Origin of the sequence: Micromonospora sp. BRA006-A, from assembly GCF_033433935.1 — a bacterium.
Lineage (GTDB): Bacteria > Actinomycetota > Actinomycetes > Mycobacteriales > Micromonosporaceae > Micromonospora > Micromonospora aurantiaca.
The window spans coordinates 3,406,622-3,520,037 of record NZ_JANCLW010000001.1; the positions used below are offsets into that span (position 1 = coordinate 3,406,622).

At 73.6% G+C, this 113,416-nt stretch carries 100 protein-coding genes and 1 pseudogene; 52 read left to right on the top strand and 49 right to left on the bottom strand.

Annotation, left to right across the window (positions count from 1 at the left end; all coding sequences use genetic code 11):
* Positions 1-9: 9 nt before the first annotated feature.
* The gene (locus NMK34_RS15415) at positions 10-894 is read right to left on the bottom strand and encodes an ABC transporter substrate-binding protein (protein WP_318333979.1); all 885 of its coding nucleotides are present in this window, start codon (positions 892-894) and stop codon (positions 10-12) included.
* Positions 895-1,078: 184 nt separating this feature from the next.
* On the opposite strand from NMK34_RS15415, the gene NMK34_RS15420 reads away from it, so the two are divergent.
* From NMK34_RS15420 to NMK34_RS15430, 3 genes are all read left to right on the top strand, one after another.
* Positions 1,079-1,777: a hypothetical protein gene (locus NMK34_RS15420; RefSeq protein WP_064446096.1), complete on the top strand. Its 699-nt coding sequence runs from the start codon at positions 1,079-1,081 to the stop codon at positions 1,775-1,777.
* 109 nt (positions 1,778-1,886) lie between these two features.
* Positions 1,887-2,537 carry a fasciclin domain-containing protein gene (locus tag NMK34_RS15425; protein WP_318333980.1) on the top strand — a complete coding sequence of 217 codons (651 nt, stop codon included), beginning with the start codon at positions 1,887-1,889 and terminating at the stop codon, positions 2,535-2,537.
* A gap of 107 nt (positions 2,538-2,644) precedes the next feature.
* Positions 2,645-3,571 (top strand): diacylglycerol kinase family protein, encoded by a 927-nt coding sequence (locus NMK34_RS15430; protein ID WP_318333981.1) that lies wholly within the window; start codon positions 2,645-2,647, stop codon positions 3,569-3,571.
* Here the strand turns inward: NMK34_RS15430 and NMK34_RS15435 are convergent.
* Positions 3,534-4,496, bottom strand: coding sequence for an EamA family transporter (locus NMK34_RS15435; protein ID WP_318333982.1), 963 nt, complete (start codon positions 4,494-4,496; stop codon positions 3,534-3,536). The genes NMK34_RS15430 and NMK34_RS15435 overlap by 38 nt on opposite strands.
* A gap of 53 nt (positions 4,497-4,549) precedes the next feature.
* Complete coding sequence (locus NMK34_RS15440) at positions 4,550-5,314, bottom strand: HAD family hydrolase (RefSeq protein WP_412098886.1); 765 nt, start codon at positions 5,312-5,314, stop codon at positions 4,550-4,552.
* A gap of 85 nt (positions 5,315-5,399) precedes the next feature.
* Here NMK34_RS15440 and NMK34_RS15445 point away from each other — a divergent pair, with 85 nt between their 5' ends.
* The gene (locus tag NMK34_RS15445) at positions 5,400-8,180 is read left to right on the top strand and encodes a DEAD/DEAH box helicase (RefSeq protein WP_194801573.1); all 2,781 of its coding nucleotides are present in this window, start codon (positions 5,400-5,402) and stop codon (positions 8,178-8,180) included.
* A 166-nt stretch (positions 8,181-8,346) separates the two neighbouring features.
* Complete coding sequence (locus NMK34_RS15450; RefSeq protein ID WP_318333983.1) at positions 8,347-9,234, top strand: MHYT domain-containing protein; 888 nt, start codon at positions 8,347-8,349, stop codon at positions 9,232-9,234.
* An 8-nt stretch (positions 9,235-9,242) separates the two neighbouring features.
* Here the strand turns inward: NMK34_RS15450 and NMK34_RS15455 are convergent, their stop codons facing one another.
* Positions 9,243-10,166, bottom strand: coding sequence for a 5'-3' exonuclease (locus NMK34_RS15455; protein WP_318333984.1), 924 nt, complete (start codon positions 10,164-10,166; stop codon positions 9,243-9,245).
* Between the two features lie 98 nt (positions 10,167-10,264).
* On the opposite strand from NMK34_RS15455, the gene NMK34_RS15460 reads away from it, so the two are divergent.
* The 3 genes from NMK34_RS15460 to NMK34_RS15470 all read left to right on the top strand — a co-directional run bounded on the left by NMK34_RS15460 (position 10,265) and on the right by NMK34_RS15470 (position 13,079).
* The gene (locus NMK34_RS15460) at positions 10,265-11,350 is read left to right on the top strand and encodes a DUF4037 domain-containing protein (protein WP_318333985.1); all 1,086 of its coding nucleotides are present in this window, start codon (positions 10,265-10,267) and stop codon (positions 11,348-11,350) included.
* A gap of 128 nt (positions 11,351-11,478) precedes the next feature.
* Entirely contained in the window at positions 11,479-12,834 is a 1,356-nt protein-coding gene (locus NMK34_RS15465) for a PHB depolymerase family esterase (RefSeq protein WP_318333986.1), read from the top strand.
* A gap of 122 nt (positions 12,835-12,956) precedes the next feature.
* A complete protein-coding gene (locus NMK34_RS15470) occupies positions 12,957-13,079 on the top strand; it encodes a ribosomal protein bL36 (protein WP_043324353.1) in 123 nt (40 codons plus the stop codon).
* Positions 13,080-13,103: 24 nt separating this feature from the next.
* Here NMK34_RS15470 and NMK34_RS15475 read toward each other — a convergent pair whose 3' ends face one another.
* The 4 genes from NMK34_RS15475 to NMK34_RS15490 all read right to left on the bottom strand — a co-directional run bounded on the left by NMK34_RS15475 (position 13,104) and on the right by NMK34_RS15490 (position 15,591).
* Complete coding sequence (locus NMK34_RS15475) at positions 13,104-13,859, bottom strand: glycosyltransferase family 2 protein (RefSeq protein ID WP_318333987.1); 756 nt, start codon at positions 13,857-13,859, stop codon at positions 13,104-13,106.
* An 89-nt stretch (positions 13,860-13,948) separates the two neighbouring features.
* Entirely contained in the window at positions 13,949-14,587 is a 639-nt protein-coding gene (locus tag NMK34_RS15480) for a YdcF family protein (RefSeq protein ID WP_318333988.1), read from the bottom strand.
* A 21-nt stretch (positions 14,588-14,608) separates the two neighbouring features.
* Positions 14,609-14,878 carry a DUF4873 domain-containing protein gene (locus tag NMK34_RS15485; protein ID WP_318333989.1) on the bottom strand — a complete coding sequence of 90 codons (270 nt, stop codon included), beginning with the start codon at positions 14,876-14,878 and terminating at the stop codon, positions 14,609-14,611.
* Positions 14,875-15,591, bottom strand: coding sequence for a TetR family transcriptional regulator (locus tag NMK34_RS15490; RefSeq protein WP_120570057.1), 717 nt, complete (start codon positions 15,589-15,591; stop codon positions 14,875-14,877). Before NMK34_RS15490 ends, NMK34_RS15485 begins: the two co-directional genes overlap by 4 nt.
* A 48-nt stretch (positions 15,592-15,639) precedes the next feature.
* Here NMK34_RS15490 and NMK34_RS15495 point away from each other — a divergent pair, with 48 nt between their 5' ends.
* Positions 15,640-16,542 (top strand): diiron oxygenase, encoded by a 903-nt coding sequence (locus NMK34_RS15495; RefSeq protein WP_318333990.1) that lies wholly within the window; start codon positions 15,640-15,642, stop codon positions 16,540-16,542.
* 44 nt (positions 16,543-16,586) lie between these two features.
* Here the strand turns inward: NMK34_RS15495 and NMK34_RS15500 are convergent, their stop codons facing one another.
* The 5 genes from NMK34_RS15500 to NMK34_RS15520 form a co-directional block, all read right to left on the bottom strand.
* The gene (locus NMK34_RS15500) at positions 16,587-18,041 is read right to left on the bottom strand and encodes a cellulase family glycosylhydrolase (RefSeq protein ID WP_318336356.1); all 1,455 of its coding nucleotides are present in this window, start codon (positions 18,039-18,041) and stop codon (positions 16,587-16,589) included.
* Between the two features lie 138 nt (positions 18,042-18,179).
* The gene (locus NMK34_RS15505; protein ID WP_013476931.1) at positions 18,180-18,470 is read right to left on the bottom strand and encodes a BON domain-containing protein; all 291 of its coding nucleotides are present in this window, start codon (positions 18,468-18,470) and stop codon (positions 18,180-18,182) included.
* Positions 18,464-19,030, bottom strand: a complete 567-nt coding sequence (locus NMK34_RS15510) for an STAS domain-containing protein (protein ID WP_318333991.1) — start codon at positions 19,028-19,030, stop codon at positions 18,464-18,466. Before NMK34_RS15510 ends, NMK34_RS15505 begins: the two co-directional genes overlap by 7 nt.
* A complete protein-coding gene (locus tag NMK34_RS15515; RefSeq protein ID WP_013286140.1) occupies positions 19,027-19,341 on the bottom strand; it encodes a GlsB/YeaQ/YmgE family stress response membrane protein in 315 nt (104 codons plus the stop codon). Before NMK34_RS15515 ends, NMK34_RS15510 begins: the two co-directional genes overlap by 4 nt.
* A 9-nt stretch (positions 19,342-19,350) precedes the next feature.
* The gene (locus tag NMK34_RS15520; RefSeq protein WP_135239984.1) at positions 19,351-19,716 is read right to left on the bottom strand and encodes an STAS domain-containing protein; all 366 of its coding nucleotides are present in this window, start codon (positions 19,714-19,716) and stop codon (positions 19,351-19,353) included.
* Between the two features lie 149 nt (positions 19,717-19,865).
* Between NMK34_RS15520 and NMK34_RS15525 the strand changes: the two genes are divergently transcribed.
* The 4 genes from NMK34_RS15525 (at position 19,866) to NMK34_RS15540 (ending at position 23,396) form a co-directional block, all read left to right on the top strand.
* On the top strand, positions 19,866-20,540 hold the full coding sequence (locus tag NMK34_RS15525; RefSeq protein ID WP_262016272.1) for a response regulator transcription factor: 675 nt from the start codon (positions 19,866-19,868) through the stop codon (positions 20,538-20,540).
* On the top strand, positions 20,537-21,886 hold the full coding sequence (locus NMK34_RS15530; RefSeq protein WP_318333992.1) for a HAMP domain-containing sensor histidine kinase: 1,350 nt from the start codon (positions 20,537-20,539) through the stop codon (positions 21,884-21,886). The genes NMK34_RS15525 and NMK34_RS15530 overlap by 4 nt, the downstream gene beginning before the upstream one ends.
* Entirely contained in the window at positions 21,883-22,446 is a 564-nt protein-coding gene (locus NMK34_RS15535; RefSeq protein WP_318333993.1) for a GerMN domain-containing protein, read from the top strand. The genes NMK34_RS15530 and NMK34_RS15535 overlap by 4 nt, the downstream gene beginning before the upstream one ends.
* 140 nt (positions 22,447-22,586) lie before the next feature.
* Positions 22,587-23,396: a SigB/SigF/SigG family RNA polymerase sigma factor gene (locus tag NMK34_RS15540; protein WP_318333994.1), complete on the top strand. Its 810-nt coding sequence runs from the start codon at positions 22,587-22,589 to the stop codon at positions 23,394-23,396.
* A 53-nt stretch (positions 23,397-23,449) separates the two neighbouring features.
* On the opposite strand, the gene NMK34_RS15545 is transcribed toward NMK34_RS15540, so the two are convergent.
* Positions 23,450-25,447: a glycosyl hydrolase family 28-related protein gene (locus NMK34_RS15545; protein WP_318333995.1), complete on the bottom strand. Its 1,998-nt coding sequence runs from the start codon at positions 25,445-25,447 to the stop codon at positions 23,450-23,452.
* Positions 25,448-25,645: 198 nt separating this feature from the next.
* Between NMK34_RS15545 and NMK34_RS15550 the strand changes: the two genes are divergently transcribed.
* The 7 genes from NMK34_RS15550 (at position 25,646) to NMK34_RS15580 (ending at position 39,350) form a co-directional block, all read left to right on the top strand.
* A complete protein-coding gene (locus NMK34_RS15550) occupies positions 25,646-26,647 on the top strand; it encodes a LacI family DNA-binding transcriptional regulator (RefSeq protein WP_318333996.1) in 1,002 nt (333 codons plus the stop codon).
* 354 nt (positions 26,648-27,001) lie between these two features.
* Entirely contained in the window at positions 27,002-28,378 is a 1,377-nt protein-coding gene (locus NMK34_RS15555) for an ABC transporter substrate-binding protein (protein WP_318333997.1), read from the top strand.
* Positions 28,379-28,438: 60 nt separating this feature from the next.
* Positions 28,439-29,398, top strand: a complete 960-nt coding sequence (locus NMK34_RS15560; RefSeq protein ID WP_318333998.1) for a sugar ABC transporter permease — start codon at positions 28,439-28,441, stop codon at positions 29,396-29,398.
* A 3-nt stretch (positions 29,399-29,401) separates the two neighbouring features.
* Entirely contained in the window at positions 29,402-30,289 is an 888-nt protein-coding gene (locus NMK34_RS15565; RefSeq protein WP_318333999.1) for a carbohydrate ABC transporter permease, read from the top strand.
* Positions 30,290-30,366: 77 nt separating this feature from the next.
* Entirely contained in the window at positions 30,367-31,992 is a 1,626-nt protein-coding gene (locus tag NMK34_RS15570; protein WP_318336357.1) for a glycoside hydrolase family 13 protein, read from the top strand.
* A gap of 153 nt (positions 31,993-32,145) precedes the next feature.
* Positions 32,146-34,971: a discoidin domain-containing protein gene (locus NMK34_RS15575; RefSeq protein WP_318334000.1), complete on the top strand. Its 2,826-nt coding sequence runs from the start codon at positions 32,146-32,148 to the stop codon at positions 34,969-34,971.
* 92 nt (positions 34,972-35,063) lie between these two features.
* Positions 35,064-39,350, top strand: coding sequence for a discoidin domain-containing protein (locus NMK34_RS15580; RefSeq protein ID WP_318334001.1), 4,287 nt, complete (start codon positions 35,064-35,066; stop codon positions 39,348-39,350).
* A 229-nt stretch (positions 39,351-39,579) separates the two neighbouring features.
* Here the strand turns inward: NMK34_RS15580 and NMK34_RS15585 are convergent, their stop codons facing one another.
* On the bottom strand, positions 39,580-40,971 hold the full coding sequence (locus NMK34_RS15585) for a PLP-dependent aminotransferase family protein (protein ID WP_318334002.1): 1,392 nt from the start codon (positions 40,969-40,971) through the stop codon (positions 39,580-39,582).
* 40 nt (positions 40,972-41,011) lie between these two features.
* Here NMK34_RS15585 and NMK34_RS15590 point away from each other — a divergent pair, with 40 nt between their 5' ends.
* Complete coding sequence (locus NMK34_RS15590; RefSeq protein ID WP_318334003.1) at positions 41,012-41,977, top strand: DMT family transporter; 966 nt, start codon at positions 41,012-41,014, stop codon at positions 41,975-41,977.
* On the opposite strand, the gene NMK34_RS15595 is transcribed toward NMK34_RS15590, so the two are convergent.
* Both NMK34_RS15595 and NMK34_RS15600 read right to left on the bottom strand, forming a co-directional pair.
* Positions 41,915-42,694 (bottom strand): hypothetical protein, encoded by a 780-nt coding sequence (locus NMK34_RS15595; RefSeq protein WP_318334004.1) that lies wholly within the window; start codon positions 42,692-42,694, stop codon positions 41,915-41,917. The genes NMK34_RS15590 and NMK34_RS15595 overlap by 63 nt on opposite strands.
* 6 nt (positions 42,695-42,700) lie before the next feature.
* Complete coding sequence (locus tag NMK34_RS15600) at positions 42,701-43,123, bottom strand: hypothetical protein (protein WP_318334005.1); 423 nt, start codon at positions 43,121-43,123, stop codon at positions 42,701-42,703.
* A gap of 332 nt (positions 43,124-43,455) precedes the next feature.
* Here NMK34_RS15600 and NMK34_RS15605 point away from each other — a divergent pair, with 332 nt between their 5' ends.
* Positions 43,456-45,021 carry a pectate lyase gene (locus tag NMK34_RS15605; RefSeq protein ID WP_318334006.1) on the top strand — a complete coding sequence of 522 codons (1,566 nt, stop codon included), beginning with the start codon at positions 43,456-43,458 and terminating at the stop codon, positions 45,019-45,021.
* A 58-nt stretch (positions 45,022-45,079) separates the two neighbouring features.
* Here the strand turns inward: NMK34_RS15605 and NMK34_RS15610 are convergent, their stop codons facing one another.
* The 8 genes and pseudogenes from NMK34_RS15610 to NMK34_RS15645 all read right to left on the bottom strand — a co-directional run bounded on the left by NMK34_RS15610 (position 45,080) and on the right by NMK34_RS15645 (position 55,117).
* The gene (locus NMK34_RS15610; protein ID WP_318334007.1) at positions 45,080-46,798 is read right to left on the bottom strand and encodes a cellulose binding domain-containing protein; all 1,719 of its coding nucleotides are present in this window, start codon (positions 46,796-46,798) and stop codon (positions 45,080-45,082) included.
* 28 nt (positions 46,799-46,826) lie between these two features.
* Positions 46,827-47,213: pseudogene (locus NMK34_RS15615) on the bottom strand (non-reducing end alpha-L-arabinofuranosidase family hydrolase); the annotation flags it as partial.
* A gap of 374 nt (positions 47,214-47,587) precedes the next feature.
* Entirely contained in the window at positions 47,588-47,968 is a 381-nt protein-coding gene (locus NMK34_RS15620) for a YccF domain-containing protein (RefSeq protein ID WP_318334009.1), read from the bottom strand.
* 41 nt (positions 47,969-48,009) lie between these two features.
* Entirely contained in the window at positions 48,010-50,808 is a 2,799-nt protein-coding gene (locus tag NMK34_RS15625; RefSeq protein ID WP_318334010.1) for a DUF5682 family protein, read from the bottom strand.
* Positions 50,805-51,917 carry an AAA family ATPase gene (locus tag NMK34_RS15630; protein WP_318334011.1) on the bottom strand — a complete coding sequence of 371 codons (1,113 nt, stop codon included), beginning with the start codon at positions 51,915-51,917 and terminating at the stop codon, positions 50,805-50,807. Before NMK34_RS15630 ends, NMK34_RS15625 begins: the two co-directional genes overlap by 4 nt.
* 13 nt (positions 51,918-51,930) lie before the next feature.
* Positions 51,931-53,253 carry a vWA domain-containing protein gene (locus NMK34_RS15635; RefSeq protein WP_318334012.1) on the bottom strand — a complete coding sequence of 441 codons (1,323 nt, stop codon included), beginning with the start codon at positions 53,251-53,253 and terminating at the stop codon, positions 51,931-51,933.
* Entirely contained in the window at positions 53,250-54,647 is a 1,398-nt protein-coding gene (locus NMK34_RS15640) for a hypothetical protein (RefSeq protein WP_318334013.1), read from the bottom strand. The genes NMK34_RS15635 and NMK34_RS15640 overlap by 4 nt, the downstream gene beginning before the upstream one ends.
* The gene (locus tag NMK34_RS15645; RefSeq protein ID WP_318336358.1) at positions 54,647-55,117 is read right to left on the bottom strand and encodes a hypothetical protein; all 471 of its coding nucleotides are present in this window, start codon (positions 55,115-55,117) and stop codon (positions 54,647-54,649) included. Before NMK34_RS15645 ends, NMK34_RS15640 begins: the two co-directional genes overlap by 1 nt.
* Positions 55,118-55,369: 252 nt before the next feature.
* On the opposite strand from NMK34_RS15645, the gene NMK34_RS15650 reads away from it, so the two are divergent.
* From NMK34_RS15650 to NMK34_RS15670, 5 genes are read left to right on the top strand one after another with little or no spacing between them, the layout of a single operon-like run.
* Positions 55,370-56,206: an FUSC family protein gene (locus NMK34_RS15650; protein WP_318334014.1), complete on the top strand. Its 837-nt coding sequence runs from the start codon at positions 55,370-55,372 to the stop codon at positions 56,204-56,206.
* A gap of 10 nt (positions 56,207-56,216) precedes the next feature.
* Positions 56,217-57,326, top strand: coding sequence for a Xaa-Pro peptidase family protein (locus NMK34_RS15655; protein ID WP_318334015.1), 1,110 nt, complete (start codon positions 56,217-56,219; stop codon positions 57,324-57,326).
* Entirely contained in the window at positions 57,323-58,465 is a 1,143-nt protein-coding gene (locus NMK34_RS15660) for an acyl-CoA dehydrogenase family protein (RefSeq protein ID WP_318334016.1), read from the top strand. Before NMK34_RS15655 ends, NMK34_RS15660 begins: the two co-directional genes overlap by 4 nt.
* A 9-nt stretch (positions 58,466-58,474) precedes the next feature.
* Positions 58,475-58,690: a DUF433 domain-containing protein gene (locus tag NMK34_RS15665; RefSeq protein ID WP_013286269.1), complete on the top strand. Its 216-nt coding sequence runs from the start codon at positions 58,475-58,477 to the stop codon at positions 58,688-58,690.
* 59 nt (positions 58,691-58,749) lie between these two features.
* Positions 58,750-59,253 (top strand): Lrp/AsnC family transcriptional regulator, encoded by a 504-nt coding sequence (locus NMK34_RS15670; RefSeq protein WP_128138189.1) that lies wholly within the window; start codon positions 58,750-58,752, stop codon positions 59,251-59,253.
* Here NMK34_RS15670 and NMK34_RS15675 read toward each other — a convergent pair.
* Positions 59,186-59,797 (bottom strand): histidine phosphatase family protein, encoded by a 612-nt coding sequence (locus NMK34_RS15675; protein WP_318334017.1) that lies wholly within the window; start codon positions 59,795-59,797, stop codon positions 59,186-59,188. The genes NMK34_RS15670 and NMK34_RS15675 overlap by 68 nt on opposite strands.
* Positions 59,798-59,854: 57 nt before the next feature.
* Positions 59,855-60,823 carry a DMT family transporter gene (locus tag NMK34_RS15680; RefSeq protein ID WP_318334018.1) on the bottom strand — a complete coding sequence of 323 codons (969 nt, stop codon included), beginning with the start codon at positions 60,821-60,823 and terminating at the stop codon, positions 59,855-59,857.
* Positions 60,824-60,896: 73 nt separating this feature from the next.
* Here NMK34_RS15680 and NMK34_RS15685 point away from each other — a divergent pair, with 73 nt between their 5' ends.
* Positions 60,897-61,814 (top strand): LysR substrate-binding domain-containing protein, encoded by a 918-nt coding sequence (locus tag NMK34_RS15685; protein ID WP_318334019.1) that lies wholly within the window; start codon positions 60,897-60,899, stop codon positions 61,812-61,814.
* 122 nt (positions 61,815-61,936) lie between these two features.
* Entirely contained in the window at positions 61,937-62,131 is a 195-nt protein-coding gene (locus NMK34_RS15690; protein ID WP_018784383.1) for a CsbD family protein, read from the top strand.
* Positions 62,132-62,188: 57 nt separating this feature from the next.
* Here NMK34_RS15690 and NMK34_RS15695 read toward each other — a convergent pair whose 3' ends face one another.
* Positions 62,189-63,595, bottom strand: coding sequence for a KamA family radical SAM protein (locus NMK34_RS15695; protein ID WP_135240117.1), 1,407 nt, complete (start codon positions 63,593-63,595; stop codon positions 62,189-62,191).
* 143 nt (positions 63,596-63,738) lie between these two features.
* Here NMK34_RS15695 and NMK34_RS15700 point away from each other — a divergent pair, with 143 nt between their 5' ends.
* The 6 genes from NMK34_RS15700 to NMK34_RS15725 are packed head-to-tail and all read left to right on the top strand — an operon-like array spanning position 63,739 to position 70,410.
* Positions 63,739-64,800, top strand: coding sequence for a zinc-binding alcohol dehydrogenase (locus NMK34_RS15700; protein ID WP_318334020.1), 1,062 nt, complete (start codon positions 63,739-63,741; stop codon positions 64,798-64,800).
* Between the two features lie 4 nt (positions 64,801-64,804).
* Positions 64,805-66,376: an amidohydrolase gene (locus tag NMK34_RS15705; protein ID WP_318334021.1), complete on the top strand. Its 1,572-nt coding sequence runs from the start codon at positions 64,805-64,807 to the stop codon at positions 66,374-66,376.
* Complete coding sequence (locus NMK34_RS15710; RefSeq protein ID WP_318334022.1) at positions 66,373-67,932, top strand: lysine 5,6-aminomutase subunit alpha; 1,560 nt, start codon at positions 66,373-66,375, stop codon at positions 67,930-67,932. Before NMK34_RS15705 ends, NMK34_RS15710 begins: the two co-directional genes overlap by 4 nt.
* Positions 67,929-68,684 carry an OAM dimerization domain-containing protein gene (locus tag NMK34_RS15715; RefSeq protein WP_318334023.1) on the top strand — a complete coding sequence of 252 codons (756 nt, stop codon included), beginning with the start codon at positions 67,929-67,931 and terminating at the stop codon, positions 68,682-68,684. Before NMK34_RS15710 ends, NMK34_RS15715 begins: the two co-directional genes overlap by 4 nt.
* Positions 68,681-69,073: a hotdog domain-containing protein gene (locus tag NMK34_RS15720; RefSeq protein WP_318334024.1), complete on the top strand. Its 393-nt coding sequence runs from the start codon at positions 68,681-68,683 to the stop codon at positions 69,071-69,073. The genes NMK34_RS15715 and NMK34_RS15720 overlap by 4 nt, the downstream gene beginning before the upstream one ends.
* Before the next feature lie 14 nt (positions 69,074-69,087).
* Positions 69,088-70,410: a glutamate mutase L gene (locus tag NMK34_RS15725; RefSeq protein WP_412098887.1), complete on the top strand. Its 1,323-nt coding sequence runs from the start codon at positions 69,088-69,090 to the stop codon at positions 70,408-70,410.
* Between the two features lie 446 nt (positions 70,411-70,856).
* Here the strand turns inward: NMK34_RS15725 and NMK34_RS15730 are convergent, their stop codons facing one another.
* From NMK34_RS15730 to NMK34_RS15745, 4 genes are all read right to left on the bottom strand, one after another.
* Positions 70,857-71,639 carry an ABC transporter permease gene (locus NMK34_RS15730; protein WP_318334026.1) on the bottom strand — a complete coding sequence of 261 codons (783 nt, stop codon included), beginning with the start codon at positions 71,637-71,639 and terminating at the stop codon, positions 70,857-70,859.
* Positions 71,636-72,610, bottom strand: coding sequence for an ATP-binding cassette domain-containing protein (locus NMK34_RS15735; protein WP_318334027.1), 975 nt, complete (start codon positions 72,608-72,610; stop codon positions 71,636-71,638). The genes NMK34_RS15730 and NMK34_RS15735 overlap by 4 nt, the downstream gene beginning before the upstream one ends.
* A 68-nt stretch (positions 72,611-72,678) precedes the next feature.
* A complete protein-coding gene (locus NMK34_RS15740; RefSeq protein WP_318334028.1) occupies positions 72,679-75,789 on the bottom strand; it encodes an ATP-binding protein in 3,111 nt (1,036 codons plus the stop codon).
* A 51-nt stretch (positions 75,790-75,840) separates the two neighbouring features.
* Positions 75,841-77,157, bottom strand: coding sequence for a low temperature requirement protein A (locus NMK34_RS15745; protein WP_318334029.1), 1,317 nt, complete (start codon positions 77,155-77,157; stop codon positions 75,841-75,843).
* A 112-nt stretch (positions 77,158-77,269) separates the two neighbouring features.
* Here NMK34_RS15745 and lnt point away from each other — a divergent pair, with 112 nt between their 5' ends.
* From lnt to NMK34_RS15760, 3 genes are read left to right on the top strand one after another with little or no spacing between them, the layout of a single operon-like run.
* Positions 77,270-78,859: an apolipoprotein N-acyltransferase gene (gene lnt, locus NMK34_RS15750; protein WP_318334030.1), complete on the top strand. Its 1,590-nt coding sequence runs from the start codon at positions 77,270-77,272 to the stop codon at positions 78,857-78,859.
* A gap of 22 nt (positions 78,860-78,881) precedes the next feature.
* A complete protein-coding gene (locus NMK34_RS15755) occupies positions 78,882-79,673 on the top strand; it encodes a polyprenol monophosphomannose synthase (RefSeq protein ID WP_318334031.1) in 792 nt (263 codons plus the stop codon).
* 53 nt (positions 79,674-79,726) lie between these two features.
* Positions 79,727-80,260, top strand: coding sequence for an FxsA family protein (locus tag NMK34_RS15760; protein WP_318334032.1), 534 nt, complete (start codon positions 79,727-79,729; stop codon positions 80,258-80,260).
* Positions 80,261-80,412: 152 nt separating this feature from the next.
* On the opposite strand, the gene NMK34_RS15765 is transcribed toward NMK34_RS15760, so the two are convergent.
* Complete coding sequence (locus tag NMK34_RS15765) at positions 80,413-80,754, bottom strand: RNA polymerase-binding protein RbpA (protein WP_007070998.1); 342 nt, start codon at positions 80,752-80,754, stop codon at positions 80,413-80,415.
* Between the two features lie 225 nt (positions 80,755-80,979).
* On the opposite strand from NMK34_RS15765, the gene NMK34_RS15770 reads away from it, so the two are divergent.
* Positions 80,980-82,461, top strand: a complete 1,482-nt coding sequence (locus NMK34_RS15770) for a peptide MFS transporter (protein ID WP_318334033.1) — start codon at positions 80,980-80,982, stop codon at positions 82,459-82,461.
* A gap of 6 nt (positions 82,462-82,467) precedes the next feature.
* Here NMK34_RS15770 and NMK34_RS15775 read toward each other — a convergent pair whose 3' ends face one another.
* From NMK34_RS15775 to NMK34_RS15785, 3 genes are read right to left on the bottom strand one after another with little or no spacing between them, the layout of a single operon-like run.
* Positions 82,468-83,058, bottom strand: coding sequence for a pyridoxamine 5'-phosphate oxidase family protein (locus tag NMK34_RS15775; RefSeq protein ID WP_318334034.1), 591 nt, complete (start codon positions 83,056-83,058; stop codon positions 82,468-82,470).
* A gap of 60 nt (positions 83,059-83,118) precedes the next feature.
* Positions 83,119-84,324: a hypothetical protein gene (locus NMK34_RS15780; RefSeq protein WP_318334035.1), complete on the bottom strand. Its 1,206-nt coding sequence runs from the start codon at positions 84,322-84,324 to the stop codon at positions 83,119-83,121.
* Positions 84,325-84,336: 12 nt separating this feature from the next.
* Positions 84,337-85,689, bottom strand: coding sequence for an MFS transporter (locus NMK34_RS15785; RefSeq protein WP_318334036.1), 1,353 nt, complete (start codon positions 85,687-85,689; stop codon positions 84,337-84,339).
* Between the two features lie 73 nt (positions 85,690-85,762).
* Here NMK34_RS15785 and NMK34_RS15790 point away from each other — a divergent pair, with 73 nt between their 5' ends.
* Genes NMK34_RS15790 through NMK34_RS15805 form a run of 4 tightly spaced genes read left to right on the top strand, consistent with a single transcriptional unit; the run spans position 85,763 to position 89,176 of the window.
* Complete coding sequence (locus NMK34_RS15790) at positions 85,763-86,425, top strand: TetR/AcrR family transcriptional regulator (protein WP_318334037.1); 663 nt, start codon at positions 85,763-85,765, stop codon at positions 86,423-86,425.
* Between the two features lie 54 nt (positions 86,426-86,479).
* Positions 86,480-87,787 (top strand): flavin-containing monooxygenase, encoded by a 1,308-nt coding sequence (locus tag NMK34_RS15795; RefSeq protein ID WP_318334038.1) that lies wholly within the window; start codon positions 86,480-86,482, stop codon positions 87,785-87,787.
* The gene (locus NMK34_RS15800; RefSeq protein WP_318334039.1) at positions 87,784-88,656 is read left to right on the top strand and encodes an SDR family NAD(P)-dependent oxidoreductase; all 873 of its coding nucleotides are present in this window, start codon (positions 87,784-87,786) and stop codon (positions 88,654-88,656) included. The genes NMK34_RS15795 and NMK34_RS15800 overlap by 4 nt, the downstream gene beginning before the upstream one ends.
* A 10-nt stretch (positions 88,657-88,666) precedes the next feature.
* A complete protein-coding gene (locus NMK34_RS15805; RefSeq protein WP_030272300.1) occupies positions 88,667-89,176 on the top strand; it encodes an NUDIX hydrolase in 510 nt (169 codons plus the stop codon).
* On the opposite strand, the gene NMK34_RS15810 is transcribed toward NMK34_RS15805, so the two are convergent.
* The 5 genes from NMK34_RS15810 to NMK34_RS15830 form a co-directional block, all read right to left on the bottom strand.
* Positions 89,173-91,350, bottom strand: coding sequence for a glycoside hydrolase family 95 protein (locus tag NMK34_RS15810; protein WP_318334040.1), 2,178 nt, complete (start codon positions 91,348-91,350; stop codon positions 89,173-89,175). The two genes, NMK34_RS15805 and NMK34_RS15810, sit on opposite strands and share 4 nt — an antisense overlap.
* Positions 91,347-92,366 carry a LacI family DNA-binding transcriptional regulator gene (locus tag NMK34_RS15815; RefSeq protein WP_318334041.1) on the bottom strand — a complete coding sequence of 340 codons (1,020 nt, stop codon included), beginning with the start codon at positions 92,364-92,366 and terminating at the stop codon, positions 91,347-91,349. Before NMK34_RS15815 ends, NMK34_RS15810 begins: the two co-directional genes overlap by 4 nt.
* Positions 92,363-94,768 (bottom strand): beta-glucosidase family protein, encoded by a 2,406-nt coding sequence (locus NMK34_RS15820; protein ID WP_318334042.1) that lies wholly within the window; start codon positions 94,766-94,768, stop codon positions 92,363-92,365. Before NMK34_RS15820 ends, NMK34_RS15815 begins: the two co-directional genes overlap by 4 nt.
* 240 nt (positions 94,769-95,008) lie before the next feature.
* Complete coding sequence (locus NMK34_RS15825) at positions 95,009-96,205, bottom strand: ROK family transcriptional regulator (RefSeq protein WP_318334043.1); 1,197 nt, start codon at positions 96,203-96,205, stop codon at positions 95,009-95,011.
* A gap of 47 nt (positions 96,206-96,252) precedes the next feature.
* Positions 96,253-98,616: a TIM-barrel domain-containing protein gene (locus NMK34_RS15830; protein ID WP_318334044.1), complete on the bottom strand. Its 2,364-nt coding sequence runs from the start codon at positions 98,614-98,616 to the stop codon at positions 96,253-96,255.
* Between the two features lie 115 nt (positions 98,617-98,731).
* On the opposite strand from NMK34_RS15830, the gene NMK34_RS15835 reads away from it, so the two are divergent.
* Positions 98,732-100,732: a beta-galactosidase gene (locus tag NMK34_RS15835; protein WP_318334045.1), complete on the top strand. Its 2,001-nt coding sequence runs from the start codon at positions 98,732-98,734 to the stop codon at positions 100,730-100,732.
* Between the two features lie 51 nt (positions 100,733-100,783).
* Here NMK34_RS15835 and NMK34_RS15840 read toward each other — a convergent pair whose 3' ends face one another.
* On the bottom strand, positions 100,784-101,413 hold the full coding sequence (locus NMK34_RS15840) for a LysE family translocator (RefSeq protein ID WP_412098888.1): 630 nt from the start codon (positions 101,411-101,413) through the stop codon (positions 100,784-100,786).
* Between the two features lie 249 nt (positions 101,414-101,662).
* On the opposite strand from NMK34_RS15840, the gene NMK34_RS15845 reads away from it, so the two are divergent.
* Positions 101,663-102,199: a GNAT family N-acetyltransferase gene (locus NMK34_RS15845; RefSeq protein WP_318334047.1), complete on the top strand. Its 537-nt coding sequence runs from the start codon at positions 101,663-101,665 to the stop codon at positions 102,197-102,199.
* A gap of 13 nt (positions 102,200-102,212) precedes the next feature.
* Here the strand turns inward: NMK34_RS15845 and NMK34_RS15850 are convergent, their stop codons facing one another.
* Complete coding sequence (locus NMK34_RS15850; protein ID WP_318336359.1) at positions 102,213-102,599, bottom strand: YkvA family protein; 387 nt, start codon at positions 102,597-102,599, stop codon at positions 102,213-102,215.
* Positions 102,600-102,731: 132 nt separating this feature from the next.
* Here NMK34_RS15850 and NMK34_RS15855 point away from each other — a divergent pair, with 132 nt between their 5' ends.
* The gene (locus NMK34_RS15855) at positions 102,732-103,202 is read left to right on the top strand and encodes a DUF1992 domain-containing protein (protein ID WP_318334048.1); all 471 of its coding nucleotides are present in this window, start codon (positions 102,732-102,734) and stop codon (positions 103,200-103,202) included.
* Between the two features lie 7 nt (positions 103,203-103,209).
* Here NMK34_RS15855 and NMK34_RS15860 read toward each other — a convergent pair whose 3' ends face one another.
* Positions 103,210-103,776 (bottom strand): maleylpyruvate isomerase N-terminal domain-containing protein, encoded by a 567-nt coding sequence (locus NMK34_RS15860; protein WP_318334049.1) that lies wholly within the window; start codon positions 103,774-103,776, stop codon positions 103,210-103,212.
* Complete coding sequence (locus NMK34_RS15865; RefSeq protein ID WP_318334050.1) at positions 103,773-104,549, bottom strand: class I SAM-dependent methyltransferase; 777 nt, start codon at positions 104,547-104,549, stop codon at positions 103,773-103,775. The genes NMK34_RS15860 and NMK34_RS15865 overlap by 4 nt, the downstream gene beginning before the upstream one ends.
* 233 nt (positions 104,550-104,782) lie before the next feature.
* On the opposite strand from NMK34_RS15865, the gene NMK34_RS15870 reads away from it, so the two are divergent.
* Both NMK34_RS15870 and NMK34_RS15875 read left to right on the top strand, forming a co-directional pair.
* Positions 104,783-105,736, top strand: a complete 954-nt coding sequence (locus NMK34_RS15870; RefSeq protein ID WP_318336360.1) for a TerC family protein — start codon at positions 104,783-104,785, stop codon at positions 105,734-105,736.
* A 44-nt stretch (positions 105,737-105,780) separates the two neighbouring features.
* Positions 105,781-106,638, top strand: coding sequence for an MBL fold metallo-hydrolase (locus NMK34_RS15875; RefSeq protein ID WP_318334051.1), 858 nt, complete (start codon positions 105,781-105,783; stop codon positions 106,636-106,638).
* On the opposite strand, the gene NMK34_RS15880 is transcribed toward NMK34_RS15875, so the two are convergent.
* A complete protein-coding gene (locus NMK34_RS15880; RefSeq protein ID WP_318334052.1) occupies positions 106,635-107,198 on the bottom strand; it encodes a hypothetical protein in 564 nt (187 codons plus the stop codon). The two genes, NMK34_RS15875 and NMK34_RS15880, sit on opposite strands and share 4 nt — an antisense overlap.
* 200 nt (positions 107,199-107,398) lie before the next feature.
* On the opposite strand from NMK34_RS15880, the gene NMK34_RS15885 reads away from it, so the two are divergent.
* On the top strand, positions 107,399-107,857 hold the full coding sequence (locus tag NMK34_RS15885; RefSeq protein ID WP_412098889.1) for a tetratricopeptide repeat protein: 459 nt from the start codon (positions 107,399-107,401) through the stop codon (positions 107,855-107,857).
* A 29-nt stretch (positions 107,858-107,886) separates the two neighbouring features.
* On the opposite strand, the gene NMK34_RS15890 is transcribed toward NMK34_RS15885, so the two are convergent.
* The gene (locus NMK34_RS15890; protein WP_318334053.1) at positions 107,887-108,480 is read right to left on the bottom strand and encodes a TetR/AcrR family transcriptional regulator; all 594 of its coding nucleotides are present in this window, start codon (positions 108,478-108,480) and stop codon (positions 107,887-107,889) included.
* 111 nt (positions 108,481-108,591) lie between these two features.
* Here NMK34_RS15890 and NMK34_RS15895 point away from each other — a divergent pair, with 111 nt between their 5' ends.
* The gene (locus NMK34_RS15895) at positions 108,592-109,794 is read left to right on the top strand and encodes a macrolide family glycosyltransferase (protein ID WP_318334054.1); all 1,203 of its coding nucleotides are present in this window, start codon (positions 108,592-108,594) and stop codon (positions 109,792-109,794) included.
* A 43-nt stretch (positions 109,795-109,837) separates the two neighbouring features.
* Here NMK34_RS15895 and NMK34_RS15900 read toward each other — a convergent pair whose 3' ends face one another.
* A complete protein-coding gene (locus tag NMK34_RS15900) occupies positions 109,838-110,374 on the bottom strand; it encodes a DUF1062 domain-containing protein (RefSeq protein WP_318334055.1) in 537 nt (178 codons plus the stop codon).
* A 335-nt stretch (positions 110,375-110,709) separates the two neighbouring features.
* Between NMK34_RS15900 and NMK34_RS15905 the strand changes: the two genes are divergently transcribed.
* Positions 110,710-111,327, top strand: coding sequence for a TetR family transcriptional regulator (locus tag NMK34_RS15905; protein ID WP_318334056.1), 618 nt, complete (start codon positions 110,710-110,712; stop codon positions 111,325-111,327).
* A 62-nt stretch (positions 111,328-111,389) separates the two neighbouring features.
* Positions 111,390-112,958: an MDR family MFS transporter gene (locus NMK34_RS15910; protein WP_318334057.1), complete on the top strand. Its 1,569-nt coding sequence runs from the start codon at positions 111,390-111,392 to the stop codon at positions 112,956-112,958.
* Between the two features lie 64 nt (positions 112,959-113,022).
* Here NMK34_RS15910 and NMK34_RS15915 read toward each other — a convergent pair whose 3' ends face one another.
* Complete coding sequence (locus tag NMK34_RS15915) at positions 113,023-113,331, bottom strand: hypothetical protein (protein ID WP_194802546.1); 309 nt, start codon at positions 113,329-113,331, stop codon at positions 113,023-113,025.
* Positions 113,332-113,416 lie beyond the last annotated feature (85 nt).

A 113,416-nucleotide genomic window follows, 5' to 3' on the forward strand; every position in this document is an offset into this window, starting at 1 on the left:
GGGCGGGGGTCAGGGGAGGCGGCGGGCTGCTGTGGGGTGAGGTGGGGGGACGGAGTCGGGGTGCAGGATGGCGGCTATCGTCTCGGCGCCGTCGACCAGGCGCGGGCCGGCGCGCACGATCAGCCCGTCCGCGTCCAGCGCCCACACCTGCGCGTCCGGGAAGTGCCCGGCCACCGCGGCGGCCTGCTCGGCCGCACCGTCGAGGCGGAACCCGCACGGTGCCACCAGCACCACCTCGGGACGGGCGGCCCGCAGCGCCGCCCAGGTGGTCGGCGTGGACCGGGCGCCGCGACGGGTGGCGACCGGTTCGCCGCCGGCGACGTCTACCAGGTCGGGGATCCAGTGTCCGGCGCCGAACGGCGGGTCCACCCACTCGACCACCGCGACCCGTGGCCGGGGCCGGCCCGCCACCGCCGCGCGGACCGCCGCGAGCCGGGACCGCAGGCCGTCGACGAGGGCCTCCGCGCGGTCCGGCACCCGGGCCGCCGCGCCCACCGCCCGGATCGACTCCAGCACGTCGTCCAGGGTGTACGGGTCCAGCGACAGCACCTCGGCCCGGCACCCCAGGTGGTCCACGGCGTCGGCGACCCGGTCCGAGGGCAGCGCGCAGACGCGGCACAGGTCCTGGGTGAGGATCAGGTCCGGGTCCAGCCCGGCCAGCGCCCCGGAGTGCAGCGTGTAGAGGTCGGCACCGGCCGCCACCTGCGCCCGGACGTATGCGTCGATGTCGCCGGGACTCATGCCCCGGGTGTCCCGACCGCCGACGACCACTGTGGTGCCCGACCGGTACGCCGGGGGCACCTCGCACTCGAAGGTGACGCCGACCAGGTCGTCACCGAGGCCGAGCGCGTACACGATCTCGGTGGCGGAGGGGAGCAGGGAGACCAGCCGCATGCCGCCATCATGCCGGTCGCGCCGATCGCCCGGTGCGCGGGCACATCGGATCGCCCTCGGGCCTTGCCGGGACGCCGTACCCGCTTAGACTCTGCTGACTCCGCCGAGCCCCCCGGGCGGTGTGCCGGGGTGCGTCGGCGCCCCGTTCCGGTCAGCCCGTCTGACCTGCGCTCCGGAGAACCCGATGAAGAGCCGTACCGCCGCCGTCCTGACCGTCCTCTGCGCGGCCACCGCGCTCACCGCCTGCGGTGACGACGAGCCCGCGCCGAAGGGCCAGCAGGTGCCGGTGACCGCCACCGACACCAGTTGCGAGGTCACCACCACGCTGTTCACCCCGGGCACCGTCACCTTCACCGTGACCAACCGGGGTCAGCAGGCCACCGGGGTCTACGTCTACGGCCGGGAGGGCGACGCCTTCACCAAGGTGATCGCCGAGGTCGCGGACGTGCCGGCGGGCCGCACCGGTGACCTGCGCGCGTCGCTGCAGACCGGCACGTACGAGGTGGCCTGCAAGCCCGGCCGGCAGGGCGACGGCGTGCGTACGAAGATCACCGTGTCGGACGACGGCAACCTGGCCAGCGCCGCGGCCGAGGTGGCCTACGACCGGTCGGTGACGATCGAGCTGACCGACGACGCGATGACCGGTGTGGACGCCCTGATCGCGGAGCCGGGCGAGAAGCTCGCGTTCAAGGTGACGAACAAGACCGCCGGGGCGCGGACGCTGTACGTGCTCAACCCCGACGGCAAGCGGGTCGCCGAGATGAAGGCCGAGGCCAACGGCACCGCCGAGACGGTGGTGACGCTCGGTGCGGCGGGGGACTGGTCGCTGAAGGTCAAGGGCGACGGTGTGCCGTCGGTGAGCAAGCGGCTGGTGGTGCGCTGAGGCGGCCGGGAAACGCGTCGATCCGGCTGCATCCACCGGGGACGGTGCGGGCGAAGCATTGGTCGTGACGACAGTCACGGACCTGGTCGCTTCGACGAAAGGCTCCCCGATGAACATCGCTCGTCTCGCCGCCCGGCTGGCTGTGGGCGCCACCGCGGCGGCGGTGGCCACCACCGCCGTCGCCGTGCCCGCCCAGGCCGGCGCCAAGCAGCCGGGTACGCGGTCGCTGGCCGCCGTGCTCACCGCCGACAAGAGCGGCTTCGACCACAACTCGCGGGACTTCGACGTCCTCACCAAGGCGGTCCTCACGGTGCTGCAGGCCAAGCCGGACTCGCCGGTGAAGGTGCTCACCGACGGCACCGTCGCGCTGACCGCGTTCGTGCCGAACGACTACGCGTTCCGCGAGCTGGTCCGGGACATCACCGCCGCGAAGAAGCTGCCCGGCGAGAAGGCCGCGTTCGACGCGGTCGCCGGCCTGGGCGTGGACACCGTGGAGGACGTCCTGCTCTACCACGTCGTGCCCGGCGCGACGATCGACCGGAAGGCGGCGCTGAAGGCCGACGGCGCGGACCTGACCACCGCGCTCGGCGCCACCGTCGAGGTGGACGTGAAGCGCTGCTGGTACGGCCGCGAGGTGCGCCTGGTCGACGCCGACACCAGCGACCGCAACGCCAAGGTGGTGCGGTACGACATCAACAAGGGCAACAAGCAGATCGCCCACGCGGTGGACCGGGTGCTGCGCCCGATCGACCTCCCCTGAACCACCCCCGCCACGGCGCCCGGCACCCCCTGCCGGGCGCCGTCGGCGTGTGCCGCCCACCCGCCGTGTGACCTGGCTCTGGTGGGCGGCCTGAGCCGTGCCGTACGGTGCTCGCCGTGACCGCGCACGATCATGTCCCGCCCGGCCCCGTCGCCGTGCTCGCCAACCCGACAGCGGGCCGGGGCCGGCACCGCGGTCTGCTGCCCGGGGTCCTGGAGCGCCTCGCCGGAGCGGGCCGCCCGGTCGAGCTGCTACGTGCGCGTACCCCCGAGGAGGCGGAGGCGGCGTGCCACGCCGCGGTCGCCGGCGGCGCCGGGGCGCTCGTCGCGGTGGGCGGCGACGGCACCGTGCACCGGGCGATGCAGGCGGTCGCCGGCACCGATGTGCCGTTCGGGCCGGTCCCGGCAGGCACCGGCAACGACTTCGCGGTGGAGACCGGCTTCCCGGCCGACCCGACGGCAGCGGTCGAGGTGATCACGGCGGCGCTCTCCACCGGCCGCTCCCGGCCGGTGGACCTGGCGCGGCTGTCCCGGCCCGGCGAGGCCGACCGCTGGTTCGGCGCGGTCCTCGCGGCCGGCTTCGACGCGATCGTCAACGAACGCGCGAACCGGATGCGCTGGCCGCGCGGCCCGCGCCGGTACGACCTGGCGATCGTGGTGGAGCTGGCCCGGCTGCGGCCGCGCCGCTATCGGCTGGTCCTCGACGGGGTGGCGCAGGAGGTCGACGCGGTGCTCGTCGCGGTGGGGAACACGGCCAGCTACGGCGGCGGCATGCGGATCTGCCCGGACGCCGACCCGCACGACGGCCTGCTGGACGTGGTGGTGGGCGGCCGGTTCGACAGGCGCACGCTGATGCGGGTCAAGCCGCAGATCTACCAGGGCACCCACGTCACGCACCCGCTGGCGCGCGTCTACCGGGCGCGGACGGTCGAGCTGGCCGCCGAGGGCATCACCACGTACGCCGACGGGGAACGGTCCCTCGACCTGCCGGTGACAGTCACCGCCGCGCCGGCGGCGCTGCGGCTGCTGCGCTGACCCCCGCCGGGTCAGCCTCAGACGGCACGCCGGGAACGGCCGGCGGTGCGGGCGAGGGCGGCGGCGCGGCGGCGCGGACCGCGCCGGCGCTCGCGGCGACCACGAGCGCGATGGCGAGCACCTCGACCGGGCGCAGCGCCTGGCCGAGGACCAGCCAGCCGGCCACGGCGGCGATCGCCGGACCGAGACTCATCATCACCGCGAACGTAGCGGTCGGCAGCCGCCGCAACGCGGCCAGCTCCAGGCTGTACGGCAGCACCGAGGCGAGCAGCGCCAGCCCGGTACCGAGCCCCAGCACCACCGGGTCGGCGAGGCGGCCACCCCCGTCGGCCAGCCCGGACGGCAGCGTCAGCAGCGCCGCGACGGTCAGCGCGAGGGCCAGCCCGTCCGCACCGGGGAACCGCGCGCCGATCCGCGCCGAGCAGACGATGTACGCCGCCCACATGGCGCCCGCCGTCAGCGCCAGCGCGGCGCCGGCCGGGTCGAGCCGGTCGAACCCGCCCTGGCCGAGCAGGACCACACCGGCCAGCGCCAGCGCGGCCCAGCACCAGGCGGCCACCCGGCGCGCGGCGATCACCGACAGCGCCAGCGGGCCGAGCACCTCCAGGGTGACGGCCGGGCCGAGCGGGATCCGCTCGATCGCCTGGTAGAAGATCGAGTTCATGCCGGCCAGGGCCAGCCCGAACGCCAGCACCGCCGCCCAGTCGCGACGTCCGTACCCGCGTACCCGGGGTCGGCAGACCACGAGCATCAGCAGCGCGCCGATGGTCAGCCGCAGCGTCACCGCCCCGGCCACCCCGGTACGCGGGAACAGCAGCGCGGCCAGCGCGGAGCCGAACTGCACCGACAGCGCCCCGCCGAGGACCAGCGCGACCCCGCCGAGCCGTCCCGGCGCACGCGGCGGCAAGGGGTGGACACCGGTCATGCCCCTGACGGTATCCGGTGCGCCGCGACGGGTTCGCGCCGCTGGGGGTGTGCTCAGGCGGCCCCGGCCAGGTCGAGCACCGCGCCGAGCCCGTTCGGGCGGCCCGCGTCGGCGCAGGGCAGCACCAGCACCCCGCACCCGGCGGCCACCGCGCCCGCGTCGGCCGGGGTGTCACCCACCATTAACGTGCGCTCCGGGTCGACGCCGAGCATCCCGCAGGCCCGCAGGAAGATGCCCGGGTCCGGCTTGCAGCGCCCCACCTCGTAGGACAGCGCGTACGCGTCGACGAGCGCGTCGAGGTCCCAGGCGGCGAACAGCGGCCGCAGGTCGAAACCGATGTTGCTGACCACCGCCACCTTCACCCCGGCGGAGCGCAGCGCACCCAGCACGGGAGCGGTGTCCGGGTACGGCACCCAGCCCTCGGGCACCAGCACCCGCTCGTAGAGCGCGTCGGCGAACCCGTCGATGCCGGTGTCCACGGTCTCGGCCAGCCCGGTGTACGCGCCCCGGTGCGCGTGCGGGTAGAGATCCCGGTCGGCCCACAGCTCGGCCAGCCGGGGCGGCACCCGCGCCGGCAGCGGGCCGCCGGCGCGCCCGGCGGTGAGCAGACGGTCGGCCAGTGAGGTGGCCCGGATGCGGTCCAGTTCGGTGCCGCAGGCGGCCGCGGCGGCGAGCACCCAGGCCAGCGGCTCCTCCACCTGGGCGAGAGTGCCGTGGAAGTCGAAGAGCACCGCCTCCACGGGCCGGCGGGACGGGCCCGGGCGGACGGCGTCGTCGGCGCCGCTCGAGACGTGGGGCAGTTCGGTACGGTCCGGCACGTCGTGCACCCTACCGACCGCTCCGACCGTCCTGCCGGATGGCCTTGACCGGTACTCCTCGGCAGCACCGATTAATCTTGGTGCCATGTCGAGCCCCGCCGAGCGGTACGCCGCGGCGCGCCGCCGGGCCGCGCAGGCCTCCGCCTTCCCGGCCCTGGACGAATTCTCCCTGGATCTCGGGTTCGATCTCGACGACTTCCAGCGCGAGGCGTGCGAGGCGCTGGAGCGGGGCAGCGGCGTGCTGGTGTGCGCGCCCACCGGCGCCGGCAAGACTGTGGTGGGTGAGTTCGCGGTGCACCTGGCGCTGCGCGGCCGGCCCGGCGGCGACGCGCCCGCGACCCGGCGCAAGTGCTTCTACACCACGCCGATCAAGGCGCTGTCGAACCAGAAGTACCACGACCTGGTGGACCGCTACGGTGCCGAGCAGGTCGGCCTGCTCACCGGGGACAACGCGATAAACGGCGACGCGCCGGTGGTGGTGATGACCACCGAGGTGCTGCGCAACATGCTCTACGCCGGCTCGGCCACCCTGGAGGGCCTGGCGTACGTGGTGATGGATGAGGTCCACTACCTGGCGGACCGGTTCCGCGGCGGGGTCTGGGAAGAGGTGATCATCCACCTGCCCGAGTCGGTCACGCTCGTGTCGCTGTCGGCCACCGTCTCCAACGCCGAGGAGTTCGCGGACTGGCTGGTCACCGTGCGTGGCGAGACCGCGGTGGTGGTCTCCGAGCACCGCCCGGTGCCGCTGTGGCAGCACATGCTCGTCGGCAAGCGGATGTTCGACCTGTTCCACGACGCCGACGCGGCCCGCAAGCACGACGTGCACCCCGAGCTGCTGCGCTACACCCGGGACACGATGCGCCGGCTGGAGCTGGGCGAAGGCCGCAGCGCCGGCCCCGGCGGCGGGCGGCGCGGGCCCCGCTGGCGTGGCCCGATGCGTCCGGACATCGTCGACCGGCTCGACCGGGAGGGGCTGCTCCCGGCCATCCTGTTCATCTTCAGCCGGGCCGGCTGTGACGCCGCCGTGCAGCAGTGTCTCGCCGCCGGGCTGCGCCTGACCTCCCCGGACGAACGCGCCGAGATCCGCCGGGTGGTGGAGTCGAGGGTCACCGCCATCCCCGGCGAGGACCTGTCCGTGCTCGGCTACTGGGAGTGGCTCGACGGCCTGGAGCGTGGCCTGGCCGCCCACCACGCCGGCATGCTCCCCGCGTTCAAGGAGGTCGTCGAGGAGCTGTTCGTCCGCGGGCTGGTCAAGGCCGTCTTCGCCACCGAGACGCTCGCGCTGGGCATCAACATGCCGGCCCGCTGCGTGGTGCTGGAACGCCTGGTGAAGTTCAACGGCGAGGCCCACGTCGACCTCACCCCCGGCGAGTACACGCAGCTCACCGGCCGGGCGGGCCGCCGGGGCATCGACGTGGAGGGCCACGCGGTGGTGGTCTGGTCGCCGGAGACCGACCCCCGGCACGTGGCCGGGCTCGCCTCCACCCGCACCTACCCGCTGCGTTCCAGCTTCCGGCCCTCGTACAACATGGCCGTCAACCTGGTCGGCAGCGTCGGCGCGGCGCCGGCCCGGGAGCTGCTGGAGTCCTCGTTCGCGCAGTTCCAGGCCGACCGGTCGGTGGTCGGCCTGGCCCGGCAGGTGCAGCGCAACACCGAGACGATCGAGGCGTACGGCGCGGAGGCCGCCTGCCACCACGGCGACTTCGACGAGTACTTCGCGCTGCGGGTGGCGATCGCCGACCGGGAACGCGCCATCGCCCGGCAGGGCCAGACCCAGCGCAAGGCGGCGGCGGTCGCCTCGCTGGAGCGGCTGCGGGTCGGTGACGTGATCCGGGTGCCGTCCGGGCGGCGGGCCGGCCTGGCGGTGGTGCTGGACCCGGCCACCGGCGGGTTCGGCGAGCCCCGGCCGCTGGTGCTCACCCAGGACCGCTGGGCCGGGCGGGTCACTCCCGGTGACTTCACCACCCCGGCCGAGGTGCTCACCCGGATCCGGGTGCCGAAGCACTTCAACCACCGCTCGCCGGCGGCCCGGCGGGATCTGGCCGCTGCGGTAAGCGGCACCGGCCTGGACCGGCACGGCGGCCGGCGGGGCGGCCGGTCCCGGCAGGCGGCGGGGGAGGACCACCGGCTCAGCCAGCTGCGCGTCGAGCTGCGTGCGCACCCGTGCCACGCCTGCCCGGACCGGGAGGAGCACGCCCGCTGGGCGGAGCGGCGGCGCCGGCTGGAACGCGACACCGAGGAGCTACGCGAGCGGGTGTCCGGGCGGACCGGCTCGCTGGCCCGTACCTTCGACCGGATCGTCGCGTTGCTGACCGCGCGCGGTTACCTGGCCGCCGACGGCGAGGTCACCGACGCCGGGCGGATGCTGGCCCGGATCTGGACCGAGGCGGACCTGCTGGTGGCCGAGTGCCTGCGCCGCCGGGTGTGGGACGGCCTGTCCCCGGCCGAGCTGGCCGCCGCCGTGTCGGTGGTGGTCTTCGAGGCCCGGCGGGACGTCGACGAGCGGGCGTCGCTGCCGCGCGGCGCGGTGGCTGACGCGGTCGACGAGACGCTCAAGCTGTGGGGCGACATCGAGGCGGACGAGGCGGCACGCGGCCTGGCCGTGACCCGGGAACCGGATCTCGGCTTCGCCTGGCCGATCTACCGGTGGGCGCGCGGCGAGGCGCTGGCGAAGGTGCTTGCGAGCGGCCACCAGATCGACGGGGAGATGCCGGCGGGCGACTTCGTCCGCTGGGCGCGCCAGGTGGTCGACCTGCTCGGGCAGGTCGCCGACTCGGGTGGCGCCTCGGCCGAGCTGCGCGGCACCGCCCGGCAGGCCATCGCGGCGGTCAACCGGGGCGTGCTGGCCTACCACGCCTCCGCCTAACGGTCACTTTCGGTCACCGATTGCCGGAAATCGACGCACCGCTGCGTCACGGTGCTGCCACCGGGCGAATTGTCGGGGGGCCGATGCATGCCCTGGTCAGGGCCTGCCCGATCATTGCCCCGGGGCGCCGTGGACCGCGCTCGGCCGATGGTGAGGGAAGGGCGTCGTGGGCGAGATCAATCACTTTGAGTATGGGTGGATCACACCCGCGCTCAGCTACGCGTTGTCGGTGCTCGGCTCGGCACTCGGCCTGGTCTGCGCCGGGCGGATCCGGACCGCCACCAGCGCCGGCCAGCGTGCCTGGTGGGGCCTGCTGGCCGCGTGGGCGCTGGGCGGCACCGCCATCTGGGCCATGCACTTCATGGCGATGCTCGGCTTCGCCGTCGGCGGCACCCGGATCCGCTACGACGTGCCGCTGACGGCCGCCAGCACGGCGATCGCGGTGGCGGCGGTCGGCATCGGGCTGGCGATCGTGGGCACCGGCCGGCTCGCCGCGCCGCGGCTGCTCGCCGGCGGGTTCTTCACCGGCGCCGGGGTGGCCGCCATGCACTACACCGGCATGGCCGCGATGCGCCTGGACGGCTCGTTCGGCTACGACCCGCTGCGGGTGACGCTGTCGGTGGTCATCGCGATCGTGGCCGCCACCGTCGCGCTCTGGCTGGCGATGACCGTCCGGCGCGGGCTCGCCATCGCCGCCTCGGCGCTGGTCATGGGCATCGCGGTGAACGGCATGCACTTCACCGGCATGAGCGCGCTGTCGGTGCACCTGCACGAGAGCCGTGGCCCGGCGTCCGGCACCGAGGTGAGCGGCCTGCTGGTGCCGATCGTGCTGGCAGTGGTCTTCGGCGTGGTCGGGCTCGTCTACGCGCTGCTCGCCGCGCCGTCGGACGACGACCGGGCCGGGGCCGCGTACGTCAGCTCGCGGCTCGACGAGGCACCGTACGCGGCCGCTGCCGAGCCCGCGCCGGACCCGGTCGGCCTGCGTGCCCGCTCGACGCTGGCGCAGCCCGGCACCCAGTTCCCGACCCGCCGGAGCACCGACCGCCGCTCGTGATCAACTGATCACGATCGGTCGCCGGCCAGCGCGTCGACGAGGCGGCGGCACGAGCCGGCCAGGTTCCAGCGCTGCGCCAGCTCCAGCAGCCGGTCCGGGTCGGCGGGAGACGTCGGCAGTGCCGGGTCCAGTTCGGGCAGCGGCACGTCGGTGGCGACCCGGACCACCTTCGGCGCCACGGCCAGGTAGTCGCGGGCGGCGTCGAGCTTGGCCCGCAGCCCCGGCGCGAAACCGGAGCGCGGGTCGTCCAGCGCGGCCAGGATGCCGTCGAGCCCGCCGTAGCGGTCGATCAGCCGCGCGGCCGTCTTCTCGCCGACGCCGGCGACGCCGGGCAGCCCGTCGCTGGGGTCGCCGCGCAGCGCCGCGAAGTCGGCGTACCGGTCGGCGGGCACGCCGTAGCGGGTGCGGACCGCCGCGTCGTCGCAGTCGTCCAGCTTGGCCACGCCCCGGCCGACGTAGAGCAGCCGTACCGGGTGCGCGTCGTCGACGAGCTGGAACAGGTCGCGGTCGCCGGAGACCACCTCGACCGGGCCCGGCTGGGTCACCGCGAGCGTGCCGAGCACGTCGTCGGCCTCGTAGCCGGTGGCGCCCACGGCGGGGATGCCGAGCGCGTCCAGCACCTCGAGGATCATCGGCACCTGCGGGGACAGCGTGTCCGGCACGACCTCGCCGCCCTCGGGCGCGACCCGGTGCGCCTTGTACGACGGCAGCAGCTCCACCCGCCACGCCGGCCGCCAGTCGTGGTCCATCGCGCAGATCATCCGGTCGGGCCGGCGGGTGCGCACGAGCTGGGCGAGCATGTCGAGGAAGCCGCGCACGGCGTTGACGGGCTGGCCGTCGCCGGTCTTCGCGGCCGACTCGGGGATGCCGAAGTAGGCGCGGAAGTAGAGGCTGGGGGAGTCGATCAGGAGGATCGGCTGTCGGTGTGCCACGGCGACAAGCCTTCCACAGCCCTGTGACGCGATGGGGGAGGCGACCGCTGGACCGGAAACCGGGGCGCGCGACGGGCGTGGCATGAGCAGACTGAGGGGTGAGCTTCGTACCCGGCCTGACCCTGGCCCGCCGGTTCCACGACGAGGTGGTGGGTCCGCTGCTGGCGCGGCGGCTGCCCGGCCTGCCGTACGCCGCCGGTCTGCTCGACGGCGGCTCCGAGCTGCTCGGCCTCGACACGCCCCGCTCCACCGACCACGACTGGGGCCCGCGTACCCAGGTCTTCGTGGGCAGCGCGCACGACGTGGCGCCGGTACGGGCGGCGCTGGACGCGGAGTTGCCGGCGCGGTTCCTCGGCTGGCCGACCCGGTACGCGGGCGACCCGGCGGCGCGGCTCGGCACGGTCCACGCCGAGGGCGACCGGCACGGCGTTCCGGTGGACGAGCTGGGCGGGTGGCTGCGGGAGCGGCTCGGCGCCGACCCGCGCACCGGACTGACGACGGCGGACTGGCTGGCGACGCCGACGCAGCGGCTGGCCGAGCTGACCGGGGGAGCGGTGTTCCACGACGGGCTCGACGGCGCGCTCACCGCCGTCCGCGCCCGGCTCGCCTGGTATCCGGACGACGTGTGGCGGCACGTGCTGGCCGCCGGATGGCAGCGGGTCGCGCAGGCCGAGCACCTGGCCGGCCGGTGCGCCGAGGTCGGCGACGAACTCGGCAGCCGGGTCGTGGTCGGCGGGCTGGCCCGGGATCTGATGCGCCTCGGCCTGCTGCTGCACCGCCGCTGGCCCCCGTACGCGAAGTGGCTCGGCACGGTGTTCGCGGCGCTGCCGCGAGCGGCGCCGGTGGTGGACGGGCTCGCCGCCGCGCTCGGCCCGGGCGACTGGGCGGCCCGGCAGCCCGGCCTGGTCCGGGCGCTGGAGACGGTGGCCGGCTGGACGAACGACGCGGCGCTGGCGCCGCCGGTGGATCCGGCCGCGCGGCCGTTCCACAACCGGCCGTTCCTGGTGGTGCACGCCGGCCGGTTCGCCGAGACGCTGCGCGCCGCGATCACCGACCCGGAGCTGCGCGACCGGCCGCCGGTGGGCGCGGTGGACCAGTACGTGGACAGCGTGGACGTGCTCACCCATGCGGACCGCGCCCGCCGGGTGGCCGCGGCGGTTGTCGGCCCGCCGGGCGGAGCCTAGACTCCGATTCGAGTCGCATCGATCCGCGACTGTCTATCTCGTCTCCGAGGGTCCGGGCCGCCCGTCGCAGGCGCCTCGCCGGCGAGGACGCCGCCGCGTGCGGCGTTCCCACCACCGAGGAGAACAGCATGCTGTCCAGAATGAGCAGACTCCGGCTGCTCGGCGCGGCGCTCGCCGCCGCCGGGCTCGCCGTCGGAGCGGCGCTCGCCGTCCCCGGGCCGGCCTCGGCCGCCGCGCTGACCGAGGTGACGAACTTCGGCGCCAACCCGAGCAACCTGCGCATGTACCTCTACGTCCCGGACACGGTCGCGGCCCGTCCCGGGCTGCTCGTGGTGAACCACTACTGCACCGGCAGCGGCCCGGCCATGTACTCCGGCACCCAGTTCGCGTCGCTCGCCGACCGGTACGGCTACATCGTGGTCTACCCGTCGGTGACCCGCAGCAGCAAGTGCTTCGACGTGTCCTCGCCGCAGGCGCTGCGCCGCGACGGCGGCAGCGACCCGGTGGGCATCAAGTCGATGGTGGACTACGTGCGGCAGCGTTACCCGGTCGACTCGCAGCGGATCTTCACCACCGGCACCTCGTCCGGCGCGATGATGACGAACGTGCTGCTCGGCGACTACCCGGACGTGTTCCGGGCCGGCGCCGCGTTCGCCGGCGTGCCGTTCGGCTGCTTCGCCACCACGAACGGCTCGGAGTGGAACAGCGAGTGCGCCAACGGCCAGGTGCTGAAGACCCCGCAGCAGTGGGGTGACCTGGTGCGCAACGGGTACCCGGGCTACACCGGCCCGCGTCCGCGGATGCAGCTCTGGCACGGCACGAACGACGAGACACTGCGCTACCCGAACTTCGGTGAGGAGATCGACCAGTGGACGAACGTGAACGGGCTGAGCCAGACGCCCGCGTACACGGACAGTCCGCAGCCCGGCTACACCCGTACCCGCTACGGCGGCACCGGCGGCACCGCGACCGTCGAGGCGATCAGCATGCAGGGCGTCACGCACAACCTGCCGGTGGACGCGGCCCAGGCGATTCGCTTCTTCGGCCTGGACTCCTCCACGCCGCCGCCGACCACCGCGCCGCCGACCACGCCCCCGCCGCCGACGACTCCGCCGCCCACCACGCCCCCGCCCACCACTGCGCCGCCGACCACGCCGCCGCCGTCGGGGGCCTGCCGGGTCGGGTACGTGGTGAACGCCTGGAACAACGGCCTGACCGCCGCGGTGACCATCACCAACACGTCCACCACGGCGATCAACGGCTGGAACCTCGCGTTCACGCTGCCGGCCGGTCAGACGATCACCGGAGGCTGGAACGCGACGTACAGCCCGTCCAGCGGCACGGTGACCGCCCGCAACGTCTCCTACAACGCGTCGATCCCGCCGGGCGGCTCGGTGGACATCGGCTTCCAGGCCACCCACACCGGCAACACCGGTAGGCCCGCCTCGTTCACGCTCAACGGCAGCGCCTGCACGACCTCCTGAGCGGGGTCGTGGCGGCGTCCCGGCCGCGCCCGTCCCGACCGGGGCGGGCGCGGCCGGGCATGACCGCACCGGCGGCGGGTACCCGTGCCGGACGGACACCGGCGGGAACCGAAGGAGCGGATATGAAGGTCCGAAGCTCCCTGCGCGCGCTCAAGCGCAAGGCCGACTCGATAGTGGTCCGGCGCCGGGGCAAGCTGTTCGTCCTCAACAAGTCCGACCGGCGGCAGAAGGCCCGGCAGGGCTGAGCCCGTCGTCGCCGCGCGACCAGCTCAGGGAGTCCGAGACGCAGGGATGGGAGGCGGCGTCGTGACGGCGGCGGCCGGTACGTCGTCCACCTCGGCGCGCCCGGCCAGGCGGGCGAGCGCGGAGGCGGCCAGCGGCCGGTAGATCCGTACCGAGTCGGCGAGCGCGGAGAAGTGCGAACCCGAGTTCTCGCCGTGGTAGCGGGTGGCGATCTCCACCTGCTCGACCGGCAGGCCGGCGCGGACCAGCCGCAGCAGCACCGTCATCTCGTACTCGAAGCGGTCACCCGGGATCGTGGTGAGCCAGCCGAGCAGCGCGGCCGGGTAGGCGCGCAGGCCGGTCTGGGTGTCGCGTACGTCCCGGCCGGTCGCCAGGCGGAACGCCACCCGGGTCGCCGCGTTGCCGAACCGGCTGCGCGCCGGGACCTCACCGTCGAACGCGCGGACGCCGAGCGTCGGCGCTCCGCTGGCGCACATCCGGTCCGCCACGGCGCACACGTCGGGCACACCGTGCTGGCCGTCGGCGTCCACACAGATCACGTCGCGTCCCGGGTGGTGCGTCGAGGCGTACCGGAAGCCGGTGCGCAGCACCACGCCCTTGCCCCGGTTGACCCGGCGGCGCAGCACGGTCGCGCCCCGGGCGCGGGCCGCGTCGAGCACTTCGGCGGCGGCCGGGCCGCTGCCGTCGTCGACGACGAGTACGTCCGCCCCGGGCAGGGCGTCCCGCAGGTCGCCGACCAGCGGCGGCAGCCGGTCACCCGGTCGGTACACCGGCACGAGCACGATCACGGAACCTCCCGGGTGGACTCGCCCGCCGGTACGGCCCGCCGGGTCGATCGAGGACGCTCGTACCCCGGGCGCGTGGCGGTGAATCACCGCCGGGGCGTGAGGCGTCCGATCCGCTCGGCCGCGCGGGCCAGCGCGCGCTCGCGGCGCAGCGACGCCTCCGGGGTACGCACGCCGAGGAGGCCGATCCGGCTGAACGCCCGGGCGGCCCGCTCCCGCCGGACCGGCACCGGGTCGGGCGCGGTCACCGGCACGTCGGCCAGCGCCGGACCGGACAGGCCGAGCACGCGCGCGGCGAGCAGCCGGACGCGGGGCAGGTGCCACGGGTGGGAGACCAGCCCGAGCGGGTGCCGCGCGGTGAACTCCGCCGCGCCCAGCAGCCCGTCCTGGACGGTGTGCGCCAGGTTCTGCAGCGTGGTGCGGGAGCGGGTCTCGGCCACCGACCGGGCGTACGCGTCGAGTCCGGCCTCGCGCGCCAGCGCCCGCATCAGCTCCGCCTCCCGGTAGCCGGCGGGCGGGCCGGGCGCACCGGCCGGGCCGTGCGGCCAGCCGCCGGTGAACACCACCCGGGCGTCCGGCGCGCGGCGGAACGCCTCGGCGTGCGCGCGGACGTAGGCCACCGCGGCCTCGGTGCGCGCCACGCTCTCCGCGGTGAGCCGGTAGCCGTCGTCGCCGGCCACCACCCCACGGCCGAAGACCAGCAGCACGGTGGCGGGAGACGTCATCCCTTCACGGTACGGCGCGGATCACTCGTCGTCCGGCGGCCAGGGTGGCGTGCCGACGCCGGTGATGCGGACGCCGCCCCACGGGTCCACCTCGGCCAGCCGGGCCCGGGCGACCCGTTCGCCGATCCGGACCTCCACGTCGCGGCGGCCGGAGCGCAGCAGCCGGACCAGGCGCGGTTCCGGCTCGACCCGCCCGGCCCAGTGGTAGCGGCCGTCGACCGGCTCGAACCGTCCGCCGCCGTGCAGCCGGACCGTGGTGCCGGCGATCCGGGCCGGACCCTCCCAGGTCACCTGTCGATCCGTTCGTGCGCGCGGGTCAGCTCCGGTGGCAGGTCCGCGCCCCGGCGGACCCCCTCGATGCCGCTCCACAGCAGCGTGGTCAGGTATTCGGTGAGCGCGGCCCGGTGGATCGGCTGCCCGTGCGTGGTCCACCAGTCACCGACCGCCTGCACGAATCCGACCAGCCCGTACGCCCACGGCTCGGCCGGGCCGGCGTCGAGTCCGAGCGCGCGCAGCCGGTCGCCGATTACCCGGGCCAGCCCGGTCGCGACCTGCCGGCTGGTACCTGTGACCACCTGCTGGATGCCGGGATGCCCGGACTCGTGCACGAGGAACCGGTACAGCGACGGCTCGTACTCGACCACGCTCAGGTACGCGTCGATCGTCGCCTCGACCAGCGCCCGCTCCTCGCGTACCTGCTCCACGGCGGGGGCGATGGCGGCCACCACGCGCGCCGCGACCACCTCGCTGACCGCCAGCCAGAGCTGCGCCTTGTCGGCGAAGTAGCGGTAGAGCACCGGTTTGCTGACCCCGGCGGTGGCGGCGACCTGGTCCATGTCGACGCTCGGGCCGTGTCGCAGCAGCGCCTGCACGGCGGCCGCGATCAGTTCCTGCCGCCGCTGTTCGCGGTGGTCGGCCCAGCGGTCGCGCCGTCCGCCGGAACGGGGTGCGGCCGGCTCCGGTGGAGCGTCGGGGCCATTGACATCGGTGGTGGTCCGTCGCATGCTACCACTCGTAACAGTTACTCGAAGTTACGTCAATATGGAGGGGTCATGGAGCGGACGACGGCCGGATTCCCGCGCGAGGCGGTCGCCGATCGCCTGCTCTCCGCCTCGGTACGCACCAGCTACGACCCGACGGTCGACATCGACTGGTCGGCACCACCGGTGCCCGGCGCGTACTGGCTGCCGCCGACGCGCAGCAGCCTCTACGGCACGCCGCTGTGGGACGCCATGACCGAGGACCAGCGGGTCGAGCTGACCAAGCACGAGGTCGCCAGCGCGGCCAGCGCCGGGATCTGGTTCGAGACGATCCTCATGCAGATGCTGATCCGGCACTACTACGACGCCGACCCGACCAGCCGGCACGCCCAGTACGCGCTCACCGAGGTCGCCGACGAGTGCCGGCACTCCGTCATGTTCGGCCGGCTCATCGAGGCCACCGGCGCGCCCGTCTACCGCGCCGAGCCGTTCGACCACCTGCTCGGCCGCTGGCTCAAGTCCACAGCGACCGGCCCCCAGATGTACGCGGCCATCCTCATCGCCGAGGAGATCCTCGACTCGTTCCAGCGCGAGATCATGGCCGACGAGTCGTTGCAGCCGCTGATCCGGATGGTGTCGCGCATCCACGTGGTCGAGGAGGCCCGGCACGTGCGCTTCGCCCGCGACGAGCTGACCCGCCAGGTCGAGGCCGCCGGGCCGGTGGCGCTCGCGTACGCGCGGCTGGTGATCGGCCGGGCCGCGTACTCGATCACGCGACGCCTGGTGCACCCGCGGGCGTACGCGGCGGTCGGGATCGACCCGGCGGCCGGCCGGGCCGCGGCGCGTACGAACCCGCACTGGCGGGCCACGCTGCGCTGGTCCGCCCGGCGGATCGCCGACCACCTGACCGACCTCGGCCTGGTCGCCGGGCCGGGCCTGGTGCTGTGGCGCCGGGCCGGGCTGGTGGAGGGCTGACCGGCGGCGACCCGAAGGGGAATGGACCGCCGCCGGCCGCCCGGTCAGGAGGTGGGGAAGTCGTCGGCGGTACGGATCCGGTCGCGCATGTACGCACCGGACTCGGTGAGCACCGACGTGCCGCTGAACGAGCCGGACGCGCAGGTGCCCGGCCGGAGCGCCGCCGAGCCCTCGGGGGCGTCGGAGAACGTCCAGTTCGCGTAGCTGATCTTCAGCCGGTCGAGCAGGTCGAGCCACGCGTTGCTGCTCGCGGTGTCGACAGCACCGTCACCGGTGTAGGTGACGGTGCCGAACTCGGTGACGAACAGCGGCAACCGGCTCGCCGCCCGCTGCACCTCGTTGCGGTAGTTGTCCTTGTGCGACGCGGCGTAGAAGTGGAACGTGTACATGATGTTCTGCGCCCGCACCGGGTTGTTGACGATCTCGTCGGAGTTGGCGCCGTCGGAGACGCCGAGCGAGGACCACCCGCGGGTGCCGACGATGACCACCGCGTCCGGGTCGTTGGCCCGGATCACCGGGATGACCTGCTCGGCGTAGGTGCGGATGGTCGACCAGCTCACCCCGTTGGGCTCGTTGGTGATCTCGTAGATCACGTTCTTCTTGGCTGCGTTGCGCGCGGACACGGTGGCGAAGAACGTCTTTGCCCGGTCCAGGTTGTACATCGGGTCGCCGGGGGTCAGCGTGTGGAAGTCGATCAGCGCGTACATGCCCCGGGCCTCGGCCTTGTCCACGAGCGTGTTCACCTGGGCGGTGAAGCCGGCCGGGTTGGTCTCGTAGCCCTGCTCCTGCACGTACATGGAGACGCGCAGCAGGTCGGACCGCCATTCGTTCGCGAGCACGTCCAGTGAGGCGTCGGTGTAGCAGCCGGCGAACCACTGCAGTCCGTGCGTGCTCATGCCGCGCAGCTGGATCGGCCGCCCGTACTGGTTGCAGAGGTTGACGCCGCACACCTGGAGCTGGCCGTTGATCGCCACCGGCGTGGTGCCGGTCGGCGGCGGTGGAGTGGTGGGCGGTGGGGTGGTGGGCGGCGGAGTGGTCGGCGGTGGGGTGGTCGCGGGCGGCGGGGTGCTCGTGCCGCCGGTGCAGACCGTGCCGTTGAGCGTGAACGACGTGGGGTTCGGGTTCGACCCGGTCCACGAGCCGTTGAAGCCGATCGTGGTGCTCGCGCCGGTGCCGAGCGTGCCGTTGTAGTCCAGGCTGCGCGCGGTGACCGCCGAGCCGCTCTGCTGCCAGGTGGCCGACCAGCCCTGCACCACGCGCTGGCCGCCGTCGGGGAAGGTGAAGCCCAGCGTCCAGTTGCTCACCGGATCGCCGAGATTGCGCACCGCCACGTTCGCGGTGAAGCCGCCGGGCCAGGAGTTGGTGGTGTAGGTGACGGCGCAGCCGGTCGCCGCCATCGCGTTCGGCGAGGGCAGGACGGCCACCGCCGCCAGGGCGAGCGCGCCGACCGCGCCGCCGGCGAGCAGGTGCCGCCGGGAGGGGCGGGGAATCGAGAACATACGGGAAGGTCCCATCGCTGGATGGTGATCGGACGGTGCCCGTCGTGAACCTGCCCGGAAAGCCCGACGCGGCGGCCTGGGGGAGCGCTCCCAGGGCCGAGCGTAGAGGTGGGCGCCGATGCGTGCAACAGCCGCGGCTCAGCGGCCGCCGCGCCGCCCGCCGTAGAGCCGCAGCGCGTTGCAGACGTCGAACACACCCGGCACGTCCCAGGCCAGCTCGGCGGCGACCAGGCGGGTCTCCGGGTCGGCCACCAGGCCGGCGAGGATCACCACCCGGTTCTGCACGGTCACGGTGATCTGCTGCCGGCGGGTGGTCCAGTCGGCGCTGAGCCGCTGCGCGACGAGCGACGCGAGCCGGGTGTCCGCGTCGTCGGGCTCCGGTCCGCCGCCGGTGTACGGGAACTCGGGGTACGGCCAGGGCATCACCACGGGGAGGGCTCCTTCTGTTCGGTCAGGACCGGTCGCCGGGGTGCGGAGCCCGGCGCCGGGGCGCGGCCGTCGACGACGGTGAAGACGCCGTCGAGCCGCATGGTGTGCAGCACGGTGAGCACGAACCGCGACGGCGACAGCAGACACAGTCGCCGGCCGTCGCGCCGCGCGTCCTGGTGCGCGCGCACCAGCAGGCTGAGTCCGGCGGAGTCGATCACCTCCAGGCCGGACAGGTCGACCAGTTCCATGTCGTCGCGGTGGGAGCGCTCGGCGAGGGCGCGGCGGACCGCGGTGGCCGGGTCGACGTCGTGCGCGGCCGGGGTACCGGCGACCTGTTCCAGATCGTCCATGCCCAGGCCGTCGTCGGCGATGACCGCCCGGGCGCTGCACCGGGGGCAGTGATGCGGTCCGGACGCGAACGGGGAGCCGACCCAGTCGTGCTCGAACACGAGCGTCCACACCACCTCGGCGTCGGGCAGCGTGGCGCCGGTGCCGGTGACGCTGTCGCCGCAGGCGTCGCAGATGAGCATCATGAGGTGGTCCGCGGGAACGACGGTCACACCTCCTCCTTCCGCCGGCCGCCCGTACCGGGCGGCGTCTGCCCCTCCGCCTCCGGCCGGCCCGCGGCGACCACCGCCAGCACGACCGCCACGGCGGCGAAGCCGGTCTGCACCATCAGCGGCAGCACCGGCGATCCGTCGGTGCGGTGGTCCACCAGGCCGACCACGATCGCGCCGAGCAGCGCGGACGCCACGCCGAGCGCGAGTGTCAGCCACACCGGGACGGCCTTGCGCCCCGGCAGGACGAGGCGTCCCAGCCCGCCGACGGCCAGACCCACCACGAGCGCTCCGACGAGCGTGCTGCCGGTCACCACTCCTCCTCAGCGAGATGCGGACGCGACCCGGGCCCGGCCGCGCGCGGCCGGACGGGGCGTGTCGACGACGGGTACGGCACCGAGCCCGGAGTTCTCCAGGATGCGCCGGATCCGTGGATGTGGATTGCTCAGCGTGAGCAGGCCGCCCTGCCGCGCCAGCCGGCGGTGCACGTCCAGCAGCAGCGCGACCGCGGCGGGGTCCACATGCCGGCACCCGGCGAGGTCGACGGTCAGCTCGCGGGGCCGTAGCGCGAGGATGCGGTCCAGCACGTGGGCGACCTCGGACAGCCCGGCGAGGTCCAGCTCGTCGGTGATGTCCACGCGCACGTGCGGCACGGCGGATTCCGGCGGGGACGGCAGGCTGGCAGGCATCGGGTCGCTTCCGTGACGGGATCGGGTCAGTCCCCACTCTGCGCAGGGATCTTGGAGGTCACCGGACGGTTGTATGACGGTTCGATGACAAAAACCACGAACGGCCCACGCGATTGGGCGACCAGTGCCGGGCCGGTCATGATGCCCATATGACGGCCGTACTGGTGATCGAGGACGACGACCGCATCCGGCTCGCGCTGCAGCTCGCCCTGGAGGAGGAGGGCTACGAGGCCGACGGCGCGCCGACTGCCGAGGACGGGCTGCGCCGGCAGCGGGAGAAGCCGGCGGACTACGTGCTCGTCGACCTCATGCTGCCCGGCATGAACGGGTTCGACTGCATCCGTCAGCTACGCCGCGACGACGACGTACCGGTCGTGGTGATCAGCGCCCGCGACGACACCCACGACATCGTCGCCGCGCTGGAGGCCGGCGCCGACGACTACGTGGTGAAGCCGGTCGCGATCAAGGAGCTGTCCGCCCGGCTGCGGGCGCTGCGCCGGCGCGTCCGCACGGTGGCCGGGCCGGTGCCCGCCCAGTTCTTCGGCGACCTGGAGATCAGCGCGGAGGCCGGCGAGGTGCGGCGCTCGGGCCGGCCGGTGGCGGTCACCCGCACCGAGTTCCGGCTGCTCTGCGAGCTGGCCGAGCACGCCGGCCGGGTGCTGTCGCGCCAGCAGCTGCTCAGCCGGGTCTGGGGCTACGAGACCGGCGACGAGCGGCTCGTCGACGTGCACGTGGGCCGGCTGCGCCAGAAGATCGAAACCGACCCGGCCAACCCGCGCCACCTGGTCACCCTGCGCGGCCTCGGCTACAAGCTCCAGCGATGACCCGCCCCGGCCTGCGCGCCCGGGTCACCGCGGCGTTCGCCGTCGGCGCGTTGCTGCTGTCGGCGCTGATGGCCCTCTTCTCGTACGACCTGACCCGGCGCTCGCTGCTCGACGAGCGGGAGCGCACCGCGGTCCGGGCCGCCTACTACGACGCCGCGGTGGTCCGCTCCGGCCTGGACACCGGCACCCCGGACGTGGTGGCCGTGCTGCGCTCGCTCGACACCGGCAGCGCCCGCCGTCCGCTGCTGCACCTGCCCGACGGCTGGTACGCCCGGACCGCCGACGTGGGCGCCCGCTCGGTGCCGGTGGAGTTGCAGCGGATGGTGGCCGACGGCAAGCCTGCGGTGCAGCGGATCCGGCTCGACGGCCAGCCCGCGTTGCTGGTCGGCGTCCCGCTGCCCGGCGCGCTCGGCTACTACGAGCTGACCTCGCTGCGGGAGGTCGAGGAGACGTTCCAGGTGGTGGGCCTGGCGCTGATCGCCGTGGCGATCATGGTCGCCGGCGCGGGCGCGGCGCTCGGCTGGTACGCCACCCGGCACAGCCTGCGGCCGCTCACCGCGGTCGCCGACGCGGCGGAACGGATCGCCGCGGGCGACTTCGCCACCCGGCTCGACTCGACCACCGATCCCGACCTCACCCGCCTGTCCAGCTCGTTCAACGAGATGGTCGACAAGCTGGTGCACCGCATCGAGCGGGACCGGCGCTTCGCCGCCGACGTGAGCCACGAGCTGCGCTCGCCGTTGCAGACCCTGGCCGCCGCCGCGAGCGTGCTCAACCGCCGCCGGGAGCACCAGGACGAACGCACCGCGACGGCGGCGGGCCTGGTCGCCGACGAGGTGACCCGGTTCCAGCGCCTGGTCGACGACCTCATCCAATTGGCCCGCACCGAGCAGCCGGCCCACCGCGAGACGGTCGACGTGGTGGAGCTGGCCCGGACGGTCTGCCGGGAGCGGTCGCTGCCGGAGAGCCTCGTGACCGTCGACGGCGACGCCCCGCGCCTGTGGTGGGTCGACCGGCGCCGGTTCGCCCAGACGCTGCTGAACCTGCTGGAGAACGCCGAGCGGTACGGCGGCGGGCCGGTCACGGTACGCCTCGCCGCGCGCGACGGCGTGGGCGTGCTGGAGGTCGACGACGCCGGTCCGGGCGTGCCACCCGGCGACCGCGAGATCATCTTCGACCGGTTCGTCAGGGGGCGAGCGGCGCACGACCGGGCCGGCACCGACGGCACCGGCCTCGGGCTGGCGCTGGTGGCGCAGCACGCCGCCGCGCACGGCGGTACGGCCGCGGTGCTGGACCGCGAGCCCGGCGCCCGGTTCCGGGTCGAGCTGCCCGGAGCGCTGCGATGAGCCGCCGGCGGCTCCTGCCCGCCCTGCTCGCGGTCGCGCTGCTGGCCGGCTGCGGGGTGCCGGTGGACGACGAGCCCCGCCCGGTGCAGACGCCGCCGGGCGCGTTCCCGACCCCCACGGTGTCCTCGACCGCCGACGGGGACGGGCGGGTGGACGAGCCGTTCTGCTTCGTCCGCGACGACGGGCTGGTCGTGGTCACACGCCGGGTGGACGGGCTGCCCGGCGTGGACGCGCACCTGCAGCACCTGCTGGCCGGGCCGGACGGCGGCGAGCGCAGTCAGGGGCTGGCCACGGCGCTGCCGGGCACGGTGGCGGTGGCCGGTGCGACGCTGGCCGGCACGCTGGCGACCGTCGACGTGCGCCAGGCGGGGGAGGAGACCGGCCGCAACGACGAGGTGCTGGCCTTCGGGCAGATCGTGTGCAGCCTCACCCAACGGCCGGACGTGTACAGCGTCGCGTTCCGCCGGGACGGGCAGCCGCTGGAGGTGCCACGCGCGGACGGGAGCCTCTCCGCGCTGCCGCTCACCGCCGCCGACTACCGGCCGCTGCTACCTCGCTGACGGCCCTCATCGCTGCTTTGTCCGGTATAAACCGAAATCTCCATCGTCCGTTCGGTTGATTTGGCGGTGACCTTTGGTCTAGTGTGGCTGGCACGACCGGTGTGGGAGGCCACCCGTTCTCGGAGGACAGGAAGGGCAGCATGACCACGATGACCATGGGATCGACCGCCACCGAGGTGCACCGCGCGCCGCAGACGGGTGAGGAGACCCGCGCCAGCGAGCTGATCGCGGCGCTCGCCGCACTGCCCGCCGACCACCCGCAGCGGGCCGGCCTGCGCAACCAGGTCATCGAGGCGTGGCTGCCGCTGGCGAACCACCTGGCCGCCCGCTACAGCGGTCGCGGTGAGCCGGCCGGCGACCTGGCCCAGACCGCCGCGCTCGGCCTGATCAAGGCGGTCGACCGGTTCGACGCCTCGCGCGGTGTCGACTTCGCCGGTTTCGCCATCCCGACGATCCTCGGCGAGATCAAGCGGCACTTCCGCGACCGCACCTGGAACATCCGGGTTCCGCGTCGCCTCCAGGAGCTGCGGCTGCGCATCTCCGAGGCCAACAGCACGCTGACCCAGACGCTCAACCGGGCCCCGACCGTCGCCGACATCGCCGCCCACCTCGACGTCACCGAGGAAGAGGTGCTGGAGGGCCTGGAGGGTGCCCGCGCGTACAACGCGGTCTCGCTGTCCACCCCGATCGGCGACGGCGACAGCGCCACCGAGCTGGGCGACACGCTCGGCACCGAGGACAACGAGTACGAGCTGGCCGAGCTGCGCGCCTCGCTCGGCCCGGCGCTCGCCACGCTCGACGAGCGCGAGCAGAAGATCCTCACGCTGCGCTTCTACGGCAACCTGACCCAGAGCGAGATCGCCGCCCGGGTCGGTGTCTCCCAGATGCACGTGTCCCGGCTGCTCGCCCGCGCCCTGACCAAGCTGCGCGGCCAGCTCACCGAGGCCTGAGTCACCCGCACCGCGACCCCCGCCGGCCCGTCCGGCGGGGGTCGCGTCGTGTGTCACCAGCGCGACGGCGAGGGCGGCGGCACCACCGGCGGCCGGTCGTCGCAGGTGATGGTGTTCGGCAGCAGCCACGGCGCCAGCCAGCCGCCGTCGTTGCCGCCGAGGTCGGTCAGGCCGAACTCCGACCCGGCCGGGGTGAAGTGGAACGACCCGCAGTTGTTCACGCCGACCGCGCCCACGTTGCGGGCGTCGACGTTCGCGAAGCTCGCCCCGCCCGCCGTACGCGCGCTGACCACCGACGTGCCGGTGCCGTCGACCCGGATGTCGCGGAAGCGTACGTTGTCGATGCGGACGCTGTCCTTCACCGGCCAGTCGCTGACCAGCATGATCGCGTTGTAGGTGCTGTCCAGGTACGCGTCACCGGTCACCTGGATGTCCGCGGCGTCGATGCTGCGGTCCAGCGCGTAGAACCAGATCGCGCCGAGGCCGATGTTCCAGTTCAGGTCGTAGGTGCCGGCCCGCACCGTGGTGTTGCCGGTGATCCGCAGCCGGCCGGTGAACGGCTCCGCCCCGAACCGGGAGCCCACCTGGATCGCGCTGCCCTCGCGGACCGGGTCGGCGATCAGGTTGTGCGCGACGGTCAGGTCGGCGCCCCCGTACAGCGCGATGCCGTTGGCGAGCACCGGCGACTGCACCGTGTTGTACGCGAACGTGTTCGACGCGTTCGCCGTACCCTCCGACCACATCGCCAGCGCGTCGTCGCCGCTGTTGCGGACCACCGAGTTCGTCACCGACGAGTGCGTGACGCCGGTGTGGAGGTTCAGCCCGTCGGCGATCTGGTCCGCGATCACGGTGTTCGTGACCCGCAGGCCGGTCATCGGCCCGTCGAACCACATGCCGACCTTCGTGTGGTGCAGGTAGAGGCCGTCGATGGTGCTGTGGTTCAGCGCCCCGCCGATGGCGTTGACCTGATCGGTGTCGATCCGCTCCCGCACGTCGCCCTCGATCGCGAAGCCGGACAGGTGCACGTCGCTGCTGCCGCCGTCGGCGGCGTCGCGGCCGTAGAAGCCGACACCGGTGTGGCGGGAGCCGTCGGGCGCCGGGGTGTCCAGGGCGACCTCGCGTCCCCGCACGATCGTGTACCAGCTCCCGGCCCCGGCGATCGTCACGTCGTCGACGGCGACGTGCCGGTTGACCTGGTAGGTACCAGGCGGCAGGTAGAGCGGGCGGTCCAGCCGGCGGGCGTACGCGATCGCCCGGTCGAGTGCGTCGGCGGACTCCCGCCGGCCTGCCGGGTCGGCGCCGAAGGACAGCGCGTTCACCGCGCCGGGGACCACGCGAGGCGGCGCGACCAGGTGCGCGTCCACCAGGTCGATGACCGTCCACGCGGCGGCCGTGCCGCGCGGCGCGGTCAGCCGGACCACCTCGCCGGCCCGATGGGTACGCCCGAGCAGCATCCGCTGCTCGTCGTAGAAGTGGTGCGGCCGGAACGGCTTGCTGATCACCGGGGTCGGCGTGGTGGCCGCCGGGACGCAGGAGCACTCGGTGATCCACCAGTCCGGGTGCAGCAGGTCGGCGCCGGGGTCGTTGGTGAACGGGTACTGGTTGTAGAGCCAGGCGTACTGCGAGGTCAGCGTCATGGTGCGGGCGGGGGCGTGCCCGACGGACACCCGCAGCGGCGCGGTGATCCCGCCGCCGCCCGGCGCGTCCGGGATGCTGTAGCGCACGGTCAGCGCGTTCGTGGGCCGGGGGAGCGTGAGTTCGACGTACTGGCCGGGCAGCAGGCGTACGGCCCGGCGGCCGGACGCCTCACCGGCGAGTGTGTACGCCGACCGGTCCGGCCCGATCACGGTGCCGGTGGTCCGGCCGTGCTCCGCCTCCTGTTCGACGTAGTCCACAGTCGCACCGCGACCGGCGACGAGCGCGGGGTCGAGCCCGGCGCGGGTCACCACGGGAGCCGGTCCGCGCGGCGGGCCCGCCGTGGCGGTGCCGGGCGGTACGAGCAGGGCGGCGGCGAGCACCGCGGCGAGGATCCTCGGCACGCTCCGCGACATCGGAGCACCCACTTTCTCGGGGACGGGTGGCCTCGGCGGCGCAGGCCATCGACAAGGTTCCTCATGTTATTCCGGCTCTCTGTTTGCTTTCAAGCATCAATCTGCTCGCATCTTTCGAGCCCCCTGCTGCTGTGTCCGGCAAGACTTGACCACTCCGGCTGTTCATTTCTTGCAAGAATCCGACGTACGATTGCCGCCGTGACGAAGCGCCTGACCGAGGTGGCCCGCAAGGCGGGCGTCAGCGAGGCGACAGTGAGCCGGGTGCTCAACGGCCGAGGCGGCGTGTCCGAGGCGACCCGGACCGCCGTGCTGACCGCCCTCGACGTGCTCGGATACGAGCGCCCGACGAAACTGCGCGGCGAGCGCGCCCGCCTGGTCGGCCTGGTGCTGCCGGAGTTGCAGAACCCGATCTTCCCGGCCCTGGCCGAGGTGGTCACCGGCTCCCTCGCGCAGCGTGGCTTCACCCCGGCGCTGTGCGCCCGCACCATCGGTGGCGTGCCGGAGTCCGGATACGTGGAGATGCTGCTCGACCACCAGGTCAGCGGCGTCATCTTCGCCGGTGGCTCGTACGCCCTCGCCGACGCCTCGCACGAGCACTACCGGCGCCTCACCGACCGCGGCCTGCCGGTGGTGCTGGTGAACGCCGGCGTCGAGGAGCTGGGCTTCCCGCGGGTGTCCACGGACGACGCGGTCGCCGTCGAGCAGGCGTACGGGCACCTGCGCTCCCTCGGCCACGAGCGGATCGGCATGGTGCTCGGCCCGGCCGACCACGTGCCGTCGCGCCGCAAGCTCGATGCGATGGTCCGGGCCGCCGACTGGGGCGAGGACCGGTCCCTGGTGGAGCGGTCCAGCTTCTCCATGGAGGGCGCGCGGGTCGCGGCCACGAAGCTGATCGAGCGCGGTGCCACCGGGATCGTCTGCGCCAGCGACGTGCTGGCGCTGGGCACCATCCGGGCCGCCCGCCGGCTGGGTTGCGCCGTTCCGGCCGACGTCTCGGTGGTCGGCTTCGACGACTCGGCGTTCATGACCTGCACCGACCCGCCGCTGACCACGGTGCGGCAGCCGATCGAGACGATGGGCCAGGCCGCCGTCGACCTGCTGGTGACCCAGATCGAGGGCGCCGGCGTGCTGCACGACGAGCTGCTGTTCGAGCCCGAGCTGGTGGTACGCGGCTCCACCGCCCCCGCCCCTCGCCGCTGACCCCGGCGGCCTCCGCCCGCCCGCCCGCCCGCCTCGCCGCGTCCCGCCGCGCCTCGCCGCGTCCGTCGATCTTGGAGTAGTGCGCCCGGAATGCGGCCTACTTCCGGTATCCGAGGTGCCACAACTCCAAGATCGACGGGCAATTCGTGCAGCAGTCGAGTTCTTGCATTCTTGCGTCCGCATCTTGCTGGATTCGGTTCGCGTCGCTACAGTGACTCCACTCACACCTGACCCGGGGCGCGGTTTCCGGAGGCAGGGCGCGCACGGCTGCCGTTCCACCACCAGAGGGCAGCCGCGCGGTCACCGCACATCAATGAAGGCCATGGATACACCCGTTCCCGAAGGGATGGACAGATGTCCGTACCGCAGTATCGGAAGGTCGCGGCCGCGGCGCTCGCGGCCGGCCTCGGGCTCAGCCTTGCGGCGTGCTCCACCAAGAGCGACGACAGCAGCGACGCCGGCGGCAAGGTCACCATCACCGTCGACTGCCAGCCGGTCGGCGCGCAGAAGGAGCTGCTGAAGAACTGGAACGACGACGTCGCCGAGTTCCAGCGGCAGAACCCGGACATCGTCGTCAAGAGCGTCAGCGTCGGCGAGCAGTGCAACAACCCGCCGGACTTCACCGCCCGCCTCGCCGGCGGCACCGTCACCGACGTCTTCTACGGCTACATGACCGACCTGCAGCAGGTGCTGGACTCCGGCCAGGCGATGGACATCGGCCAGTACGCCACGAAGGACACGATCCCCACCTGGGACAGCGTCGACCCGGCGCTCAAGGACGTCTTCACCGACGGCGGCAAGCTCTACGCGGTCCCGGTGAAGAACTACTCGATGGGCCTGATCTACAACAAGGCGCTGTTCCAGCGGGCCGGGCTCGACGTGAACAACCCGCCGAAGACCTGGCCCGAGGTGCGGGCCGCGGCCAAGAAGATCTCCGCGCTCGGCGATGGCATCGCCGGGTACGCCGAGTACAGCGCCGGCAACACCGGCGGCTGGCACTTCACCTCGCTGCTCTACTCCCAGGGCGGCCAGGTGCTCAGCGCCGACGGCAAGAAGGCCGACTTCAACAACGCGATGGGCAGGCAGGTCCTGCAGAACCTCAAGGACATGCGCTACGGGGACAACAGCATGGGCGCCCGGCAGCTGCTCCAGTGGGGTGACCTGCTCACCAACGCCGGCGCCGGCAAGGTCGGCATGTTCATCGGCGCGCCGGACGCGACCCAGGCGATCGTCAGCCAGTTCCAGGGCAAGTACCAGGACTGGGCGATGGGCCCGCTGCCCGGTCAGGACGGCCCGGCCAAGGCCACGCTCGGCGGTGGCGAGGGCTACTTCTTCAAGAAGGGCCTGAGCCCCGATCAGGTGAAGGCCGGTCTGAAGTGGCTCGCCTACCAGAAGCTCACCCCCGGCAAGGGCCAGTTCGACTACGTGCGCGCCAAGCCGCAGAACTACCCGGTCGGCCTGCCCCAGCCGCTGTTGTTCGCAGGCGGCAGCGACGCGCAGAAGCAGGAACTGGAGCTGCGCAAGGCCAACGCCAACGTGGACACCACGAACTTCGCGGTCTTCGAGGCCAACCCGGTGCCGATCAAGGGGGAGCCGCGCAACGCGCAGGCGATCTACGCGGTGCTCGACGCGGCGATGTCCGGGGTGCTGACGAACCCGAACGCGAACATCGACGCGCTGCTCAAGACCGCCGAGGACAAGGTCAACCAGCTGCTGGCCGCGCAGAGCTGACCCGACCGGAGGTGGGGCCGGCGCACCGGCCCCACCTCCCCGAGCACCGCAGGAGTCGCCTTGGCGCTCACCACCGCCCCCGGTGCCACCCGCCGTCCCGGTCCCGTCGCGCCGCCGCCGTCGCGTACCACCGGACGCCGCGCCGGCCTCGGCCGCAAGGTCCGGGACAACCTCACCGGGCACGCGTTCCTCATCGGCGCTGTCGTCTGCTTCGCCGTCTTCTCCTGGTACCCGATGGTCCGCGGCGTCGTGATGAGCTTCCAGCGCACCCGCCGGGGCGAGACCACCTGGGTGGGCTGGGACAACTACAGCCGGATCATCGCCGATCCGAGCTTCTGGACCGCCTGGAAGAACACGTTCGTCTTCACCGGCCTGGCGCTCGTGCTCGGCTACCTGGTGCCGTTCTTCGTGGCGATCCTGCTCAACGAGCTGCGCCACGCCAAGGGCTACCTGCGGGTGCTCGTCTACCTGCCGGTGATGCTGCCACCGGCCTCAGCGCTGTTCCTGTTCAAGTTCTACGCGTACGACCCGAGCGAGGCGGGGCTGTTCAACGCGATCCTCACCGCGCTGGGACTGCCCACGTCGGAGTGGATGCAGTCGCCGGCGATGACGATGCCGGCCATGGTGATCGCGTCGACCTGGATGAACATGGGCGGCGCCGTGCTGATCTACCTGGCCGCGTTGCAGAACATCCCCGGCGAACTGTACGAGGCCGCCGAGATCGACGGCGCCGGGGTGTGGCGGCGCATCCGGCACGTGACGATCCCGCAGACCCGGCTGATCCTGGCGCTGCTGGCGATGCTCCAGATCGTCGCCACCATGCAGTTGTTCATCGAGCCGCTGATCCTCGCCAACGGCGCCGGTACGCAGGACTCGGCGACCTCCGTGGCGTACCTGATCTACCAGCACGGGTTCTTCCAGAACGACCTCAACGGCGCCGCCGCGCTCGGCGTGATCATGCTCGTGGTGCTGGCCGGGTTCTCCGCCGTCTACCTGCGACTGACCGCGAGACAGGACTAGGACATGGCCGCCGACAGCACCACCCGTACCCTCATATCCCACGCGCAGCTGCGACGCGGTCGCGGCCGCGTCCTCTACTGGATCGTGCTCTCCGTGGTCGTCGCCGGGTTCACGCTGGTGTTCCTCGGCCCGCTCTACTGGATGGTCACCGGCGCGCTCAAGTCCGGCCAGGAGATCGCCCAGACCCCGCCGACGCTGTTCCCGCGCGACCCGCAGCCGGGCAACTACGTCGACGCCTGGACCAACCTGGACCTGGCGAAGCTGCTGTTCAACACGTTCTACTACGCCGCCGGGGCGGTGCTGTTCCAGCTCGTCCTCGACACCGCCGCCGCGTACGCGCTGTCGAAGCTGCGCCCGGTGCTGGGCGGGCTGATCCTCGGCATGATGCTGGCGACGCTGATGATCCCGGCGATGGTGCTGATCGTCCCGCAGTACGTCACGGTGATCGACCTGCCGATCGTGCACGTCAACCTGCTCGACTCGCCGTTCGCGATCTGGCTGCCGCTGGTGGCGAACGCGTTCAACATCTTCCTGCTGAAACGGTTCTTCGACTCGATCCCGGAGGACCTGATGGCCGCCGCGGTGATGGACGGCGCCTCCCCGCTGCGCACGCTCTGGTCGATCGTCCTGCCGATGTCCCGCCCGATCCTCGGCGTGGTGGCGATCTTCGCGGTGACGGCGGTCTGGAAGGACTTCCTCTGGCCGAAGCTGGTCATGCCGTCGCCGGAGACGCGGACCGTCAGCGTCGGCATCTACGCCTTCGCCGGCGGCACCCCGATGAACGTGGTCATCGCCGCGTCGGTGATCGCCGCCATCCCCACCGTCGTGCTGTTCCTGATCTTCCAGCGCAACATCATGTCCGGCCTGACCACCGGCGGCCTCAAGGGCTGACCCCGCGCCACCGCCCGCACCCGGGCCGCGAGCCCGCCGCAGCAGAACCGACCCGCAGAAAGCAGGTGCCCGTGTCCATGGCCGACAACAGCCCGTGGTGGCGCTCCGCGGTGATCTACCAGGTCTATCCGCGCAGCTTCGCCGACGGCGACGGCGACGGGATCGGCGACGTCGCCGGCATCCGGTCCCGCCTGGATCACCTCGCCGCGCTCGGCGTCGACGCCATCTGGTTCAGCCCCTGGTACCCGTCGCCGATGGCCGACGCCGGCTACGACGTGTCCGACTACCGTGACATCGACCCGGTCTTCGGCACCCTCGCCCAGGTGGAGACGCTGATCGCGGAGGCGCACGCGCTCGGCATCCGCAGCATCGTCGACGTGGTGCCGAACCACTGCTCCGACGCGCACCCCTGGTTCCGGGCCGCGCTCGCCGGCGGCCCGGGCGCACCCGAGCGGGACCTGTTCTGGTTCCGCGCCGGCCGGGGACCGGGCGGCGACCTGCCACCCACCGACTGGACCGGCGAGTTCGGCGGCCCCACCTGGACCCGCACCACCGACCCGGACGGCACCCCCGGCGACTGGTACCTGCACCTGTTCGCCCCGCAGCAACCCGACTTCAACTGGGACCACCCCCGGGTCCGCGCCGAGTTCGAGGACATCCTGCGCTTCTGGTTCGACAGGGGCGTGGACGGCATCCGCATCGACTCGGCCGGGCTGCTGGTCAAGGACGGCACGCTGCCCGAGGTTCACCCGGACCGGCCGCACCCGTTCCGCGACCAGGACGGCGTGCACGACGTGTACCGCGCGTGGCGGCGCATCGCCGACTCGTACCCGGGTGGGCGCGCGCTGGTCGGCGAGGTGTGGCTGCCCGACCGGCAACGGTTCGCGAACTACCTGCGCCCGGACGAGCTGCACACCGCGTTCAACTTCGACTTCCTCGGCTGCGCCTGGGACGCCACCGCGCTGCGGGACAGCATCGACGGCACGCTCGCCGCGCACGCCCCGGTCGGCGCGCCGGCCACCTGGGTCCTGTCCAACCACGACGTGACCCGCCACGTCACCCGGTACGGCCGCGCCGACACCCGGTTCAGCTTCGCCGCCAAACGCGAGGGCATCCCCACCGACCTGGAACTGGGTACCCGCCGGGCCCGCGCCGCCGCGCTGCTGTCGCTCGCGCTGCCCGGCGCCGCCTACGTCTACCAGGGCGAGGAACTGGGGCTCTGGGAGGTCGAGGACATCCCGTACGAGCTGCGGCAGGACCCGATGTGGGAGCGGTCCGGGCGGGTCGACCCGGGCCGCGACGGCTGCCGGGTGCCGCTGCCCTGGCAGGGCGACACCCCGCCGTTCGGGTTCAGCCCCGACGGTGCGGCCGCCGCGCCCTGGCTGCCGCAACCGGCCGACTGGAAGGACCGCACGGTCCGCGCCCAGACCGGCGACCCGCACTCGATGCTGGAGCTGTACCGGGCCGCGCTGGCGCTGCGCCGCGCCGAACCCGCGCTCGGCGACGGCACGCTGAGCTGGCTGCCCGCGCCGGACGGCGTGCTCGCGTTCGCCCGCGAACCCGGCTTCGCCTGCCTGGTCAACCTCGGCGGCGCAGCGGTGCCGCTGCCCGCGCACGACGCGCTGCTGCTCGCCAGCGGCCCACTCGACGACGACCGGCTGCCACCGGACACCGCGGTCTGGCTGCGTACCCGATCGGCCTGACCGCGGCGCCGGCGGCCCCGTCCCGCCGCCGGCGCCGCCCGCGACACCCGGCGGCCCGTCCCGGCCGCCACCACGCCGCGCACCTGGGGAGGAGGAAGGAGAGGCAACGCCGCACGGGGGATCTGGCCACCGACGAAAGGGAGTACACCCCGCATGGCCGAGCACCGCACCGCGCACCGCCACCGCAGCACCGGCGTGGCCGCCCTCGCCGCCGCCGCGCTCGCCGCCTCGACACTCGTCGTCGTGGCGCTCACCACGACCGCCACCCCGGCGCGCGCCGCCGGACTGTCCCCGTTCGACATCACCGGACGCGGCGCCACAGTGCCGTTCCGGGAGCAGGAGGCCGAACAGGCCGCCCACACCGGCACGAAGATCGGACCCGACCGGCGCTACGGCACGCTGCCGTCCGAGGCGTCCGGCCGGGAGGCGGTCACCCTCGACGCGGTCGGCGAGTACGTCGAGTTCACGCTCACCGCCCCCGCCAACGCGGTCACGTTCCGGTACAGCCTGCCGGACAACGCCGCCGGCACCGGCCGCGACGCCACCATCGACCTGCGCGCCAACGGCACGCTGGTCAAGGCCGTCCCGGTCACCTCCCGGTACGGCTGGTACTACGGCGGCTACCCGTTCAACAACAACCCGGGCGACACCAACCCGCACCACTTCTACGACGAGACCCGCACCATGTTCGGCACCACGTACCCGGCCGGTACGAAGATCCGCCTCCAGGTCTCCTCGACCGCCCAGTCGCCCACGTTCACCATCGACCTGGCCGACTTCGAGCTGGTCGGCGCGCCGATCACCAAGCCCTCCGGCGTGCTGGACGTGGTGACCGACTTCGGCGCCGACCCGTCCGGCGCCACCGACTCGACGGCGAAGTTCCAGGCCGCGGTGGACGCCGGCAAGGCGCAGGGCCGGGCGGTGTGGATCCCGGCCGGCACGTTCACGCTCTGGGACCACGTGGTGGTCGACGGCGTGACGCTGCGCGGCGCCGGCCCCTGGTACTCGGTGCTCGGCGGCCGGCACCCCACCGACCGCAAGCGCGCCGCCGGCATCTACGGCAAGTACGTGCCCGGTGGCGGCTACTCCGGCGAGATCCGCCCGCACGAGGCCGGCGGGCCCAGCCGCAACGTCACGCTGCGGGACTTCGCCATCATCGGCGACATCCGGGAACGGGTGGACGAGGACCAGGTGAACGCCATCGGCGGCGCGATGACCAACTCGGTGGTGGACAACCTGTGGTTGCAGCACACCAAGGTCGGCGCCTGGATGGACGGGCCGATGGACGACTTCACCATCCGCAACAGCCGCATCCTCGACCAGACCGCAGACGGGGTGAACTTCCACTGGGGCGTCACCGACTCCACAGTCACCAACACGTTCGTCCGCAACACCGGTGACGACGCGCTGGCCATGTGGGCGCAGAGCGTGCCGAACGTCGGCAACTCCTTCACCCGCAACACCATCGGCGTGACGATCCTGGCCAACCACCTGGTCACGTACGGCGGGCGGGACATCACCATCGCCGACAACGTCACCGCCGACTCGGTGACAAACGGCGGCGGCATCCACGTGGCGAACCGCTATCCGGGCGTCACCGGGCCGACGGCCGTGGCCGGCACCATCACGGTGGCCCGCAACACGCTGATCCGTAACGGCAACTCCGACTACAACTGGCAGTTCGGCGTGGGCGCGATCTGGTTCTCCGCACTGAACGAACCGATCCAGGGCGCCACGATCGCCGTCACCGACACCGACATCCTGGACAGCTCGTACGCGGCGCTGCACTGGATCGAGGGGCAGACCAGCGGCATCTCGTTCGACAACGTGCGCATCGACGGCGCGGGCACGTACGCGCTCCAGGTGCAGGCGCCCAGCCAGGTCCGGTTCACAAACGTGCGGGCCACCGGCATCGCCCAGTCCAACCCGATCCACAACTGCGTCGGCAGCGGCTTCCAGATCACCCAGGGCACCGGCAACTCCGGCTGGTACACGCCCACCCCGTACTGCGGGCCGTGGCCGCAGCCGCAGTGGGGCAACGGCCCGTCCAGCCCGCCGCCCACCAGCCCGGCGCCGACCACGGCAGCGCCGACCGGCGGGAACCTGGCGCTCGGCCGGCCGGCGACCGCCACCAGCACCACCCAGACGTACGCCGCCGGCAACGCCGTCGACGGCAACGCCGCCACCTACTGGGAGAGCGCCAACAACGCGTTCCCACAGTCGCTCACCGTCGACCTCGGCGCGTCCCGCACCGTCGACCGGGTCGTGCTCAAACTCCCGGCCGGCTGGGAACGGCGCACCCAGACGCTCGCCGTGCTCGGGTCCACCGACGGTTCCTCGTACACCACGCTGGCCGCGTCGGCGGGCCGCGTGTTCGACCCGGCGGCCGGCAACAGCGTGTCGATCGCGCTGCCGTCCGGCGGCCGGCGGTTCGTCCGGGTCACCGTCACCGGCAACACCGGCTGGCCGGCGGGCCAGCTCGCCGAACTGGAGGTGTACGGCGGCGGCACCACCACACCGCCGCCCACCACGACTCCGCCACCCACCACCGCGCCGCCGGCCGGGAACCTGGCGGCGGGCCGGCCGGTCGCCGAGACCAGCCACGCCGACGTGTACGGCGCCGCGAACACCGTCGACGGCAACGCGAACACCTACTGGGAGAGCGCCGGCAACGCCTTCCCCCAGTCGGTGACCGTCGACCTGGGCAGCGCCCGGCCGGTGGCCCGGGTGGTGCTGAAGCTGCCCCCGTCGTCGGCCTGGCAGACCCGTACCCAGACCGTGTCCGTGCTCGGCTCCACCGACGGCTCGTCGTTCTCGACCCTGAAGGCGGCGGCGGGCTACACGTTCGACCCGGCGGGCGGCAACAGCGTGTCGATCGCGCTGCCCGCCGGTGACCGCCGCTTCGTGCGGCTGACCTTCACCGGCAACACCGGCTGGCCGGCCGGCCAGCTGTCCGAGTTCGAGGTGTACGCCTCCTGACCCGGCGCGGCGGGGACCATCCCCGCCGCGCCACCGCACCCCCACCCCCGAACGCCTCTCCACCTCCCCCGGGAAGAAGGTGTCCGTCCACCATGTCCAGACTCCGTACCGGAATCGTCGCGGTGCTCGCCGCGGTCGGCCTGGTCGTCACCGCGGCCCCGGCCCCACCGGCCCTGGCCGCCGGCGGCCCGAACCTCGCCGCCGGGCGCACCGCCACCGCCAGCAGCGTCAACGGCCCCTACGTCGCGGCCCACCTGACCGACGGCAACCAGGGCAGCTACTGGGAGAGCAGCGGCGCGCTGCCCCAGTGGGCCCAGGTCGACCTCGGCACCAGCCGCGCCGTCGACCAGGTCGTGCTGAAGCTCCCGGCCGCCTGGGAGGCCCGCAACCAGACGCTGTCCGTGCAGGCAAGCGCCGACGGCGGCGGCTTCACCACAGTCGTCGCCTCCGCCGCCCGCACGTTCAGCCCGGCCGCTGCCAACACCGTGACACTCGGCTTCACCGCCACCGACGCCCGCTACCTGCGGGTCGTGATCACCGCGAACACCGGCTGGGCCGCCGCGCAGCTCGCCGAGCTGGAGGTGTACGGCGCGGCCACCTCCTCGACCAACCTGGCGCTCGGCCGGACCATGACCGAGAGCGGCCACGCCGACGTGTACGGCGCGGGCAACGCCAACGACGGCAACGCGGCCACCTACTGGGAGAGCCCGAACAACGCGTTCCCGCAGTGGATCCAGGTCGACCTCGGCGCCGCCACGAGCGTCAACCGGCTGGTGCTGCGGCTGCCGTCCGGCTGGGGCGCACGCAGCCAGACGATCACCGTGCAGGGCAGCACGAACGGTTCGGCGTTCGGCACGCTCGTCGGGTCCGCGTCGTACGCGTTCGACCCGGGCGGCGGCAACACGGTGACGGTCACAGTGCCCACCGCGTCCACCCGGTACGTGCGGCTGCTGTTCACCGCCAACAGCGCCTGGCCCGCCGGGCAGCTCGCCGAGCTGGAGGTCTACGGCCCGGTCACCGGCGACACCCAGGCGCCGAGCGCGCCCGGCAACCTCGCGTTCACCGAGCCGGCCACCGACCAGGTGCGGCTGACCTGGACCGCGTCCACCGACAACGTGGGCGTCACCGGCTACGACGTGTACGCCAACGGTGTGCTGCGCACGAGCGTCGGCGGGTCCACGCTGACGTACACCGACACCCAGCCGGCCGGGACCACCGTCTCCTACTACGTGCGGGCCCGCGACGCGGCCGGCAACGTGTCGGCGAACAGCACCACGGTGACCCGGACCGGCGACACCGGGGACACCGTCGCGCCCACCGCGCCCGGCAACCTGGGCTTCACCCAGCCGGCGAGCGGGCAGATCCGGCTGACCTGGACCGCGTCCACGGACAACGTGGGCGTCACCGGCTACGAGGTGTACGCCAACGGCACGCTGCGTACCACTGTGAGCGGATCCACGCTCACGTACACCGACAGCCAGCCGGACAGCGCGACAGTCTCGTACCACGTCCGGGCCCGCGACGCCGCCGGGAACGTGTCGGCGAACAGCAACACCGCCACCCGCACCGGCAGCGGCACCGGCGGCACCAACCTGGCGGTCGGCAAGCCCGCCACCGCGTCGTCGATGGTGCACGTGTTCGCCGCCGCCAACGCTGTCGACGACGACGTCACCACGTACTGGGAGGGCGCGCCCGGCGCGTACCCGAGCACGCTCACCGTCGCGCTCGGCGCCAACGCGAGCATCAGCGCCGTCGTGGTGAAGCTCAACCCGGACCCGGCGTGGGGCGCGCGCACCCAGACGTTCCAGGTGCTCGGCCGGGAGCAGTCCGCGTCCGGGTTCACCAGCCTGGCCGGCTCCGCGACGTACTCCTTCAACCCGGCCAGCGCCAACACGGTGACCGTCCCGGTCTCCGCGACCGCCGCCGACGTGCGGCTCCAGTTCACCGCGAACTCCGGCTCCTCCAACGGGCAGGTCGCCGAACTCCAGGTCATCGGCGTCCCGGCGCCGAACCCGGACCTCACCGTCACGGCTGTCACCGCGTCGCCGTCCGCGCCGGTGGAGACCGACGCGATCACGCTGTCCGCCACCGTGCGCAACGCCGGCACCGCGGCCTCCGCCGCCACCGCCGTCACCCTCTACCTGGGTACGACGAAGGTCGGCACCGCCGCCGTCGGCGCGCTCGCCGCAGGCGCGTCGAGCACCGTCTCGGCGGCCATCGGCGTACGCGACGCGGGAAGCTACCCGCTCACCGCGAAGGTCGACGAGTCGAACGCGGTGATCGAGCAGAACGAGGCGAACAACTCCTACACCGGCCCGACCCCGCTGACTGTGAGCCCGGTCGCCAGCTCCGACCTGGTCGCCTCCGCCGTCACCTGGTCACCCGGTACGCCGAGCGCGGGCGCCGCCGTCTCCTTCGCGGTGACGCTGCGCAACCAGGGCACGATCGCGTCGGCGAGCGGCGCGCACGGTGTCACGCTGACGGTGCGCGACCAGTCCGGCGCGGTGGTCCGCACGCTCACCGGCTCGTACAGCGGCACGATCGCCGCCGGTGCCACCGCCGGACCGGTGTCGCTCGGCGCCTGGACCGCCGCCAACGGCCGGTACACGGTGCGGGTTGTGCTCGCCGACGACGCCAACGAGCTGCCGGTGAAGCGGCAGAACAACACCAGCGACCGGTCGCTGTTCGTCGGTCGCGGGGCGAACCTGCCGTACGACGCGTACGAGGCCGAGGACGGCACGACCGGCGGCGGCGCGCAGGTGATCGGCCCGAACCGCACCATCGGCGACCTCGCCGGGGAGGCGTCCGGACGCCGCGCGGTCACGCTCAACACCACCGGCGCGTACGTCGAGTGGACCACCCGCTCGGCGGCGAACGCCCTGGTCGCCCGCTTCTCCATCCCGGACGCGCCGGGCGGAGGCGGGATCGACTCGACGCTCAACGTCTACGTCAACGGCGTGCTGCACAAGCCGATGAGCCTCACCTCCAAGCACATCTGGCTCTACGGCGCGGAGGCCGGGCCGAGCGACTCGCCGAGCGCCGGAGCGCCCCGGCACCTGTACGACGAGACGAACGTGCTGCTCGACGCCACGGTTCCGGCCGGTAGCCGGATCCGGCTCCAGAAGGACCCGGCGAACACCACCACGTACGCGATCGACTTCGTCGACACCGAACTGGTGTCGCCGCGCGCCAACCCCGACCCGGCCCGCTACAAGGTGCCCACCGGGTTCAGCCACGCCGACGTGCAGAACGCGCTCGACGCGGTACGGATGGACACCACCGGCACCCTGGTCGGCGTCTACCTGCCCGCCGGCACGTACGAAACGGCGCAGAAGTTCCAGGTGTACGGCAAGGCGGTGAAGGTCGTCGGCGCCGGCATGTGGTTCACCCGGTTCCAGACGCCGCGCAACCAGCAGAACACCGACGCGGGTTTCCGGGTCGAGTCCTCGGCGAGCGGGTCCACCTTCGCCCACCTGGCGTTCTTCGGCAACTACACCAACCGGATCGACGGTCCCGGCAAGGTGTGGGGTGAACTGAAGGACGTGGACGACCTGACGCTGGACAGCGTCTGGGTGGAGCACACCGTCTGCGCGTACTGGGGGGTGAGCGTGGACGGCCTGACCATCAGGGACAGCCGCTTCCGCAACACCTTCGCCGACGCGGTGAACATGACAAACGGCAGCACGAACAACCTGGTCACCAACTCGGAGGGCCGCTCCAACGGCGACGACGCGTTCGCGCTGTTCTCCGCCACCGACCAGGGCGGCTCCGGCGGCAACCACGGCAACGTGTTCGAGAACCTGACCGCCACGCTCACCTGGCGGGCGGCGGGGCTGGCGGTGTACGGCGGCTACGACAACGTGTTCCGCAACCTGTACATCGCCGACCAGCTCACGTACTCGGGCATCACGATCAGCTCGCTGGACTTCGGCTACCCGTTCGTCGGGTTCGGCGCCAGCCCGCCCACCCGGTTCGAGAACATCTCGCTGATCCGGTCCGGCGGGCACTTCTGGGGGGCGCAGACGTTCCCGGCGATGTGGTTGTTCTCCGCGTCGAAGGAGTTCCGTGGCATCCGGGTGACCGACGTGGACATCGTCGATCCGACGTATTCGGGGATCATGTTCCAGACCAAGTACAACGGCAGCCAGCCGGAGAACCCGATCACCGACACGGTGCTGACGAACGTGTCGATCTCCGGTGCGCGGCGCAGCGGTGACGCGTTCGACGCGAAGTCCGGCTTCGGCATCTGGGTCAACGAGATGCCCGAGGCGGGCCAGGGCCCCGCGGTCGGCGCGGCCACCTTCACCAACCTCCGCCTGACCGACAACGCCCAGGACATCAAGAACACCACGACGACCTTCACCATCACCCGCAACTGACCCCCGCCCCCCCCGCCCCGCCCTCTTCCGCCCCGCGATCTTGCACCTTCGGCCTCCGTGATGCCGGATTACTCCTGCTATGAGGGGCACCAAACTGCAAGATCGCGGGTGCGGGATGGGCGGGGCGGGGCGGAGCGTTGATCTTGGAGTTGTGGCACCTGCGATGGCGGGGCGAAGCCGACAATATGTGGCACCACAAGTCCAAGATCGACGGGGTCAGTTGCCGCGGTCAGTGGGGGAGGGCGGTGGACAGGCGGCGGATCGCCTCGTCCATCTGCTCGGGTGGGGCGGCGGCGTACGTCAGGCGCAGGTGGGGGGCGGGGGGTTCGGCGGCGTACCAGGGGCGGCCGGGGAAGACGGTGACGCCCGCCGCCGCGGCCGTCGCGGTCACCGCCACGTCGTCGGTGCCGTCGGGCAGGCGTACCCACAGGTGCAGCCCACCGCGCGGGACGTCGCGCGGCGCCAGCGACGGCAGGTGCCGGTCCAGCGCGGCGAGCAGCGCCTCCCGGCGGGCCCGCAGCTGTACGTGCAGGCTGCGGCGGTGCCGGTCCCAGGCCGGCGCGGTGAGGAACTCCACTGCGGCCTGTTGCAGCGGCCCGGCGACGAACAGATCGTCGAGCAGACGGGCGGCGCGCAGCCGTGCTCCGGCCGGTCCGCGCGCGCCGATCGCGGCGATCCGCAGGCCGGGCGCCGTGGACTTGGTGAGCGAGCGCAGGTAGACGACGTGCCCGTTCGAGTCGTCGGCGGCCAGTGGAGGCGGAGCCTCGCCGTCGATGGTGAGGTCGCGGGCGTAGTCGTCCTCGACCAGGAACGCCCCGGCCTCGCGCACCGCCTCCGCCACCTCGCCACGCCGGGCGGCGGACAGGGTCGCGCCGTGCGGGTTGGCGTACAGGGGCTGGCAGTAGAACAGGCGGGCGCCGGTACGGGCGAACGCGGCGGCGAGCTGGTCGGGGCGTACCCCGTCGGTGTCGGCGGGGACGGGCACCACCCGCAGCCCGGCAGCCCGCGCGGCGGCGAGCGCACCCAGGTAGGTGGGGGACTCGACCAGGATCGTGTCGCCGGGGACGGCGAGCGCCCGCAGCGTGGAGGAGAGCGCCGCCTGCCCGCCCGGGCAGATCACCATGTCCTCGGCGCGCAGGCCGCCACCCGCCTCGCGAGCGAACCAGGCGCGCAGGTCGGCACGTCCCTCGACCGGGCCGCGCTGCCACGCCGCTGGTTGCCGGGCCGCACGGGCGAGCGCGGCACCGAGCGCGGCGGCCGGCTGGAGATCGGGGTCCAGGTAGCCGCCGGTCAGCGGGATCGCGCCTGACGGCGGTAGCGCCAGCAGCGCCTGCATCTCCTCCTCGCCGCCGCGTCGCGAGCCGAGCGCGACTGTCTGCCACGACAGATCCGCCCGCGGTGGGTCGGCGCGCCGTGCCGCCACGTACGCGCCGCGGCCGGGACGTGTCTCGACCAGCCCGTCCGCGACGAGCCGCCGGGTCGCCTCGGCGACCGTCACGGGGGAGACGTGATGGTGCGCGGTCAGCTCCCGTACCGACGGCAGCCGCGTGCCGGGGGTGGCGTCGGCCGCCAGCGCACCCAGGTGCCGGACGACACGATCGATAGCGCTACCATCATTCATGACAGCACAGAGTAGCGCTACTGCCCCGACCGCGGTAACGGTGAGACCGGGCGCCGGGATCGCCCTCGGCGCGCTGGGCGTACTGGCCTTCAGCATGTCGCTGCCGGCCACCCGCGTCGCGGTGCACACACTGGACCCCTGGTTCGTGGCGTTCGGGCGGGCCGTCGGCGCGGCGCTGCTCGCGTGGGCCTACCTGCGGCTGACCGGCGCGCCGCGCCCCACCCTGGACCAGTGGCGACGGCTGTCGATCGTCGCGCTCGGCGTCGTGGTCGGCTTCCCCCTGTTCACCTCGCTGGCGCTCACCACGCAGACGTCCGCGCACGGCGCCGTGGTCGTCACCGTGCTGCCCGCCATGACCGCCGTGTTCGCGGTGCTGCGCGCCGGCGAACGGCCACCGCCGCTGTTCTGGATCGCCGGCGCCGCCGGCCTGGCGCTGGTGCTCGCGTTCCTCGCCGCGAGCGGCTCGATGCGCGGCGCGCTGTCGGCCGCCGACCTGTTCCTGCTCGCCGCCGTGGTGCTCTGCGGACTCGGGTACGCCGAGGGCGGCCGGCTGGCCCGCGACCTCGGCGGCGCCCGGACGATCTGCTGGGCGTTGCTGCTGTCGCTCCCGGTCACCGTGCCGGTCACGGTGGTGGCCGCACTCGTCCACCCGCCGCAGGGCGGCGGCGCCGCCGCCTGGACCGGGTTCGGCTACCTCACAGTGGTGTCGATGTTCCTCGGCTTCTTCGCCTGGTACGCCGGGCTGGCCCGGGGCGGCATCGCCAAGGTGGGCCAGATCCAGCTCGTCCAGCCGGTGCTCACGCTGATCTGGTCGGCGGTGCTGCTCGGTGAGGCGGTCACGCCCGGGGCGCTGGTGGTGGCGGGTGCGGTGCTGGCCTGCGTCGTGCTCATCCAGCGCACCCGGGGCGGCGCGGTGCCGGCGCACGCCCCGGGCGGGTCGTCCTCAGCAGGCCGCGATCGTGCCGGTCACGCTGGAGACGTACGCGTGGCTGACGAAGTGTCCTGACGCGAGGCGGTTCCACTGGCTGGTGGTCCGGTACGGGCCGCTGACCGACTGGCCGGTGACCGAGCACTCGATCGGCACGTTGGCGTACGTGGCGGCCAGGCCGACGACGGGGTTGCTCGTGCTCGGACCGGAGCGGATGTTGAGCGGGCCGTTACCGATCCGGCCCCGGGTGCCGGTGCCGGTCCAGAGGTAGGCGACGTCGACCCAGGCGTTGTCGGTGAGCAGCAGACCGTCCCAGAAGGTGCCGTCGGCGAGGTCGATGCCGGCCGGGCTGCCGACCACGCGCCCGAACTGGTCCCGGCCGCCGTTGTAGCCGCTCTGGTACGCGGCCTGCGCCTCGGGCCGGCCCTGCGGCAGGTCCTTCCACGACTCGCGGACACTGCTCGGGTTCCAGTAGTCGTCTCTGGTGTTCCACGGTCCGATGTCCCAGACCGGCGCGTACTCGCAGCGGCTGCGGGTGGTGGTGCACACCCGGACGGTGTAGTCGCCGGTGTTCTTCGGCGAGAGGCCGCGGGCCGACGGCAGCGCGACGAAGTGGTCCCGCGAGACGATCACGTGCCCGTTGGCGGTGGTGCCGCCGACCAGGCCCTCGCGGGTGGCGTACACCCGGTAGGTGAGGCCCGGGGTGGCGGCCGTGACGGCGGCGATCGAGTCGGCGACGAGCCGGACCGTGCGCACGGTGGGCGCGGCGGACGGCCGTTCGGCGGTGAGCGCCACCCGGACCTAAACCCGGGTGACGGGCTGGTCGAAGACGGCCTGGCCGGAGACGGACCGCCACTCGGTCCACGCGCCCGATCGCCAGCCGCGTGCCGCCACCTCGACGGCGCCGGTGCCGGTGGTCGCGTCGACGTCGGCCCGGACCCGGTTGGCCGGCGCGGCGAGCGGGTGGGGCGCGGTGACGAGCATGCCCCCGGCCGTCTGCCGGCGCTGGGCGGCCGGTCGGCTCGCCGTGTCGGCGAGGCGTAGTCCGGCACCGGTCCAGCGGACGCCGACGTCGTCGGCGTCGACGACGGTGAGGTCGGCGGACCACGCGTTGCCGGTGGCCGCGGGTTCCGCCGGGGGTGCGGCGGGCGCCGGCGAGACGGCCAGGACGGCGGCGAGCGCGCCGGCGACCGCGGCCGGCAGGGTCCTGCGGGGATGGGACACGGCGCTCCTCGTGAGGGCAGGAAGTAGACGAACGTCGATTTCTGGGGTGACGTGCAGGCAACCACCGATCGCGCGTCCCGTCAAGAAGGCGTCCGCGGCCTCCGGCCGCCCGGAGTAGTGCAAAAAACCTGCAAACGCCAGCCCTTGCCTTCCTGGAAAGCGCTTTCATACGATTGCGTTACATCGATGTTTCATGTGCGGGCCGGGCATCGCAGATGAACCACATTCGCTGGCGGCGCGCCTGATCGCGTCGCGGCTCCTCATTATTCCCATTCGGTGACTGCCGCTGCTCGGCGGCAATTCCCGGATGCTCGAAAAAGGAATGAGGCGACATGAGAAGAACAGTCGCACTGCGACTCCACGCGGCACTGGCCACGGCGGTCGTCGGCATCGCCGTCGCCGTGGTGCTGCCGTCCCCGCAGGCGTCGGCGGCGGCCGGAAGCGCCACCGGCTACGCCACCCAGAACGGCGGCACCACCGGCGGCGCGGGCGGCCAGACGGTACGCGCCACCACCGGCACCGCCATCCACGCCGCGCTCTGCGGGCGGGCCAGCAGCAGCACCCCGATCATCATCGAGGTGACCGGGACCATCAACCACGGCAACACCAGCAAGGTCTCCGGATCGAGCTGCAACACCGCCGACGGCGTGATCGAGCTGAAGCAGATCAGCAACGTCACCATCACCGGGGTGGGCAGCGGCGCCGTCTTCGACCAGCTCGGCATCCACATCCGCGACTCCCGCAACATCATCATCCGGAACGTCACGGTGCGGAACGTCAAGAAGTCGGGCTCGCCCACCTCCAACGGCGGCGACGCGATCGGCATGGAGAGCAGTGTCCGTAACGTGTGGGTCGACCATGTCACGCTGGAGGCGTCCGGCGGGGAGTCGGAGGGCTACGACGGGCTCTTCGACATGAAGGACGACACCCAGTACGTGACGCTGTCGTACAGCATCCTGCGCAACTCCGGTCGCGGCGGCCTCATCGGATCGAGTGAGAGCGACCGCGGCAACGGCTACATCACGTTCGAGCACAACCTGTACGAGAACATCGACTCCCGGACGCCGCTGCTGCGCGGCGGCATCGCCCACATGTTCAACAACCACTACACCGGGCTGCACGAGTCGGGCATCAACTCCCGGGCCGGCGCGCGGGCCAAGGTGGACAACAACTACTTCCGCAACTCCAAGGACGTGCTCGGCACGTTCTACACCAGCGAGCGCGGCACCTGGCAGGTCAGCGGCAACATCTTCGACAACGTGACCTGGTCCTCGCCGGGCAGCGACAACTACCCGGCGGGTCCGAACGTGACCTCGACGACCACGGTCAGCGTTCCGTACTCGTACCGGCTCGACGCGGCGAGCTGCGTGCCGGACATCGTGCGGCAGACGGCGGGCGCCAACACCGGCCTGCGAGTCTCCGACGGCAACTGCACGCCGCAGTCCCCGGCACCGACCACGCCGGGGCCGACCACGCCCGCCCCCACCACGCCGCCGCCCGGGACGACCACCCCGCCGCCGTCCGGCGGTACCAACCTGAGCCTCGTCTCCGGCGCCGGGGCCGACGGGTCCAGCAAGGCCGGCGGCACCAGCTACGGCAACGTGCGCGACGGCAACCTGAGCACGTACTGGTCGCCGTCCGGGGCGACCGGCACCGTCTCGATCAAGTGGGGCTCGGCCACCACCGTGTCCCGCGTGGTCATCCGTGAGCCGTCCGGCACCTCGGGCTCGATCGGGTCGTGGCAGCTCGTCAACAACGACACCGGCGCGGTGCTCGCCTCCGGCAGCGGGGCCGGCCAGATCACCTTCGGCGCGACCTCGCTGAAGAAGATCAACTTCAAGATCAACAGCTCCGGCGGTACGCCGAGAGTCGGCGAGTTCGAGACGTACGCCAGTTAGCGGGCGCGACGAGCGGGGGCGGCCGATCCGGCCGCCCCCGCCTTGTTCGTGTCGCCGGTCAGAGGGTGAGCACGACGGTGGAGATGCTCCGCGCGCCGACGTTCACCGTCACCTGGTTGCCGTTCACGCCCACCGGCTGGCTCGCCGCGCTGGCGTTCTGCGACGTGGCCACGTACTCGGCCCGGCTCACGTTCTGCGGCGCCTGGATGATCGCGTTGTTCACGGCACTGGTCGACCTGTTGAGGATCACCAGCGTGACCTTCCCGTCGCCCTGGTACGCGGTGACCTCCAGCGGCGACGCCTTGGAGCTCTTGGTCAGGGCGACCCGCTGGTAGCCGGGCCGCACGTACTTCGCGTACTGCGAGAACGCGTACCCGCGCTTGAGCGGCGCCCCCGCCACGGTGCCGTACGCGGACTCGCCGTCACCGATGAACGAGTAGTAGCGCTTGCCGTACCACCAGACGTACGCGCTCCAGTTCGACTCCATCGACTTGTGCACGGTGCGCATGATGTCGTCGAGCGTCTCGTTCCAGGCCGCGGCGTTGGCCGGGTTGCCCCAGATGTTGGAGCCGCCGCCGTCGGCCGCGTGCAGGTTCCACTCGGTCATCCACACCGGCTTGTTGTACTGCTGCGCCAGCGTGTACGGCTTCAGCCGGCCGGACGCCTCGGTGCCGTACAGGTGACCGCCGATGTAGCCGATGTTGTTGCGGGCCGCCGCGTCGTTGAGCGTCGGGTCGGTGTACCCGTAGTTCAGGTTCACCGCCTCGGCGACCATCAGCTTGGTGTTCTGCACCTTGGCGCCCTGCTCCCGCATGAAGGTCTGGAGTTCGGTGCCGCTCCAGTCCATCGAGTCGTAGTCCGGATGCCAGTCCGGCTCGTTCTGCACGGACGTGACGTCGATCGTCACGCCCTGGTTGCGCATGTACTGGACGTAGCTGTTGAGGTGGCCGGCGTAGTCGTCGTAGTAGTCGGTGCGCAGCTTGCCACCGTTGATCCGGCTGTTGTTCGTCTTCCAGGCCGCCGGGGCGGTCCACGGCGACGCCATGATCTTCACGTTCGACCCGTACGACTTCGCCGTCCGCAGCGCGCTGACCTGGGTGCCCCACTCGCCGGACACCGGCGAGATGCCGGTACGCACGATGGACAGGCCGAGCTGGTTGGGGCCGAGCCCGACGAGCGTCTGCGTCTCGGCCGTCGACCAGGCGCCGCCCCAGATCGACACGGCGGCGCCGAACCCGTCGATGGTCTGGTAGCGGCTGGCGGTGTTGACGGTGATGTCCGCCGCCCCGGTGGGCGGCGGGCTGCTGGGTGAGGTGGTCGGCGAACTCGTCGGCGACGTGGACGGCGATGTCGGCGTCGTGCCACCGGTGCAGGTCACCCCGTTGAGCGCGAAGCTCGTCGGTGCGGGGTTGCTGCTGGTCCAGGCCCCGTTGAAGCCGAACGACGTGCTGCCGTTGGTGGGGATGGAGCCGTTGTAGTCGACGTTGCGGGCGCTGACCGCCGCGCCGCTCTGGGTCACAGTGGCGTTCCACGACTGGGTGACGGTCTGGCCGGCGGCGTAGGACCAGGTGAGCGTCCAGCCGTTGACCGGGTCACCGAGGTTGGTGACCGTGACGTTCGCGCCGAAGCCGCCCTGCCACTGCGACGACACGGCGTAGGTGACCGCGCAGCCGGCCGCCGCCGCCCCGGCCGGCAGCGCCGCGGCCACCGCGGTCGACGCCAGCAGGACGGCCCCGGCCGACAACACCGCGGTACGGGTCGTCTGGTGCCTTCTCATCGGACCTCTCTCTCCTCGATCGGCCGGATCAGCGCTGGAGGGTCAGGAGACCCGGCCGGTAGGGCAGGAGGCCGTAGTCGCCGCCGGAGTTGGGGGAGCGGCCTTGGTAGAGCAGTTGGAGGTTGCAGGGGTCGACGGTGAAGGTCTGGTCGGCGGTGGTGCGGATGAGTTCGCCGTGGCTGATGTCGTTGGTCCAGGTGGCGCCGCTGTTGGCCTTACCGGCGAAGGGGTTGGACTCGGTGGCGGCCTGCGGGGTCCAGGAGCCGTTCAGGCTGGTGGCGGTGAAGGAGCGGAAGTAGCGGCCCTGGGAGCCGATGGCTTCGACGATCATGAGGTAGCGGTTGTCCCGACACCACCGCTGCACATTATCGATCTTCACCCCCGCCGTGAGCAGGGCATCCAACGCGCTCATGACCAGACGCCGATTCGCCACGCCCCGCAGTCAAACCCGGCCCCGCGACACCTCCCAGCCCGCTGATCATGTGACACATGTATTGGGACTTCACCTGCGACAGAGGTCATGGGACTGAACAGCCCTCGCGGGGGCCGTTTCGTACCAAGATCTCCCGCAATCCCGGTGACCGGAACGCGGATCCCGCTCATCAGGACTCGCACTCGTTGCCCGAGGAGTGCTAACCGCGGGTGGAACGTCATGGGTGTCTCCGCCCTCGTTTGACACCCATGACGTTCCACCCGCTCGCGGGGCGCAGCGGACGCCAGGGGAGAGGCTGGGCGCGGCGAGGGCCCGGCCCCGGCCCTGGCGGCGCGGGTGCCGGGGCTGGCATGTGGTTACGGGTTTTCGACGACCTCCTGGCCGAGCGGCCACAGCGCCGCCGGGACCAGCTTGAAGTTCGCCACCCCGAACGGGATGCCGATGATCGTCACGCAGAGCGCGATGCCGGCGAGGATGTGCGACAGCGCCAGCCACCAGCCGGCCAGCACCACCCAGAGCACGTTCGCCAGGCCGGAGGGCAGACCGGCGCCCGGCTTGCGCACGATCGTGCGGCCGAACGGCCACAGCGAGTACGACGCCAGCCGCAGCGAGGCGACACCGAACGGGATGGTGACGACGAGGACGAAGCAGATCAGGGCGGCCACGCCGTAGCCCAGGGCCAGGACGAAGCCGCCGCCGAAGACGAGCCACAGCAGGTTCAGCAGAAAGCGGATCACCACTCCATGGTCGCCTGCCCTCGCAAACCCGCCGACGTCGATCAGTCCGCCAGCAGCGTCGCCACCGCATGAGCCGTCGCCGGGTGTGCGGCGAGCAGCACCGACGCCCCGTCACCCGGCGGCGTGCCGCCCTCGGCGAGCGGCTGCCAGTCGCCGGCGCACCCGAGCAGCGCCGCCACCGCGTCGACCGCCTCCGGATGGGCGACCAGCAGACCGTGCACCGGACCGGTTCCCGGGGACGGCGCGAGCGGGGTGGACGGGGTGGGCGCGGCCGCCCACGGTGGTGTCCAGGAGTCCAGTGCCGGCAGCGTGGCGGGGAACGTGCGTTCCGCCTCGCGGACCAGCAGTGGCACCAGCTCCGGGCCGTGCTCGCGCAGCGTGGTGATCAGCGTCGGCAGCCAGGGCAGCAGCACCGGGTCGGGCAGCCCGGCGAACGCGGCGGACATGGTCTCCACCACGAACGGCGCGAGCCCCGGCACCGGTTCGAGCGCGTGCACGAAGCCGGACAGGTACTGCGGGAACGCGGGCACCACGAGCGGATTGGCGAGCAGCTCGGCGCACTGGTCGCGCAGCCGCGCCAGGGGCAGCAGGCCGAGCTGGTGGCGGGCGGCCCAGAGCAGCGCCAGCTTGGCGGGCGACTCCGGGTGGGCCTGCGCGACCGCCAGTTCGAGCTGGGTGCGGTCGCACCCGAGCGACAGCGCGAGGCTCTCCATGCTGAACAGGAAGCCGAGCATCGCGCCGACCTGCCGTACGCCGGTGGACTCGTCCACGAACGCGGTGGGCAGCAGCGTGCAGTAGTGGGCGTACCCGGTGGTGACGAACGTCCGGCACCAGGCCGGCAGCGCCGGTCCGGTGGTGCGGTGGTGGGCGAGCAGCCGCCGGATGCGGCGCAGCACCTCCGGTGCGTCGTCCACTGTGCGTTCGGCGGCGAGCAGCTCCACCGCCCGCGCGCCGAGTTCGTCGACCAGGCGCGGGCTGTCCAGCAGCCGGATGGCGTCCTCGACGGCGGCGAGCGCGCGGGCGGCTGTCGCGTCGGGGCCGCGTACCGCCCGCCGCAGCCGTTGTTCCAGCACCTGCTCGACGGTGACGCCCTCGTAGCCCAGCTCGATCAGGGCGCGCTGGTTGCGGCCGAGCGCGAGATCCCAGCTCTCCTGTTCGGAGCGGTGGCCGAGGCGGCGCTCGCCCATGATCGGGCGGACCGCGTCGGCCGGCAGCAGGTGCCGCAGCATCCACAGCAGGTCGGAGCAGGGTGCCAGCGCCGGGTCGGCCCGGAGGTCGAGCAGCGCCCGCTGCACGGTGCGCCGTTCCAGGTCGAGGCCGAGGGGGCGCAGCCGGTCCAGGACGTCGCGGGCCAGCGGCGGCAGGGAGTCGTACCCGACCTGGCCGACGCGGTCGCCGCCGAGGAGGATCTCGCAGAGCCGGCGGATGTCGCGGCGGCCGGGCACCACGTCCTTCTCGATGCAGGTCACGGCGGCGTCGGCGAAGTCGTACGGCGTGGGCCGTGCGCGGTTGCGCATGGTGGCGAGCAGGATCGACGTCTCGAACACGGCGATCGCGTCGGCGGTGCTGGCGAGGTAGCCGTTGCGGCGGGCGAGCCGGACGATGTCGACGCACCAGCCGCGCAGTTCGGCCTCGTCCAACTCGTCGAGGACGGGCGGGGCGGCGAGGAACCCGCTGAGCCGGTCCGTGGCCGGGCCGGTCGCAGCCGACGCGGTGGCGCGGGCCCGGCGGCCCTTCTTCTCGGTACGCTGCCCGGCCAGGCGGTACGGCGTGAGCCGGGTGCGGGTGAGCGCCGCCGTCCAGTTCGCGGCAGCGATGGAAACGGTGCCCTGGGCCAGCCCGAACTGCGCCTCGATGGCCGAGTGGCTGGACGGGATGAGGCCGTAGCGCCAGCGGGTGCCGGTGCGCGGACTGATCGGGAAGTCCGGCGCGGTCGAGTCGAGGCCGAACTGTTCCACATGGCTGGCGGCGTGGAAGGCGCCGCAGACGTAGAGGCAGTCGGCCGGGTCGGCGCCGCTTTCGGCGAGGTGCTGTCGCATCCGGGTCCACATGTACCGTTCGCGGTCCTCGTCGCGTTCGTCGCGGGCGGACCGGGACGGGCGCAGCCGCCGGAACAGGCTGCCGATCAGCACCATGACCTGCCGGTAGGTGTCGTGGTCGGCGTCGGCGAGCGGCCGTTCGACGTACTGGTCCCACCATTCCGACCAGTGACGCACCTTGCCGTGGTGCAGCAGGTGGGCTTCCAGTTCGGCGAACCGGGGGCGCAGGTCGCCGATCTCCACGCCGACCGCGTCGCCGTGCAGTCCCGCGTCCTCGTCGGCGGAGTCCGGGCCCGGTGCGGGTCCGGTGTCGTCGCGGGGGGTCCACTGGAAGACGTGGTCGGTGGAGCGGTCCACGAGCACCAGCTCCACGCCGGGGGTGTCCAGCGCGTACGCGACGGCCTGGTATTCGGCGGACGCCTCGGTGATGGGGGCGACCACGCTCAGCGGGCTCCACTCGGCGGGGAAGCCGTCGAGTTCGGTGGCGAACGCCTGCACCGCCACCGGCAGGCGGCAGTTGCGCAGCTCGTCGAGCAGCGGGCGCAGATCCTCGCAGAGTTCCAGGTAGATCACCTTGGGCGGGCGGGCGCGCAGGCGGCGTGCCATGGCCAGCGCCGAGGCGGGGGAGTGGTGGCAGACGGGGAAGATCTCCAGCCGTTCGCGCAGCGCCCGGTCCACGTCGTCGACCATGCCGGAGAGGATGCCGGCGAGCGCGTCCGGGGAGCCGGCGAACGCGGCGGCGGCGTCGGTGAGCTGCTCGCGCAGCGGGCCGAACAGGCCGGTGGGTGCGGGCGCGGTCATGACAGCGACGCGATCGCCTGGCGGCCGCCGTCGAGGAAGCCCTCCCAGTCGCCGCCGTCGGCCTTGGCGCGGGGTTCGACCACGCCGTGCAGGTACTTGTTGAGGATGGCCAGGTCCTCCGGGGCGCGGCGGGCCAGCGAGCCCATCAGCGAGCCGGCGAGCGTCTGGGCGCGCAGGGTGCGGTCGCCGAAGAACTGGCTGTGCAGGATCGCGTCCTCCAGCACGCCGATCTGCTCGGCGGTGGACAGCGCCGACTCCAGCTTCTCGTCGTCGCTGGTGGCGGCGGACGCGGCGGCGCGCAGGTCGGCGAAGCTCTGCAGCAGGATGTCGAGCAGGGTGGGCGGCACGTCCAGTTCGATGTGGTGCCGGCGCAGCAGCTCCTCGGTGCGGAAGCGGACGATCTCGGCCTCGCTGCGCTTGTTGGTGACGACCGGGATGCGGATGAAGTTGAACCGCCGCTTGAGCGCGGAGGACAGGTCGTTGACGCCCCGGTCGCGGCTGTTGGCGGTGGCGATGATCGAGAAGCCGGGCTTGGCGAAGACGATGTTGTCGTGGTCCAGCTCGGGGATGGAGACGTACTTCTCGGACAGGATCGAGATGAGCGCGTCCTGGACGTCGCTGGTGGAGCGGGTCAGCTCCTCGAAGCGGCCGATCACGCCCTGCTCCATGGCGGTCATGATCGGCGAGGGGATCATCGACTCGCGGGACTGGCCCCGGGCGATGACCATGGAGACGTTCCACGAGTACTTGATGTGGTCCTCGGTGGTGCCGGCGGTGCCCTGCACGACGAGCGTGGAGTTGCGGCAGATCGCGGCGGCGAGCAGCTCGGCGAGCCAGCTCTTGCCGGTGCCCGGGTCGCCGATGAGCAGCAGGCCGCGGTCGGAGGCGAGCGTGACGATGCTGCGTTCGACGAAGCTGCGGTCGCCGAACCACTTCTGCGGGATCTCCCGGTCGAGGCCGTCGGCGCGTTCGGAGCCGAGCACGAACAGGCGGACCATGCGGGGGCTCAGCCGCCAGGAGAACGGCTTCGGCCCGGTGTCGACGGATTCCAGGTAGGCCAGCTCGTCGGCGTACTTGGCCTCGGCGGGGGCGCGGAGCATGTCGGACATCAGGGGTGCTCTCCTAGGTGAGGAAGTTCTTCAGCTCGGCGACGAGCTTGCGGATGTGGCCGGAGATGACGGGGGTGCCGAGGTCCTTGAAACGCTGCCGGAACCAGGGGTTGACGCTCTGGTGGCCGGAGCTGTTGACCGAGCCGACCGGGATGAACTTCACGCCGGAGCGGTGCACGGCCTCGATGCCGTCGAACAGCGGCTGGGACCTGTCGAACTCGTAGAAGTCGGAGATCCAGACCATGACCGTGTTCCGCGGCTCCACGATCTTGGGGCGGGCCAGGGCCATGGCGACCGGGCCGTCGTTGCCGCCGCCGAGCTTGGTGCGCAGCAGCACCTCGAACGGGTCGTGCACCCACGGGGTCAGGTCCAGCGCCCGGGTGTCGTACGCGATCAGGTGCACGTCGACCTTGGGCAGGCCGGCGAAGATCGAGGCGAGGATGGTGCAGTTGACCATCGAGTCGACCATCGAGCCGGACTGGTCGACCACCACGATCAGCCGCGACGGGGTGGTCCGCCGGGCGGTCTGCCGGTAGTAGAGCCGGTCGACGTAGAGGCGCTCGTCGTCCGGGCTCCAGTTGGTGAGGTTCTGCCAGATGGTGCGGTCCAGGTCGAGGTTGCGGAAGACCCGCTTGGGCGGCACGGACCGGTCGACGGCCCCGACGGTGGCCTGCGCGACCTGGGTACGCAGCACCTCGGAGACCTGGTCGACGTAGCGGCGGATCAGTGACTTGGCGTTCGCGAGCGCCACCCCGGACAGGTTGGACTTGTCCCGCAGGAGCTGCTCGATCAGGGACATGCTCGGGGTCAGCCGGGCGGCCAGCACCGGGTCGGCGAGCACCTCGCGCAGCCGCATCCGGGCCACCAGGTCACCCTCCAGCCCGGCGAGCGTGGCGCCCAGGCCGGCGCCCTCGCGGCGCAGCTCGCCGGGCTGCGCGCCGCACGCCTGCTCGAACCAGCCGGCGTCGGCCTGCCAGCGGGCGAGCTGCCCGGCGCTGACCTCGCCGCCGCCGGTGGCGAAGACGTTGAGCAGCAGCTTGGACGCCAGCGCCGCGCGGCGTACCTCGGTCTCGGCCGGCTGGAACGGCCCGGCGGCGGTGGTGTCGTCGCCGGGGGTGAGCAGGCCGCGCAGCTCGCCGGCCAGCGCCGGGAAGCGCTGGACGACGGTGTCGACGGAGACGGCCGGGTCCAGCAGGGCGGTGGGCAGGCCGAGGTCGTCGACGACGGCGACGCTCGCCGACTCCAGCCCGGGTTGCTCGTCGGGGCTGAACAGGCGGGCGAGCAGCCGCCAGTAGAGCACCTGGCGGCGGTTGGCGTGGGTCCGGTCGTCGGTCATCGGCGCAGCAACCGTCCCGCGCGTTCGCGCAGCACCGCCACGGCGTCGCCCGCCTTGGCCTCGGCCTTCGCCGTCTTCGGGTCGGTGACGCCGCACGCCCAGTCGCCGTTGTGCGTCTCGACGATCTGCTTCCTGACGGTGGCCCGGACCGCGAGGGGTTGCAGCAGCCAGCGGCCGTCGTCCCAGCGGAGCAGGCCCAGGCAGGCGGTGGAGGCGGCGACGAGCGCCGGGGTGAGCGGGCCGGCGGCGGGCAGCCGGCCGGTGGCCAGGTGCAGGGGCCGGCCGTCGAGGTCGAGCGCCGGGGCGCCGTCGTCGTCGCGCACGGTGTAGCCCTCGACCAGGACCGGTTCGGCGATCGCGGCGGGGTGGCGCAGCAGCGGCGCTGTCGCCGCGGCGGTGGCGCCGGCGAGCAGCACCCGGGCGGTGGCGAACGGGTCGGCCGGCTCGCCGAGGGCTGCCCGGTCCTCGGCCCAGCGCAGGTCCGCGCCGTGGGCGGTCAGGTCGGTGACGGTGACCGCCCGCCGCTGGGCCAGGGCGGTGAGCAGGACCGGGTACGCCTCCAGCAGCCGCCAGCAGGCCGGGCCGACGATGGTGGCGACCTTCGCCGCGACCACTGTGACCCGGACGAGCCGGGGCGCGCCGCCGCCTGCCGGTTCGAGCAGGGCGTGTACCTGCGCCTGGAAGGCGGTGTCGTGCTCGTGCACGTCGACGCCGAGGGGCAGCAGCCGTCCGGAGACCGGCTCGCCCGGTGCGGTCTCCCCGTAGGCGCCGTGGCTGAGCAGGACGGCGCGGGTCCACAGGTCGGCCCACCGGCGGGCGGGCACCTGTGGCAGCGACGCCACCGGCAGGGCGGCGCGCAGTTCGGCGGCGAGGCCGTCGAGGAGCACCGCGATGCGGCGCAGTGCCGGTTCGGCGAGCGCGGCTTCGACCGGCGCGGCGGCGCCGGAGAGCAGCTCGTGGTCGGTGCCGCGCCAGCCGGCGAGCGCCAGTTCGTGCAGCCATGCCCGCGCGCCGGCCAGGGCGGGCGGGGAGACGGTGGTGCCGTCCGGTGCGGCGGTCCACGACGCGCGGGACCGGCCGAGCGCGGTGTCGAGGCGGTCGAGCAGGGCGTCGTGTGCCGCGCCGAGCAGTGCGGCGCGGGCCCCGGCGAGGGCGGCCAGGTGGTCCTCGGTGAGCGCGCCGGTGCGCACCGCGCCGGCCGCCTCGGTGACGCGGGCGGCCAGCGGCGTGCCGCCGACCGCGCCGGCCAGTGCGGCCCAGGCGGCGGCGCCCGGCTCGTCGAGGCGGGCCAGGCCGGCGGTGAGGGTGTCGTCGGCGCCGTCGACGACGGCGAGCGTCTCGGCCAGCGCGGGGATCGTCACGTCGTGGAGCTGCGTGAACTGTGCGGCGAGCATCAGCGCACCGCCGCGGTGGCCGGGAACCAGTGCAGCTCCGGCACTGCTGCCGTGTCGGCCGGTACCTCGAGGTAGGCCAGATGGCGCAGGAAGCGGCTGAACACCACGGCGGCCGGGCCCGGCTCGTGCCGTGCGTCGGTGCGGGCCAGCAGGGCGGTGCCGCTGTCGACGCCGTCGCCCACGTCCACCCGCAGGTAGCGGGCGACCTGCTCGGCGCCGTACTGCAGGACCGCCTCGTCGGCCAGCGCGTGCAGGTGCTTGCAGAGCATGGTGCCGCGCAGCCCGCCGCAGGGCCGGTTGTTGTTGGTGCTGCAGTTGACCGCGTGCGTGCCGGCGGTCACCGAGGAGACGTAGACCCGTTCCACGTCGGAGCCGCTGGACACCACCCCCTGCAACCGCCCGTCGGCCAGCTCCACGAAGGGCACCTTGGCCAGCTTGCGGGCCCGCGCGGGCGGGGCCACCCGCAGCACGCTGCGCCGTCGCCACGAGGCGTCAGTCGCCTCCGTCATCTTCCCGACCTCCCCGCCGGCCGGCCGCCGCCGGGCACGCCGGGACGCCGTCGCCGGCCGTGATCCGTGCCGCTGTGACGACAAGGATCATGGACCACGGGTACGACAGGAGCGCCGTCGCGGCCGGGAATACCGTGCGGCCCGGCGGGTAGAGGGGGGCGTGATCGAGCCCGAGCCGTCGTGCCTGTGGCGCCCGGGCAGGCGGGCGGTGCGGTGACTCCCGTGGCTCCGGCGGCGCGCCGCGAGGTCCGGGAGGCGTACGAGCGGCTGCGCCGGTACTTCATCGTGGCTCTCCAGGCCGGTCTGGCCGCCGGTCTGGCCTGGTACGTGGCCGGCACGCTGCTCGAGAACCCGCAGCCGCTGTTCGCGCCGGCGGCTGCGGTGGGCACCATCGCCGCGGCGATCGGCAACCGGATCCGCCGTACCGCCGAACTGCTCGGCGGCGTGATCGTCGGCGTGCTGGTCGGCGACCTGCTCATCAAGCTGATCGGTGCCGGTCCGGTGCAGACCGGCCTGGTGGTCGCGCTGGCGATCTCGCTGGCGGTGGTGATCCGGGGCAGCGGCGCCGTGATGGTGCAGGCCGGCAGTACGGCTGTGCTGCTGGGCACCGTGGAGCCCAACGCGCCCGACCTGGCCGTGCCGCGTACCGCGAACGCGCTGGTGGGCGGCGCGGTGGCGGTGGTGGTGGTGGCGCTGCTGCTGTTGCCGCTGAACCCGGTCCGGGTGGTGCACCGCGCGGCCGGGCCCACGCTGGACCTGTTCGCCAACGAGCTGACGGCCACGGCGAACGCGCTCACCGCCCGGGACGCCGGGGAGGCAGAGGCGGCGCTGCGTCGCCTGGAGGCGGCCGAGGTCGAGCGGAAACAGACCACCGAGATCGTCGCGGCGGCCCGGGAGGTGACGTCGCTGTCACCGTGGCGGTGGCGGCGACGGGTCATCGTGGTCGGCGAGTTGCTCCAGGCATCGGGCATGACCAAGATCGAGGCGGACCGGCTGGCCGGCGTCTGCGAGCATCGCCCGGACTCCCGCCCGGACCCAAACGAACGTTAAGCTTCGGGGTGTGGGAATCGAGGAACTGTACCCCGCCGGGCGTCTCGTCGCGGCCCAGCGCGCCACCGCCGCGGCGGGCCTGGACGCGCTGCTGCTCACGCCCGGTTCCGACCTGCGCTACCTGACCGGCTACGACGCCCGCGAGGGGGAGCGGCTGACCTGCCTGGTGCTGCCCGCCGAGGGCGAGCCGACGCTGATCGTGCCGGTGCTGGAGCGGCCGGACGCCGAGGCCGCGCCCGGCACCGGGTACCGGATCGTCGACCACGCCGACGGCACCGACCCGTGGCCGCTCGTGCGCGCGGCGCTGCCCGGCCCGGTCCGCGCCGTCGGGCTGGCCGACCGGATGTGGGCGCAGCAGGTCCTCGCGCTGCGCGACGCGCTGCCCGGGGCGGCCCAGCGGCTCGCCTCCGACGTGCTGCGGGAGATGCGGATCCGCAAGTCGCCGGCCGAGGTGGCGGCGCTGGCCGAGGCGGGCGCCGCGATCGACGCGGTGCACCTGCGGATGGGGGAGTGGCTGCGCCCCGGCCGCACCGAGCGCGAGGTCGCCGCCGACCTCGCCGCCGCGATCCGGGCGGCCGGGCACGCCACCGTCGACTTCGCCATCGTCGCGGCCGGGCCGAACGGCGCGAGCCCGCACCACGGCATCTCGGACCGCCCGATCGGCGCCGGCGAGCCGGTGGTGGTCGACATCGGCGGCACCATGCCGTCGGGCTACCGCTCCGACTGCACCCGCACGTACGTCGCCGGCGGCCCCGCACCAGCCGAGTTCGTGGACTACTACGCGGTGCTGCGGGAGGCGCAGAGCGCCGCCGTGGCCGCCGTCGCGCCGGGCGTGACCGCCGAGGCCCTCGACGCGGTCGCCCGCGACGTCATCAGCGCCGCCGGTTTCGGCGACGCCTTCCTGCACCGCACCGGTCACGGCATCGGCCTCGACGGCCACGAGGAGCCGTACGTGGTGACCGGCAACCCCCGGCCGCTTCAGGCCGGCATGGCTTTCTCGGTCGAACCCGGGATCTACCTCGCCGGGCGGCACGGAGCCCGGATCGAGGACATCGTCGTCTGCACGACGGACGGCGGGCAACGGCTCAACACCACCCCCACGGAGCTCATCGCGCTATGAACGTCGACCGGATCCTGCCCACCGACGAGGCTCACGACCTGCTGGACCTCGCCACCGAACTCGCCGACCGGGAGCTGGCCCCGGCCGCCGCCGGTTTCGAGGCCCGCGCCGAGTTCCCCCGGGAGGTGCTGCGCACCCTGGGCCGGGCCGGCCTGCTCGGCCTGCCGTACGCGGAGGAGCACGGCGGCGCGGCCCAGCCGTACGAGGTGTACCTCCAGGTGCTGGAGATCCTCGCCAGCCGGTGGCTGGCAGTGGCCGAGGCGGTCAGCGTGCACACGCTGTCCTGCTACCCGCTGGCCCAGTTCGGCACCGACGAGCAGCGCGAACTGCTGCCGGACATGATCGGCGGGGAGTTGCTCGGCGCGTACTGCCTCTCCGAGCCGCAGGGTGGCTCGGACGCGGCGGCGCTGACCACGCGGGCGGTGCGCGACGGTGACGCGTACGTGGTGACCGGCACCAAGGCGTGGATCACGCACGCCCGGGTGGCCGACTTCTACAACATCTTCTGCCGCACCGGCGGCCCCGGCCCGAAGGGCATCTCCTGCCTGCTGGCCGACCGGTCCACGGCGGGCATCCACCCGCAGGCCGCCGAGCGCACCATGGGCCTGCACGCCTCGCCGATCGCGCAGATCGCCTTCGACGACGCGCGGGTGCCGGCGCAGCGGCTGATCGGCGGCGAGGGGGCCGGGTTCACCATCGCGATGTCCGCGCTGGACTCCGGCCGCCTGGGCATCGCCGCGTGCGCGGTGGGCCTGGCCCAGGGCGCGCTGGACTACGCGGTCGGCTACGCCCGGGAGCGCCGCCAGTTCGGCCGCGCGATCATCGACTTCCAGGGGCTCGGGTTCAACCTGGCCGACGCCGCCACCCAGATCTCCGCCGCGCGGGCGCTCACGCTCGCCGCCGCGCGGCTGCGCGACGCCGGCCGCCCGTACTCGATCGAGGCGGCGAAGGCGAAGCTGTTCGCCACGGACGTGGCGATGCGCGTGACCACCGACGCGGTGCAGGTGCTCGGCGGCGCCGGGTACGTCGCCGACCACCCGGTCGAGCGGTACATGCGGGAGGCCAAGGTGCTTCAGATCGTCGAGGGCACCAACCAGATCCAGCGGCTGGTCATCTCCCGCGCGCTGGCGAAGGGCTAGCCTGTCGCGGTGACCTTCCCCCGGATCACCGTGGACCCCGACGTCATGGGGGGTGCGCCCTGCGTACGGCAGTCGCGCATCCCCGTGGCCACCCTGCTGGCCATGATGGCCGAGGGCATGTCCGTCACGGACATCCTCACCGACCTGCCGTTCCTGGACGAGGAGGACATGGCGGAGGTGCTGAACTACGCGGCGGACGCGGTGCGCGACCGGACGGCGCGCTGAGCGTCACCGCGGCGGGCCGGGTGCGGCGTGGGAGCGCTTTTCCGGCTACTGTGCAGCGCGTGGAGGAGATCGACCGTGCCATCGTCGCCGCGCTGACCGGGGACGGTCGGCTGTCGTACACGGATCTGGCCGAGCGGGTGGGCCTGTCGGTGTCGGCCGTGCACCAGCGGGTCCGCCGGCTGGAGCAACGCGGGGTGATCAAGGGGTACGCCGCGCGGGTGTCGTTCGAGGCGCTGGACCTGCCGCTGACCGCGTTCGTGGCGATCCGGCCGTTCGACCCGTCGCAGCCGGACGACGCGCCGGAGCGGCTGGCGCACCTGCCCGAGATCGACTCGTGCTACTCGGTGGCGGGGGAGGACTTCTATCTCCTGCTGGTGCGGGTGGCCGGCCCGGCCGACCTGGAGCGGGTGCTCCAGGAGATCCGTACCGCCGCGAACGTCACCACACGCACGACAGTGGTGCTGTCCACGCCGTACGAGAACCGGCCGCCGAAGATCAGTGGTGAGCTGACCGGCCGGGGGCGTCCCCGCCCGTCGGCGGAGCCGGCAGGTTCCACCGCCTGAGCACCCGCCGGCCGTGCTCGTGACCGAGCACGCTGAGCGTGGCGGTGTCCAGCCGCAGCAGCGCCCCGGCCGAGGGCGGCAGCCCGATCCAGCGCGCCCCGAGCACACGAAGGCTGTGCCCGTGCCCGACGAGCGCGACGTCGCCCTGTTCGAGCAGTGGCGCGATCCGGTCCAGCACGCGGTCCAGGCGGGCGCCCACCTGCTCCGGTGACTCGCCGCCGGGGCCGCCGCCGGTCCAGATCGACCAGCCGGGCCGTTCGGCCTGGATGTCGGCGGTGGTGCGGCCCTCGTACTCGCCGTAGTTCCACTCGGCCAGGTCCGGCTCGACGGCGTCGACGGTGAGCCCGGCCAGGGCGGCGGTGCGGGTGGCGCGCTGCCGGGGGCTGGACAGCACCCGGGCGAAGCGCCGGCCGGCGAGCAGCGGGGCCAGCGCGCGGGCCTGCCGCTCGCCGTCGGGGGCCAGCTCCAGATCGGTGTACGAGGTGTGCCGGTGGGCGGCGCTCCAGGTGGTCTCGCCGTGCCGGATCAGCAGGATCTCGTTCACCGGCCCAGTCAACCACGCCGGGGCGGGCCGGGCCCGGCGACGGTTCGCGCCGGCGCGCTACCGGGCCGCCGGCGCCGGTTCGGTGTCGCGTGCCGCCGCCGGTCGGCCGGGTGCCTCTTCCCCGGGGAGAGCGCGCCCGCCGCGCAGTTGCAGGACCGCCACGGAGGCCAGCACCAGCGCGCCGCCGGCGAGCTGCGCGGGCGTCAGTGCCTCGCCGAGGGTGAGCGTGGCCAGAGCGGCGGTGACCACCGGCTCGAAGGTGGACAGGATGGCCGCGGCCGACGGACCGGTCCGCTTCAGCCCGGCGAAGAAGGCCAGCATCGCCACGACCGTGGAGATCACGGCGATGGCGGCCAGCCAGAACCATCCCCGCCACCCGAAGCTCAGGTCGACGCCGCCGGTGACCAGGGCGCGAGCGCCGAGGGTGCCGGCGGCGCCGGTCATGACCAGCGCCGACAGCGCCACGGGTGCCAGCCGGTGCACGACGGTGTCGGAGACCAGGATGTAGACCGTGTAGGTGACGGCGGCGGCGAAGGCCAGCAGCGCCCCGAGCGGATGGAAGCCCGCGCCACCGGCGCCGAGCAGGACCAGCAGCGTTCCACCCGAGGCGGCAACAAGCGCCGCCCCGCGTCGCGGGCTGAGCCGGTCCCGGCCGAGCAGGACCGCCGCCACCGTCACCAGGACCGGGTACGTGTAGAGGATCAGCGCCAGCAGGGACGCGTCCATCAGTTCGAGCGCGGAGAAGTACAGGCTCGCCTGTGTGGCGTACCCGATCGCGCCCAGCCCGAGGGCGACGGCCACCACCCGTCCACGCCTCGTCGCCGGCCGCCCACCTCCGGCGTCGCCCGGTGCCGCGCGGCGCAGGCCCGGCCGGATGAGCAGGACGAGCCCGAGCAGGACGGCGGCCAGCCCGAAACGCACAAGCAGCAGAGCCGTCGGGGAGACACCGGCGTCGTACGCGAGCTTGCCGAAGACGGCCATCGCGCCGAAGCAGGCGGCGGACAGGAGACACAGTGCGGCACCCACGCGCCAAGGATCACCGGCACCGACTGCCCAGGTCCAGCGATGAATTCCGCAAGTGAGTCATTAGGATTCCCGCATGATCGAGCTGGACCTGCGGCGGTTGCGCTTCCTGCGGGAGTTCGAGGAGCGCGGCACGATGGCCGCTGTCGCCGCGGCTCTGGGCTACAGCCCGTCGACTGTGTCGCAGCAACTGGCGCTGCTGGAGAAGGAGGTGGGCGTCCGGCTGCTGGGCCGGGCGGGCCGGGGCGTACGGCTCACCGAGGCCGGGCACGTGCTCGCCCGGCACGCCCGGGTGCTGCTGTCGGCGGCGGAGGCGGCGGAGGCCGACCTGGCCGCCCTCGACGGTGACGTCCGGGGGACCGTCCGGGCGGGCGGCCTGCAGTCGGCGGCGCGCCGCCTGCTCGTGCCGGCCGTCGCCCGGATGAGAGCCGAGCACCCGCGGGTCCGGGTGGAGATCTTCGAGCTGGAACTCGAACAGTCCCTGCCGGGCCTGCGCCTGGGCACCGTCGACCTGGTCATCGGCGACGAGTACGACAGTCAGCCCCGCCCTCGCCCGGCGGGGCTTCGTTTCACGGTCCTGCTCGAGGAGCCGTTGCGGCTGGTGCTTCCCGTCGCGCATCCCCTCGCCGGGTCCGGGGGACACGTCGCGGTCACCGACCTGCGGTCCGAGGTGTGGACCGCGTCCGCCGAGGGCACCGGGCACCACGCCATGGTGGTCGGGACGTGCCGTCGTCTCGGCGGCTACGAACCGGACCTGCGGCACCGTTCCAGCGACGCGGACGTCCAGCTGGAGCTGGTCCGGGCCGGGGCCGCGGTCGCCCTGATGCCGGCGCTGACGCTGCCCGGGGACGACCCGGCGCTGGCGGTGCGGGGCATCGCCGAGACCGACCTCCGGCGCCGCCTGGTGGCTGTCACCCGGGACACGCCACCGGCGCCCGCCCTCACCGCGTTCCTGGCGGCCGTCACGGACCGGGTCCGCGCCCTCGGCCGGTAGGCACCCCCTTCAACCTATTATCCTAGGATGCCCTACGCGATGTGCGCCGGTCAACGGCGTTTGACACGACACGCACCGGGGACGCGACAAGGGCAAGGCGCAGCCGGACGAGGGAGGGCGACATGAGCTTCACCGACAAGGCGAAGAACAAGGCCCAGGAGATGAGCGGCATGGCCAAGGAGCGGATCGGCGACGTGACCGACAACGAGCGGTTGCGGGCCGAGGGCGCCTCCGAGCAGAGCACGGCGCGGGCCCGGCAGGCCGGGGAGCACGCCAAGCAGGCCGGCCGCGACGTCAAGGACGCCTTCGACAAGTGAGTACGCGAACGGCGGGCCACCTCAGCGATGAGGTGGCCCGCCGTCGGGTGTCCGGGGTCAGTCGTCGCGGTGGGCGAGCCACCAGGCCTGGCCGGCCTCCGGCAGCGTGTCGATCGGGTCGTAGTACGCGTAGCGCTTGTTCAGCGCCTCCAGGTCGGCCGACTCGATCGAGGTGCGGTAGTTCTTGGTCCAGTACGAGATGCCGCGCTCGCGGTCGTAGTCGGTGAGCATGTGCACCCAGCGCTTGCCGACGAACGGCACGTCGCAGACGATCCGCGGGGTGGCGTAGCCGGGCAGGTAGCCCATGATGTCGTGCTGGAGCTGCTGGGCGTGCCAGACCGGGACGCGCCAGTGCTCGGCGTTGGGGATCATGTCGCACATGTAGAAGTAGTACGGCAGGATGCCCGCCTCGCCCTGGAGCGCGAAGCAGAGGTCGAGCAGGTCGGCGCTGGTGGCGTTCACGCCGCGCATGAGCACGCCCTGGTTGCGGACGTCGCGGACGCCGACGTCGAGCGCGGTCTGTGCGGCCTTGGCGACCAGCGGGGTCAGCGACTGGGCGTGGTTGACGTGGGTGTGGATGGCCAGGTTGACGCCGCGTCGGGCGGCGGTGCGGGCGACCCGTTCGAGGCCCTCGACCACGTCGGGCTGGAGCCAGTGCTGGGGCAGGCCCATGAGCGCCTTGGTGGCGAGCCGGATGTCGCGGATCGTCTCGATCTCCAGCAGGCGCATCAGGTACGACTCGAGGTTGCGCCACGGCACGTTGGCGACGTCGCCGCCGGAGACGACCACGTCACGTACGCCCGGGTGTGCCTTGAGGTAGGTGATGTGGGCGTCGTAGCGGTCGACCGGCTTGAGGGTGAGCTTGAGCTTGTCGACGGCGGGGGTGGAGTTGCCGACGAGGTCCATGCGGGTGCAGTGCCCGCAGTACTGCGGGCAGGTGGAGAGCAGCTCGGCGAGGACCTTTGTGGGGTAGCGGTGGGTGAGGCCTTCGGCGACCCACATGTCGTGTTCGTGGAGGCTGTCGCGGCTGGCGTACGGGTGGGACGGCCAGTCGGTGCGCCGGTCGGAGGCGACCGGGATCATGTAGCGGCGGATCGGGTCGGCGAGCAGCGCCTCGGTGCTCATCGGCTCAAACGGCACCATGGTGTTGAGCATCTGCGGCGGGACCAGCATGGACATGGTGGCCAGCGCCTTCTGGTCGGCCTCCAGGTCGGCGTAGAAGGTCTCGTCGACGGTGTCGCCGAGGACGGCGCGCAGCTGCTTGATGTTCTTGACGCAGTTGACCCGTTGCCACTGTGCGCTCTCCCACTGGTCGCGGGTGATGTGGCGCCAGCCGGGGAAGCGGGTCCAGTCGGGTTCGACGAGGGGCGCGCGGCGGTATTCGTAGGGCTGTCCGGCGGTCGGAACGGCGACCGGCGCGGGGCGGGGCGTCGGGATGGTCTCCACCGGTTGGGTCTGGGTCACGGCCCCTCCTCGTCAGTGTGCGGTTTGATCAACGGATGCGTAGGCTACTGGAAAATCTGCGGTGAAGAAATTAGTCTGCCGGAAGTTTTCCCGCGACGCGACCCCTGGCCGGGGGTTCGGGCGGCTGGACATAGGGGGTCGGCGTGACGTCACCGGTGGGTCTGCACCGAGTCGTGGAACCGGCGGGGGTGCTCCCGCAGGCGGCCTGGCGGCTGGACCCGGACCCGCGGATCGCGGCTAACGAGGTGCGGATCCGGGTCGAGCGGCTGAACCTGGACGCGGCGAGTTTCCGGCAACTGGCGGAGAAGCACGGCGGCGACGGGGACAAGGTCCGCGCCGAGGTGCTGGAGATCGTGTCGGCCCGGGGGAAGATGCAGAACCCCGTGACCGGTTCCGGCGGCATGCTGATCGGCACCGTCGAGGAGGCGGGCCGCCGGTCGCCGCTGGGCCTGAAGCCGGGTGACCGGGTGGCGACGCTCGTGTCGCTGACGCTGACGCCGCTGACGATCACCGACGGGCTGGCCCGCTGGGACGGGCGCAGCGAGCAGGTGCCGTGCGACGGGTACGCGATCCTGTTCGCCCGGTCGATCGCGGCGGTGCTGCCGCCCGACCTGCACCCCGAGCTGTCCCTGGCGGTGCTGGACGTGTGCGGGGCGCCGGCGTTGACGGCGCGGGTGGTGGCCGAGCAGGTGGCGCGGCGCTCGCGTGAGGGTGATCCGCGTCCGGTGTCGGTGGCGGTGATCGGCGGGGCCGGCAAGAGTGGGTCGTTGTCCCTCGCGGCGGCGCGGCGGGCGGGCGCCGCCCGTACCGTCGGGGTGGTTCCGGTGGTCGCGGAGCGGGACGCGCTGACGGCGGCCGGGCTGGCCGACGTGGTGGCGCTGGCCGACGCGCGGGATCCGGTGGCGCTGTCGACGGCGGTGACGACGGCGCTGGGTGTGCCGGCGGACGTGACTGTGGTGTGCGTGGACGTGCCGGGGTGTGAGCACGGTGCGGTGCTGGCCACGGCGGACGGCGGTACGGTGATCTTCTTCTCGATGGCGACGAGCTTCGCGGCGGCGGCGCTGGGTGCGGAGGGCCTGGCGGCGGACGTGACGATGCTGGTGGGCAACGGGTACGTGCCGGGACACGCGGCGCTGGCGCTGGATCTGTTGCGGGCCGAGCCGGGGGTGCGCGGCCTGTTCGAGGCGCGTCTGACGGCAGACTGAGACCATGACGAACCCCTCGACGCTGTATCGCGGTGGAGTGCTGCACTGTCCGGCGGACCCGAGCGCGACGGCGCTGCTGGTGCGGGACGGGCGAATCGCCTGGTTGGGTACGGACGCGGACGCGCCGCGCGCGGACCGGGTGGTGGAGCTGGGCGGTGCGCTGGTGACGCCGGCGTTCGTGGACGCGCACGTGCACGCGACCGATACCGGGTTGGCGTTGTCGGGGCTGGATCTGTCGGCGGTGCGGTCGGCGGCCGGGCTGCTGGAGGCGGTGTCGGCGTTCGCGGCGGGTCTGCCGGGTGACGCGGTGGTGCTGGGGCACGGCTGGGACGAGTCGGGCTGGGCGGATCCGGCGTTGCCTGATGCGGCGGCGCTGGACCGGGCGGCCGGTGGGCGGCGGGTGTATCTGTCGCAGGCGTCGATCCATTCGGCGCTGGTGTCGGCGGCGTTGCTGGCGGCGTGCCCGGAGGTGGTGTCGGCGGCCGGGTACGAGGTGTCGGGGTGGTTGCGGCGCGACGCGCATCATGTGGTGCGGGCGGCGGCGTTCGCGTCGGTGTCGCGGGCGCAGCGGGTGGCGGCGCAGCGGCGGGCCCTGGAGCACGCGGCGTCGCTGGGTGTCGCGGCGGTGCACGAGTGCGGTGGTCCGGACATCTCCGACGAGGAGGACTTCACCGGGCTGCTGGCGATCTCGGGGGCCGGGGTGCCGGAGGTGTACGGATACTGGGGTGAGCTGCTGGGCGCGGCGAAGGCCCGGGAGCTGGGCGCGGTGGGCGCTGGTGGTGACCTGTTCGCCGACGGGGCGCTGGGGTCGCGGACGGCGCACGTGTCGGCGGCGTACCTGGACGGTGAGGCGGGGGCGTGCGGGCACGGGTACGTGTCGGCGGAGCAGGTTCGTGATCATCTGCTGGACTGTGCGGCGCACGGGTTGCAGGGCGGGTTCCACGCGATCGGGGACGCGGCGATCGGGACGGTGCTTGCGGGTTTCGGTCTGGCGGCGCGGTCGCTGGGTGTGGACCGGTTGCGGGCGGCCCGGCACCGGGTGGAGCACGCGGAGATCATGAGTAAGGCGTTGATCGCCGGGTTCGTGGAGTACGGGATCGTCGCGTCGATGCAGCCGGCGTTCGACAGGTTGTGGGGCGGCGCGGGCCGGATGTACGAGTCGCGGCTGGGGTTGGCGCGGTCGTTGGAGTCGAATCCGATGGGTGCGATGCACGGCGTCGGGGTGGCGCTTGCGTTCGGGTCGGACTCGCCGGTGACGCCGCTCGATCCGTGGGGGTCGGTGCGGGCGGCGGCGGCGCATCACAACCCGGCGCAGCGGATGAGTGTGCGGGCGGCGTTCGCGGCGCACACGCGCGGCGGGTGGCGGGCGGTGCACCTCGACAACGAGGGTGTGCTGGCGCTGGGGGCGCCGGCGACGTTCGCGGTGTGGGACACCCCGGCGGGCGTGGAGCGGGGGCTGCCGGTGGTGCAGGCCGAGGATCCGGAGTTGCGGGGCGCGGACGATCCGACGCCGCTGCCGGTGTGCCGGGCCACGGTGTTGCGCGGTGACGTGATCTATCAGGAAGGGTCTTCGTGACAGGGAAGCTTGGGTTGGATCCGGCGCTGGTGGCGCGGGCGCGGGAGTTGGCGCGCCGGGCCGGGCAGCCGGTGGTGGATCTGGCGCGTAGTCACACCACGGTGTCGGTGGAGCGGGCGGTGCTGCGGCTGGCCGGGGTGACCGGCGCGGACCCGGACGGCATTCCGTGGGTGAACCGCCTCGTGGACGCGGTGGTCGCGGACGTGGGGCTGGGGCACGGGGTGGCGGCGCCGGTGTTCGACGCGCTGGCGCGGGAGGGCATCACGGATGTGACGTTGCTGGCGCAGAAGGCGGCGGCCGGGTCGGTGCGGTTCGCGCAGCCGTCGGGGAGGGCGGCGACGGCGGCGCGTCGCGCGTCGCGTAAGGCGGTGGCGGCGGGGGTGCGGCGCATCGACCGGCGGCGCGCGGAGCGGGACCGCCTCGTCAAGCGGTTCGGTGACCCGGAGCGGCGGCCGTGGATCTACCTGATCGTGGCGACCGGTGACATCTACGAGGACATTCCGCAGGCGCAGGCGGCGGCGCGGGCCGGCGCGGACGTGATCGCGGTGATCCGGTCGACGGGGCAGTCGCTGCTGGACTACGTGCCGGAGGGGGCGACCCGGGAGGGGTTCGCGGGCACGTACGCGACGCAGGAGAACTTCCGGTTGATGCGGGCGGCGTTGGACGAGTCGTCGCGGGAGCTGGGCCGGTACGTGCGGTTGACGAACTACGCGTCGGGTCTGTGCATGCCGGAGATGGCGACGCTGGCCGGCCTGGAGCGGCTGGACATGATGCTCAACGACTCGATGTACGGGATCCTGTTCCGCGACATCAACCCGATCCGTACGTTCGTGGATCAGCGGTTCTCGCGGCAGGTGCACGCGCGGGCGGGCATCATCATCAACACCGGTGAGGACAACTACCTGACCACCGCTGATGCGGTGGACGAGGCGCACACGGTGACGGTGTCGCAGTTGCTGAACGAGTTCTTCGCGCACGAGGCGGGGCTGGCGGACTGGCAGCTGGGGCTGGGGCACGCGTTCGAGATCAACCCGGATGTGCCGGAGTCGTTCCGGTTGGAGCTGGCGCACGCGTTGCTGGCGCGGGAGTTGTTCCCGGATGCGCCGTTGAAGTGGATGCCGCCGACGAAGCACATGACCGGTGACGTGTTCCGGGGCAACCTGCTGGACGGGTTCTTCAACCTGGTGGGCACGATGACCGGGCAGGGGATCCTGTTGGTGGGGATGATGACCGAGGCGGTGGTGACGCCGTGGTTGTCGGACCGGGACATCGCCCTGCAGAACGTGCGGTACGTGCTGGGCGCGGCGGGCGGGTTGCACGAGGATTTCGTGCCGGCGCCGGGTGGGTTCATCCAGGAGCGGGCGCACCGGGTGCTCGGTGAGGCGGTGGACCTGCTGGAGCGCATCGGGGACCAGTCGTTGCTGACGGCGATCGCCGAGGGCACGTTCGGGATCATGAAGCGGCCCGCGGACCGGGGCAAGGGCCTCGACGGGGTGGCGCGGCACGAGGCGGACTACTACAACCCGGCCACGGAGATCCTGGAGGTGGCGGCGTGAGCGAGAAGACCGTCGTGCGGCCGTACGGGGACACCACCGGTGACGGCATGGTGCAGGTGTCGTTCACGTTGCCGGTGCCGCACGACAAGCGGGCCGAGGGCGCGGCGGTGCAGCTCGCCAACAAGATGGGCATGGACCCGGCGATGCTGGTGCACGCCAAGCCGATCGGTGACGGGTTCACGTTCTTCGTGGTGTACGGGCGGGTGAATCACCTGGTGGACCTGGCGAAGGTGCAGGTGGTGGAGCGTGACTATCCGCTGCTGTCGGCCAAGGAGGTCAACGCGGTGGTGAAGCGGCGGCTGCGCCGCAAGCTGTCGGTGGTGGGCGCCTGCATCGGCACCGACGCGCACACCGTGGGCATCGACGCGATCCTCAACGTCAAGGGCATCGCCGGTGAGAAGGGCCTGGAGTACTACCGGGAGCTGAAGGTCACGAACCTGGGCGCGCAGGTGAGCGTGCCGGAGCTGGTCGAGGCGGCGCGGCGGGAACGCGCCGACGCGGTGCTGGTGTCGCAGGTGGTGACGCAGCGCGACGCGCACCTGCACAACACGCGGGAGATGTCGGCGGCGTTCCGGGAGGCGATGCCGGCCGGGCGCCGGCCGCTGCTGATCGTCGGCGGGCCCCGGTTCGACGAGACGATGACCGGCGAGCTGGGCGTGGACCGGATCTTCGGCCGTGGCACCACCCCGGGCGAGGTCGCCAGTTACCTCGTCCACGCTTTGATCACCTCCAGGAAGGCGGACGTCGCATGAGTGATCCCCGTGTCGGTCTGACAGTCATCCACCGCCGGTACGTGCCGTACTCCCACGCCCACTACGCGGGCAACCTGGTCGACGGGGCGTACGCGCTGGGGTTGTTCGGGGACGTGGCGACCGAGGTGTGCATCCGCACCGACGGTGACGAGGGGTTGTTCGCCTCGTACGCCGACGTGCAGTTCCGGGCGCCGATGAAGGCCGGTGACGTGCTGGAGGTGACGGCGACGGTGACCCGGGTGGGCACCCGCAGCCGCACCGTCGACTTCGCCGCGACTGTGGTGTGCCGGGGCCGCCCGGACAGGGGCGAGTCGGCCGCCGAGGTGCTCGACGAGCCGATCGTGGCGGTCACCGCGACCGGCACGGTGGTCGTGCCAAGTCCGGCGTGAGCCCGAGGAGCGTCGTGTGCGCCGACGTCGGGTCGACGTACACGAAGGCCGTGGTGGTGGACCTCGACGGCGGCCGGCTGGTCGCGGCGGCGTCGGCGCCCACCACGGTGGGCACTGATGTGCTGCACGGCCTGGATGCCGCGGTCGGCGCGGCCGTCGCGTCGGCCGGGGTCGCTGAGGTGCCCTGGTACGTGTGTTCGTCGGCGGGGGGTGGGCTGCGCCTGGCGGTGGTGGGTTACGAGCCGCTGGTGACCGCTCAGGCGGGCCGGCGGGTCGGTCTGTCGGCGGGCGCGAACGTGGTGCACGTCGCGGCCGGGCGGCTCGGTGGGGTGGACGTGGCGGCGTTGCGGGCGGCCCGCCCGGACGTGGTGCTGCTGGTGGGCGGCACCGACGGCGGGGACGCCGAGACGGTGACGCACAACGCGACGCGGCTGGCGAAGGCCCGGTTCCGGGTGCCGGTGGTCCTCGCGGGCAACGCCGACGTGCGCGCCGACCTGCACGCGCTGCTGGCCGGCGCGGGGGTGCCGGTGACGGTGGCCGACAACGTGCTGCCGCGCATCGGGGTGCTGGAGCCGGCGTCGGCGCGGGCGGCGATCCGGGAGGTGTTCCTGCGGCACGTCATCGGCGGCAAGAAGCTGTCCCGGGGTACGCGGTTCGCGCGGCTGGTCCGCGCGGCCACCCCCGACGCGGTGCTCACCGGCGTGGAGGTGCTGGCCGGGACGCTCGGCGGTGACCTCGCAGTGGTGGACGTGGGCGGCGCGACCACCGACGTGTACTCGGTGCTCACTCCCGACGAGCGGGACAGCGGCCCGAGTCAGGAGGTCGCCGGGACGCTGTGGCGGGCCCGCACCGTCGAGGGGGATCTGGGCATGCGGTGGAGCGCGCCGGGTGTGGTGCGCGCCGCAGTCGAGGAGCGGCTGCTCGACGCGGCCGAGGAGGCGGAGCTGACGGTCGCGGCGGCGGTACGGGCCGCCGATCCGGGGTTCCTGCCCGCCGGTGACGGCGAGCGGGCCGTGGACCGGCGTATCGCCTCGTTGGCGGCGACTGTGGCGTTGCGGCGGCACGCGCGGGGTGCGGCGACGGGGGAGCGGGCCGGGCGGGATCTGCGGGAGGTGAAGCTGCTCGTCGGCTCCGGTGGGGTGCTGCGGCACGCCGACCCGGGCGACGCGGCGGCGGTGCTCGACGCGGTGCTGACCGACCACGCGGGCGGGTGGGCGTTGCCGCGGGCGGCCCGGCCGGTCGTCGACGTGGACTACGTGCTGGCCGCCGCCGGGCTGCTCGCCGAGGAGCATCCGGGTGCGGCGGCGGCGATGCTGCGGCACCATCTCGGCGCCTGACGCACGCCGCGAACAGGGCGGAAATCGAGACGCGCCGACGCGACACGCCGTGTCGCAACACACGACAGGCCCGGGTGGGTTGACAGCGGCGGGGGTCTACGCCGTACCGTCTTTGAGTCCTACCACGGGAAGCGGCTGTTGTTCGCTTCGTCCCTTCGTCCGCTGGCCGAGCGACCGGAAGGTTGCGGCGGCCAGGTCCAGCGGGCGGGGGTCGGCGGGGCGGCGCGAACCGGCCGCGGTTACCGGTGTACGGGCAGGGTGAGAGGCACGGCCAGTAGACAACGGCCAGGCGGGGGCAGCCAGTCCACGTCGGGTCGGTCCGAAGGTCGGCGCCGATCGTCTTCGCCCCACCGGCCGGGAAGGGCCTGGGAGCATCGGGGCGCGGCTTCGGCCGCGCCCCGATTTCATCCCCCCGATGTCTCCCCGCGTCAGCGGCCCAGCCCTTGTCAGCGGCCCAGCCGCCGGTAGCGGCGCACCGCAGCCGGCGCGGCCACCGCGATGAGCGCCAGCGGCCAGGCGATCGCCAGTTCCAGTGCGTGCCGGGCCGGCCACGAGTCGCCGCTCAGGCCCGGGTTGCCGAACAGGTCCCGGGCCGCCGCCACTGTGGCCGACAGCGGATTCCAGGCGGCGATCGCGCCCAGCCAGTCCGGCATCAGCTCCGGCGCCACGAACACGTTGGACAGCGCGGTCAGCGGGAACGCCAGCGGGAACACCACCACCGCGACCGTGTCCGGGTTCGGCACGAGCAGCCCGAACAGGATGCCCACCCAGGTCATCGCGACGCGCAGCAGCAGGATCAGTGCCACCGCGGCCAGCGCCGGGCCGGTGCCGTCGCGCCACTGCCAGCCCACCAGCAGCCCGCACACCACCAGCGTGATCATCTCCAGGCAGGCCCGCACCAGGTCGGCGCCGGCGCGGCCGGACAGCAGCGCCGAACGGGCCATCGGCAGTGACCGGAACCGGTCCACCACACCCCGGCCGGTGTCCACCGCGATCGCCGACGCGGTCGCGCCGAGGCCGTAGAGCATCGTCATGACGAACACGCCCGGCAGCAGGAACTCCCGGTAGCTGCCGTCGCCCGGCACGGACATGCCGCTGCCGAACACGTAGCCGAACACCAGCACGAACATGATCGGCAGGCTGAAGTAGATGACGATCTCCTCGGGGGCGCGCACGACGTGCCGCATGTTCCGCCCGGCCATCAGCCACCCGTCGGTCAGGGCCCTCACGACGCCACCCCCACCCGCTGCGCGTCGGCGTGGCCGCCGGTGAGGCGCAGGAACGCCTCGTCCAGTGTGGGACGGCGGACCAGCACGTCGTCCACGGCGATCCCGGCGTCGTCGAGGGCCCGCAGCACGGCGGTGAGCACGGCGATCCGGTCGGCGACCGGCGCGTCCACGCGCCGCAGCTCGACGTCGGCCGTCGCGGTCGCGCCGGTGGCGCGTTCCACCACCGCCGCCGCCGCGGGCAGGTCCGCCGCGTCGCGGACCACCAGTTCCAGGCGGTCGGCGCCGATGCGGGCCTTCAGCCGCTCCGGGGTGCCCTCGGCCACGACCCGGCCGGTGTCGATGACGCACACCCGGTCGGCGAGGTGGTCGGCCTCCTGCAGATATTGGGTGGTCAGCAGGACCGTGGTGCCGTCGTCGACCAGTTCCCGCACCGCCGTCCACAGGCCGTTGCGGCTGCGCGGGTCCAGGCCGGTGGTCGGTTCGTCGAGGAACAGCACCCGCGGCGGCACCACCAGGCTGGCGGCGAGGTCCAGTCGGCGGCGCATCCCACCGGAGTAGCCGCCCGCCGACCGGTCCGCTGCCTCGGTCAGGCCGAACCGGTCCAGCAGCTCGTCGGCGCGGCGGCGGGCCCGGCGCGCGGACAGCCGCCGCAGCCGCCCGAACAGCACCAGGTTCTGCCGTCCGCTGAGCACCTCGTCGACCGCCGCGTACTGCCCGGTGAGGCTGATCGCGGCGCGGACCCGGTCCGGGTCGGAGGCGACGTCGTACCCGGCCACCCTGGCCCGGCCGGCGTCGAAACGCAGCAGCGTGGTGAGGATCCGCACCGCCGTGGTCTTGCCCGCCCCGTTCGGGCCGAGCACCCCGTACACGGTGCCGGCCGGCACGGCCAGGTCGAAGCCGTCCAGGGCGGTGGTGCGTCCGTACGTCTTCCGTATCCCGTCGGCCAGTACGGCCGTCGCGTCGTCGGTCATGGCAGTCAGCGTCACCGGCGTCGCTGACCGGGCGCGTACCGCGCGCGCACCGGGCGGCGCCGCGCCGGTCAGCGCCCGTCGACCAGCGCCAGGGCCCGCTGCCGGGGCAGGTCCGCGCCCCGGGCGTACGCGGTGGCGAACGCCGCCTCACCCAGGTGTTCCCGCAGCTCGGCGGCGGTGGGTGTGCCGGCCGGGGCGTCGGCGGCGCCGGTGCCGGCGAGCAGCGCCGCCGCCGCGCCCAGCAGGCGGGCCGCCGACTCGGGGTCGCCGGCGCGCAGCAGCGGCCCGGCCAGCCCGTCCGCGGCGGCGGCGACCACCGGCACGTCCCACACACCGGCGCCGGCGGTGAGGACCTGCCGGTAGTGGGCGCGGGCCGCAGCCGGGTCGCCGGTGGCGTCGGCGAGCTGGCCGAGCGTCACCAGCGCCGCGAGCCGCACCACATCGGCGCCGAACCAGCCCGACGGGCATTCCGCGACCGCCCGCTCGCACAACGTCCGCGCCCGCTGCGGGTCGCCGTCGCGGCGGGCGATCTCGCCGAGCCCCAGGTACGCGGCGGCGACCAGCTCCGGCGCGCCGGCCGGCCCGGCGATGCGCCGTACCCGCCGGAAGTCCTCGGCGGCGCCGGTCAGGTCACCGGCGGCGAGCCGCCCGTCGGCGCGGGTCCGCAGCAGCTCCGCCAGGTCCAGGGTGGAGCCGAGCTGCTCGGCCAGCTCCAGGGCCTCCGCCATCGGCGCGGCCGCCGACGCGACATCACCGGTGCGGTAGGCCGCCTCGGCGTGGGTGGACAGCGTCACGATCATGCCCCAGCGGTCGTCGAGGGCCCGGAAACCGGCGAGCGCGCCGTTCAGGTCGGCGTGGGCCTGGGCGTGACGGTCGTGCAGCAGGCTGACCATCGCGGTGCCCAGCAGGCCCAGCGCCCGGCTCCACGGGTCGGCGCCGAGCAGCCGGTCCCGGACGGCCTGCTCGTGCAGCGCCGCCGCGTCCTGCGGCGACGGGGGCCCGCTGGCCATGCCGGACAGGTACAGCAGGAACGGGTGCCGGGGCGGGCGGGCCAGGGTCCACAGGATCCGCGACGCGGCGTCGACCTCGCTGCGGTCGCCGCCACCGGCGAGCGTGGCGATCAGCAGGGCCAGCGCGTACTCCTCGGCCAGGCCGTCGGGCGGGCCGTCGACCCGGTCGACCAGCCGCCGGGCCAGCGCCGCGCCCTCCCCGCGCAGGCCCCGCAGCCACCAGTAGAACGCCAGCGCCGCGACCAGCCGCAGCCCGGTTCCGGTGTCCGCGTGCCGCAGCGCCGCGTGCAGGTCGTCGCGGGCGGCGTCGAGGCGGCGCAGCCACCGCTCCTGGCCGCCGCCGCGCAGCGCCGCGTCGCCGGCCAGCGCCAGATCCAGGAAGTACGCGGCGTGCGCGTCGCGCACCCGCCCGGTGTCGCCGTGCTCCGCGAGGCGGGCCGCCGCGAACTCGCGGATCGTCTCCAGCATCCGGTAGCGCCCGCCGGTGGCCTCCACCAGCGACTTGTCCACCAGGCCGGTGAGCACGTCCAGGACGTCGCCGGCGTCCGGCGCGCACACCGCCTGCACGGCGGCCAGGTCGGCGGCGCCGGCGAACACGCTCATCCGGGCGGCCAGCCGCCGCTCCGGCTCGTCGAGCAGGTCCCAGCTCCACCCGACGACCGCCTCCAGCGTGCGGTGGCGGGGCGCCGCGGTGCGGTCGCCGCGGCGCAGCAGCCGGAACCGGTCGTCCAGCCGGGCCGCGACCTGCGTCACCGGCAGGGCCCGCAGGCGCGCCGCGGCCAGTTCCAGGGCCAGCGGCAGCCCGTCGAGGGTACGGCAGATCCGCAGCACCGCCGGGGTGGTGGCGGCATCGAGGGTGAACCCGGGCGACACGTCGGCGGCCCGGTCGGTGAACAGCCGCACCGCCGGGTACGCGGCCGCGGCCTCCGGTGCGGCCGGCCCGTCCGGGGCGGGCAGCCCGCCGACCGGGCACAACGCCTCGCCGGTGAGGCCCAGCGGTTCCCGGCTGGTGGCGAGCACCCGCAGCCCCGGCGCGGCGGCGAGCAGCCGGCCGGTCAGCCGGGCCGCGTCGTCGATGACGTGCTCGCAGTTGTCCAGCACCAGCAGTAGCCGCCGGTCGGCCAGCGCCGCCACCAGCCGGCCGGTCAGGTCGGCGGGGCCGCCGGGGGTGCGCAGGGCGGCGTCGCGCAGGTCCAGCGCGGCCAGCACCGCCGTGGCGACCGGCGCGCCGGTCGCCACGGCGGCCAGCTCCACCAGGCACACCGGCCCGTCGTGGCCGGACGCGACGGCGGTGGCCAGGCGGGTCTTGCCGGCGCCGCCCGGGCCGTGCAGGGTGACCAGCCGCGCCGCGCCGAGCAGCTCGTGCACCCGCCGCAGCTCCGGTTCCCGGCCGACGAAGCTGGTGAGCGGGCTGGGCAGCCGGGCAGCCGGCGCGGCGTCGTCTCGCAGCAGCGCCGTGTGCAGGGCGGCCAGTTCCGCCGACGGGTCGGTGCCCAGTTCCTCGGCCAGCACCCGGCGGGCGTCGGCGTAGACGGCGAGCGCCTCGGCGCGGCGGCCGGCACCGTGCAGGGCCCGCATCAGCAGCCCGTGCAGCCGTTCCCGCAGCGGATGCGCCGCCACCAGGTCCCGCAGTTCGGCGATCAGCGGCGCCCCGGCCGCCGTCAGCGCCAGTTCCGCCTCCACCCGGTCCTCGACCGCGGCCAGCCGCGCCTGGCGCAGCCGGGCCGCCTCGGCGCCGGCGAACGGCGCGTCCGTCACGTCCGCGAGGGGTTCGCCGCGCCACAGGCCGAGCGCGTCGCGCAGCAGCGCCGCCGCGCCGGCCGGGTCCCCGGCGGCCAGCGCCGCCCGCCCGGCCTCGGCCAGCCCGGTGAACCGGTGCACGTCGACCCGCTGCGGATCGACCGCCAGCCGGTAGCCGGCCGGCCCGAACTCGATGGGCGCGCCCGGCAGCAGCCGGCGCAGCCGCGACACCTGCGACTGCAGGGCGTTCGCGGCCTGCTCGGGTGGCCGGTCGCCGTACACGCCGTCGACGAGACGCTGCGGCGCCACGGTGCGGCCGGCGTCGAGGAGCAGCAGCACCAGCAGCGCGCGCAGCCGCCCACCGGCGACGGGCAGCACGCTGCCGTCGGCCGCGTACGCCTGGGTCGCGCCGAGCACACCGAACCGCATGCGCCCGATTGTCGCCTGTCGCCGGTGACGCCCACACTCCCCACCCGCCGGTCACAGGTGACGCCGGCGCCATTCGGACTGCTCCCGCTCGGCGGCGACCTGCTCGTCCAACGCGGTCCGGCGCACCTGGCGACGCCACGGGTCACCCGCGCGCAGGCCGAACAGCACCAGGAAGACGCTGACCGCCGCCAGGATCGCCAGCGCGGCCGCCACCGGCAGCCGGCCCGCCCACGGCAGCCCCACCGCCAGCACGAGCACCACACCGGTGGCGACCGCCGGAATCCGGCGGGTCGCCCGCACCGCCAGCGCCAGCAGTCCCATCATGTAGATGACCACCCCGGCGAACAGCACCCGGCTGTCCAGCACGGCGGCGCGTTCCCGCCAGGGATCGCCGTGCGGGTGGGAGATGACGGTGAGGTAGCGCTTGAGGCCGAGGGCGAACAGGATGATCCCGGTGATCAGCGGCAGGTGCAGGTAGGCGTAGGCGTCGCGGGCGAACGCCGCCCGTGCCCGGACGTCGCGGGTGCGGTGCAGCCGCTGCTCCAGCGCGGGTGCCAGAGTGTCGAAGTACAGCCACCACAGGGCCGCGATGATGGTGACGCCGAGCACCGACGCCACGATCACCGGCCACGTGGCCGGCAGGCCGGCGCTCAGCTTCGGTCCCAGACCGAGCGAAATGATCGACTCGCCGAGCGCGATGAGCAGGATCAGCGCGTATCGCTCCGCCCAGTGAGCGGCGGACACGACTGTCAGCCCGGCGCTGGGGGCGAGGCCCCCGGAGGTGTACTCGATGCAGACCGCGGCCAGCCACAGCGCCAGCGGCAGCCACGTCCCCCACGGCTGCCGGGGTGACTCGGGCAGGGCCGCGGTGGCGAGGATCAACGCCACGCTGGTCAGCGGTGGGAGACCGAGGCGCAGGGCGGTCCGTCCGCGGCGGCTGCTGCGGGCCAGGAACACCAGCACCTGGGCCGCCCGGATGATGAGGTAGCAGCAGGCGAACAACACCAGACCGGGCGGACCGGACTGCCCCTGCGCCGGCTCCTCGGCGAACGCCGACGGTGTGGTCAGCGTCAGCACGAACAGGGCGGCCACCGTCACCGCGCCGACCAGCGGCATCACCCCCTGGTCGGTGCGCACGACGTTGCCCAGGGCGGCGAAGGACACCCAGCACCACCACAGCAGCAACAGCAACAGCAGTCCCGCCAGCAACGACCTGCCGCTCAGGGTTTCGGAGAGGACGTTCGTGACGTTCAGGAACGCGAACACGAACACCAGGTCGTAGAACAACTCCACCCGGGTGACGCGCGAGCCGGGCGCGGTCGGCAGGACACGGCCGCGTCCACGCTCAGCGCTCATGCTGCCGAGCATGGCAGCGGGCTCCGCGCGCCGGGGCGCAGTTGTCCGATCGGTGGCGCAGGGGCGCGGGCCGGCGACCGGTACGGGCGGGTAGCCTTCGGCCCGTGATCGTGGGGAGAAGCCGGTGACGACGCTGGAGCAGGAGCAGCCGCGCACCATCGCCGAGGGGACGCGTCCCCTGCCGCTGACGCTCGCCGTGCCGGCCGCCGTGCTGGCCGGGATGGCGCTGCTGCTGGCGTTCCCGCCGTACGGCTGGTGGCCGCTCGCGCCGGTCGGTGTGGCGTTGCTGGCCGCCGCGGTGCACCGGCGGCGGCTGCGCGCCGGCGCCGGGCTGGGCTTCCTGACCGGGGTCGCGTTGTTCGCGCCGCTGCTGGAGTGGACGAACCTGCACACCGGCTATCTGCCGTGGGCGCTGCTGTCGCTGCTGCAGGCCGCGTACCTGGCACTGCTGGGCGCCGCCACCGCCTGGGTGTCGCCGCTGGCGGACCGGCACCGGGCGGCGTGGCCGCTGCTCACCGGCGTGCTGTGGGTGGGGCAGGAGGCGCTGCGTGACCGCACCCCGTTCGGCGGGTTCCCGTGGGGCCGGCTGGCGTTCAGCCAGGACACGTCGCCACTGCTGAAACTCGCCGCGCTCGGCGGCGCCCCGCTGGTCACGTTCGCCGTCGCGGTCGCCGGTGGGCTGCTGGTGACCGCCGCGTGGCGGGACTGGCGGCGTGCCCCCGGGCAGTGGCGGCCCGTCGCCGGGCTCACCGCCGCGCTGGTGGCGCTGCTCGCCGCCGGCACGGCCGTGCCGACCGGGGTACGCGGCGCGGGCGACACCGTCACCGTCGCGATCGTGCAGGGCAACGTGCCGCGCCTCGGGCTGGACTTCAACGCGCAGCGGCAGGCGGTGCTGAACAACCACGTCGACGCGACGCTGGAGCTGGCGCGGCGGGTCGCCGAGGGCGGGCAGGACCGCCCGGACGTGGTGGTGTGGCCGGAGAACTCCAGCGACATCGACCCGCTGCGCAACCCGGGCGCGGGGGAGCGGATCTCCCAGGCCGCCGACGCGATCGGCGCGCCGATCCTGGTCGGCGCGGTGCTGGTCGGGCCCGGCCGGGGTGAGGTACGCAACGCGGGGCTGCTGTGGCGGCCGGGCACCGGCCCGGATCTGGACCAGGTGTACACGAAGCGGCATCCGGTGCCGTTCGCCGAGTACGTGCCGCTGCGCTCCATCGCCCGCAAGGTCAGCTCCCAGGTCGACCGGGTCCGGTCCGATTTCGTCCCCGGTGACCGCCCCGGCGTGCTGAGCACCGGCCCGGCCGTGCTCGGTGACGTGATCTGCTTCGAGGTCGCCTACGACGGCATCGTCCGGGACACCGTCACCGGCGGCGCGCAGCTACTGGTGGTGCAGACGAACAACGCCACGTTCGACGTGGCCGAGGCCCGCCAGCAGCTGGCGATGGTGCGGCTGCGGGCCGTGGAGCACGGCCGGGCCGCGTTGATGGCCTCCACGGTCGGGGTGTCCGGGTTCCTTTCCCCGGACGGGCGGGTAGACGGTGCGACCGGGTTCAACACCGCCGCGGTGGTGGTGCGGCAGATGGAACTCGGTAACGGGCGTACCCCGGCGACCACGGCCGGGGTGTGGCCGGAGGTGGCGCTGACGGCGCTGGCGGTCGCGGCCCTGGCCGGCGCGGCCGTGCTGCGCCGCCGCCGGGAGGTCGCTCCCGGCTGAGCCGACGAGAGGCGGTGCGACGGTGGGCGTGGCAGCCGACAGGCGGACGGTCGGCCATCCCGGGGTGGGGCGGGTCCTGGTGGTCATCCCCACCTACAACGAGGCCGACAACGTCGGGCGCATCGTCGCCCGGGTACGCGAGGCGGCGCCGGCGGTGGACGTCCTCGTCGCCGACGACAACAGCCCCGACGGCACCGGAGCGATCGCCGACACGATCGCCGACGGCGACCCGGGGGTGCACGTGCTGCACCGGGCCGGCAAGGAAGGACTCGGCGCGGCCTACCTGGCCGGGTTCGCCTGGGCGCGCTCCCGCGGCTACGACGCGGTGGTGGAGATGGACGCCGACGGCTCGCACGCCCCGGAGGACCTGCCGGCGCTGCTGCACGCCGCCCGCCACGCCGACGTGGTGATCGGCTCCCGGTGGACGCGCGGCGCGCGGGTCCTGAACTGGCCGTGGCGGCGGCTGCTGCTGTCCCGGGTCGGCAACCTGTACGCGCGGCTGGCGCTGGGCATGCCGGTCAGCGACGCCACCGGCGGCTACCGGGTGTACCGGGCCAGCGCGCTGGACGCGATCGACCTGGACTCGGTGCGGTCCCAGGGGTACGCGTTCCAGGTGGAGCTGTCGCGGCTGGCGCACCGTGCCGGGGTGCGGATCGTGGAGGTGCCGATCACGTTCGCCGAGCGGGAACACGGCGACAGCAAGATGAGCCCGCTGATCGTGGCGGAGGCGTTGTGGCGGGTCACCCGCTGGGGGGTGCGGGACCGCCTGGCGACCGCTCCCGCCCGCCCGGACGCGCTCGCGCGCTGGCCTTGAGCCGGGGCGTGTCATGCTTGAGGGGCGTGATGACCCCGGGCTGATGAGGTGAGATGCGCCGAGGACTGAAGTACGTACCACCGGCCCTGTTGCTGTTCGCGCTGCTGGAGCTGACTGTTTTCGTGCTGGTCGGCCGGGCCGTCGGGTTCGGCCCGGCGGTGCTGCTGGTGTTCGGGGCGTCCCTGCTGGGGCTGGTGCTGCTGCGCCGCGAGGGCATGCGGGCGTGGCGCGGTTTCCGCGCGGCGGCGCAGGCCGGCCGTCCGCCGGGCGCCGAGGTGACAGACGGCCTGGTGGGTCTGCTGGGTGCGCTGCTGCTGGCGCTGCCGGGCCTGGTCAGCGGCGTGGTGGGCCTGCTGTTGCTGGTGCCGCCGCTGCGCCGGCTGGCCGGTGGCGGGGTGCGCCGGGCCACCGAGCGGCGGGTGTCGTCGATGGTCGCCGGTGACCTGTTCGGGCCGCGCCGGGTGCGTGTGTACCGGGGTGCGCCGCAGCCCGCGCCGTCACCGTCGCCTGGTCCGGCGCCTTCGCCGTCGCCCCAGCCGGTCACCGACCCGGGCAAGGCCATCGAGGGCGAGATCGTCGACCGCTGACGCGCGTGAGCCCTTGATCAACACCACTTCGCCGAGGTGGTGGCATCAGCGGGCGTCTGACCCCGCCACCTCCCCGAACTGGCGACCGCCCCGGTGCCGGACAGCGAAACGCCCCCGGGATCCCCGGGGGCGTTTCCGCGCGTTACGGATGGTCAGGCGCGACCGCGGCGGGTCCGGACCTCCTGGAGCCGCTCGGCGAGGATGTCCTCCAGCTCGGCGATCGAGCGCCGCTCCAGCAGCATGTCCCAGTGGGTACGCGGCGGCTTGGCCTTCTTCTGCTCCGGCTCGGTGCCGTCGACCAGGCGGGCGACGCTGCCGTCGAACTTGCACTCCCAGGTCGTCGGGACCTCGGCGTCGACGGCGAACGGCACCTCGAACTGGTGGCCCTTGGCGCAGAGGTACTCGCGGGTCTGGCGCGGCGCGAGCTCCGTGTTGCGGTCGGACTCGTAGCTGACCGCTCCCAGCCGGCTACCGCGCAGCATGCGCTCGCCCATGATCGACTTCCCCTCGTTCGTGGTGCTGGTCTTCAGGTGTAACGACCGGTCACCGCTCACCCATTCCCCGGCCCACGGCGGCAGGGCCGTACGCGGGTCGGGAGTGTCAAGGGTAACCGGCCATGACAGCTGCCCGGCGGGGTCGTCCCCGGCCGGGCCGAATCGGTGGAGTGTTTCGCCTGTCAACGGGGATGTTACCCACCTGTTTGCGTGCCGGAGGTGACGATGAGCAGTGACGCGCCGGTCGGGGCCCGACCACCAGCCGGGAAGACCTTCTTCGGTCACCCCCGCGCGCTGTCCACGCTCTTCCTCACCGAGATGTGGGAGCGGTTCAGCTTCTACGGCATGCGGGCGATCCTCGTGCTGTACCTGACCGCCGCGGTCGCCGACGGCGGACTGGACCTCGGCGAGTCCAGCGCCAACGCCGTGTACGGCACCTACAACGCCATGGTCTACCTGATGGCGCTGCCCGGCGGCTGGGTCGCCGACCGGCTGATCGGCGCGCGGCGCAGCGTGCTGTGGGGCGGCGTGGTGATCGCCGCCGGTCACTACGTGATGGCGATCCCCACCGGGTGGAGCGTGTTCGCCGGCATGGCGCTGATCGTGCTCGGCACCGGCCTGCTCAAACCGAACATCTCCACCATGGTCGGTGACCTGTACGAGCGGGACTCGCCGCGCCGCGACGCCGGGTTCTCCATCTTCTACATGGGCATCAACCTGGGTGCGTTCATCGCGCCGCTGATCACCGGCTTCCTCGGCGAGAAGATCAACTGGCATCTGGGGTTCGGCGCCGCCGCGGTCGGCATGACCTTCGGCGTGCTCCAGTACGTGCTGGGCCGCCGCAACCTCGGCGACGCCGGCGCCCGCCCGGCGGACCCGCTGCTCGGTGCCGACCGGCGGCGCGCGCTGACCCGCGTCGGCGTGGCGAGCGTCGTGGTGCTCGCCGTCCTGCTGGTGCTGCTGGTGGCCGGCTGGTTCACCGTCGACACGGTGGTCAACCTGCTCACCGTGGTGACGGTGCTGGTGACGGTCGGCTACTTCGCACGGATCCTCACCGACCGGGAGATCAGCGGCACCGAACGCAGCCGGATGAAGGCGTACGTGTGGCTGTTCCTGTTCGCCGCCTCGTTCTGGCTCATCTACGACCAGGCCGGGTCGGTGCTGAACATCTTCGCCGCCGACCAGACCGACAGGTCGGTGGGCGGGTTCACGTTCCCGGCGTCCTGGTTGCAGTCGGTGAACCCGATCCTCATCATCATCGGCGCGCCGCTGGCCGCCGCGCTGTGGCTCAAACTCGGCCACCGGGTGTCCACGCCCACGAAGTTCGCCGTCGGCCTGGTACTCAACGGCCTGTCGTTCGTGCTGATGGCCGCCGCCGCGCAGGCCGCCGTCGGCGGCGACCTGGTCTCACCGCTGTGGCTCGTCGCGGTGTACGCGATCCAGGTCGCCGGTGAGCTGTCCCTGAGCCCGGTCGGCCTGTCCGCCACCACGAAACTCGCCCCGGTCAAGTACGCCAGCCAGATGCTGGGCCTGTGGTTCCTCGCCACCGCCGTCGGCGACGCCATCGGCGGTCAGGTGGCCCGGCTGGCCGGCACCTGGTCCCAGCCGGTGTACTTCCTGACCTTCGGGCTGGCCTCGGTGGTGCTGGGCCTGGCCGCGGTGATGTTCACCCGCCAGATCCGGCACCTGATGGCCGGCATCCACTGACCGCGCTCACCCCGCCGGGGCCGGCGGCAGCGGCAACGGCAGGCCGGGCAGCCCGTCGATGCTGGTGGCGACGTGGTCCTTGCCGGCGAAGTACGCGCTCAGCGACGCGTCGTCCTCCCGGGCGAACCGGCGTTCGTGCAGGTCACGGTCGGCGTCGTAGGTCATGAACGGCACCGCGTAGCCGCAGGTGTCGCGGACCAGCTCGGCGCGCACCACGATGATCGCCCGCAGCCCGTGTGGACCCGGGTCGATGTCCGGGAAGTGGGCCAGCAGGCCGGGCCAGCGCGGGTCGTCGCGGAACACCGGCTCACCGCGCCCGTGCACCCGCACGATGTTCGGCGGGCCGGCGAACGCGCACCACATCAGCGTGATCCGGCCGTTCTCCCGCAGGTGGGCGATGGTCTCGGCGTTGCTGCCGGCGAAGTCGAGGTACGCCACGGTGTGCTCGTCGAGCACCGCGAAGCAGCCGCGCAGCCCCTTCGGGGACAGGTTGACGGTGCCGTCACCGGACAGCGGGGCGGTGGCCACGAAGAACATCGGCTGCGCCTCGATGAAGTCCCGCAGCCGGCCGTCGATGCGCTCGTACGTCTTTCCCATGCCCCGATCCTCGCCGCCGGCAGGGTTGCGGCGCTGCCCCGTTCCCAGCCCGTGGCCGCCTCAGCCGGTACGCGTGCCGAGTCGCGCCAGCGCCGTCGCCAGATCGCTCACCTGGTCGGCGAGCTGCCCGGCCCGGCGCTGCGCGGCGTCCCGGTCGGCCTCGATCACCGCCGTCCGCGCGGCCAGGTCGGCCGCCCGGGCCTCGGCGGCGCTCGCGGCCCGCCGCGCGTCGGCCAGCTCCGCGGCCAGCGCGTCCCGTTCGGCGGTACGGGCGGCAGCCCGCTCCACCGCGGCGGCCACGTCGGCACGGGCGCGCTCGACGACAGCGGCAGCCTCGGCACGGACGGCCTCGATCGCCGCGCTCGCCTCGGCCCGGGCTCGTTCCAGCGCCGCCTCGGCGTCGGCGCGTGCCGCGTCGGCACGGTCCCGTTCGGCGAGGGCCTGCCGCGCGGCGGCCACCTGCGCGTCGGCCCGCTCGGTCGCGGTCCGGGCCGCGCGCTCCGCCTCGGTGGCCCGCCCCTGGGCGGCCTGCGCGTCGGCGCGGGACTGTTCGGCCCGGTCCAGGGCCTCGGTGGCGGAGCGGGTGGCCCGCTCGGCGTCGGCGCGGGCGGCGTCCCGCTCGGCGGTCACCTCGGCCGCCCGGCGGCGTTCGGCGTCGCGTTCGGTGCGTACCGTGCGCAGTTCGTGCCGGGCGGAGTCGCGGTCGCGTTCGGCCTGCACCCGCAGCGCCTGCGCGGCGCCCGCCTCGGCGCGGGCCGCGTCGCGGGCGTCCTCCGCCGCGGCCGCCCGCTCGGCGGCGGCGGACGCGGTGACCTGCGCCCGTTCGGCGCGGTCGGCGGCGGCGTCGCGGTCGGCGTACGCGGTGCGGGTCTGCTGCCGGTCGCGGGCCGCCGCGGCGGTCGCGTCCTCGGCCTCGCGGCGGGCCTCGTCGCGTTCGGCGTGCGCGGCGGCGACCTGCGCGGCGGTCTCCGCGCGCAGCTCGGCGAGCTGCCGCTCCACACCGGCCGGGGACAGTTCGGCGTGCAGCGCCTCGGTGAGCGTCTCCACGATCTGGTCGAGCCGGTCCACCGCCTCCCAGGTGCGCGCCACCTGCCCGGGCAGGCCGGGGGAGTTGCGGTGACGCATCCGCGAGTTGCGGGCGGCCCGCTGGCAGGCGCCGTCGTTGTCCCGGCAGTAGCGGAACGGGCGGCCCGCGCCGACGCGCTGCGGCACGTCGCGTCCGCAGTGGGCGCAGGGTCGGGTGTCGGTGGCGGGCTCGGCGTCCATCGGGGGCGAAGTCTAGTGGGCGGCGTCCGCGCGGGCCGCGCCGTCGAGGGTGTAGCGGCGTTGCAGCAGCACCGCGACCACCATCACGGCGGCTGGCAGCAGCCCGAAGCCGTAGCGCAGCGCGTCCAGCGCGGCCGGGGACTGGGTCACGGTCTGCCCGGCGGTCGAGGCCACGAACCCGCCGGCGGCGAGGCACAGCGCGTACGCGTACGGGCCGAGCGCGGCGCCGGTGGCCTCGGTCGCGGTCCACACCCCGGTGTACGTGCCGGCCCGCTCGGTGCCGCCGGCCGCGCGGATCACGTCGGGCAGCATGGAGAACGGCAGCAGCTGCATGCCGGCGAACGCCACCCCGAGCACCGCCACGGCGGCCACCAGCACCGGCAGTCCGGCGGGACGGCCGATCGCCAGCACCAGCGACCCGACGGCGAACGCGGCCTGCCCGGCGAGCAGGGCACGCTGCTTGCCGATCCGCCGCGCCACCGCCAGCCAGCCGGGGGTGACCAGCAGCGCCGGTGCGACGAACGCGGCCACCAGCACCGTGGTGAGCCCGGGACGGCCCAGCTCGTACTCGGCGTAGTAGGGCACCCCGGCGAGCACCAGGTGGGTGGTGGTGGACATGGCCAGGTACGCGCCGACCAGCCAGCGGAACTGCCGGTCCCGCAGGCTCGCCGCCAGCGCCCGCCACCCGCCCGGGCCGTGCGGCGGGGCCGTGTCGGCGGCGGTACGGCGCAGCCGGCCGATCCCGGCGACACCGACCAGCATCGCGGCGAGCATCCCGGCCGCCAGCACCACCCCCATCCGCAGGTAACCGTCGCGGGTGGCGTCGTCACCGCCGGCCAGCAGCGGCGCGAGCAGCCCGGAGACCAGGATGCCGAGCGTCAGCACCACCATCCGGAACGCCATCAGCCGGGTCCGCTCGTGGTAGCCGATCCGCAGGTCCGCCGGGGTCGCCAGGTAGGGCACCTGGTACGCGGCGAACAGCAGGTTGCCGACGACGAAGAACACCGCCACCCAGCCCGCCGCGGCGGTGCCGGTGAGGCCGCCGGGCACCGCGAACAGGGCGGCGAACGCCAGCGGCAGCGCGCATCCGGCCAGCAGCAGCCGACGACGGTGACCCCGGCGGGCCTGCTCCACGTCGCAGCGGTGCCCGATCCACGGGTGCAGCAGCACGTCGGCGATCTTCGGCAGCAGCAGCGTGAGCCCGGCCAGCCACGGCGCGACGGCCAGCACGTCGGTCAGGAAGTAGAGCAGCAGCAGCCCGGGCACGGTGACCCACACGCCCATGCCGAGCGAGCCGGTGGCGAACCCGGCGAGCGGGCCGCGCGGCAGGGTGACCGCGTCGGAGCGCTGATCCAGCCCGGTCATGGCGGTCTCCTGTCCTCGGGGCGCGCCGCCCCCAATCCAACGGATGCTGGATTGTAGGGGTAACAATGGCCGGATGACCACGCCCCGCCGCCGTCCGGGCCGGCCCCGCCGCGACGACCAGCGGCCGACCCGTGACCTGGTGCTCACCGTCGCCACCGCGTTGTTCGCCGAGCGGGGCTTCGACGCGGTGAGCGTCCGCGACGTCGCCGCCGCGGCGGGCGTGGACGCGGCCACCGTCGTGCACCACACCGGCACCAAGGCGCAGCTCTACGACGCCTGCTTCGCCCGGGTGTTCAGCGCCGAGCGGGAGGTCATCGAGGCGGCCGGGGAACGCGCCCGGGCGGCCCTGGCAGCGGGCCCGCACGACGCGCTGCGGGCGCTGCACGACCTGCTGGACGTGTTCGTCGACTTCCTGGAGGACCGGCCGGAGACGACCGCGTTGTGGCTGCGCCGCTGGCTGGAGCCGCAGCGGCACGGCGAGCTGGACCGCCGTTACGCCGCCCCGCTGTACGGGCTGGTCGAGGAGCTGCTGGTGGCGGCGTCCGGAGCCGGCGCGCTGACCGAGCCGACCCCGCACGTGACGGTGCGTTCCCTGGTCTGGGCGGTGCACGGGCACGTGGTGGCGATCGCCGCCGGGACCGGCTCGGGGGCGCGGGAGCGGCGGGAGTTCCGGGCGTTCGTGCACCGGTTCCTCGACGCGCTGTACGCCGGCGGCCCGGGAGACACCCGCCCTTGACGCCGGCCCGCGCTCCGGGGATTATCCATCGGTCGTTGGATTTAGGAGGCGGGTATGGCCACACCCAGGGTCGCTGTCGTCGGCGCCGGAGCCGCCGGGCTGGCCACGCTCAAGGCGCTCGCCGACGCCGGTGTCCCGGCCGTGGCGTTCGAGGCGGCGGACACGCTCGGCGGCCTCTGGGTGTACGGCGCACCCGGCTCGCCCGCGTACCGCACGCTGCACCTGAACACCAGTAAGGGACGCACCGAGTTCGCCGACCACCCGATGCCCGCCGACTGGCCCGACTACCCCGACCACACCCGCGTCGCCGGCTATCTCGGTGACTACGCGGACCGGTTCGGGCTGCGCGAGGCGGTACGGCTGCGGCACACCGTCGAGCGGGTCACCCGCACCGGCGACGGCTGGCGGGTACGCGCCACCGGACCGGACGGCCCGGTCGATGTCGACGTCGAGGCGGTGGTGGTCGCCAACGGGCACAACCGGGTGCCGAAGCGACCCGAGCCGTACCCGGGCGAGTGCACCGCCGAGCAGATGCACAGCCACGACTACCGCAGCCCGGAACAGCTCGCCGGGCGCCGCGTCCTCGTGGTCGGCGGCGGCAACTCCGCCATGGACATCGCCGTGGACGCCTCGTACGCCGCCGCGCGCACGCTGCTGTCGCTGCGCCGCGGCGTCTGGGTGGTGCCGAAGTACCTGCTCGGCTGCCCGTCGGACACGCTCAACGGCGCGCTGGCGCGCCGGCTGCCCTGGCGGCTGCGGCAGCGGATCAGCCAGACCATGATCACCACTGCGGTCGGGCCGCCCACCCGGTACGGGCTGCCCGCACCGGCGCACGGCTTCCTCCAGGACCACCCGACGCTGTCCGACGCGCTGCTGTCCCGGCTCACCCACGGCGACATCCAGGCCCGGCCCGGCATCACCCGCTTCGACGGCGACCGGGTCGAGTTCACCGACGGCCGCCACGACGAGGTCGACCTGGTCGTCTGGTGCACCGGCTACCGGGTCGAGATGCCGTTCCTCGACCCGGCGCTGCTCGGCGACGGCGCCGACCGGCTGCCGCTGTACCGGCACGTGTTCCACCTGGACGCCCCCGGTCTGGCGTTCGTCGGGCTCATGCAGTCCACCGGCGCGGCGTTCCCCCTGGTCGAGGCGCAGGCCCGGCTGGTGGCCGCGCGACTGGCCGGCACCTGGACGCCACCGGACCCGGCCCGGCAGGCCGCCGCCTGCCGCGACGAGCTGCGCGCCGCCACCGCCCGGTGGGGGCAGCGCCGCCCGCACATGCGCGTCGACTTCGACGTCTACCTGGCCGAACTGGGCCGCGAACTGGCCGCCGGCCGGCGCCGCGCGGGAGCGGCGCGATGAGCGCGGCAGGCCGTGAACGGCCCGGCACGAACGTGCCGGCGCGCGGCACCGGGCTGGCCGGTCGTCGGGTGCTGGTCACCGGCGCCCGAGGCACGTTCGGGCAGCACCTGGGTGCCGCCCTCACCGCCGCCGGGGCGCGCGTGGTCGGGCTGGACCTGCACGCCGACCTCGACGCCACACCGCCGGTACTCGGCGTCGACCTGACCGACCCGGCCGCGACGCCACCGGCGGTGGCCGCGGCCGTCGACCGGCTAGGCGGGCTGGATCTGCTCGTCAACAACGCCGGGGTGGGCGGACCCGCGCCCGCCGAGCTGCCGCCGGACGAGGTGGTACGCCGCCAGATCGAGGTGAACCTGCTCGCCGCCTGGCGCACCACCGCCGCCGCGATGCCGGCCCTGGAGGCGGCCCGCGGCCGGGTGATCTTCGTGGCCAGCCGGATGGCGGTGCTGCCGCTGCCCCTCGCAGCCGCGTACGGGGTCAGCAAGCGGGCGCTCGTCGCGTACGCCGACGCGCTGCGCCACGAAGTAGGCACCCACGTGGGCGTCAGCGTCGTCTACCCGAGCATGGTCGCCTCCCCGATCCACGACAGCACCGTGGCGGCCGGGCTGTCGCTGAGCGGGGTGTCCCGCCCGGAGCCGGTCGAGGGGGTCGTGGCGGCGATCCTGCGCGCCGCCACCGCCCGGCGCGCGCCACGGGACGTGGCCACCACCCGGCGCGGCCGGATCGAACTGGCGCTGGCCCGGCACGCACCCGCGCTGGCCGACCGGATGGTGCGCCGTACCGTCGCCGGACGGCTGGCCGCCGGTGACCTGGACGGTGCGGCGCTGGCCGAAGGCATGGTCCGGCGGCACCGGCAGGACCGCCGGTAGCCTGCTCGGCATGGCCGTCTCGCCCTACATCGCCCGGCTGCGCCGCCACGTCGGCCACGACCTGCTCATGCTGTACGGCGTCAGCGGCGTGGTCACCGACGACGCGGGACGGGTGCTGCTTGCCCGCCGGGGCGACAACGGCCGCTGGTCGGTCCCGGCCGGCACCGTCGACCCGGGCGAGCAGCCGGCCGACGCGCTGGTGCGGGAGGTCCACGAGGAGACCGGCGTCAAGGTGGCGATCGACCGGCTCGCCGGTGTCGCCACCCACCCGGTGGTCTATCCGAACGGCGACGCCTGCGAGTACCTGAACATCTGGTTCCGCTGCCGGGCGGTCGGCGGGGCGCCGGCGGCCGACGGTGACGAGTCGCTGGCGGTGGCCTGGTTCGCCCCGGACGCGCTGCCCGACCTGGACGACTGGGCGCGGCTGCGGATCGGCACCGCGCTCACCGACGACGCCCCGCCGTGGTACGCCGCGCCGGGGGAGAGCCATCCGGCGCTGCACCAGCCCGACAACCTCTAGCCGAACGCCACCTCGTACGGCCGGTCCTGGACCAGATCCACCGCACGGTGGCCGCCGGGCGCGTGCACGACGACGCGCTGCGCCACCGGCGTCACCAGTCGCGCCCGCACCCGGCCCGGCGCCCAGGTCAGCTCCTCGACGGTGACCCGGCCCCGGCAGGTGACGCCGCGCAGCGTTCCGGCGGGCAGGCCCGGTAGCGGCGCGGGGAGCAGCCGTAGCGTCCCCGGGCGCGACTGCACGAGCGACTCGATCAGCACCGCCGGCAGCGCGTGCGCGGCGTCGGCGTTGTACGTGGTCCGGCCCGGGTTGTGCGCGCTCATCAGCGACCGGAAGAACATGTCCGCGCCGAGGATCTTGCGCAGGTTCGCCGCGACCAGGTCGCCGTCGCGCAGCCGTGCCGCCGCCAGCGCCCGGTGCAGGCTGCCGTGCGCGGACCGGTTCTCGTCGCCGCGCAGCGTCAGCGCCCGGTGCGCGGCGGCGGCCAGCTCCGGGGTGTCGTCCCTGTCGATCTCGTGCAGCGGCCACACCGGATACAGGTGGCTGACGTGCCTGTGGTCCTCGTCGCCGGTGCTGCCCGGCCACGCCCACTCGGCGAGCGCGCCACGCCCGTCCACCAGGTAGTCCGGCGGCCGCACCCCGGCCCACCTGTCGTCGCCTGTGACCTCGGCGGCCAGCCGCAGCGCGTGCCGGGCCGCCGCGACGTCCATCGTGGCGTTGACGGCGACCGGCGCGGCCCGGCCGGTGTCGTCGTACGGGCCGGTCTCCGGCGAGTACGACGGCACCAGCGCGGGCCGCCCGCCCACCGCGGTCAGCACGTCGGCGAAGAAGTCCGCCACCTCGGCCAGCCAGCCGGCCACCTCGCCCAGCGGCTCACCGGTGACCAGGTGGTGTTCGTGCAGCGGGTGCAGCAACCAGTCCGCGCCGGCCAGCCACGCGGTGAACGGCCAGTCGGGGTGGACGTGGAACAGGTGCCCGTGCTCGCCGTCGGTGCGGCTGGGCGCGAGCAGCCCGCGTGCCCCGTACACCGCCCGGGCGTTGGCGCGCCAGTGGTCCACCTGCGCGGCGACCAGCCGGGCGTGCGCGGCTGTCACCTCCGGCAGCGCGCCCACGTTCGCGCCCGCGAGCTGGAGGTTCAGGTTCGCGTCGGTGGTGAAGTCACCGGCCCACGCCGCGTCCCACGAGCCCAGCCACAGCCCGGTCAGCCGGGGCGGCAACACCCCGCTGGCGCTGAACAGCAGGTACCGGCCGGAGTGGAACAGCCGTTCCAGCAGCGCCGGGTCCAGCCGGTCCGGCGCGGCGGCCTGCCGGGCCAGCAGCTCACCCACGGGTAGCGCCCGGTCGGCGGCGGCCACGCCGAGGTCCAGGCCGACCCGGGTGTACGGACCGCGATGGCGCGGCACGTGCCGCGCCAGCAGCGTGCCGTAGTCGGCGGCCAGCGCGGCGAGCCGTCGTTCCGACGCCCGGGTACGCCACGGCGGCGCGTCGGGCCGGTCGACGAGCGTGGTGAGCAGCGCCGGTCCGCGTAGCCGCACCCGGTCGCCGTCGACGGTCACGTCGCCGCGCAGCAGGGTCAGCCCCTCGAACCCCCACGCGCCACCGGCGTCCGGGTAGCGGGCGCGTACGCGCAGGAACACCAGCCCGTCGCGGCGGTACGCGGCGCGCTCATAGACCACGTCGGCCGGCTTGCCGGGCAGCTCACCCGTCGCCCCGACCACGCAGTCGCCCTGGTCGAGGTGCAGCACCGCGACACCGTCGGCGCGGGAGGCGAAGCAGCGCCGCCGCCCGCCCGGCCACTCGACGGTCACCTCCCCGCTGGTGAAGTCGGTGCCGCGCCGGTAGCCGCGTACCGGTCCGGGCGGCGCGTCGACGGTGAGCGCGTACCCGGGGTGGAACGACTGGGTCCACTCCAGTTCCCGGCCGCCGGTGAGCAGCCGGGCGGCCTCGGCCCGGCGTCCGGCGAGCACCAGCGCGCGGATGTGCGGCATCCGGCCGGCCAGCTCGGGCGCGCGGGCGTCCCGGGTGCCGTTCGGCAGGACGAGCCGGTGGTGGTTCACCACGATCCGTTCCGCGTGCGGCCGCCCGAGGACCATCAGTCCCAGCTCGCCGTTGCCGGTGAGGAAGGCGTCCGTCCAGTCGCCGGCCGGCGCGGTGTCGTGGATGCGATGCGCCGTCACCGGGCGGCGCTGGTGTCCCGCACCGTCAGGTGCGGTTCCAGCAACGTCACCTCCGGCACCGGCTCGCCGGTCAACCGCCGCATCAGCAACGCCACCGCCTGCCGGCCGACCTCCTCGGCGGGCACCGGTACGCAGGTGAGCCCTGATTGTTCGGCCAGCTCGTCCGGGCAGATCGCGACCACCGACACGTCGCGGGGCACCCGGCGGCCCAGCAGCGGCAGCGTGGCGAGCACCGGCCCGACCGCCGACTCGTTCTGCACCACCAGCCCGGTGACATCCGGGTGGTCGGCGAGCAGCGCCTCCAGATCGCGGCGTACCGCTGCCGGTCCCTCCTCGCAGGGACGGGTCACCGCGTCGACGCCGAGCCGCTCGGCCGCGGCGCGTACCCCGGCGCGGGTGCGGTGGGCGAACCCGGTGCCCCGGTCGTAGACCGCCGCCGGGGCGCCGAGCAGCGCGATCCGCCGGTGCCCGGCGGCAGCCAGGTGTTCCACGCACAGCTCACCGGCGCGCCGGAAGTCGAGGTCCACGCAGGCCAGCCCGGTGCTGTCGGCGGGGTGCCCGATCAGGACGCCGGGTAGCGCCAGCTCGCGCAGCAGCGGCACCCGGGAGTCCTCCAGTTCCACGTCCATCAGCAGCACGCCGTCGACGAGCGCGCTGCCGGCGATGCGGTGCAGCCCGGCCGGTCCCTCGTCGGCGGTGACCAGCAGCACGTCGTGGTCGTGGCGGCGGGCGGTGGTGACCACGGCGGTGGCGAACCGCATCACCACGGGCACCTGCATGCCGGTACGCAGCGGCAGCACCAGCGCGATCACGTTCGCCTTGCGGCTGGCCAGCGCGCGGGCCCCGGCGTGCGGGTGGTAACCGAGCGCGCGGATGCTGGCGAGCACCCGCCCGCGGGTGGTGGCGGAGATGGTGCGTTTGCCGCTGAGCACGTACGACACGGTGCTGGCGGCCACCCCGGCGTGCCGGGCCACATCGGCGATGGTGACCTGCTCACCCGGGGTGCGCCCGCTCACCGGGCCGCTCCGATGCGGGAGTCCGCCGGCTCGGCGGTGGCGTCGCCGCCGGTCACGGTCAGCGTGCCGGCGAGCCGGATGTCGCGCGCGGATCGGCCGGCGAGCACGGAGTGGACGGCGTCCTCCACCACCATCGCGGCGCGGGTCTCGTCCCACCAGGCCAGATCGGCGGTACGCAGCCGCAGCGTCACCCGGGCGGCGCAGCCCGGGTCGAGCGTGACGCGGGCGAAGTCGCGCAACTGCCGCAGCGGCTGCTTGACCCGGGAGCGCCGCTGCCGGGTGTAGAGCTGCACGACCTCGGTGCCCGGCCGACGGCCCGTGTTGGTGACCTCGACGCTCACCTCCACCTCCTCGCCGGCGCGCGCCGTGGTGGTGCTCAACCGGAGGTCAGCGTAGTCGAACGTGGCGTAGCTGAGGCCGTGCCCGAACGGGTACAGCGGCTCACCCCGGTGGTAGAGGTACGTGGCGTCGGCGCCGATGACGTCGTAGTCGAGCAGGTCGGGCAGTTCGGCGGCGTCGGCGTACCAGGTCTGGGTGAGCCGTCCGCCCGGGTCGGCGGCGCCGAGCAGCACGTCTGCCAGCCCGTTGCCGTGTTCCTGTCCACCGTGGGCGCTCCACAGCACCGCCGGCACGTGCTCCTGCGCCCAGCCCACCGCGTACGGGTAGCTGCTGGTCAGCGCCAGCACGGTACGCGGGTTCGCGGCGTGCACGGCCCGCAGCAGCTCCGCCTGGCCGGTGGGCAGCGCCAGGTCGGCGCGGTCCTCGGTCTCCCGGCCGTTGACCATCGGGTGGTTGCCGAGCACCACCACCGCCACGTCGGCGCCGGCCGCGAGCGCGGCGGCAGCGGCGGCACCGTCGACGAGCAGCGTCACGGTGAACACGGCCGGGTCGCCGGTGGCGACGCTCAGCCGTCCGTCCGGTGTGACGCCGACGTGCCGGCCGCTGGCGAGGTGGTGCAGCAGCGCGGTGCCGTCGGGCCGGTGGTGCAGGCGGAACGTCTCGCGGACCACCCAGCCGCCCGGTCCGTCACGGTCGGCCACGAGGGCTCCGGTGTCGTCGGCGCCGACGTACCGGCCGGTGTCCACGGCGCGCAGCGCCACCACGTCCTGCCCCCAGTCGACCACGTCGAACTCGGCCGCCGTGCTGCCGAGCGCCAGCAGGCCGTCGTCGAGGCGTACCGCCCGGTCACCGACGTGCAGGGTGATCCGGTCCATGCCCGAGTGGGTGGTCACCGCGGGCAGCCGCCCGAGCAGCCCGGCGTACGGGCTGATCGCATACGGCGGGGTGCCGCTGTACCAGTCGGTCAGCACGGTGTCGGCGAGCGGGCCGAGCACCGCGACCCGGGTGCCGGGACGCAGCGGCAGCAGGCCGTCGTTGCGCAGCAGCACCACCGACTGACGGGCGGCCTCCCGGGCGAGTTCCCGGTGGGCGAGGCTGTCGAGCGTGTCCGGCGGCACGTCGTCGTGCGGGTCCGGGGCCAGGTCGCCCAGCCGCGACCGCACGGACAGGATCCGCCGCACCGCCCGGTCCACGTGGGAGGGCTCGATCAGCCCGCGCGCCAGCGCCTCGGTGAGACGTTCCACTGTGGGGGCGCTGTCCTCGTCGTCCTCGGTGAAGCTGTCGATCCCGGCGCGCAGCGCGGCGGCGAAGCCTGCCACGTGGTCGGGCAGGTACTCCTGCACGCCGGCGATGTTGCCGACCGCCCCGGCGTCACCGACCACCAAGATCTCGTCGTCGGCGTAGCCGCGCAGCTCACCCTCGATGAGCGGGCTCAGGTGCGCCGGTACGCCGTCGACCAGGTTGTACGACGCCATCACCGCCACCGCCGCACCCGCCGCCAGGGGAGCGCGGAAGGCGGGCAGCTCGTACTCGTGCAGCACCCGCGGCGGCAGGTCGCTGGAGGTGGTGGCCCGGTCGGTCTCGTTGTTGTAGCCGAGGAAGTGCTTGAGCGTCGGCGCGGTCCGCAGCCGGATCGGGTGGTCGCCGCGCAACCCGAGCGCGTAAGCGGTGGCGAGCCGGCCGGTCAGCCACGGATCCTCGGACCAGCCCTCCTCGTTGCGTCCCCATCGGGGGTCGCGCAGCGGGTTGACCACCGGCGCCCACACGTTGAGGCCGACGCGGTCCGGGTCGGTCCGGTGCTTGACCCGTACCTCGTCGCCGACGGCGGCCCCGACCGCCCGGATCAGGTCCGGGTTCCAGCTCGCGGCCAGGCCGATCGCCTGCGGGAAGACGGTGGCGGTGCCGAGCCACGCGACGCCGTGCAGCGCCTCGGTGCCGGTGCGGAACGCGCGCAGGCCGAGCCGGGGCACCGGCGCCTGCCACTGGTGCAGCAGGCCGAGCTTCTCCGGCAGGGTGAGCCGGGCCAGCAGGTCGTCGAGGCGGTGGGGGACGGGGTCGGTCATGGTGGGCGCCTCCGGTCGGCGTTCGGGCCGCCACTCGTTCGTCGAAGCGCTTCGACGAACGAGCCGGTGATGCGGCGGCGCGTACGCGAAAAGGGGTGGTGGTGGGGGTCGGCGGTGTCGGCCCGGAGCGGTGGTGAAGCGCTTCGACAACCGCCGAGAAACACGCCGCTTCGCAGGTTGCCCGGTCCCGGAACGCGGCGCTACCGAGGTTGACACCTTCCGGCGGGTGCGGTCAAGGGGTCATCCGGCGGGCAGGCGTCCTGCCTCCACTGTGGCCAGTGCGGCGGTGGCCCCGCCCAGCGCGCCGGCCGCGGACCCGAGCGTGCTGGCCTCCAGTCGTACGCCGGGCGGGACGGGTGTGCGGGCGGCGAGTTCGGCGTGGGCGGCCGGCAGCAGCCACGGTGCGAGCGCCGCCAGGTGGCCGCCGACCACCACCACCTCCGGGTCGAGCAGCCCGGACAGCACCGATGCCGCCTGCCCGAGCAGCCGGCCGATCTCGGTGAGCCCGGTCCGTACCGGCTCGTTCCCGGCGCGGGCCAGGGCCTGGATCCGTTCGATCTCCGGCAGGTGGTCGGTGACCGGCCCGGCGTCCGGTAGCAGCCGGCCGATCACCGCGTCCACGCCGAGGAGCGCGGTGAGGCAGCCGCGCCGCCCGCAGTCGCAGGGCGGCCCGTCAGCGGCCAGCGGCAGGTGCCCGACGTCGCCGGCGAAGCCGCGGCCGCCGCGCAGCAGCCGGCCGCCGCTGATGAGGCCCGCGCCGATCGCGGGGCCGCCGGTGAGGTGCACCAGGTCGGTGGTGGCGGCGTACGGGCCGTGCCGCCGCTCGGCCAGCACGGCGAGGTTGGCCTCGGTGTCGACGGCGACGGGGAAACCCGGATCGCGCAGCGCGCGGCGCACCGACGCGGCAAGCGGCACGCCGCGCCAGCCGAGCGCCGGGGCGGCCGGCACGTCGCCGTCCGGGTCGACGAGCCCTGGTACGGCGACGGTCAGGCCGAGCACGGTGCGGTCGGCGCCGATGCGGGTGACGGCCCGCCGGACCAGCGCGGCGAGCGCCTTCACCGTCTCGTCGGGACCGGCGGTGGCGGCGGGGAACGCGCGCCGCCAGGTGAGCACCGGGTCGCCGCCCAGTCCGGCGGCGACCGCCACCAGTTCGTCCGCGCCGACGCGCAGGCCGAGCCCGGCGTAGCGGGAGCCGTCGAGCACCAGCATGGTGGCCGGGCGGCCCACCCGGTTCTCGGTCAGCCCGGTCTCGCGCAGCAGGCCGTGCTCGATCAGTTCGGCGACCAGGCTGGAGACGGTGGCCTTGTTCAGCCCGGTGCGCGCGGCGACGTCGGCCCGGGAGCAGGGGGCGTGGCGGCGGACGTGCCGGAGTACGGCGGCGCGGTTGGTCACCCGCACGTCGCCGAGGTCGGCCGTCGGCCGGTCGATGCTGATCACGTACTGCCCGCCTCCTGCGCCCGGCCCGAGTTCGGCTACAGCTTAAACTAAATGGGCGAGAGTCCGGCCGGCCGGGCCGGGCCGCCGAACCACGGCGCGAACGGCGTCACCGGGACCGGCTCGCCGTCGAGCACCACCCGGCGCGGCGGGTCCTCCCCGACCACGCTGACCCGCCGCACGTCCAGCGGCCCGTCCACGCGTACACGCAGCGTGTCGCCGTCGCGTACGGCGGTGATCGTGGTGTCGCCGTCGGGATCCCGCACCACGCTCACGCCGTCGACGCCGCCCCAGGCCACCAGCGTGACGTCCCGGAACGGGCCGGTCCCGACCGTCGGCGCGGGCGCCACAGTGGGGATCAGCGCGCCGTGCCGCACGTACAGCGGCAGCCGATCGAGGGGCACGCGCACCCGCAGGTGCCGGCCGCCGGGGTGCCGCTGCCCGGTGTACGCGTCGAGCCAGTCGTCGCCCGCCGGCAGGTAGACGGCGCGTTCGCCGGACGGGTCGAGCACCGGCGCCACCAGCAGGTCGGGGCCGAGGCGGTACTGGAGGTCGGCGGTCCAGGCGGCCGGGTCGTCCGGGGTGTCGACGAGCAGCGCCCGCAGCATCGGTCCGCCGGTGCGGGCGCTCGCCACCGCCGCCGACCAGAGGTACGGCAGCAGCCGGTAGCGCAGCCGCAGCGCGTCCACCGCGTGCCGTTCCGCCTCGGGCGGGAACTCCCACGGCAGCCGGCTGGTGGTGCCGTGCAGCCGTACCAGCGGGGAGAGCGCGCCGAACTGGGTCCAGCGCACGTACAGGTCCGGTTCGGGGGTGCCGTGGAAGCCGCCGGTGTCGTGGCTCCAGAACGGCACGCCGGACAGCCCGTGGGACAGGCCGCCGCGCAGCGTGCTGGCCATGCCGGGCCAGGTGGCGTTGACGTCGCCGCTCCACTGGGCGCTGTGCCGCTGCCCGCCCAGGTACGAGGAGCGCGCCCACACGGTGCGGTGCCCGGCCACCTCCTCGGTGACGTCGGCGACCGCGTCGTTGAACAGCAGCGCGTACACGTTGTGCAGTTCCACGCCGGTCATGCCGTTGTGCGCGACCGCGTCCGCAGGTACGCCCTCGGCGAAGTCGGTCTTGAACGCCGCGACGCCCTGCGCCAGCAGCGGCCGCAGCAGGCCCTGGAACCAGCGCACCGCTGCGGGATTCGTGAGGTCCACGATGGCGCATTCCGGGTAGCTGCCGTGCCAGGTGTCGGCGACGTACGTGCCGCCGTCCGGGCGGCGCAGGAAGTACCCGGCGGCCTCGGCGTCGGCGTAGAGCGGGCTGCCGGTCATCAGGTACGGGTTCATCCACAGGCACACCCGGAAGCCCTGCGCGGTGAGGTCCTTGAGCATGCCGTCCGGGTCGGGGAAGGCGTCGGCGTCCCAGCGCAGGTCCGACCAGTGCCCGGCGACCTGCCAGTAGCAGTCGAGGTGCAGCACGTCGCAGGGGATGTCCCGCTCGCGGATGCGCCGGGCCCGTTCCAGCACCCGCTGCTGGGTGTCCGGGAAGAAGCCGGACGAGATCCACGCGCCGAACGCCCACCTCGGCGGCAGGTACGGCCGCCCGGTCAGCGCGTCGAGCCGGTCGAGCACCCGCTCCGGTGTGGGTCCGGCCAGCACGTAGTAGTCGAGCAGGTCGTCCGGGACGAGGATCTGCACGCTGCTGTGCGTGCTCGCGCAGACGTCGAACTGCACCGGCAGCCCGCTGTCGACCAGGACGCCGTAGCCGCGGTCGGACAGGTAGAACGGCACGTTCTTGTGCGAACGGTCGGACTCGCCGCCGAACGCGTCGAAGTTCCACATCAGCGGTCGCTGGCCGCGCTTGTCCAGCGGCGTGAACTTCTCGCCGAAGCCGACGAACCGTTCGTCGCCTGGTGCCACGAAGCTCTCGTGCCAGGCGGCCGGCTCGCCGTCGACAGTGGAGCGGCCGAGCGGCAGCGTACGGCGCCGACCGCTGATGTCCCGCGTACCGCCGTCGGCGGCCAGCAGCAGCCGCCCGTCGGGGGTGACGAAGCGCAGCCCCCACGGGTCCAGGCGCACCTCGGCGACCACGCCGCCGGCGCCCACCCGGACGTGCCCGTCGGCCACTGTCACGGTGGCCGGGTGCGGCTGCGGGTGGACCAGCGTCAGCGCTGCTGCGGACCGGCTGCGGACGGCGAGGTCGTCGGCGAGGCGTACCCGGATGATCCCGTCCCCGGCGACCTCGACGCGCGCGACAAGCGTGCGACCGGACGCGCAGGTCGCGGTGAGCGTGACGCCGTGCGCGTCGGTCGCGGCCACAGCGGCCCGCAGCACGTCGTCGGCGCCCTCCTCGCCGGGGGCGCGGACCGGCAGGTCGGGCGGGTCGGCCACGAACGTCTCGTACGGGACCAGCGGCGGGCGGTACGGCATGGGCGTCTCCTCGCGGCGTCCACGGGCGGTCCCGCCAGTTTCTTTGGAAGCCCAACTAACTGTCAATGATCGACGGCATTGACTTTCCTTCTCACCTGTTCCTATTTTGGCCGGGATGCCAACTAAAACGCCGTGGGACGACGGCCGGCTCTGCTACGGCGGGGACTGGAACCCGGAGCAGTGGCCGCCCGACGTGTGGCGCGAGGACGTCGCCCTGATGCGCGCCGCCGGGGTCAACCTCGTCACCGTCGGCGTGTTCGCCTGGTCCCGGCTGGAACCCGAACCCGGCCGCCACACGCTCGACTGGCTCGACGACGTGCTGGACCTGCTGCACGCGGGCGGCATCCGGGCCGCGCTGGCCACCCCCACCGCGTCGCCGCCGCCGTGGTTCTCGCTGCGCCACCCGGACGCGCTGCCGGTCACCGCCGACGGCGTACGCCTGACCCACGGCAGCCGCGACACCTACTGCGCCGCCGCGCCCGCGTACCGGGAGGCCGCCCGGAGCATCGCCGAGGTGCTGGCCGCCCGGTACGCGCACCACCCGGCGCTGGCGCTGTGGCACGTGCACAACGAGTACGGCACCACCTGCCACTGCCCGCACACCGAGGCGGCGTTCCGCCGCTGGCTGGCCACCCGCTACGGCGACCTCGACGCACTCAACGACGCCTGGGTCACCAGCTTCTGGAGCCAGCACTACTCCGACTGGGCGCAGGTCGGCACGCCCCGCGCCACCCAGTACCTCGCCAACCCCGGCCAGCTGCTCGACTTCCGCCGCTTCTGGTCCGACACGCTGCTGTCCGCGTACACCGAGCAGCGGGACCTGCTGCGCGCGGCGAACCCGGCGGTGCCGGTCACCACCAACTACGTGCTCGGCGACTGGGTGCCCGTCGACCACGCCCGCTGGGCCCGCGAGGTCGACCTGGTCGCGGTCGACCACTACCCGTCCGCCACCGGCGCGGGCGCCGAGGAGCAGACCGCGTTCGCCGCCGACCTGGCCCGCGGCTGGGCCCGCCACGGCGCCGGCCGTCCGGTTCCGTGGCTGCTGATGGAGAGCGCCCCCAACCAGATCCACACCGCCGGGCGCATGCACACAAAGGAACCCGGCCGGATGACCCGGCACAGCCTCGCCCACGTCGCGCGCGGCTCCGCCGGCGTGATGTTCTTCCAGTGGCGCGCACCGGCCGGTGGGGCGGAACGCTTCCACTCCGCGGTGGTGTCGCACGCCGGGGCGGACACCCGCGTGTTCCGCGAGGCCGCCGACCTGGGCGCCGCGCTGGGCCGGCTCGCCGGGACCGCGCCGGGCCGCGTCCAGGCGGCGGTGGCCATCGCGTACGACGCGGCGAGCGGCTGGGCACTGCGGCACCCGGGGATGCCCCGCGACGCACTCGACCACCCCGGCGAGGCGGCCGCTGCGCATCGGGCCCTGTGGCACGCGGGCGTCACCGCCGACGTGGTGCCGCCCGGCGCCCCGCTCGACGGTTGCCGGCTCCTCGTGCTCCCCGCCCTCTACCTGGCCTCCGACGCCACAGTCGACTGGGTACGCCGGCACGTCCACGACGGCGGGCACCTGCTGGTGACCTGGCTCAGCGGCGTCGCCGACGAGCACGCCCGGGTACGCCTCGGCGGCTACCCGGGCGCGTACCGAGACCTGCTCGGCGTGCGGGTGGAGGAGTTCCACCCCCTCGCCGACGACGAACACGTGCCGCTGACCGGCGGCGGGACCGGCCGGATCTGGTCCGAGACGGTGCACCCGGCCGGCGCGGAGACGGTCAGCGCGTACGCCGGGGGAGCACTGGACGGGCGGCCCGCGATCACCCGGAACCGGGTCGGCGACGCGTACGCCTGGTACGTCTCCACCCGCCCCGACGACGACACCTACCGGCGACTGCTCACCGAGGCGGCAGGGCTCGCCGGCGTGACCCCGGCCTGTCCCGGCGCGCCCGAGGGTGTCGAGGCGGTACGCCGCCACGACGGCCTGCTCTACCTGCTCAACCACACCGACCGGCCGCAGCGGGTGCCGGCCGCCGGGTTCGAGCTGCTCACCGGCGCGACTGTCGACGGCGAGTGGACGGTGGCGCCGGGCGGCGTGGCGGTGGTGCGCGAGGAGACCCCGTGACGAGGCGCTGGTGGTGGAGCGGCGGCGGGCGCTGAGGCGCGTACCCCCGGGTCAGGGGGTGGCGACGGCGGCGCGGGAGCGGTCGGCGGCGATCCGCACCGCGAGCGCCGCCAGCACCGTGCCCATCACCCACCGCTGCACGCGCGCCCAGCCCGGACGACGGGTCAGGAACGCCGACACCGAACCGGCGCTCAGCACGATGAGCGCGTTCACGGTCAGCGCCACGACGATCTGGGTCAGGCCGAGCAGCAGACTCTGCACCGCCACGTGCCCGCGCGCCGGGTCGACGAACTGCGGCAGCAGCGACACGTACAGGATGGCGATCTTCGGGTTGAGCAGGTTGGTGACCAGGCCCATGGTGAACAGGCGCCGGGGCCGGTCCGGCGGCAGCGGCGCCGGGGTGAACGCCGACGCGCCACCCGGGCGCAGCGTCCGCCAGGCCAGCCACAGCAGGTACGCCGCGCCGGCCAGCTTCACCGCCGTGTACAGCGGCGGGACCAGCACGAACACGGTGGCGATGCCGGCCACCGCGGCGGCCAGGTAGACCAGGAAGCCGACGGCCACGCCGAGCAGCGACACCAGCCCGGCCCGCCGCCCCTGCGTCACCGACCGGGACACCAGGTAGACCATGTTCGGCCCGGGTGTGAGCACCAGACCGAGCGCCACCAGACCGATTCCCATGACCGCGCCGACAGTGATCACATCGCCTCCCCGTTGCCGCCTGTGAACCGGACCTTACGCCCACCCGCCGACACCCACCGCCCCGTCCCCCGCCCCTGCTCCCGCCCCGGCCCCTGCTCCGGCGATCATGAAGTTGGCGGGGACAAATCGGTCGCCGACTGCCGCTAACTTCATGATCGCCGGAGCCAGAGGCAGGGCGCGGGCGCTTTGGGGACGGCGCGGGACGGGGGCGGTGGGGATACTTGCCGCATGTCGATCGTGCTGTCCGCGACCGCGACCGCGACCGCGCCCGGTCTGCTGCTGCGCCCGTGGCGCGACGGCGACGCCGACGCGCTGATCGAGGCTTACCGCGATCCGGTGCTGCGCGCCTGGACCAGACATCCGGTGACCGGCCCGGAGCAGGCGCAGGTGTTCCTGCGCCGCAGCCACCAGGGCTGGGCCGCCGGGCACCGGTTCATGTTCGCGGTGCTGGAGGGGGAGCAGGTGGTGGCCTGCGTGGTGCTCAAGGACGTCCGCCCGGGACGTCCGTCCGCCGAGATCGGCTACTGGACGGCCGCGCCGGCACGCGGCCGGGGCGTCGCGCCACGGGCGGTGGAGGCGGTCACCGCGTGGGCGTTCGCCCGGTTCGCCGCCGCCGGCCTGACCCAGATGGAGCTGCTGCACCAGGTCGACAACCCGGCGTCGTGCCGGGTGGCGGAGAAGAGCGGGTACGTCTTCGCCGAGGTGCTGCCGGCCCGCCCGCCGTTCCCCCGGGACGGCCACCGCCACGTCCGCCGCCTGCCCTGACGCCGGCCCGGTCTCAGCGGCCGAGCAGGCGCAGCAGCAGCCGCGGCTCGCCCGGCCACGCGTCGAGCAGCACCTGCCGGGGCATCTGCCGGGCGGCGTAGCGCAACGCGAGCGCCACCACCACGATGTCGTCGAGCGGGCCGATCACCGGCAGGAACTCCGGGATCAGGTCGATCGGGCTGGCCACCCAGATTCCGGCGACCACGATCGCGACGCGGGCGCGGCGGGGCACCCGCGGGTCGCGGCGCAGCCGTCGTACCGCTGTCACGCAGTCGGGCACGAACGCGGCCAGATCACGCAGGATCCCCGCCGGCAGGCGCCGGGCCAGCAGCACCAGCACCGCCCAGCTCCCGACCAGGCAGGCCGCCGCCACCGCGAGTCCGATGAGCCAGTCGCGCACGCCGTCACCCCTCTCCATGTCCCGGGCACGCTACGCGGCGACCACGCCAAACGCGCGGGAACAGCCCGGCCCCGCGCGACGCTGACCCTTGTCGGACGGTGGCGGTTACCGTGGGTACGGGAGGTGACGGCGGTGACGACAGGCTGGGAGGCCGCAGTCGAGGCGCAGATCCGCTCGGCCCAGGAGCGTGGCGAGTTCGACAACCTGCCGGGTGCCGGCAAGCCCATCCCGGGGCGTGACATGCCCTACGACGAGGGCTGGTGGATCCGCAGCTTCATGGAGCGCGAGCAGATCCCGTCCGACCTGCTGCTGCCCACGCCGCTGCAGTTGCGCCGCCGCATCGAACAACTTCCGGCCGAGCTGCGCGACCTGCCCACCGAGGAGGCCGTCCGGTCGTACGTGGCGGACCTCAACACCGAGGTGGTGGCCTGGCTGCGTACCCCGACCGGGCCACGCGTGGTGGTCCGCCCGGTGAACGTCGAGGAGGCGGTACACCGCTGGCGCACTGATCGGGAACGCGCCGCGCCGGTCGTCACGGCACCGGCGCCGCAGCACGCCACCTCGGCCCGCCCGCGCCGTCGGTGGCGCTGGTGGCGCCGCTGAGACCGCGTCAGCGACGCGCAGCCTGCCAGGTCCACGCGGTCCGCCGCGGCCTGCCGCCGAGCGGCGCGCGACCGGTCAGCCACAGCAGCACCGGCGCCGGGTCGCCGTCCGGCGCGTCGGGGAACAACCGGCGCACCACCCGCGCGCACAGCCCGGCTGGCGGCGACCAGTCCAGGTCGAGCCCTCGGGTCAGGTCGTGTGTGTGCAGCAGGATCTCGGCCACGCCCATCGCGGCGAACCCGCCCGGATCGCACGGTCCGAAGTGCCATGCCCGGTCGTCCGGGCTCGCCGCGTCGATGGTGGCGGCGAGCATCCCGGCCGCGGCCGCCGCGACGGTGAGCACCTCGGCCGGCGCGGCGTCCGCGCGTACCCGCAGGTCGAACGGGAGATAGCCGCCGTCGGGCCGGCCGGACACCTGACCGGCGTACGCGACCAGGTCGTGCGCGATGTGCGCGGCCGTGGTCCAGCAGGACCAGTCGAGGTCGCCTGCGCGTACCGTCCAGTCCCGGTCGGCGGCGGGCCGCAGCACGGCGGTCATCGCGTCAGCGGCGGCGCGGACGTCGCCACCCTTCACCTGCGCCGTACCCGCAGTACGCAGGTGAGCATCGGCAGCGTGAACTCCCCGTGGGCGGTCTCCGGCCGGCTCGCCAGGTACGCGCGGATGCGGTCGAGCACCTCAGTGCGCTCCTGGTCCGGCATGACGAGCATCCCGGCCCGGGTGGCGAGCGTCGCCACGAGCGAGTCGGCGGTGCGGCGCTGCCCGTGCGGGAACTCCGCCTGCTCGGGCGAGCCGAACCGGGCCTCGCCGGTCCTCGGCAGGTGCATGGCCGCCGTCGCGGCGCGCCAGCTCGCGGGCGTGTCCCGGGGGCCGATGGCGGCGCTTCCGCTGCTCGCCGCGAGCCCGGCGACCCAGTCGACCCGGTCGTCCACGACGTTCCACAGCCCGGCCAGGACACCGCCGGGGGAGAGGACGCGGGCGATCTCCGGCCCGGCCACCGCCATGTCGAACCAGTGCATCGCGTTGCCGGCGACCACGGCGTCGACGGAGGCGTCCGGCAGCGGGATCGCCTCGGCGCTGCCGGACAGCGCACGTACGCCAGGCAGGGTGCGGCGGAGTTCGGCGAGCATCGCCGGGTCCGGCTCCACGGCCGTGACGTCGTCGCTCACCTCGGCCAGCGTGGCGGTGAGCTTGCCGGTGCCCGCGCCGAGGTCGAGCACCCGCGCACCGGGCGCGGGTTCGAGCGCCCAGCGCAGGGCGGCCCGCGCGTAGTCCGGGCGGTGTTCGGCGTACGCGATGGCCGCCGCACCGAACGACGTGGAGTGCCGGCGTCGTGCGTCTTCGTCCATCCGGTCACCCTAGCGACGGCCCGGACTCCTTGACGTACGACCGGTGCTTCGCGAATAATCGATCGTAGTTCGAGGGGGAGTACCCGACGTTCCACGCATCGCCGTCAGTACGGGCCCGGCCCATCCGGATCCCGGCGGTGCAGCCACCGCCACGGGTGGCCCGGGGAGACCTTCGTCCAGCAGCGCCGGAACACCTCGGGTGTGCCGGCCCGGGCGAGAGGTCTCCCTTCGTGATGTCCGTGTCCTGGTGGATCTGGGCCGTTCTCATGCTGGCGATCGCGGCGATGCTCGCCGTCGATCTGTTCCTGCACCGCGACAACCACGTCATCGGCTTCCGTGAGGCAGCGGTCTGGTCCGGCATCTGGATCGCCGCCGGCCTGCTCTTCGGCGTCGTCCTCTGGGCCTGGCAGGGCGGTGACGTGGCCGGCACCTACTACGCCGGCTACCTGATCGAGAAGGCACTGTCGATCGACAACGTCTTCGTCTTCGCGCTGATCTTCACCTACTTCGCCGTGCCCGCCGCGTTCCAGCACAAGGTGCTGTTCTGGGGTGTCATCGGCGCCCTGGCCTTCCGGCTGGTGTTCATCTTCGTCGGCGCCGAGCTGCTCGAGACCTTCTTCTGGACCGCGTACGTGTTCGGCGCGTTCCTCGTCTACACCGGCTACAAGATGGCGTTCCGCCACGGCGAGCAGACCCCGCCGGACCGCAACCCCGTCGTCCGGCTGGTCCGCCGGATCGTCCCGACCGACCCGGCCTATCACGGCGACAGGTTCTTCACCCGGGTCGACGGCAAGCGGGTGGCGACGCTGCTGTTCGTGGTCCTGATCGCGGTGGAGGCCACCGATCTGATCTTCGCCGTCGACAGCGTCGCCGCGATCCTGGCGATCACCACCAGCACGTTCATCGTCTGGACCGCCAACGCCTTCGCCATCCTGGGCCTGCGCAGCCTCTACTTCTGCCTCGCCGGGCTGCTGCGCCGCTTCGTGCACCTGCATTACGGACTGGCCGTCCTGCTCGCCTTCGCCGGCGTGAAGTTGATCCTGTCGGAGACGCCGGTCGGCAAGCTGCCCATCCCGGTCACGCTCGGCGTGATCGTGGTGACGATCGCGGCGTCGATCGTGTGGAGCCTGCGCAGCACCCGCGGCGCCGAGACGCTCGACGGCGCGGCCGACTCCTCGACGCGCTGATCCGCACCCCCGCCGCTGGAGCCCATGCGCACTACCATCTGCGCATGGGCTCCAGCGGGGCGTCCGTCGAAGCCGTCTTCTTCGGCACCACGACCGTCTACCTGTCCGACGGGACGTCCGGCATCCTCATCGACGGCTTCCTGAGCAGGCCCTCGCTGCTCCGCGTCGCGTTCGGTCGCATCGCCCCCGACCTCGCCCGGATCACCGGTGCTCTCGCGCGCGTCGGGCTGACCCGCATCGACGCGCTCTTCGTCGCCCACTCCCACTACGACCACGTCATGGACGCCCCCGAGGTCGTCAAGCTTCTCGGCGGACGGCTGTTCGGCTCCGAGTCCACTCTGAACGTGGGGCGCGGCGCGGGCCTCGGCGAGCAGTCGATGACCCGGATCGCCGACGGCGACGAGTACCGCGTCGGCGCGTTCACCGTGCGTGTCCTCGCCGGCGACCACAGTCCGGGCAACAGGTTCCCCGGCGTGATCGAGGAACCGCTCGTCCCGCCGGTCAGGGCGAGCAGGTACCGCGACGGCGGGTGCTTCTCGTTCCTCATCACCCACCCCGGCGGTTCGCTGCTGATCCACCCGAGCGCCAACTACGTGCCGCACCGGTTCGACGGGCTCGACGTCGACGTCCTCTACCTCGCGATCGGCGCCCTGGGGGTGCAGCCGCAGCAGTTCCAGAGCGACTACTGGCGGCACGTGGTGGACGCCACCCGGCCCGGCCTGATCGTGCCGATCCACTGGGACGACTTCTTCATCTCCCTGGATCGCGGGCTGCGGCCGCTGCCGAGGCTCTTCGACAGGGTCGCCGTGGCCAGGGCGTTCCTCGACCGTAGGAGCCGGGAGAGCGGCATCGCCGTACGGTTCCCGGAGCCCTTCGAGGTCGTCAGGCCGTTCGTACGCTAGGTGCTCTCGTCGCACGCGGCGCCGACCGCGACGCGCACCTCGACCTGCCGTCCGTGCGACTGAATCACCAGCGGTACGCACGCCGGGCCCGCCACCCAGGTGCCGCCGGTGTAGACCGACCATGCGGTCGACGGGCTCGCGGCCGGGCACGCCTCGACCTGCACAGTGGTCGCCGGGACGGCGCCCGGGCCCCACCCGATGCGGGCGCGTTCCTCCCAGCCGGGCGCCACCCGCACCTCCACGGCCGCGCCGACCCGTACGAGCAGGCCCCATTTGGCGAAGAGACGTGTCGGCCCTCGTCCACCGGATGACTCGTTCGGTTGCACCACAGTCGACGACACCGCCACGGCGTCGGCCACGACGCGGTATCCCTCACCCGGAGCCGGTGTCGTGGCAACCGAGTCGGCGCACCGCAGGCGCTGCCCGCCCTCGGGCAGTGGTGGCAGCGACGCGGCCCGCTCAGGTCGCTCCGCGTCGTCCTCGCTCGTGCACCCGGCCGCCGCGAGCAGCAGGCAGGTGGTCAGGGCGACGTGCCCCCATCTCCGGTTCGTGGGCCGCATGCCTCGATCCTGCCAAACGTCGCCACCGAGGCAAGCCCGCTCGGGACATAGTTAATGAATTACCGGTAACAGCAATCTGTTAATCCATGTGGTCAAATAGGACGAATCATCACCGCACCATAATGACAGTTATGTGCGCAGGCTCCGTGGGTGCTGTCGGCGTACGATCACGCCACCGCAGCCGAGGGAGCAGGGCGACGGTGTTCGACGCGACGCTGACCCGGATCAACGACGGCGTACAGATGCACCACCAGCACGGCCGGCGGAAGGACGCCCGCGACCTGTTCGCCCGGATCTGGGACGAGATCGGCCGGGAACAGGGTGATCCCCTGCACGTCTGCGTCCTCGCGCACGCGATGGCTGACGTGCAGGACGACGTACGCCAGGAGCTTGTCTGGGACCGGCGGGCGCTCGCGGCGGCCGACCTGCTCACCGACGAGCGGGTCGCGCAGGCCGGGGTGCCGATGTCGGTTGCCGGCCTGTATCCGTCGCTGCATCTCAACCTGGCGGAGTGCCACCGCAAGCTCGGCGAACTCGACCAGGCGCGGGACCACCTCCGGCGAGCCCGGGAGGGGATCGGCGCGCTCGGTGACGACGGCTACGGAGAGCTGATAAGGGACGGACTCGATCGGCTGTCGCAGGAACTGGCCGCCGGATAGGCCACCTGCGGCAGGCCGCAGGTGAATGGCTAGCCGCTGGTGCGCGTTGACGGGGTGACGGCGGCGAGGACCAGGTCGACGATCCCGTCGGCGTAGTCGTCGGTCAGTGGGCCGTTGCGCAGCAGCCAGCGGTGGTAGAGCGGGCCGAACAGCAACTCCACCACCTGGTCCAGGGGAGCGTCGGCGCGGACCTGGCCGGCCTCGCGGGCGGCTTCCAGGCGGGCGCGGACCGCGTTCAGCTGGGGACGGAGCAGCCGGTCGCGCGCCTGGCCGCCCAGATCCTCGTCGGCCAGCGTCTCGATGGTGATGGCGCGGGTGGTGGCGGACAGCCGGGGATCGGCGAACTCGGCGACGGTGGCCCGGAGCACCTGACGCAGATCGGCCCGCAGGTCACCGGTGTCGGGCAGGGCGATGACCTCCGGCATGTCGTCGGCGAGCGCGTCCAGGATGACCGCGCCCTTGCCGCGCCACCAGCGGTAGATGGTCTGCTTGCCGACCCCGGCGCGGGCGGCGATCGCCTCGACGGTCAGCGCCGGGTAGCCGGTCTCGGTCAGCAGCTCCAGCGCGGCGGCGAGGATCGCGCGGCGGGACTGCTCGTTGCGGCGGGTGGGCTGCGGGGTCACAGCGACAGCCTACTACGAGACGAGACGTATCGTCTTGACGGCCAGGTCGCGCTGTGCTCTGCTTGGCAAGCGAGACGGGACGTCTCGTCTCAGCAGAGATCAGGAGATCACGTGCCGCACATCGCCATGGTCAGCATCCCGTTCCACGGCCACGTCAACCCGAGCCTGGAGATCATCAGCACCCTCGTGCGGCGCGGCCACCGGGTCACCTACGCCAACGATCCCGCGTTCGCCGAGGTCGTCCGGGCCACCGGGGCGGAGCTGAAGCCGTACACGTCGACGCTGCCCGCCGACGGCGGCGCCGGCATCGACGACCCGATCGCGCAGCTCACACTCTTCCTCGACGATGCCGTCGCCATGCTGCCGCAGCTACGGGCCGCCTACGCCGACGACCGGCCGGACCTGTTCCTCTACGACATCGCCGGCGCGCCGGCCCGGCTGCTCGGCGAGCAGTGGGGGATCCGAGCCGTCCAGCTCTCCTCGACGTTCGTCGCCTGGGACGGCTACGAGCAGGAGATGGCGCCCGCCGTGGAGGCGATGCGTGCCGATCCGCGCGGCGCCGACTACTACCGGCGGTTCACGCAATGGCTGACCGCCGAGGGCTCGTCGGTCACCGACGGCATGGCGTTCCAGGGGCGGCCGGTGCGCAGTCTCGTCCTGCCACCGGAGGCGCTCCAGCCGAACGCCGACCGGGTGGACCGGTCGGTCTACAGCTTCGTCGGCCCGGTGCTGGGCGACCGCTCCGGCCAGGGCTCCTGGGTACGACCGGAGCGCGCCGAGAAGGTGCTGCTCGTCTCGCTCGGCTCCGCCTTCACCCGGCAGCCCGAGTTCTACCGCCGTTGCATCGCCGCGTTCGGTGACCTGCCCGGCTGGCACACCGTTCTCCAGATCGGCAAGCACGTCGAACCCGCCGAAGTCGGTCCCGTCCCGGACGGTGTCGAGGTACACCGGTGGGTGCCGCAGCTGGCCGTACTGGAGCAGGCGGACGCCTTCGTCACCCACGCCGGCATGGGCGGCAGCAGCGAGGGTCTCTACTGCGGGACGCCGATGATCGCCGTACCGCAGGCGGCCGACCAGTTCGCGAACGCCGAGCAGCTGGCATCCCTCGGCGTCGCCCGGGTCGTCGACTCGGCCACCGTCACCGCCGCGGAACTGCGCGAGACGCTGCTCGCCCTCACCGCGGACCCCGCCGTGGTGGCGCGTAGTGCCGAGCTGAAGCGGCAGGCCCGCGCCGCCGGCGGCGCCGACCGGGCCGCCGATCTGATCGAGGCCGAACTCGCCGCGGTACGGGGCGGTGCCGCGAGCGGCGGGTGAGGCGGGGTCGCGGCGGCCGGGTGCCGCCGCGACCACGCCCCGGTCAGTCCTCCGTCAGCACGGTGAAGGTGAATCCGGTGCTCGTCGGACGCTTGAGCGGGATGTCGCACTTGACTCGACGCAGCACCTCGGACCGGGTGAGCCCGAACCGGCGGGCGATGAGCCGGTCCGGGCGTACCGGCACCGGGTCGGCGAAGGTGACGTCCACCTGGACGGGCCACCGGTCCAGCGGCACCGTGGGCGCATCGAGCGTCCACGCGTCCGTCCAGTCCAGGGTGAAGCGGCAGCGCCGGGCGAACGCCGGGTCCAGCAGTGTGGCCGCCACCAGGTCGGGGTCGTTGAGCTGGTGGCCGTGCAGATCGGCGGGATCGAACGAACTGACCGCCGTCCGCTCCCGGACGGTGAGCTTGACGGTGCGGTCGCAGGACACGCACCGGACGAGCAGCCACACGTCCAGCAGCTTGCCGTTGGCGTTGACGCGGAACCGGCCCTTGGCGGCGGTGGCCGACTCGGCCCGGCAGACGGCGCAGCGCAGCGACAGCAGCGGAAGGCGGGTCCGGCGTACGACCCAGGGCAGCACGATATGCGGTTGGGATGACATGGAGAGACCTGATCTCTGAAGACCTGACGCGAGGCCGATTACGCGCGGCCTCGGACGCTGTGGCCGGGCGCGCGAGGGCAGCCCGGGGAGCCGGCGCGCAACGGCCGGCTACAGGCGTGGGGAACGTGTCAGGTTCTACAGAGCAGGAGGGGTCACGCGGAGTCGTCCTTCTTCGCTGCGACAGGAGTGCGGGCAACGTACGGGACGTCCGGAACCGCTCTCAACCCGTTTTCCGGCGCCGCTGCGATGCGGCGCCCATCACTTCACTAACTAAAAGTTTGCACTGTCTGCAAGATCGCTCGTAGTGTCGTCGCGTGACTCCGGATCAGAGCCGCCCCGGCCTGCGTGACCGCAAGAAGCGCCAGACCCGCGCCGCCCTCAGCGCCGCCGCGCTGCGCCTGGTCGCCGAACGCGGCCTCGACCAGGTGACGGTCGAGGAGATCAGCGAGGCCGCCGACGTGTCGGCCCGCACCTTCTTCAACTACTTCCCCAGCAAGGACGAGGCGCTTCTCGGCGACCAGCCGACCGACCGTGAGGTGCTTGCCGCCCGCATCGTCGACGCCCCGCCGGAGCTGTCCGCGTTCGACGCGCTGCGGCAGGCCTTCGACGACGTGGTCGAGGCCATCGAGGCAGATCGGGAGGTGTGGCTGCTGCGCCTGCGGGTGATCGCGGCGAACCCCTCGCTTCTTCCGCGTCTGATCAGCGGCAACGCCGAGACCGAGCAGGTGATCGTCGCGGCGGTGGCCGCCCGCCTGGGCGTCGACCCGTGCCACGGCCACCCGACGCTCGTCACCACGGTCGCCGGCGCGGTCTTCCGCACGGCCCTCATGCAGTGGGTCGAGCGACCCGGCACGACGACGCTGCGCGAACTGACCGCCGAGGCGTTCGCCGCCGTCGCCGCCGGCCTGCCCGACCCGTACGCCTCGGCCTGAGTCCTTCCTACCGGCCGCCGCCGTCGCGCGGCCGCTAGCCCGTGCACACGACAAGGAGTTCGATGACCACCGCCACTGTTCCGCCCGCCGAGACGGGTACGCGGATGTCCCGCCGGGAGGTTCTCCAGGCGTTGTCCGGCCTGATGGTCGGCATGTTCGTGGCGATCCTCGCCTCGACGGTGGTGGCGAACGCGCTGCCCCGGATCATCGCCGACCTCGACGGCAGCCAGACCGTCTACACCTGGATCGTCACCAGCGAGCTGCTCGCGATGACCGCGACGGTGCCGCTGTGGGGCAAGATGGCCGACCTCTACAGCAAGAAGCTGCTCATCCAGCTGTCCCTCGGCCTGTTCGTGGCCGGTTCGCTCGTCGCCGGGTTCACCCCGAACGTCGAGGTGCTGCTGCTCAGCCGGGTCATCCAGGGCATCGGCGCGGGCGGCATGACAGCCCTCGCCACGATCGTCATGGCCGCCATGATCCCGCCGCGTGAGCTGGGCCGGTACGCCGGCATCTTCGGCGCCGTGTTCGGTGTCGGCACCATCGCCGGTCCGCTGATCGGCGGCGTCCTGGTCGACACGTCCTGGCTCGGCTGGCGCTGGTGCTTCCTGATCGGTGTGCCGTTCAGCCTGCTGTCCATCGCGCTGCTGCAGAAGACGCTGCACCTGCCGGCGGTGCGCCGCAAGGTCCGCATCGACTGGCTCGGCGCTCTGCTGATCACCTCGGGCGTGTCCACGCTGCTGATCTGGTCGTCGCTGGCGGGCAACAAGTTCGACTGGGCGTCCGGCTGGACCGCGCTGCTGGTCGGCGGCGGGCTGGCGCTGCTCGCGCTCGCCGTGTTCGTCGAGTCCCGCACCGAGGAGCCGATCATCCCGCTCGGCATCTTCCGTAACCGCACCGTCAGCCTCACCACGATCGCGAGCATCCTCGTGGGCGTGGCGATGTTCGGCGGCACCGTGTTCCTGTCGCAGTACTTCCAGACCTCGCTGGGCAAATCGCCGACGGTGGCCGGTCTGATGAGCCTGCCGATGGTCCTCGGTCTGCTGGTCTCCTCGACGGTGGCGGGCCAGCTGATCACCAAGTACGGCCGCTGGAAGATGTTCCTGGTCGCCGGTGCCGCGGTGATGACGGTCGGCATGCTGCTGCTGAGCACCATCGACGCGAACACGAGCGTGCCGGTGCTGTCGGTGTACATGGCGGTGCTGGGTGTCGGCGTCGGCATGCTCCTGCAGAACCTGGTGCTGGCCGCGCAGAACGACGTACCGGCCGCCGAACTCGGCGCGGCCACCTCGGTGCTGACGTTCTTCCGCAGCATGGGCGGCGCGGTCGGGGTCAGCGCGCTCGGCGCGGTCCTGGCGAACCGGGTGACCTCGCTGACCGTCGAGCGGCTGGGTCCGATCGCGGCTGGCGGCGGATCGGCCGAGGTGCCGGACCTGTCCGCCCTGCCGGAGCCGGTGCTGCGGATCGTGCAGGACGTCTACGGCATCGCCACGTCGGAGATGTTCCTCATCGGCGCGCCGTTCGCGCTGCTCGCCCTGATCGTCGTGCTGTTCATCAAGGAGAAGCCGCTGAACACGCTCAGTGGCGACGAGCGCCGGGCCCGCGAGGAGGCGGCTGCAGCCGCCATGCACTGACCCGTCCGAACGAGCGTGGGGCCGCCCCCGGGAGCACCGGGGGCGGCCTCTTCCTCGCGTACGGTCAGCGTTCGGTGCGGTCGTTGATCTCGGTGCCGGACTCGCCGGGCATGGCGCCGATCGCCTCCTCGGCGGCCCGGCCGCCGGTGCTCTCGTCGCCCTGCGTCAGCGAGCTGCGGGGTAGCCCGGCCAGGTGGGCCGGATCCTCGATCGGCTGGGGCGGCCACTGGTCCTGCGTACCGTTCGTCACCCCGGCGCGGCGCAGCGCCTCGACCAGTTGGTCCGGCGACAGGCGGTCGACCTCCTGTATCCCGGCCCCGCGCGCAATCGCCTGCAGTGTCTTCAGGTCTTCGCTCACGAATGTCTCGGCCATGCCCGAGCCTTCCCGGCGCTCAAGACAAGGAAACCGCCTCTCGCCGACGGCCTGGCCCTACCCGCGTCGATCATGAAGTTGTACC

What these genes read in the sequence shown, in the direction of transcription:
- NMK34_RS15530 (WP_318333992.1), top strand. Translation starts at nt 20,537, where the DNA reads ATGACCCGCCCCGGCCTGCGCGCCCGGGTCACCGCGGCGTTCGCCGTC.
- NMK34_RS15760 (WP_318334032.1), top strand. Translation starts at nt 79,727, where the DNA reads ATGCGCCGAGGACTGAAGTACGTACCACCGGCCCTGTTGCTGTTCGCG.
- NMK34_RS15795 (WP_318334038.1), top strand. Translation starts at nt 86,480, where the DNA reads ATGGCCACACCCAGGGTCGCTGTCGTCGGCGCCGGAGCCGCCGGGCTG.
- NMK34_RS15465 (WP_318333986.1), top strand. Translation starts at nt 11,479, where the DNA reads ATGCTGTCCAGAATGAGCAGACTCCGGCTGCTCGGCGCGGCGCTCGCC.
- NMK34_RS15630 (WP_318334011.1), bottom strand. Translation starts at nt 51,917, where the DNA reads ATGTCCGACATGCTCCGCGCCCCCGCCGAGGCCAAGTACGCCGACGAG.
- NMK34_RS15915 (WP_194802546.1), bottom strand. Translation starts at nt 113,331, where the DNA reads ATGGCCGAGACATTCGTGAGCGAAGACCTGAAGACACTGCAGGCGATT.
- NMK34_RS15735 (WP_318334027.1), bottom strand. Translation starts at nt 72,610, where the DNA reads ATGACCGACGACGCGACGGCCGTACTGGCCGACGGGATACGGAAGACG.
- NMK34_RS15535 (WP_318333993.1), top strand. Translation starts at nt 21,883, where the DNA reads ATGAGCCGCCGGCGGCTCCTGCCCGCCCTGCTCGCGGTCGCGCTGCTG.
- NMK34_RS15685 (WP_318334019.1), top strand. Translation starts at nt 60,897, where the DNA reads ATGATCGAGCTGGACCTGCGGCGGTTGCGCTTCCTGCGGGAGTTCGAG.
- NMK34_RS15525 (WP_262016272.1), top strand. Translation starts at nt 19,866, where the DNA reads ATGACGGCCGTACTGGTGATCGAGGACGACGACCGCATCCGGCTCGCG.
- NMK34_RS15575 (WP_318334000.1), top strand. Translation starts at nt 32,146, where the DNA reads ATGGCCGAGCACCGCACCGCGCACCGCCACCGCAGCACCGGCGTGGCC.
- NMK34_RS15765 (WP_007070998.1), bottom strand. Translation starts at nt 80,754, where the DNA reads ATGGGCGAGCGCATGCTGCGCGGTAGCCGGCTGGGAGCGGTCAGCTAC.
- NMK34_RS15775 (WP_318334034.1), bottom strand. Translation starts at nt 83,058, where the DNA reads ATGGGAAAGACGTACGAGCGCATCGACGGCCGGCTGCGGGACTTCATC.
- NMK34_RS15565 (WP_318333999.1), top strand. Translation starts at nt 29,402, where the DNA reads ATGGCCGCCGACAGCACCACCCGTACCCTCATATCCCACGCGCAGCTG.
- NMK34_RS15420 (WP_064446096.1), top strand. Translation starts at nt 1,079, where the DNA reads ATGAAGAGCCGTACCGCCGCCGTCCTGACCGTCCTCTGCGCGGCCACC.
- NMK34_RS15805 (WP_030272300.1), top strand. Translation starts at nt 88,667, where the DNA reads ATGGCCGTCTCGCCCTACATCGCCCGGCTGCGCCGCCACGTCGGCCAC.
- NMK34_RS15480 (WP_318333988.1), bottom strand. Translation starts at nt 14,587, where the DNA reads ATGACGTCTCCCGCCACCGTGCTGCTGGTCTTCGGCCGTGGGGTGGTG.
- NMK34_RS15470 (WP_043324353.1), top strand. Translation starts at nt 12,957, where the DNA reads ATGAAGGTCCGAAGCTCCCTGCGCGCGCTCAAGCGCAAGGCCGACTCG.
- NMK34_RS15745 (WP_318334029.1), bottom strand. Translation starts at nt 77,157, where the DNA reads ATGCTCGGCAGCATGAGCGCTGAGCGTGGACGCGGCCGTGTCCTGCCG.
- NMK34_RS15780 (WP_318334035.1), bottom strand. Translation starts at nt 84,324, where the DNA reads ATGGACGCCGAGCCCGCCACCGACACCCGACCCTGCGCCCACTGCGGA.
- NMK34_RS15445 (WP_194801573.1), top strand. Translation starts at nt 5,400, where the DNA reads ATGTCGAGCCCCGCCGAGCGGTACGCCGCGGCGCGCCGCCGGGCCGCG.
- NMK34_RS15635 (WP_318334012.1), bottom strand. Translation starts at nt 53,253, where the DNA reads ATGACCGACGACCGGACCCACGCCAACCGCCGCCAGGTGCTCTACTGG.
- NMK34_RS15500 (WP_318336356.1), bottom strand. Translation starts at nt 18,041, where the DNA reads ATGTTCTCGATTCCCCGCCCCTCCCGGCGGCACCTGCTCGCCGGCGGC.
- NMK34_RS15790 (WP_318334037.1), top strand. Translation starts at nt 85,763, where the DNA reads ATGACCACGCCCCGCCGCCGTCCGGGCCGGCCCCGCCGCGACGACCAG.
- NMK34_RS15910 (WP_318334057.1), top strand. Translation starts at nt 111,390, where the DNA reads ATGACCACCGCCACTGTTCCGCCCGCCGAGACGGGTACGCGGATGTCC.
- NMK34_RS15540 (WP_318333994.1), top strand. Translation starts at nt 22,587, where the DNA reads ATGACCACGATGACCATGGGATCGACCGCCACCGAGGTGCACCGCGCG.
- NMK34_RS15740 (WP_318334028.1), bottom strand. Translation starts at nt 75,789, where the DNA reads ATGCGGTTCGGTGTGCTCGGCGCGACCCAGGCGTACGCGGCCGACGGC.
- NMK34_RS15415 (WP_318333979.1), bottom strand. Translation starts at nt 894, where the DNA reads ATGCGGCTGGTCTCCCTGCTCCCCTCCGCCACCGAGATCGTGTACGCG.
- NMK34_RS15545 (WP_318333995.1), bottom strand. Translation starts at nt 25,447, where the DNA reads ATGTCGCGGAGCGTGCCGAGGATCCTCGCCGCGGTGCTCGCCGCCGCC.
- NMK34_RS15585 (WP_318334002.1), bottom strand. Translation starts at nt 40,971, where the DNA reads ATGAATGATGGTAGCGCTATCGATCGTGTCGTCCGGCACCTGGGTGCG.
- NMK34_RS15555 (WP_318333997.1), top strand. Translation starts at nt 27,002, where the DNA reads ATGTCCGTACCGCAGTATCGGAAGGTCGCGGCCGCGGCGCTCGCGGCC.
- NMK34_RS15610 (WP_318334007.1), bottom strand. Translation starts at nt 46,798, where the DNA reads ATGAGAAGGCACCAGACGACCCGTACCGCGGTGTTGTCGGCCGGGGCC.
- NMK34_RS15785 (WP_318334036.1), bottom strand. Translation starts at nt 85,689, where the DNA reads ATGACCGGGCTGGATCAGCGCTCCGACGCGGTCACCCTGCCGCGCGGC.
- NMK34_RS15690 (WP_018784383.1), top strand. Translation starts at nt 61,937, where the DNA reads ATGAGCTTCACCGACAAGGCGAAGAACAAGGCCCAGGAGATGAGCGGC.
- NMK34_RS15570 (WP_318336357.1), top strand. Translation starts at nt 30,367, where the DNA reads ATGGCCGACAACAGCCCGTGGTGGCGCTCCGCGGTGATCTACCAGGTC.
- NMK34_RS15490 (WP_120570057.1), bottom strand. Translation starts at nt 15,591, where the DNA reads ATGCGACGGACCACCACCGATGTCAATGGCCCCGACGCTCCACCGGAG.
- NMK34_RS15435 (WP_318333982.1), bottom strand. Translation starts at nt 4,496, where the DNA reads ATGACCGGTGTCCACCCCTTGCCGCCGCGTGCGCCGGGACGGCTCGGC.
- NMK34_RS15705 (WP_318334021.1), top strand. Translation starts at nt 64,805, where the DNA reads ATGACGAACCCCTCGACGCTGTATCGCGGTGGAGTGCTGCACTGTCCG.
- NMK34_RS15605 (WP_318334006.1), top strand. Translation starts at nt 43,456, where the DNA reads ATGAGAAGAACAGTCGCACTGCGACTCCACGCGGCACTGGCCACGGCG.
- NMK34_RS15845 (WP_318334047.1), top strand. Translation starts at nt 101,663, where the DNA reads ATGTCGATCGTGCTGTCCGCGACCGCGACCGCGACCGCGCCCGGTCTG.
- NMK34_RS15870 (WP_318336360.1), top strand. Translation starts at nt 104,783, where the DNA reads ATGTCCGTGTCCTGGTGGATCTGGGCCGTTCTCATGCTGGCGATCGCG.
- NMK34_RS15580 (WP_318334001.1), top strand. Translation starts at nt 35,064, where the DNA reads ATGTCCAGACTCCGTACCGGAATCGTCGCGGTGCTCGCCGCGGTCGGC.
- NMK34_RS15425 (WP_318333980.1), top strand. Translation starts at nt 1,887, where the DNA reads ATGAACATCGCTCGTCTCGCCGCCCGGCTGGCTGTGGGCGCCACCGCG.
- NMK34_RS15865 (WP_318334050.1), bottom strand. Translation starts at nt 104,549, where the DNA reads ATGGACGAAGACGCACGACGCCGGCACTCCACGTCGTTCGGTGCGGCG.
- NMK34_RS15880 (WP_318334052.1), bottom strand. Translation starts at nt 107,198, where the DNA reads ATGCGGCCCACGAACCGGAGATGGGGGCACGTCGCCCTGACCACCTGC.
- NMK34_RS15840 (WP_412098888.1), bottom strand. Translation starts at nt 101,413, where the DNA reads ATGGGAATCGGTCTGGTGGCGCTCGGTCTGGTGCTCACACCCGGGCCG.
- NMK34_RS15720 (WP_318334024.1), top strand. Translation starts at nt 68,681, where the DNA reads ATGAGTGATCCCCGTGTCGGTCTGACAGTCATCCACCGCCGGTACGTG.
- NMK34_RS15640 (WP_318334013.1), bottom strand. Translation starts at nt 54,647, where the DNA reads ATGCTCGCCGCACAGTTCACGCAGCTCCACGACGTGACGATCCCCGCG.
- NMK34_RS15800 (WP_318334039.1), top strand. Translation starts at nt 87,784, where the DNA reads ATGAGCGCGGCAGGCCGTGAACGGCCCGGCACGAACGTGCCGGCGCGC.
- NMK34_RS15660 (WP_318334016.1), top strand. Translation starts at nt 57,323, where the DNA reads ATGAACGTCGACCGGATCCTGCCCACCGACGAGGCTCACGACCTGCTG.
- NMK34_RS15770 (WP_318334033.1), top strand. Translation starts at nt 80,980, where the DNA reads ATGAGCAGTGACGCGCCGGTCGGGGCCCGACCACCAGCCGGGAAGACC.
- NMK34_RS15820 (WP_318334042.1), bottom strand. Translation starts at nt 94,768, where the DNA reads ATGACCGACCCCGTCCCCCACCGCCTCGACGACCTGCTGGCCCGGCTC.
- NMK34_RS15495 (WP_318333990.1), top strand. Translation starts at nt 15,640, where the DNA reads ATGGAGCGGACGACGGCCGGATTCCCGCGCGAGGCGGTCGCCGATCGC.
- NMK34_RS15625 (WP_318334010.1), bottom strand. Translation starts at nt 50,808, where the DNA reads ATGACCGCGCCCGCACCCACCGGCCTGTTCGGCCCGCTGCGCGAGCAG.
- NMK34_RS15835 (WP_318334045.1), top strand. Translation starts at nt 98,732, where the DNA reads ATGCCAACTAAAACGCCGTGGGACGACGGCCGGCTCTGCTACGGCGGG.
- NMK34_RS15875 (WP_318334051.1), top strand. Translation starts at nt 105,781, where the DNA reads ATGGGCTCCAGCGGGGCGTCCGTCGAAGCCGTCTTCTTCGGCACCACG.
- NMK34_RS15520 (WP_135239984.1), bottom strand. Translation starts at nt 19,716, where the DNA reads ATGCCTGCCAGCCTGCCGTCCCCGCCGGAATCCGCCGTGCCGCACGTG.
- NMK34_RS15830 (WP_318334044.1), bottom strand. Translation starts at nt 98,616, where the DNA reads ATGCCGTACCGCCCGCCGCTGGTCCCGTACGAGACGTTCGTGGCCGAC.